This is a genomic window from Nonomuraea sp. CX421 (assembly GCF_059358955.1).
Genome location: NZ_JCADBK010000031.1, coordinates 1 through 85,806 on the forward strand (window position 1 = coordinate 1; position 85,806 = coordinate 85,806).

At 71.4% G+C, this 85,806-nt stretch carries 80 protein-coding genes, 8 tRNA genes and 2 pseudogenes; 46 read left to right on the plus strand and 44 right to left on the minus strand.

The window, feature by feature from the left end; genetic code table 11:
- Window positions 1-1,288: AAA family ATPase (locus AC5L3X_RS34675; RefSeq protein ID WP_494862711.1), on the minus strand; the 1,288-nt coding region annotated here is incomplete at its 3' end.
- A 92-nt stretch (window positions 1,289-1,380) separates the two neighbouring features.
- Between AC5L3X_RS34675 and ligD the strand changes: the two genes are divergently transcribed.
- A complete protein-coding gene (ligD, locus tag AC5L3X_RS34680; RefSeq protein WP_494862713.1) occupies window positions 1,381-2,580 on the plus strand; it encodes a non-homologous end-joining DNA ligase in 1,200 nt (399 codons plus the stop codon).
- On the opposite strand, the gene AC5L3X_RS34685 is transcribed toward ligD, so the two are convergent.
- The 3 genes from AC5L3X_RS34685 to AC5L3X_RS34695 form a co-directional block, all read right to left on the minus strand.
- Window positions 2,564-3,982, minus strand: a complete 1,419-nt coding sequence (locus AC5L3X_RS34685; RefSeq protein ID WP_494862715.1) for an NAD(P)/FAD-dependent oxidoreductase — start codon at window positions 3,980-3,982, stop codon at window positions 2,564-2,566. The two genes, ligD and AC5L3X_RS34685, sit on opposite strands and share 17 nt — an antisense overlap.
- 75 nt (window positions 3,983-4,057) lie before the next feature.
- A complete protein-coding gene (locus AC5L3X_RS34690) occupies window positions 4,058-4,633 on the minus strand; it encodes a helix-turn-helix domain-containing protein (protein WP_189128276.1) in 576 nt (191 codons plus the stop codon).
- A 106-nt stretch (window positions 4,634-4,739) separates the two neighbouring features.
- A complete protein-coding gene (locus tag AC5L3X_RS34695; protein WP_494862717.1) occupies window positions 4,740-5,462 on the minus strand; it encodes an IclR family transcriptional regulator in 723 nt (240 codons plus the stop codon).
- Window positions 5,463-5,575: 113 nt separating this feature from the next.
- Between AC5L3X_RS34695 and AC5L3X_RS34700 the strand changes: the two genes are divergently transcribed.
- The 8 genes from AC5L3X_RS34700 to AC5L3X_RS34735 all read left to right on the plus strand — a co-directional run bounded on the left by AC5L3X_RS34700 (window position 5,576) and on the right by AC5L3X_RS34735 (window position 15,987).
- On the plus strand, window positions 5,576-6,733 hold the full coding sequence (locus AC5L3X_RS34700) for a 4-hydroxybenzoate 3-monooxygenase (protein ID WP_494862719.1): 1,158 nt from the start codon (window positions 5,576-5,578) through the stop codon (window positions 6,731-6,733).
- 68 nt (window positions 6,734-6,801) lie between these two features.
- Window positions 6,802-7,479 (plus strand): protocatechuate 3,4-dioxygenase subunit beta, encoded by a 678-nt coding sequence (pcaH, locus tag AC5L3X_RS34705; RefSeq protein WP_494862721.1) that lies wholly within the window; start codon window positions 6,802-6,804, stop codon window positions 7,477-7,479.
- On the plus strand, window positions 7,476-7,967 hold the full coding sequence (locus AC5L3X_RS34710; RefSeq protein WP_494862723.1) for a dioxygenase family protein: 492 nt from the start codon (window positions 7,476-7,478) through the stop codon (window positions 7,965-7,967). The genes pcaH and AC5L3X_RS34710 overlap by 4 nt, the downstream gene beginning before the upstream one ends.
- The gene (locus tag AC5L3X_RS34715; protein WP_494862724.1) at window positions 7,957-9,441 is read left to right on the plus strand and encodes a lyase family protein; all 1,485 of its coding nucleotides are present in this window, start codon (window positions 7,957-7,959) and stop codon (window positions 9,439-9,441) included. Before AC5L3X_RS34710 ends, AC5L3X_RS34715 begins: the two co-directional genes overlap by 11 nt.
- The gene (pcaDC, locus tag AC5L3X_RS34720; protein ID WP_494862725.1) at window positions 9,438-10,547 is read left to right on the plus strand and encodes a bifunctional 3-oxoadipate enol-lactonase/4-carboxymuconolactone decarboxylase PcaDC; all 1,110 of its coding nucleotides are present in this window, start codon (window positions 9,438-9,440) and stop codon (window positions 10,545-10,547) included. Before AC5L3X_RS34715 ends, pcaDC begins: the two co-directional genes overlap by 4 nt.
- Window positions 10,548-10,682: 135 nt before the next feature.
- Complete coding sequence (locus AC5L3X_RS34725) at window positions 10,683-12,656, plus strand: glycosyl hydrolase family 18 protein (protein ID WP_494862727.1); 1,974 nt, start codon at window positions 10,683-10,685, stop codon at window positions 12,654-12,656.
- 218 nt (window positions 12,657-12,874) lie between these two features.
- On the plus strand, window positions 12,875-13,639 hold the full coding sequence (locus AC5L3X_RS34730; protein WP_494862729.1) for an HAD family hydrolase: 765 nt from the start codon (window positions 12,875-12,877) through the stop codon (window positions 13,637-13,639).
- Window positions 13,636-15,987: a glycoside hydrolase family 65 protein gene (locus AC5L3X_RS34735; RefSeq protein WP_494862731.1), complete on the plus strand. Its 2,352-nt coding sequence runs from the start codon at window positions 13,636-13,638 to the stop codon at window positions 15,985-15,987. The genes AC5L3X_RS34730 and AC5L3X_RS34735 overlap by 4 nt, the downstream gene beginning before the upstream one ends.
- Before the next feature lie 37 nt (window positions 15,988-16,024).
- Here AC5L3X_RS34735 and AC5L3X_RS34740 read toward each other — a convergent pair whose 3' ends face one another.
- The 11 genes from AC5L3X_RS34740 to AC5L3X_RS34790 all read right to left on the minus strand — a co-directional run bounded on the left by AC5L3X_RS34740 (window position 16,025) and on the right by AC5L3X_RS34790 (window position 24,220).
- Window positions 16,025-16,702, minus strand: a complete 678-nt coding sequence (locus AC5L3X_RS34740; RefSeq protein WP_494862733.1) for a YoaK family protein — start codon at window positions 16,700-16,702, stop codon at window positions 16,025-16,027.
- Between the two features lie 123 nt (window positions 16,703-16,825).
- Window positions 16,826-17,185, minus strand: a complete 360-nt coding sequence (gene crcB / locus AC5L3X_RS34745) for a fluoride efflux transporter CrcB (protein ID WP_189128265.1) — start codon at window positions 17,183-17,185, stop codon at window positions 16,826-16,828.
- Between the two features lies 1 nt (window position 17,186).
- The gene (crcB, locus tag AC5L3X_RS34750; RefSeq protein WP_494862735.1) at window positions 17,187-17,660 is read right to left on the minus strand and encodes a fluoride efflux transporter CrcB; all 474 of its coding nucleotides are present in this window, start codon (window positions 17,658-17,660) and stop codon (window positions 17,187-17,189) included.
- Window positions 17,661-17,683: 23 nt separating this feature from the next.
- Window positions 17,684-18,646: an urease accessory protein UreD gene (locus AC5L3X_RS34755; protein WP_494862736.1), complete on the minus strand. Its 963-nt coding sequence runs from the start codon at window positions 18,644-18,646 to the stop codon at window positions 17,684-17,686.
- Window positions 18,628-19,263 carry an urease accessory protein UreG gene (ureG, locus tag AC5L3X_RS34760; protein WP_189128263.1) on the minus strand — a complete coding sequence of 212 codons (636 nt, stop codon included), beginning with the start codon at window positions 19,261-19,263 and terminating at the stop codon, window positions 18,628-18,630. Before ureG ends, AC5L3X_RS34755 begins: the two co-directional genes overlap by 19 nt.
- Window positions 19,264-19,286: 23 nt before the next feature.
- The gene (locus tag AC5L3X_RS34765) at window positions 19,287-20,003 is read right to left on the minus strand and encodes an urease accessory protein UreF (protein ID WP_494862737.1); all 717 of its coding nucleotides are present in this window, start codon (window positions 20,001-20,003) and stop codon (window positions 19,287-19,289) included.
- Between the two features lie 13 nt (window positions 20,004-20,016).
- Entirely contained in the window at window positions 20,017-21,741 is a 1,725-nt protein-coding gene (gene ureC, locus AC5L3X_RS34770) for an urease subunit alpha (RefSeq protein ID WP_494862738.1), read from the minus strand.
- A 5-nt stretch (window positions 21,742-21,746) separates the two neighbouring features.
- Window positions 21,747-22,244: an urease subunit beta gene (gene ureB / locus AC5L3X_RS34775; protein ID WP_494862739.1), complete on the minus strand. Its 498-nt coding sequence runs from the start codon at window positions 22,242-22,244 to the stop codon at window positions 21,747-21,749.
- Window positions 22,234-22,980, minus strand: a complete 747-nt coding sequence (locus AC5L3X_RS34780) for a sirohydrochlorin chelatase (protein ID WP_494862740.1) — start codon at window positions 22,978-22,980, stop codon at window positions 22,234-22,236. Before AC5L3X_RS34780 ends, ureB begins: the two co-directional genes overlap by 11 nt.
- Window positions 22,977-23,285, minus strand: a complete 309-nt coding sequence (locus tag AC5L3X_RS34785) for an urease subunit gamma (RefSeq protein WP_189128258.1) — start codon at window positions 23,283-23,285, stop codon at window positions 22,977-22,979. Before AC5L3X_RS34785 ends, AC5L3X_RS34780 begins: the two co-directional genes overlap by 4 nt.
- Window positions 23,286-23,314: 29 nt before the next feature.
- Window positions 23,315-24,220 (minus strand): urea transporter, encoded by a 906-nt coding sequence (locus tag AC5L3X_RS34790; protein ID WP_494862741.1) that lies wholly within the window; start codon window positions 24,218-24,220, stop codon window positions 23,315-23,317.
- A 333-nt stretch (window positions 24,221-24,553) separates the two neighbouring features.
- Between AC5L3X_RS34790 and AC5L3X_RS34795 the strand changes: the two genes are divergently transcribed.
- Both AC5L3X_RS34795 and AC5L3X_RS34800 read left to right on the plus strand, forming a co-directional pair.
- Window positions 24,554-25,723 (plus strand): ammonium transporter, encoded by a 1,170-nt coding sequence (locus AC5L3X_RS34795; protein ID WP_494862743.1) that lies wholly within the window; start codon window positions 24,554-24,556, stop codon window positions 25,721-25,723.
- Between the two features lie 27 nt (window positions 25,724-25,750).
- A pseudogene (locus AC5L3X_RS34800) lies at window positions 25,751-26,146 on the plus strand (DUF262 domain-containing protein); the annotation flags it as partial.
- 176 nt (window positions 26,147-26,322) lie between these two features.
- Here AC5L3X_RS34800 and AC5L3X_RS34805 read toward each other — a convergent pair.
- The 7 genes and pseudogenes from AC5L3X_RS34805 to AC5L3X_RS34835 form a co-directional block, all read right to left on the minus strand.
- Window positions 26,323-26,892, minus strand: coding sequence for a hypothetical protein (locus AC5L3X_RS34805; RefSeq protein ID WP_494862810.1), 570 nt, complete (start codon window positions 26,890-26,892; stop codon window positions 26,323-26,325).
- Window positions 26,893-26,952: 60 nt separating this feature from the next.
- Window positions 26,953-27,237, minus strand: a pseudogene (locus tag AC5L3X_RS34810) (transposase family protein); the annotation flags it as partial.
- A 1,591-nt stretch (window positions 27,238-28,828) separates the two neighbouring features.
- Window positions 28,829-28,900, minus strand: a tRNA-Val gene (locus AC5L3X_RS34815).
- A 34-nt stretch (window positions 28,901-28,934) separates the two neighbouring features.
- A tRNA-Gly gene (locus AC5L3X_RS34820) sits at window positions 28,935-29,006 on the minus strand.
- A 55-nt stretch (window positions 29,007-29,061) separates the two neighbouring features.
- Window positions 29,062-29,132: transfer RNA gene (locus AC5L3X_RS34825), tRNA-Cys, on the minus strand.
- Between the two features lie 17 nt (window positions 29,133-29,149).
- A tRNA-Gly gene (locus AC5L3X_RS34830) sits at window positions 29,150-29,221 on the minus strand.
- Between the two features lie 96 nt (window positions 29,222-29,317).
- On the minus strand, window positions 29,318-31,150 hold the full coding sequence (locus AC5L3X_RS34835) for an N-acetylmuramoyl-L-alanine amidase (protein ID WP_494862744.1): 1,833 nt from the start codon (window positions 31,148-31,150) through the stop codon (window positions 29,318-29,320).
- Window positions 31,151-31,383: 233 nt separating this feature from the next.
- On the opposite strand from AC5L3X_RS34835, the gene AC5L3X_RS34840 reads away from it, so the two are divergent.
- From AC5L3X_RS34840 to AC5L3X_RS34860, 5 genes are all read left to right on the plus strand, one after another.
- Window positions 31,384-31,653: a hypothetical protein gene (locus tag AC5L3X_RS34840; protein WP_494862746.1), complete on the plus strand. Its 270-nt coding sequence runs from the start codon at window positions 31,384-31,386 to the stop codon at window positions 31,651-31,653.
- 20 nt (window positions 31,654-31,673) lie between these two features.
- Entirely contained in the window at window positions 31,674-33,494 is a 1,821-nt protein-coding gene (gene glmS / locus AC5L3X_RS34845; protein ID WP_189128253.1) for a glutamine--fructose-6-phosphate transaminase (isomerizing), read from the plus strand.
- Window positions 33,495-33,566: 72 nt separating this feature from the next.
- Window positions 33,567-34,334, plus strand: coding sequence for an SAM-dependent methyltransferase (locus AC5L3X_RS34850; RefSeq protein WP_494862748.1), 768 nt, complete (start codon window positions 33,567-33,569; stop codon window positions 34,332-34,334).
- A gap of 109 nt (window positions 34,335-34,443) precedes the next feature.
- Complete coding sequence (locus tag AC5L3X_RS34855) at window positions 34,444-35,403, plus strand: tripartite tricarboxylate transporter substrate-binding protein (RefSeq protein ID WP_494862749.1); 960 nt, start codon at window positions 34,444-34,446, stop codon at window positions 35,401-35,403.
- Window positions 35,404-35,644: 241 nt separating this feature from the next.
- Window positions 35,645-35,718 (plus strand) — tRNA-Leu (locus AC5L3X_RS34860).
- 179 nt (window positions 35,719-35,897) lie between these two features.
- On the opposite strand, the gene AC5L3X_RS34865 is transcribed toward AC5L3X_RS34860, so the two are convergent.
- Window positions 35,898-36,548, minus strand: a complete 651-nt coding sequence (locus tag AC5L3X_RS34865) for a VC0807 family protein (protein ID WP_494862751.1) — start codon at window positions 36,546-36,548, stop codon at window positions 35,898-35,900.
- A complete protein-coding gene (locus AC5L3X_RS34870) occupies window positions 36,545-37,726 on the minus strand; it encodes an alpha/beta hydrolase family protein (protein ID WP_494862752.1) in 1,182 nt (393 codons plus the stop codon). Before AC5L3X_RS34870 ends, AC5L3X_RS34865 begins: the two co-directional genes overlap by 4 nt.
- Before the next feature lie 85 nt (window positions 37,727-37,811).
- Between AC5L3X_RS34870 and AC5L3X_RS34875 the strand changes: the two genes are divergently transcribed.
- Window positions 37,812-38,393, plus strand: a complete 582-nt coding sequence (locus tag AC5L3X_RS34875) for a TetR/AcrR family transcriptional regulator (protein ID WP_494862753.1) — start codon at window positions 37,812-37,814, stop codon at window positions 38,391-38,393.
- Here AC5L3X_RS34875 and glgC read toward each other — a convergent pair.
- Entirely contained in the window at window positions 38,362-39,597 is a 1,236-nt protein-coding gene (gene glgC / locus AC5L3X_RS34880; RefSeq protein WP_189128250.1) for a glucose-1-phosphate adenylyltransferase, read from the minus strand. The genes AC5L3X_RS34875 and glgC overlap by 32 nt on opposite strands.
- A gap of 188 nt (window positions 39,598-39,785) precedes the next feature.
- On the opposite strand from glgC, the gene glgA reads away from it, so the two are divergent.
- Window positions 39,786-40,985 carry a glycogen synthase gene (gene glgA / locus AC5L3X_RS34885; protein WP_494862754.1) on the plus strand — a complete coding sequence of 400 codons (1,200 nt, stop codon included), beginning with the start codon at window positions 39,786-39,788 and terminating at the stop codon, window positions 40,983-40,985.
- Here glgA and AC5L3X_RS34890 read toward each other — a convergent pair.
- A complete protein-coding gene (locus AC5L3X_RS34890) occupies window positions 40,954-42,231 on the minus strand; it encodes a hypothetical protein (RefSeq protein WP_494862756.1) in 1,278 nt (425 codons plus the stop codon). The genes glgA and AC5L3X_RS34890 overlap by 32 nt on opposite strands.
- Before the next feature lie 64 nt (window positions 42,232-42,295).
- A complete protein-coding gene (locus tag AC5L3X_RS34895) occupies window positions 42,296-42,664 on the minus strand; it encodes a PH domain-containing protein (RefSeq protein WP_189128247.1) in 369 nt (122 codons plus the stop codon).
- A 101-nt stretch (window positions 42,665-42,765) separates the two neighbouring features.
- Between AC5L3X_RS34895 and AC5L3X_RS34900 the strand changes: the two genes are divergently transcribed.
- A complete protein-coding gene (locus AC5L3X_RS34900) occupies window positions 42,766-44,244 on the plus strand; it encodes an Nramp family divalent metal transporter (protein ID WP_494862757.1) in 1,479 nt (492 codons plus the stop codon).
- A 16-nt stretch (window positions 44,245-44,260) separates the two neighbouring features.
- Here AC5L3X_RS34900 and AC5L3X_RS34905 read toward each other — a convergent pair whose 3' ends face one another.
- The 3 genes from AC5L3X_RS34905 to AC5L3X_RS34915 all read right to left on the minus strand — a co-directional run bounded on the left by AC5L3X_RS34905 (window position 44,261) and on the right by AC5L3X_RS34915 (window position 45,869).
- Window positions 44,261-44,731, minus strand: a complete 471-nt coding sequence (locus tag AC5L3X_RS34905) for an OsmC family protein (RefSeq protein WP_494862759.1) — start codon at window positions 44,729-44,731, stop codon at window positions 44,261-44,263.
- Between the two features lie 183 nt (window positions 44,732-44,914).
- Complete coding sequence (locus AC5L3X_RS34910; RefSeq protein ID WP_189128244.1) at window positions 44,915-45,319, minus strand: nitroreductase family deazaflavin-dependent oxidoreductase; 405 nt, start codon at window positions 45,317-45,319, stop codon at window positions 44,915-44,917.
- A 94-nt stretch (window positions 45,320-45,413) separates the two neighbouring features.
- Window positions 45,414-45,869, minus strand: coding sequence for a hypothetical protein (locus AC5L3X_RS34915; protein ID WP_494862761.1), 456 nt, complete (start codon window positions 45,867-45,869; stop codon window positions 45,414-45,416).
- Window positions 45,870-46,094: 225 nt separating this feature from the next.
- On the opposite strand from AC5L3X_RS34915, the gene AC5L3X_RS34920 reads away from it, so the two are divergent.
- A complete protein-coding gene (locus AC5L3X_RS34920) occupies window positions 46,095-46,382 on the plus strand; it encodes a DUF1540 domain-containing protein (RefSeq protein WP_494862763.1) in 288 nt (95 codons plus the stop codon).
- A gap of 43 nt (window positions 46,383-46,425) precedes the next feature.
- Here the strand turns inward: AC5L3X_RS34920 and AC5L3X_RS34925 are convergent, their stop codons facing one another.
- Both AC5L3X_RS34925 and AC5L3X_RS34930 read right to left on the minus strand, forming a co-directional pair.
- Complete coding sequence (locus AC5L3X_RS34925) at window positions 46,426-46,974, minus strand: GNAT family N-acetyltransferase (RefSeq protein WP_494862765.1); 549 nt, start codon at window positions 46,972-46,974, stop codon at window positions 46,426-46,428.
- A gap of 43 nt (window positions 46,975-47,017) precedes the next feature.
- On the minus strand, window positions 47,018-47,785 hold the full coding sequence (locus AC5L3X_RS34930; protein ID WP_225264154.1) for a sirohydrochlorin chelatase: 768 nt from the start codon (window positions 47,783-47,785) through the stop codon (window positions 47,018-47,020).
- Between the two features lie 197 nt (window positions 47,786-47,982).
- Between AC5L3X_RS34930 and AC5L3X_RS34935 the strand changes: the two genes are divergently transcribed.
- Window positions 47,983-49,269 carry an MFS transporter gene (locus AC5L3X_RS34935; protein ID WP_494862767.1) on the plus strand — a complete coding sequence of 429 codons (1,287 nt, stop codon included), beginning with the start codon at window positions 47,983-47,985 and terminating at the stop codon, window positions 49,267-49,269.
- Window positions 49,270-49,272: 3 nt separating this feature from the next.
- Here the strand turns inward: AC5L3X_RS34935 and AC5L3X_RS34940 are convergent, their stop codons facing one another.
- Together AC5L3X_RS34940 and AC5L3X_RS34945 are read right to left on the minus strand one after the other, a co-directional pair.
- On the minus strand, window positions 49,273-50,205 hold the full coding sequence (locus AC5L3X_RS34940; protein ID WP_494862769.1) for an SPFH domain-containing protein: 933 nt from the start codon (window positions 50,203-50,205) through the stop codon (window positions 49,273-49,275).
- Window positions 50,206-50,279: 74 nt separating this feature from the next.
- Window positions 50,280-51,587 (minus strand): MFS transporter, encoded by a 1,308-nt coding sequence (locus AC5L3X_RS34945; RefSeq protein ID WP_494862771.1) that lies wholly within the window; start codon window positions 51,585-51,587, stop codon window positions 50,280-50,282.
- A gap of 90 nt (window positions 51,588-51,677) precedes the next feature.
- On the opposite strand from AC5L3X_RS34945, the gene AC5L3X_RS34950 reads away from it, so the two are divergent.
- The 6 genes from AC5L3X_RS34950 (at window position 51,678) to AC5L3X_RS34975 (ending at window position 56,610) form a co-directional block, all read left to right on the plus strand.
- Window positions 51,678-52,358, plus strand: coding sequence for a GntR family transcriptional regulator (locus AC5L3X_RS34950; RefSeq protein WP_494862773.1), 681 nt, complete (start codon window positions 51,678-51,680; stop codon window positions 52,356-52,358).
- Window positions 52,359-52,367: 9 nt separating this feature from the next.
- Window positions 52,368-52,730: a DUF2203 domain-containing protein gene (locus AC5L3X_RS34955; protein ID WP_494862775.1), complete on the plus strand. Its 363-nt coding sequence runs from the start codon at window positions 52,368-52,370 to the stop codon at window positions 52,728-52,730.
- Window positions 52,731-52,815: 85 nt separating this feature from the next.
- Window positions 52,816-53,817 carry a TolB-like translocation protein gene (locus AC5L3X_RS34960; RefSeq protein ID WP_494862777.1) on the plus strand — a complete coding sequence of 334 codons (1,002 nt, stop codon included), beginning with the start codon at window positions 52,816-52,818 and terminating at the stop codon, window positions 53,815-53,817.
- Between the two features lie 5 nt (window positions 53,818-53,822).
- Window positions 53,823-54,791 (plus strand): WD40 repeat domain-containing protein, encoded by a 969-nt coding sequence (locus tag AC5L3X_RS34965; RefSeq protein ID WP_494862779.1) that lies wholly within the window; start codon window positions 53,823-53,825, stop codon window positions 54,789-54,791.
- A gap of 106 nt (window positions 54,792-54,897) precedes the next feature.
- The gene (locus AC5L3X_RS34970; RefSeq protein WP_189128235.1) at window positions 54,898-55,527 is read left to right on the plus strand and encodes an alpha-ketoglutarate-dependent dioxygenase AlkB; all 630 of its coding nucleotides are present in this window, start codon (window positions 54,898-54,900) and stop codon (window positions 55,525-55,527) included.
- Between the two features lie 255 nt (window positions 55,528-55,782).
- A complete protein-coding gene (locus AC5L3X_RS34975; RefSeq protein WP_494862781.1) occupies window positions 55,783-56,610 on the plus strand; it encodes a putative protein N(5)-glutamine methyltransferase in 828 nt (275 codons plus the stop codon).
- 9 nt (window positions 56,611-56,619) lie between these two features.
- On the opposite strand, the gene AC5L3X_RS34980 is transcribed toward AC5L3X_RS34975, so the two are convergent.
- Together AC5L3X_RS34980 and dusB are read right to left on the minus strand one after the other, a co-directional pair.
- Window positions 56,620-57,681 carry a WD40/YVTN/BNR-like repeat-containing protein gene (locus tag AC5L3X_RS34980; protein WP_494862783.1) on the minus strand — a complete coding sequence of 354 codons (1,062 nt, stop codon included), beginning with the start codon at window positions 57,679-57,681 and terminating at the stop codon, window positions 56,620-56,622.
- A 45-nt stretch (window positions 57,682-57,726) separates the two neighbouring features.
- Window positions 57,727-58,836 carry a tRNA dihydrouridine synthase DusB gene (gene dusB, locus AC5L3X_RS34985; RefSeq protein ID WP_225264148.1) on the minus strand — a complete coding sequence of 370 codons (1,110 nt, stop codon included), beginning with the start codon at window positions 58,834-58,836 and terminating at the stop codon, window positions 57,727-57,729.
- 84 nt (window positions 58,837-58,920) lie between these two features.
- On the opposite strand from dusB, the gene AC5L3X_RS34990 reads away from it, so the two are divergent.
- The 7 genes from AC5L3X_RS34990 to AC5L3X_RS35020 all read left to right on the plus strand — a co-directional run bounded on the left by AC5L3X_RS34990 (window position 58,921) and on the right by AC5L3X_RS35020 (window position 62,691).
- Entirely contained in the window at window positions 58,921-59,556 is a 636-nt protein-coding gene (locus AC5L3X_RS34990; RefSeq protein WP_494862784.1) for an ACT domain-containing protein, read from the plus strand.
- 38 nt (window positions 59,557-59,594) lie between these two features.
- Window positions 59,595-59,666 (plus strand) — tRNA-Gly (locus AC5L3X_RS34995).
- Between the two features lie 15 nt (window positions 59,667-59,681).
- Window positions 59,682-59,755 (plus strand) — tRNA-Cys (locus AC5L3X_RS35000).
- 1 nt (window position 59,756) lies between these two features.
- Window positions 59,757-59,831 (plus strand) — tRNA-Val (locus tag AC5L3X_RS35005).
- Window positions 59,832-60,399: 568 nt separating this feature from the next.
- On the plus strand, window positions 60,400-60,693 hold the full coding sequence (locus tag AC5L3X_RS35010; RefSeq protein ID WP_494862786.1) for a hypothetical protein: 294 nt from the start codon (window positions 60,400-60,402) through the stop codon (window positions 60,691-60,693).
- Between the two features lie 121 nt (window positions 60,694-60,814).
- The gene (locus tag AC5L3X_RS35015) at window positions 60,815-62,017 is read left to right on the plus strand and encodes an ISAs1 family transposase (RefSeq protein WP_494862787.1); all 1,203 of its coding nucleotides are present in this window, start codon (window positions 60,815-60,817) and stop codon (window positions 62,015-62,017) included.
- A gap of 266 nt (window positions 62,018-62,283) precedes the next feature.
- On the plus strand, window positions 62,284-62,691 hold the full coding sequence (locus tag AC5L3X_RS35020) for a TIGR03667 family PPOX class F420-dependent oxidoreductase (RefSeq protein WP_494862788.1): 408 nt from the start codon (window positions 62,284-62,286) through the stop codon (window positions 62,689-62,691).
- 36 nt (window positions 62,692-62,727) lie between these two features.
- Here the strand turns inward: AC5L3X_RS35020 and AC5L3X_RS35025 are convergent, their stop codons facing one another.
- The 3 genes from AC5L3X_RS35025 to AC5L3X_RS35035 all read right to left on the minus strand — a co-directional run bounded on the left by AC5L3X_RS35025 (window position 62,728) and on the right by AC5L3X_RS35035 (window position 67,689).
- Window positions 62,728-63,615, minus strand: a complete 888-nt coding sequence (locus AC5L3X_RS35025; RefSeq protein WP_494862789.1) for a prenyltransferase/squalene oxidase repeat-containing protein — start codon at window positions 63,613-63,615, stop codon at window positions 62,728-62,730.
- A gap of 237 nt (window positions 63,616-63,852) precedes the next feature.
- Window positions 63,853-66,351: a DEAD/DEAH box helicase gene (locus AC5L3X_RS35030; RefSeq protein WP_494862790.1), complete on the minus strand. Its 2,499-nt coding sequence runs from the start codon at window positions 66,349-66,351 to the stop codon at window positions 63,853-63,855.
- A gap of 57 nt (window positions 66,352-66,408) precedes the next feature.
- Window positions 66,409-67,689 (minus strand): acyltransferase family protein, encoded by a 1,281-nt coding sequence (locus AC5L3X_RS35035; protein WP_494862791.1) that lies wholly within the window; start codon window positions 67,687-67,689, stop codon window positions 66,409-66,411.
- Between the two features lie 183 nt (window positions 67,690-67,872).
- Here AC5L3X_RS35035 and AC5L3X_RS35040 point away from each other — a divergent pair, with 183 nt between their 5' ends.
- The gene (locus AC5L3X_RS35040; RefSeq protein ID WP_494862792.1) at window positions 67,873-69,120 is read left to right on the plus strand and encodes a sensor histidine kinase; all 1,248 of its coding nucleotides are present in this window, start codon (window positions 67,873-67,875) and stop codon (window positions 69,118-69,120) included.
- A complete protein-coding gene (locus AC5L3X_RS35045; protein ID WP_189128225.1) occupies window positions 69,111-69,758 on the plus strand; it encodes a response regulator transcription factor in 648 nt (215 codons plus the stop codon). Before AC5L3X_RS35040 ends, AC5L3X_RS35045 begins: the two co-directional genes overlap by 10 nt.
- Window positions 69,759-69,845: 87 nt before the next feature.
- Here the strand turns inward: AC5L3X_RS35045 and mihF are convergent, their stop codons facing one another.
- From mihF to AC5L3X_RS35060, 3 genes are all read right to left on the minus strand, one after another.
- Entirely contained in the window at window positions 69,846-70,151 is a 306-nt protein-coding gene (gene mihF, locus AC5L3X_RS35050) for an integration host factor, actinobacterial type (RefSeq protein WP_184962109.1), read from the minus strand.
- A 104-nt stretch (window positions 70,152-70,255) separates the two neighbouring features.
- Window positions 70,256-70,660, minus strand: coding sequence for a GlcG/HbpS family heme-binding protein (locus AC5L3X_RS35055; protein ID WP_189128224.1), 405 nt, complete (start codon window positions 70,658-70,660; stop codon window positions 70,256-70,258).
- A 179-nt stretch (window positions 70,661-70,839) separates the two neighbouring features.
- Window positions 70,840-72,027 (minus strand): ROK family protein, encoded by a 1,188-nt coding sequence (locus tag AC5L3X_RS35060; protein WP_494862793.1) that lies wholly within the window; start codon window positions 72,025-72,027, stop codon window positions 70,840-70,842.
- A gap of 35 nt (window positions 72,028-72,062) precedes the next feature.
- Here AC5L3X_RS35060 and AC5L3X_RS35065 point away from each other — a divergent pair, with 35 nt between their 5' ends.
- The gene (locus AC5L3X_RS35065) at window positions 72,063-73,304 is read left to right on the plus strand and encodes an MFS transporter (RefSeq protein ID WP_494862794.1); all 1,242 of its coding nucleotides are present in this window, start codon (window positions 72,063-72,065) and stop codon (window positions 73,302-73,304) included.
- A 29-nt stretch (window positions 73,305-73,333) separates the two neighbouring features.
- Here AC5L3X_RS35065 and AC5L3X_RS35070 read toward each other — a convergent pair whose 3' ends face one another.
- Together AC5L3X_RS35070 and AC5L3X_RS35075 are read right to left on the minus strand one after the other, a co-directional pair.
- Complete coding sequence (locus AC5L3X_RS35070) at window positions 73,334-74,293, minus strand: YbgA family protein (RefSeq protein ID WP_494862795.1); 960 nt, start codon at window positions 74,291-74,293, stop codon at window positions 73,334-73,336.
- Between the two features lie 107 nt (window positions 74,294-74,400).
- Window positions 74,401-75,888, minus strand: a complete 1,488-nt coding sequence (locus AC5L3X_RS35075) for an SDR family oxidoreductase (protein WP_494862796.1) — start codon at window positions 75,886-75,888, stop codon at window positions 74,401-74,403.
- A gap of 150 nt (window positions 75,889-76,038) precedes the next feature.
- Between AC5L3X_RS35075 and AC5L3X_RS35080 the strand changes: the two genes are divergently transcribed.
- From AC5L3X_RS35080 to rbsK, 9 genes are all read left to right on the plus strand, one after another.
- A complete protein-coding gene (locus AC5L3X_RS35080; RefSeq protein ID WP_494862797.1) occupies window positions 76,039-77,073 on the plus strand; it encodes a LacI family DNA-binding transcriptional regulator in 1,035 nt (344 codons plus the stop codon).
- Complete coding sequence (locus tag AC5L3X_RS35085) at window positions 77,070-77,981, plus strand: carbohydrate ABC transporter permease (RefSeq protein ID WP_494862798.1); 912 nt, start codon at window positions 77,070-77,072, stop codon at window positions 77,979-77,981. Before AC5L3X_RS35080 ends, AC5L3X_RS35085 begins: the two co-directional genes overlap by 4 nt.
- Window positions 77,978-78,796 carry a carbohydrate ABC transporter permease gene (locus AC5L3X_RS35090; RefSeq protein ID WP_189128218.1) on the plus strand — a complete coding sequence of 273 codons (819 nt, stop codon included), beginning with the start codon at window positions 77,978-77,980 and terminating at the stop codon, window positions 78,794-78,796. The genes AC5L3X_RS35085 and AC5L3X_RS35090 overlap by 4 nt, the downstream gene beginning before the upstream one ends.
- A gap of 9 nt (window positions 78,797-78,805) precedes the next feature.
- Window positions 78,806-80,107, plus strand: a complete 1,302-nt coding sequence (locus tag AC5L3X_RS35095; protein ID WP_494862799.1) for an ABC transporter substrate-binding protein — start codon at window positions 78,806-78,808, stop codon at window positions 80,105-80,107.
- Window positions 80,104-81,198, plus strand: coding sequence for an ADP-ribosylglycohydrolase family protein (locus AC5L3X_RS35100; protein ID WP_494862801.1), 1,095 nt, complete (start codon window positions 80,104-80,106; stop codon window positions 81,196-81,198). The genes AC5L3X_RS35095 and AC5L3X_RS35100 overlap by 4 nt, the downstream gene beginning before the upstream one ends.
- Before the next feature lie 5 nt (window positions 81,199-81,203).
- Window positions 81,204-82,166, plus strand: coding sequence for an ADP-ribosylglycohydrolase family protein (locus tag AC5L3X_RS35105; protein ID WP_494862803.1), 963 nt, complete (start codon window positions 81,204-81,206; stop codon window positions 82,164-82,166).
- Entirely contained in the window at window positions 82,163-83,335 is a 1,173-nt protein-coding gene (locus tag AC5L3X_RS35110) for an ADP-ribosylglycohydrolase family protein (RefSeq protein ID WP_494862804.1), read from the plus strand. Before AC5L3X_RS35105 ends, AC5L3X_RS35110 begins: the two co-directional genes overlap by 4 nt.
- A 130-nt stretch (window positions 83,336-83,465) precedes the next feature.
- Window positions 83,466-84,839 carry an ADP-ribosylglycohydrolase family protein gene (locus tag AC5L3X_RS35115; RefSeq protein WP_494862806.1) on the plus strand — a complete coding sequence of 458 codons (1,374 nt, stop codon included), beginning with the start codon at window positions 83,466-83,468 and terminating at the stop codon, window positions 84,837-84,839.
- Window positions 84,836-85,723, plus strand: a complete 888-nt coding sequence (gene rbsK / locus AC5L3X_RS35120; protein ID WP_494862808.1) for a ribokinase — start codon at window positions 84,836-84,838, stop codon at window positions 85,721-85,723. Before AC5L3X_RS35115 ends, rbsK begins: the two co-directional genes overlap by 4 nt.
- Window positions 85,724-85,806: the final 83 nt, after the last annotated feature.

Below are 85,806 nucleotides of genomic sequence, written 5' to 3' on the forward strand. Positions count from 1 at the left end.
GGCCTCCGCCGTTGACCAGGCGGTGCAGGAATGCCATGAGGATGATCTGGCAGGCGGCTTCGTGGTAGCCCTCCTGCTGGATGAGGACCTCGCCGTGCTCGCGCCAGAACACGACGAACTCCTGCAGCAGGCGCGGCAGGTCGAACCGGCCGTCGGGCAGCACGAAGCTGCGCGGATCGGCCTTGACGAACCGCTCCGTGCGATCGCCCAGGACCCGTAGCAGGACCTCTCGGTAGATGGGGTTGGCGATCTCCAGGTCCCTGGTTCCCCGGATGAGGCCCAGATCATGAACGTAGGAGACGTCATCGTCGAAAGAAGTGTCCGTGCCTGGCCATGTTCCCGCCACGATCGGTTCGATCACCCGTTCCACCCGTGGTTCGTGCAGCCGCGTCACGAGGGCGTCCAGATGGGTGGCGCGTGCGCGGATCAATCGCTCTTTGGCCTCCTCCACCTGCCCTGCGGTGATGGCGCCGGCCACCCCCATCTCGAAGGTGATCTCATGGGCGACGGCGTTGACCAGCCACGGCTGTCCCTGCGTCAGCTCGAAGACCCGGTCCACCGCGTCCTTGGTGAACTCCTGCCCGGTCGCCCGCGTGTGGTGCTCGTAGAGCTCGGCGATCTCGTCGGCGGTGAAGTCGCCCAGGCGCAGCGACTTGGTGATGATGTTGAACGGGCTGGTGGGATTGCAACGGCCAGGGTCGGCACCCACAGCGATCTTGTAGTCACGGACGTCACGTAGCCCGCACAGAATCACTGATGTGGGGAACGGGTGCCCCTCAGGCCGTGCGTTGTGGCCGTCGCGTAGCTGGCAGAGGAAGCTGACCAGGCTGTCGCCCTGCAAGGCGTCGATCTCGTCGAAGAACAGCACCACCCGGCGCGGGCAGCGACGGCACCACTCGCTCAGCGCGGTGGCGATCCGGCTGCCCGGCGTGGCTTGCGGCCAGGGATCCGGCGGCAGCAGCTCGTCCGGCCAGCCCGATCGCTCGGCGGCCGCACGGATCGAATCCAGAAGCAGCGACTCCCCCCAGCCGACGTCGTCGTGGGCGACCTTGGCGCGCTCGCAGGAGAAGACCAGGGCTGCGATGTCCCCCTCGGCCGTCAACTCGGAGGCCAGGGTGCGCAGACCTGTCGTCTTGCCGGTCTGCCGGGGCCCGTGGACCACGAAGTATCGGTCCATGTCGACCAGCACCCGCGCCTCGGGAAGCCGCGGTGTGGGAGGCAGCATGTAGTGCCGCTGCGGGTCACAGGGGCCGGTGGTGTTGAAGTATCTCGCTCGGGGTGGGCGCATGGTCACATCCTGTCATTGCGCCCTGCGTTGAGTGGCGGCATCCGGGGCGAGGCTCTGGCCCTTCTGTCGGGGCGTGCGCGTATCTTGACCACATGTCTGACATCGAGGTTGACGGCCGCGACGTCCGCATCAGCAATCCTGACAAGGTGGTCTTTCCGCGCACCGGCCACACCAAGCTCGACCTGGTCCGCTACTACCTGGCGGTGGGCGAGGCGGCGCTGCGGGGCGTGGCCGGCCGGCCGATGATCCTCAAGCGGTTCCCGCGCGGCATCGAGGAGGAGGCGTTCTTCCAGAAGCGCGCCCCGGCCAAGCGGCCCGACTGGATCGAGGTGGCCACGCTGCGCTACCGGTCCGGGCTGAGCGCCGACGAGGTCGTGGTCAGCGACCTGGCCCAGCTCGCCTGGGTGATCAACCTCGGCTGCGTCGACCTCAACCCGCACCCGGTGCGGGCGGGCGACCTGGCCCACCCCGACGAGCTGCGGATCGACCTCGACCCGGTGCCCGGCGTCGAGTGGGCCGACGTGCTGCGCACCGCGCAGGTGGCGCGTGAGGTGCTGGCCGACCACGGGCTGACCGCATGGCCCAAGACGTCGGGGTCGCGTGGCTTCCACGTCTACGCCCGGATCGAGCCGCGCCGCCCGTTCGCCGACCTGCGCAGGGCGGCCGAGGCGGTGGCCCGGGAGGTCGAGCGGCGCGCCCCCGAGATCGCCACCAGCCGCTGGTGGAAGGAGGAGCGCCACGGGGTGTTCGTCGACTTCAACCAGAACGCCTACGACCGCACGGTGGCCTCCGCCTACTCCGTGCGGGCCGTGCCCGACGCCCGGGTGTCCACGCCGCTGACCTGGGACGAGGTGCCCGGCTGCCGGCCCGAGGCGTTCACCGTCGGCACCGTGCCGGCGCGGCTGGCCGAGACGGGCGATCCGTGGGAGGACATCGACCTGCACGCGGGCTCGCTCGACGGGCTGCTGGAGCTGGCCGAGTCGCTGGGGCCCGCGCCCAGACCGCCCAAGGGCGAGGGCCGCAGGCGTCAGGTGGTGCCGGTGATCGAGATCGCCAGGGCCGAGCACAAGGACGAGGCGATGGCCGGGTTCGAGCGCTGGAAGGCCCGCCACCCCGAGGTCGCCGCGCTGCTGCGGCCCGCCGACGTGCTGGTCGACGGCATGCGCGGGCGCAGCAGCGTGTGGTATCGGATCCGCGTCAACCTCCAGCACGTGCCCGAGGCCGAGCGGCCCGGCCAGGAGCCGCTGGAGGTCGACTACGACCCGTGGGGCGGCCTCAGCGACCCGAGATGAGGTTGGCCAGCCGCGCGTAGACCGAGGTGGTGGTGCCCCGTTCGTTCTCGTGGCGGTCGGCGGCGCGGAACAACGTGTAGATGAGCTGCACTCCGGCCCACCGCAGCGGCTCCGGCTCCCACTGACGCACCTGCCGGCCCACCCACGGCAGCGCGGTCAGCTCGGTGTCGCGGCGCAGCACCAGGTCCCGCAGGGTGCGACCGGCCAGGTTGGTGGTGGTCACCCCGCTGCCCACGTAGCCGCCCGCCCAGCCGAGACCGGTGGCGTGGTCGAGGTGCACGGTCGAGCACCAGTCGCGCGGCACTCCGAGCACCCCGCACCACGCGTGCTGGACCCGGACGTCCGCCGAGGCGGGGAACAACCTGACCAGCATCCGCCAGAGCAGCGCCACCGTCTGCGCCTGGGTGGCGCCCCGGTCGTCGGTGCGGGAGCCGTACCTGTAGGGCACCCCGCGACCGCCGATCGCGATCCGGTCGTCGGCGGTGCGCTGCGCGTAGATGTAGGCGTGCGCGTGGTCGCCGAGCAACTCGCCGCCCGCCCAGCCGATGTGCTTCCACACCTCGGCGGGCAACGGCTCGGTGACGATCATCGAGCTGTTCATCGGCAGCCACTGCCGGTGCTGGCCGGCCAGGCCGGCGGTGAAGCCCTCGGTGGCGCGGATGACGTAGTCGGCGGAGACGACGCCGCGCGTCGTGACGGCCGACGCCTTACCGCCCTGGCGGGGGCGGATCTCGGTCACCGTGGTGTCCTCGAAGATGTCCACGCCGAGCCCGGCGACGACCCGGGCCAGCCCGACGGCCAGCTTCGCCGGTTGGATGCGGGCGCAGTGCGGAGAGTAGGCGGCCTCCAGCGCGCCCGCCACCCGCAGCCGCTCGTCCTGCTCGTCGCGGTCCAGCAGCCGGTAGTCGTCCTCCTCGTAACCCCAGCCGCGCAGGTGGGCGACCTCCTCGCGCAGCCGGCGGCGCTGCGCCGGGTTGGTCGCGACGTTGATCATCCCGCTCTTGTGGATGTCGGCGTCGATGCCCTCCTCGCGCGTCACGTCGATCACCTCGTCGACCGCGCCGAACATGGCCCGCTGCAGGTCGATCATCGCCTGCCGGCCGCGGGCCTTGGCATGCCGCTCGCGGGACCCGGCGAACTCGGCCGACAGCCAGCCGCCGTTGCGCCCCGACGCGCCGAACCCGGCGAACTCCTTCTCCAGGATCGCCACGCGCAGCCCCGGGTCGGCCTTCTTCAGGTAGTAGGCGGTCCACAGGCCGGTGTAGCCGCCGCCGACGATCGCCACGTCGTACTCACGCGGGCCGGGCAGCGCCGCCCGGCGGCCGGGCAGGCCGATCTGCCGGTACCAGAAGGAGACGCCGCCGTTGGCGAAGTCGCCGGTGAGCGGAATGCCGTGTTTCACGTGAGGAATGCCTCCACATCGGGTTGTTCAGGAACGGGCACGAGGACTCCGCGACCCGCGTGACGTGCGGGGCGGTCAGAGCGGCGTGGGCGGGCTGACCACCCACAGGACCTCGGCGGTCCCGTCGCCGTCGTTGACCACGCGATGCGGGATCGACGTGCGGTACTCCACACTGTCACCCGGCGCGAGCGTGTTGGCGACCGCCTCCGCCGGCGGTCCGAGCCAGACGGTGACCCGGCCGCGGAGCACGAGCAGGATCTCCTGCGAGTCGCCATGTGAGTACGGCTCGCCTCCGGTGGAGGCGCCGGGTTCGAACTCACCGGCGTAGACCTCGAGGTTCTGCAGCGGACGCTGGGAGATGAGGTATTTGCGGGTGCCCGGCCCGGCGGGCAGCTCGGGGCGCTCTAAGCGGCGCACGACTCGGTGACCGGCGCCGTCGTCCTCGTTGAACAGGTCGGCCACCGTGATGCCGAGGGCTCCGGAGATCCGGCGCAGCATGCCGACGCTCGCGCTGGTCCGGCCGCGTTCGAGCTGGCTGACGAAGCTCGGGCTGGCTCCGGCCAGGCCGGCGAGGCCGCGCACGGTCAGTCGGCGCATGGTCCGGTACGCCCGGATGCGCGCGCCAAGCCGGACGGTCTCCGACTCCGTCATCGAACCTCTCGATCGACTCCACTGAACAGACTGTTCAGTGTCGATGAAAGGACCGTACAGACGATGCTGAAACCCCAGCAAGAGGGCGTTACATAACAAATGCGCATCACGCGGAGGTGGCGCAGGCGCGGGCGATCTCGGTGGCGGCGGCGCGCAGCGGCTCGATCAGCCGGTGCAGCTCGCGGGCCCGCCTGGAGGTCAGCACGATGCCGAGCGCGGCGATGGCCCGGCCGTCGACCAGCACCGGCGCCGCCGCCGAGCACGAGCCGAGCGTCATCTCCTCGTACGTCGTCGCGTAGCCCTGGGCGCGCACCAGGGCCAGCTCGCGCGACAGCCGCCCCGGCTCGACGATCGTGTGCGGGGTCGGCCGCTCCAGCTCGCGTGCCAGGTAGGACTGCACGAACCAGTCGGGCTCGTAGGCCAGCAGCGCCCGGCCGACACCGGTCGGGTGCATGGGCAGCCGGCCGCCGGTCCTCGACACGATCGGCACCGCCCGCCGGCCGTGCACCTTGTCGACGTACAACACCTCCAGCCCGTCGCGGACGGCCAGGTGCACGTTCTCGCCGGTGGCGGCGAACAGCTCCTGCAGCCATGGATGCGCCACGTCCTGCAGCCGGGCGGGCGCGAGCTGACCGAGCTCCCACAGCCGCATGCCGATCCGCAGCCGCCCGTCGGGCGTGCGGCTCAACGCCTGCCACCGCTCCAGCTCGGCCACCAGCCGGTGCGCGGTGCTCAGCGGCATCCCGGCGCGGCCGGCCAGCTCGGTCAGGCTGAGCTGCGGGTGAGCGGCGTCGAACGCGCCCAGAATCGCCAGCACCTTGGACGTCACCGTTCGTCCCGCTTGTCGCGAACCACCTGCCACAGGGTGAATCCTGCACGGTTCTTCCACTCAGCGGAAGAGGGTTCTCGGCCATCGGGCCGGCGAGGAGGGATGCTTGCCCCATGCGTACTCAGGTCGGGATCATCGGGGCGGGCCCCGCGGGACTGCTCCTGTCCCACCTCCTCCATCTGCGCGGCATCGCGTCGGTGGTGCTGGAGAAGCGCAGCCGCGACTACGTGGAACGGCGCGTGCGCGCCGGGGTGCTGGAACAGGGCACCGTCGACACGCTGGTCGAGGCGGGCGTCGGCGCGCGCCTGCTGCGCGAGGGCCTGCCGCACCACGGCATCGAGCTCAGGTACGGCGGCGCGGGCCACCGCATCGCCTTCGAGAAGCTCGTACCCGGCAGGTCCATCACCGTGTACGGCCAGCAGGAGGTGGTCAAGGACCTGATCGCCGCCAGGCTGGAGGCGGGCGGCGACGTCCGCTTCGAGGTCGAGGACGTCGCCCTGCACGGGCTGGAGGCGGAGCCGTACCTGACGTTCGGCGGCGAGCGGCTCGACTGCGACGTGATCGCCGGCTGCGACGGCTTCCATGGCGTGTCCAGGCCGGCCGTCCCCGACGGCGTGCTGCGTTTCTTCGAGCGCGACTACCCCTTCGCCTGGCTCGGCGTCCTGGCCGAGGTGGCGCCGTCGTCCGAGGAGCTCATCTACAGCCAGACCGAGCGCGGCTTCGCCCTGCACAGCATGCGCTCGCCCACGGTCAGCCGCTTCTACCTGCAGGTGCCGCCCGACGCCACCACCGGCGAATGGCCCGACGAGCGGATCTGGGACGAGCTGAGGGCCCGGCTGGAGACCGTGCCCGGCTTCACGCTCATCACGGGGCGGATCATCGAGAAGGGCGTCACGCCGATGCGCGGCTTCGTCACCGAGCCCATGCAGTACGGCAGGCTCTACCTCGCCGGAGACGCCGCCCACATCGTGCCGCCCACCGGGGCCAAGGGGCTCAACCTGGCCGTGGCCGACGTGCGGGTGCTGACCGAGGCGCTCGACCGCTTCTTCTCGACGGGCTCGGCCGACCTGCTCGACGGCTACTCCGAGGCGTGCCTCAAGCGGGTCTGGCGGGCCCAGCACTTCTCCTGGTGGATGACGACGCTGCTGCACACGTTCGACTCCGACGACGACTACGGCCGGCGGCTGCAGCGCTCCCACCTGGACTACGTGACCTCCTCCGAAGCCGCCGCGACCACCCTGGCCGAGAACTACGTGGGACTCCCGTGGTGAGTGAGATCACCCCGGAGTCCCGGTCCGCGCCGAACCCCGAACCGAATCGTGACCCCCTGAGGACAGCCATGCCCCCTTCGCCGCATCCGCCGAACCAGAGCCCCGGCTACCGGAGCACGCTCCTGCGGGCGCCCGCGCAGGCGCCGGTGCCGTTCAAGACCGACCCCGACGCGATCGAGCTGACCAGCCCCGTCTTCGGCCACGAGGAGGTCGGCGCGCTCGACGCCGACCTGACCAGGCAGCACTACGGGGAGCCGATCGGCGAGCGGATCATCGTCACCGGGCGCGTCCTCGACGGCCACGGCCGGCCCGTGCGCGACACGCTGGTCGAGGTCTGGCAGGCCAACTCCGCCGGGCGCTACATCCACCAGGGCGACCAGCATCCGGCGCCGCTCGACCCCAACTTCACCGGCGCCGGCCGCTGCGTCACCGACGCGGAGGGCCGCTACCGGTTCGTCACGATCAAGCCCGGCGCCTACCCGTGGCGCAACCACAGCAACGCCTGGCGCCCCGCCCACATCCACTTCTCCGTCTTCGGGCGGGCGTTCACCGAGCGGCTGGTCACCCAGATGTACTTCCCGGGCGACCCGCTGATGCCGTTCGACCCCATCCTGCAGTCGATCCCCGACGCCGCGGCCAGGCAACGCCTCGTCTCGGACTTCAGCCTGGAGATCACCGAGCCCGAGTGGGCGCTCGGCTACGCGTTCGACATCGTGCTCGGCGACACCCCCATGGAGACGCCATGACGCTCACGCCCTCGCAGACCGTGGGGCCGTTCTACGGCTACGCGCTGCCGTACGAGCATGACTGGGAGCTCGTCGCCGAGGGGCACCCCGAGGCGATCACGCTGTCCGGGCGGGTGCTCGACGGGGCCGGCGAACCGGTGCCCGACGCGCTGCTGGAGCTCTGGCTCGGGTTCACCGGCGACCGTGGCGCGCTGCTGCGTGGCGACGGGCTGGTGTCCGGGTTCGGGCGGTGCAGCACAGCTCCTGATGGCTCCTACCGGTTTCGGACGGTTCGGCCCTCCGGGCCTTACCTGTCGCTGCAGATCTTCGCCCGGGGCCTGCTCCGGTCCGTGCTCACCCGCGTGTACCTTGAGGACCGGCCCGACCCGCTGCTCGACAGCCTCGACCCCGCGCGGCGCCGGACGCTGATCGCCACCGGTTCGGGCGACTCCTACCACTTCGACGTACGACTGCAGGGGACGGGGGAGACGGTGTTCCTTGACTTCTGACGTCCCACCCGGCGTCCCACCGACTCCCGGCGATCCGGCCGAGCCGGTCGCGGGTGGGAGCGCCGCTTCGGCGACAGGGGCTCCCGGCGGCGTCGCCGATGGCGGGTTGCTGGCGCCGGTGCGGGCAGGGACCCGGGTGGAAGGGGGCACCTCGGACCAGGCGTGGCTCCGGGCGATGCTGGAGGCGGAGGCAGCGCTCGCCCGTGCGCAGGCCCGCGCCGGTCTGATCCCGGCAGAGGCGGCCGAGCTGATCGCCCGCACGGCCGCCGGACTCGTCGTGGACGTCGCCGACCTGGCCCGGCGCGCCCGCGACTCCGCCAACCCGGTCGTCCCCCTGGTCTCCGACCTGCGCGCGGCGGTGCGAAGCGCCGCCGGGTCCGAGAGCCCGGCGGGCGACCTGGGCAGGCTGGTGCACCTGGGCGCGACCAGCCAGGACATCATGGACAGCGCGGCCATGCTGGTCGCGACGCGGGCGGTCGCCGTGATCGTGGCCGACCTGGACGAGGCCATGCGCGTGCTGGCCGAACTGGCGCGGCGGCACCGGGACACCCCGATGGCCGCCCGGACGCTGGGACAGCAGGCCGTGCCGACGACGTTCGGGCTGAAGGCGGCGGGCTGGCTCATGGGCCTGCTGCGCGCCCGCGACCGGCTCCGCGCCCTGCGGCTCCCGGCCCAGCTCGGCGGCGCCGCCGGCACCCTCGCGGCCCTCACGGAACACGAGGCCCTACGGCATCAAGGCCGCGCCCCGGCGCGTCCCGGTGCCGAATCCGCGCGTCCTGGCATCGAAACCGCGAGCGCCGCAGCCGGGAGCGCCGCGTTGCGGGTGGTCAGGCTGTACGCCGAGGAGCTGGGCCTGGCCGCCCCGCCGGCGCCCTGGCACGCGGAGCGGTCGGTCGTGGCGGAGCTGGGGTCGGCCCTGGCGGCGGCGGCGAGCGCGCTGGGCAAGGTGGCCACCGACATCGTCTGGCTGGCCCAGACGGAGGTGGGTGAGGTAGCCGAGTCCTCGAAAGGCGGCTCGTCGGCCATGCCGCACAAGCGCAACCCCGCCCTGTCCGTGCTGGTCAGGGCAGCATCGCTGCAGGTGCCGGCGTACGCGAGCGTGCTCGGCGCGGTGGGCGAGCACGAGCGGGCGGCGGGCGCGTGGCAGGCGGAGTGGCTGCCGCTGCGCGAGTGCCTGAGGCTGACCGGGGGAGCGGCGGAGACGGCCGCCGAGCTGCTGGCGGGCCTGAAGGTGTTCCCCGACCGGATGCGCGCCAACGCCGACCTGACGGGAGCCATGCTGGTGTCCGAGCGGTTGTCCGTCCACTACGGGCGCGACGTCGCGGAGCGGATCCTGCGTGACGACGGGCCGCCGGAGGTCCCCGGCGAGCTGCTCGACCCGGCCCAGTACCTCGGGGCAGCCCCCGAGCTGGTCGACCGTATCCTGGCCGTGCACCGGTCGGCCGCTCATCAGTCGAAGGAAGACCCTCGGTGAAGCTCCACTACCGCGTTGACGGTCCCGACGGCGCACCGCTGCTGGTGCTCGGCCCCTCGCTCGGCACCACGCTGGACGTCTGGCAGCCGCAGCTCGCCTCCCTCACGCGGGAGTGGCGGGTGCTCCGCTACGACCTGCCCGGCCACGGCGGCTCCGCCCCGGCGACGGCCGGGATGACCGTCGACGACCTGGCGGACGCCGTACTGGACCTCGCGGCGGACGGTGCGGCGGACGGGCGGTTCGCCGTCGGCGGCATCTCGCTCGGCGGCGCCGTCGCCACCGCGGTCGCCGCGCGGGAGCCTGGCCGGGTGCGCAGCCTGGTGCTGTGCTGCACCGCCGCCCGCTTCGGCGAGCCGGGCCCATGGCGCGAGCGGGCGGCGACGGTCCGGGCGCGGGGCCCGGCGACGCTCGCCCCGGTGCTGGCGTCCCGGTGGTTCACCCCCGGCTTCGACGGCGGCTGGGTCGTCGCCATGCTGGAGCGGGTCGACGCGGAGTCGTACGCCGTCTGCTGCGAGGCGCTCGCCGAGTGCGACCTGACCGGCCGCCTCGGCGCCATCACCGCCCCCACGCTGGTGATCGCCGGCGCCGACGACCCCGCGACCCCGGTCGGCCAGGCGGTCGTCCTGGCCGCGGGCATCCCGGGGGCGCTGCTCAAGGTCATCCCCGGCGCGGCCCACCTGGCGAGCGTCGAGCGGGCCGGCGACGTGACCGCCGCGATCGGCGACCACCTCGCGGGCTCCGCGAGCTGGTCCGCGGGGATGCGCACGCGGCGCGAGGTGCTCGGCGACGCCCACGTGGACCGCGCCGTGGCCGCCACCACCGGCTTCACCGCCGACTTCCAGCACCTCATCACCCGCTACGCCTGGGACGAGATCTGGAACCGTCCCGGCCTCGACCGCCGCACCCGCAGCTGTGTCACCCTCACCGCGCTGGTCGCCGGCGGCCACCTGGAGGAGCTGGCCATGCACGTGCGCGCGGCCCTGCGCAACGGGCTCACTCCCGACGAGATCAAGGAAGTTCTGCTGCAGACCGCGGTCTACTGCGGGGTCCCGGCCGCCAACGCCGCCTTCGCCGTGGCGCAGCGCACGCTTGCCGAGACACTCTGATCGCCGGGTTGTCATTCGTTATTGACTGGTCCGCAGGTACGGGCTACCGTCGTCTCTAAATTAAAAGGAAACCTTCCTAATAGTTTCCTCAGGCCACTCCCATCCCACCCCCCAAGCAACGGATGGCGGAGCATCATGAGACACAGAGCCCTCAGCAAGATCCTCACAGGACTCACGGCGTTACTGCTGCCGCTCACCGCGGCCGTCGCCGCCCCACCCGGCGCGTACGGCGCCACGACCACGACCAGCTCCGCCGGCTCGGCCGTCCTCGCCGAATGGACGGCGTGGACCGCCTACACGGCCGGCACCCGGGTCACCTACAACGGCGTCGAGTACGAGTGCGTGCAGAGCCACACCTCCCAGCCCGGCTGGGAGCCGCCCGTCGTCCCGGCACTCTGGAAGGTGACCGGCGGCGGAGGAGGCGACACCACGGCCCCGTCGGTGCCGGGCAACCTGCGTTCGACGGGGGTGTCGTCGAGCAGTGTGTCGCTGGCGTGGAACGCGTCCACGGACAACGTGGGGGTGACGGGTTACGGCGTCTACCGTGGCGGGACGCTGGTGACGACGGTGACGGGCACGTCCTTCACCGACACCGGGCTGAGTGCGGGCACGGCGTACACGTACACGGTGCGGGCGCGTGACGCGGCCGGCAACCAGTCCGCCAACAGCAACCAGATCACGGCCACGACCTCGGGCGGCGGAGGCGACACCACGGCCCCGTCGGTGCCGGGCAACCTGCGTTCGACGGGGGTGTCGTCGAGCAGTGTGTCGCTGGCGTGGAACGCGTCCACGGACAACGTGGGGGTGACGGGTTACGGCGTCTACCGTGGCGGGACGCTGGTGACGACGGTGACGGGCACGTCCTTCACCGACACCGGGCTGAGTGCGGGCACGGCGTACACGTACACGGTGCGGGCGCGTGACGCGGCCGGCAACCAGTCCGCCAACAGCAACCAGATCACCGCGACCACCACCACCGGTGGAGGCGGGGGCGGCAAGAAGGTGCTCGGCTACTTCGTGCAGTGGGGTGTCTACCAGCGCGCCTACCACGTCAAGAACATCGACACCAGCGGCTCGGCGGCCAAGCTGACCCACATCAACTACGCCTTCGGCAACGTGCAGAACGGCCAGTGCACGATCGGCGACAGCAACGCCGACTACGACCGCTTCTACTCCGCGGCCGAGAGCGTCGACGGCGTCGCCGACACCTGGGACGCCGGCGCGCTGCGCGGCAACTTCAACCAGCTGCGCAAGCTCAAGCAGAAGTACCCGAACCTCAAGGTGTTGTTCTCGTTCGGCGGCTGGACCTGGTCGGGCGGCTTCGGCCAGGCCGCGGCCAACCCGGCGGCGTTCGCCGAGTCCTGCTACCGGCTGGTCGAGGACCCGCGCTGGGCCGACGTCTTCGACGGCATCGACATCGACTGGGAGTACCCGAACGCCTGCGGCCTCACCTGCGACACCAGCGGACCGGCCTCGTTCCGCAACCTGATGTCGGCGCTGCGCACCCGCTTCGGCTCCGGCGACCTGGTCACCGCGGCCATCACCGCGGACGGCACCTCGGGCGGCAAGATCGACGCGGCCGACTACGGCGGCGCCGCCCAGTACCTCGACTGGTACAACGTCATGACCTACGACTACTTCGGCGCCTGGGCGGCGCAGGGCCCGACGGCCCCGCACTCGCCGCTCACCTCCTACACCGGCATTCCGCAGGCCGGTTTCCACTCCGACCAGGCCATCCAGAAGCTCAAGAGCAAGGGCGTCCCGGCCAGCAAGCTGCTGCTCGGCATCGGCTTCTACGGCCGCGGCTGGACCGGCGTCAGCCAGTCGGCCCCCGGCGGCACGGCGACCGGCCCGGCGCCGGGCACGTTCGAGCAGGGCATCGAGGACTACAAGGTGCTCAAGACCCGCTGCCCCGCCACCGGCACCATCGCCGGCACCGCCTACGCCCACTGCGGCAACCAGTGGTGGAGCTACGACACGCCGAGCACGATCGGCGGCAAGATGGGCTACTCGAAGGACCAGGGCCTCGGTGGCGCGTTCTTCTGGGAGCTCAGCGGCGACACCACCAACGGAGAGCTGATCACCGCGATGCGCAACGGCCTCGGCTGATCCACCGGCGGAGCCGGGCCCTTTCGGTCGAGGGCCCGGCTCCTCGTGCGCGTCGGTCCGGTCGTTCACCTCGGCCGGGTCCGTTTCCGCTGGTAGCCCGGCGCGAGGGGCGGGTACGAGGAGAACGTCGGGGGGTTGGTGACGGTCGGGTCGGTGCTCCATGCGCGCACGAGCCACCTGATGTTCGTGTTCGCGGATGCTCAGGGAGGTCGACCACGATGGAGCCGTCTGCCGCCGAGAGGCTGGGCCTGCCGGGCGGGATCCGGGCGTGCCTGTTCGACATGGACGGCGTGCTCACCCGTACGGCGAAGCTGCACGCGGCCGCGTGGAAAGAGATGTTCGACGCCTTCCTCCGCGAACGCGCCGAACGGACCGGCGAGCAGCTGGTCCCCTTCGACCCGGTCGGCGACTATGACACCTACGTGGACGGCAAGACCCGTGCCGACGGCACCCGCGCGTTCCTGGCCTCTCGCGGGATCACCCTGCCGGAAGGCGGCCCCCAGGATCCACCGGACGCGGAGACCGTCTACAACCTCGCGAAACGCAAGAACGAGCTGGTGCTGGAGCACGTCCGCGCGGACGGAGTCGAGTCGTTCGCGGGATCGGTCCGCTACGTGCGCGCGGCGCGGGACGCCGGGCTGCGCCGGGCGGTCGTGTCGTCCAGCGCCAACTGCCGGGAGATGCTGGCCGGCGCGGGCATCGAGGACCTGTTCGAGGAACGCGTCGACGGGCGGACCGTGGCACGCGACCACCTGGCGGGCAAACCGGCGCCCGACATGTACCTGGCCGCCGCGCGGGCCCTGGGCACGGAGCCGGAGCACGCGGCGGTGTTCGAGGACGCTCTGTCGGGGGTCCAGGCCGGGCGGGCCGGCGGGTTCGGGTTCGTGGTCGGGGTCGACCGGAGCGGGCAGGCGGCCGCGCTGCGCGAGCACGGCGCCGACACGGTGGTGTCCGACCTCGCCGACCTGCTGGACAAGACGTGATCACGCATGGGGCGTTCACCTGCGAGCCGTGGGCGCTGCGGAGCACCCGGCTCGACCTGGACGTGCTCGCCCAGGCGGAGTCGCTGTTCGCGCTGTCCAACGGGCACCTCGGCTGGCGCGGCAACCTCGACGAGGGCGAGCCGCACGGCCTGCCCGGCAGCTACCTGTCCGGCGTCTACGAGTCGCACCCGCTGCCGTACGCCGAGGCCGGCTACGGCTACCCCGAGTCGGGGCAGACCGTCGTCAACATCACCAACGGCAAGGTGATCCGCCTGCTCGTCGACGACGAGGCGTTCGACGTCCGCTACGGGCGGCTGCGCGATCACGAGCAGGCACTGGACTTCCGGGCGGGTGTGCTGAGCCGGCGGGCCGAATGGGAGTCGCCCGACGGGTCCGCCGTGCGGGTGACCTCGGTCCGGCTGGTGTCGCTGACCCAGCGGGCGATCGCGGCGATCTGCTACGAGGTGACGCCGCTCGACGAGCCCCTGCGGGTGGTGGTGCAGTCGGAGCTCGTCGCCAACGAGCCGCTGCCGAAACCGGGAGGCGATCCCCGGATCGCCGCGGTGCTCGACGCGCCGCTGGTGGGCGAGGAGAACTCCGCCGGGGACACCCGCTCGGTGCTGGTCCACTGCACCCGCCGCAGCGGCCTGCGCGTGGCCGTGGCGATGGACCATCTCGTCGACGGGCCGCCCGGCACCCACGTCGTCGCGGAGAGCTCGGCCGACCTGGGCCGGGTGACGGTGACGGCGTCGCTCGCCGCCGGGGAGACTCTCCGGCTGGTCAAGTTCGTCGCCCACTCCTGGTCGGGGTCCCGCTCACGCCCCGCGGTACGCGACGAGGCCGAGGCCGCGCTCGCCGGGGCCCGCGACACCGGCTGGGAGGGGCTGCTTTCCGCCCAGCGGAGCTACCTGGACGAGTTCTGGAGCCGGGCCGACGTCCAGGTGGACGGCGACCCCGAGATCCAGCAGGCGGTGCGGTTCGGGCTGTTCCATATGCTGCAGGCCACCGCCCGCGCCGAGGGCAGGGGCATTCCGGCCAAGGGCCTCACCGGGCGCGGCTACGACGGGCACGTCTTCTGGGACAGCGAGGCGTTCGTGCTCCCGGTCCTGACCTATCTGATGCCCGACGCCGTCGCCCATGCCCTGCGCTGGCGGCACACCACCCTGCCGATGGCCACCACGAGGGCGGCGCAGCTCGGGTTGGGTGGGGCGGCCTTCCCCTGGCGGACCATCCACGGCGAGGAATGCTCGGGCTACTGGCCGGCCGGCACCGCCGCGTTCCACGTCAACGCCGCCATCTCCGACGCCGTCATCCGCTACCTCGACGTCACCGGCGACGACGCCTTCGAGGCCGACGCCGGGATGGAGCTCCTCGTCGAGACCGCCCGGCTGTGGCGCTCGCTCGGCCACCACGACGCCGACGGCGCCTTCCGCATCGACGGCGTCACCGGCCCCGACGAGTACAGCGCGGTCGCCGACAACAACGTCTACACCAACCTGATGGCCCAGCAGAACCTGCTCGCCGCCGTGCGGGCCGCCGAGCGCCACTCCGATCGGGCTCGCAGGCTGGGGGTCGGCGAGGAGGAGATGGCGGGCTGGCGCAACGCCGCCCGGGCGATGTCGCTGCCGTACGACCACAGGCTCGGCGTCCACCAGCAGTCGGAGGGCTTCACCAGCCACCAGAGATGGGATTTCGGCGCGACCAGGCCGGAGCAGTATCCGCTGATGCTGCACTTCCCCTACTTCGATCTCTACCGCAAGCAGGTCGTCAAGCAGGCCGACCTCGTCCTGGCGCTGCACCGCCGCGGCGACGCCTTCAGCCCGGAGGAGAAGGCACGCGACTTCGCCTACTACGAACAGATCACCGTACGGGACTCCTCGCTCTCGGCCTGCACCCAGGCGGTGGTGGCCGCCGAGGTCGGCCACCTGGACCTCGCCTACGACTACCTGGCCGAGGCGGCGCTGATGGACCTCGACGACGTCGAGCACAACACCAGGAACGGGCTGCACATCGCGTCGCTGGTCGGCGCCTGGATCGCGCTGGTCGACGGGTTCGCCGGACTGCGGCAGCGCGCCGGCGTCCTGAGCTTCGCGCCGCGCCTGCCCGTGGGACTCACCCGGCTCTGCTTCACCGTCTCCATGCTGGGACGCCGGCTGACGGTCGAGATGAACCAGAAAAGCGCCACCTACACGTTGCTCGACGGCGCCCCTCTCCGGATCCGGCACCATGGACGGCCGGGCAAGGTCTCCGTCGGCGCGCCGCTCAGCCGCCCGATCCCGGCGTCGCGTCCGTCCAAGGAGCCCACGCAGCCACCCGGCCGCCGCCCGGTCCGCCGCGCGTCCAGCTAGAGGACGCGTGAGAGCAGGCTCTTGCAGGCCTGGGAGGCTACCTCGGCCCGGACCGGGCACGCACCGCGTCGAACACGATGTGTCCGGCCGTTATCAGGCAGCTGAAGATGGCCATGATCGTCAGCGCCCAGGGCAGTCCGAGCTTCAGAAGGCAGACGGTGCCCGCGAAGGCGCCGACGACGAGCGCCCCGATCTGGCCCGCGCGGCGGCCCGACCGCGTGCTGGCGCCGGTCCCGAACGGCGAGTCGGCCGCCAGGTTGGTCAACGTGCCGGTGATCACCGTCGTGTTGATGTCAGCGATCTTGAGCCGGCGGACGACGGTGTTGCGGGCGCCCATGGTGACCGCCAGGATGACGATCAGCGCGTACTGGCCGGCGGCCGTCTTGACGGGCAGCTGGAACGCGGCCACGGCGGCGATCACGTGCAGGGCCGACTCGGCGGGAAAGGCGATCCTGAGTCGACGGCCGACGTCTCCCACTCGCGCGGTCAGCTGGCCTCCCAGCGCCGCCCCCACGACGAAGCTCACCAGCGAGATGAGCGTCGCGACGACCGACAACTGGGACACCCCGCCCGCGGCGAACCCCATGATGAGCAGGTTTCCCGTCATGTTGCCCGCGAAGACCTGGCCGAGGGCCGTGTAGGTGATCGCGTCGACCATCCCGCTGATGACGGTGAGAGCGCCCCAGAAGGGCCAGCCGAGGTTGCCGCTGCTCACCTCTGGCACCTCGCGCGCCGGATCGGCTCCCTGACGGTCATGCCGGACCTTTCGCCGTGTTCTGGAAGACCTTCCGGTGGATCGGACCCGGCTCCTGTGACGGCGGGCCGGTCCGGCCGGCGGTCAGATGAGCGCGCGCACGATGGCGAAGCAGACGGCGAAGGCGACGAAGCCGAGGATCAGGCTGCCGACCGCGTTCACGGCGGCCTTGCCGTACGAGCCGTCCTGGATCAGGTGGACGGTGTCGAGCTCGAAGGTGCTGAACGTGGTCAGCGCGCCGCAGAAGCCGGTGCCGAGCAGCGCCTCCACCTCGGTGCCCGTGCCGGCCCCGTGCAGCGCGCCGAGGAAGCCCGAGCCCAGCAGGTTGACCGTGAGCGTGCCCCAGGGGAAGGCCCGGCCTGCTCGCTGCTTGACGTAGCGGTCCAGGGCGTACCTGGACATGGCGCCGAGCGCGCCGCCGATGAGCACCATGAGGATCGCCATCTCACACCGTCCTGTCTCTGTGGTGCGGCAGGTGCTTTCCGAGCATCAGGCCCGCCACCACGGCGATCCAGCCGATCACCACGCTGGCCACCGCGTAGCCGACGCCGAGGCCCCATCTGCCCGAGTCGCCCAGGCTGTGGACGCCGTCGATGAGGTGCGAGAACGTGGTGAAACCACCCAGGTAGCCGGTCACCGCGAAGGGGCGCACGAACGGCCGCGGCCTGGTCACCAGCAGGTACGACGTCAGCAGCCCCATGAGAAGGCAGCCGATCATGTTCACCGTGAAGGTGCCCCAGGGAACACCCGTCGGCGAGGCGGGGATGGCCGCGGTCAGCAGATAACGCAGGAGGGCGCCGACGGCGCCCCCGATCGCGATGTCCAGGAACACGCCCGGCTGCCAGGCCGGCGGGCCGTGCGGGTGCAGCGAGACGGCCTCGGCGCGCTCGCGCCGTCCCAGGTGCTCATTGCTCTCCATGGATGGTTCTCCCTCCTCGCGGGTCAGACCCGGCGGTCCGGCGCCGGCACGCCCCTCAGCAGCCTGCGGACGACGTCCCAGGCCAGGTGCCGGGCGGCCGTCACGTCGGGGGAGCGGTCGCCGAGGATCCGGGCCCACGCCCCCCGCTCCCCGGGCAGTACGCCGGCGCCGGCCCGCAGCCCCGTCCCCGAGAGCGCGTCGTGCAGGGCGTCCGCGAGCTCCCGCGCCGGCTTGTCACCGGTCACGACGTAGAGGGAGGCCACGACGTCGAACCCGGCCAGCACGGCCGGACCGGTCACCGCTCGCTCGGCCGGCGCCAGGCGCATCGGATCGGCGAAGATCAGCCGCCCGTCGGGGCCGCGCACCTCCAGGTCGGCGCAGTACGCCGCGTAGGCGTGCCGCTCGCCGCGAACCAGCCGGCCGCCCATGACCGTCTCGCCCAGCACGACGGTCGCGTCCGGGTCCATGGTGACGCCGATCCGCTGGTAGTAGCGCGAGTCCACGTACGGGATCGTGTGCTCCGGCAGGTACTCCAGGTAGCCGCCCGGTCCGACGGTGAGGTTCACCAGCTGGGAGGCGTAGTCCTGGTCCATCCGGTAGACGCGCGTGGCGGCCGCGGTCGACAGGTGCACCGCCGCACCGGCGCCGCAGGTCACGTCGACGCGGTACCGGTCGCCCTGGATGACCCCGCCGCTGGACGACAGGAGCATCGCGTACGGCAGGCCGGGCCACTCGGGGTCGTAGTACAGCGGGCGCGTGGTGTGCAGGGGCGCCTTCTGGTACAGGGCGGTCAGCTCGGTCCGGTCGCCGATCCGCTCGAAGGCCAGGTCGAGGATGCCGACCTTGCCGGGGCTGCCGACGGGCAGCATGTCCACGCCGGAGGCGTGGCGGGCGACCTGGTGCGGCAGCCAGGTCGCGGTGTAGCTCTCCGGGACCAGCGGGTCGGGTGAGCCGCCGGGCCGGCGCGCTAGTTCTGCGAGACCCACTCCGCCCCCTGACGAGCCTCGATGAAGTCGGCGACGTCGCCGACCCCGGTGCCGGTCAGGCAGTCGGTGAGGATGACGGGCCCGCTCCCGCGCACCGCGTGCGCGTCGCGTTCCATGACCGCGAGGTCGGTCCGCACGTACGGCGCGAGGTCGATCTTGTTGATGACCAGCAGGTCGGAGTCCGTCGTGCCGGGGCCGCGCTTGCGCGGCATCTTCTCGCCCTCGGCGGTGTCCAGGACGAACACGTACACGTCGGCCAGCACCGGGCTGAAGGTCAGCGTCAGGTTGTCGCCGCCGCTCTCGAAGAGCAGCAGGTCGATGTCGGGGAAGCGGTCGAGCAGCTCGGCCGCCGCGGCGAGGTTCATCGTCGGGTCGTCGCGCACCGCGGTGTGCGGGCAGGCCCCGGTCTCGACGCCGACCACCCGCTCCGGGTCGAGGATGCCGGCCATCGCGCGGCGGACGTGGTCGGCGTCCTCCTGGGTGTAGATGTCGTTGGTGATGACACCGGGTCTGCGGCCGTGCTCGACGAGGATGGGGATGAGCGCCTCGATGAGCGCGGTCTTGCCGGACCCGACGGGCCCGCCGACGCCGACCTTGAACACCGTTTCCAGTTCCATGTCACTCCCTTCAGTCGATCCCTTCAGGTGATGAACAGCCGGGCCGGCGCCCGCTCGTGGGCGGCGGAGACGGTGTCGGCGACGGGCACGCAGCCGTGCACGTCGCGCGGATCGGTGGCGTCCAGCGCCGCCCGGGCGACCCGCACGAGGACCGGCCTGACCTCGCGCAGGATCGCCTGCGCCCGGCGGAAGTCGGTACGGCCCAGCCGCACCGCCGCCGCCGTGAAGCTCGCGGCGAACGCGTGCAGGTCACCGGCGACCGCGTTGGTCACCGGCACCCCGCCACCCGCGTGCACCACCCCGATGACGACCGCGTGGTTGCCGGGGGTGACGTCACGCGCGACCAGGTCGGCGAGCCGGGCGGCGGCCGCCGAGCCGAGGGCCGAGACGGCCGTGACCAGCACCTGCCTTCCGGTCTTCGTCGAGGCCGCGCGCGGCTCGCGGGCGAGTTTGACGGCGTGCAGGCGCTGATCCACCTCCACCACCCGGTCCCAGTCGCCGGACTGGACCGCGCGGTGCGCGAGCACCAGGGCCGTGGCGTCCGCCGGGCCCACCGAGTTCTCCAGCAGGTCCGTCAGCAGGTCCGTCAGCGGGACGTCCAGCTCGCCGGAGCCGATCAGCCCCTCTTGGACGTATCCCTCCAGCCCGTGCGACAGCGTGTACAGCCCGCTGGGAAAACCCGAGTCCGTCAGCTGGAACTGGGCGAACAGCGGCTCCAGGCCACCGCGCGACAGCCTCATCGCGTCTCCTCGCTCAGGCGATGAAGTAGAGCCGGTTGAGCGGGAGCTTGCGGGCCGGTTCGATGGTCATCAGCTCGCCGTTCAGCGTGACCTTGTAGGTTTCCGGGTCGACTCTGATGTCGCCGAGCGTCGAGTTGTACAGCATGTGCCGCTTGTCGACCGTCCGGCACTGCCGCACCGGCGCGACCAGCCGTTCCAGTCCGAGCCGCTCGGGCACCTGGTTCTGGATGCCCGCGTCCGACATGAAGGTGACGCAGGTCTTCCGCAGCGCCTTGCCGACGGCGCCGAACATCGGCCGGAAGTAGACCGGCTGCGGGGTGGGCAGCGACGCGTTCGGATCGCCCATCTCACCCCAGCTGATCAACCCGCCCTTGACGACCATGAGCGGCTTGACGGCGAACGAGTGCACGGGCCACAGCACGATGTCCGCCAGCTTGCCGTCCTCGAGCGAGCCGATCAGGTCCGCCATGCCGCTGACGCGGGCCGGGTTGATGGTGACCTTGGCCATGAAGCGCAGCACCCGGTAGTTGTCGTTACGTTCGGAGTCCTCCGGTAGCGGGCCCCGCTGCTCCTTGCAGTGGTGGGCGATCTGGAAGGCCCGGGTGACCGACTCGCCGACCCGGCCCATGGCCTGGGAGTCGGAGCCGATGATGCTGATCATGCCCAGGTCGTGCAGCACCGTCTCCGCCGCGATGGTCTCGGCGCGGACCCGGCTCTCGGCGAAGGCGATGTCCTCGGGGACGTCGTAGCTGAGATGGTGACAGACCATCGTCATGTCCAGCAGTTCGTCCACCGAGTTGGCCGTGTAGGGCAGCGTCGGGTTGGTGGAGGCGGGCAGCACGTTGGGCTCACCGATCACCCGCAGGATGTCCGGCGCGTGGCCGCCGCCGGCGCCTTCGGAGTGGTAGGTGTGGATCGCGCGCCCGTTGATCGCGCTGATGGTGTCCTCGACGAACCCGGCCTCGTTCAGCGTGTCGGTGTGGATGTTGACCGGGATGTCGTAGGCGTCGGCCACCGACAGCGAGCAGTCGATGACCGCGGGCGTCGTGCCCCAGTCCTCGTGCACCTTCAGGCCGCAGGCGCCCGCGCGGAGCTGCTCCTCCAGCGGCTTTGGCAGGCTGCAGTTGCCCTTGCCGAGGAGCCCGACGTTGATCGGGATCTCCTCGTACGCCTGCAGGATGCGGCTGATGTTCCACGGGCCCGGCGTGCAGGTCGTGCCCCGGGTGCCGTCGGCCGGCCCGGTGCCGCCGCCGAGCAGGGTGGTGATCCCGTTGCTCAGCGCGTGCTCCGCCTGCAGCGGGGAGATGAAATGGACGTGGGTGTCGATGGCGCCCGCGGTGGCGATGAGGTTCTCGCCGGAGATCACCTCGGTGCCCGCGCCGACGATCAGCCGCCGGTCCACGCCGTTCTGCGTGTGCGGGTTGCCGGACTTGCCGACCCCGGCGATCCGCCCGTTCTTGATCCCGATGTCGGCCTTGATGATGCCGAGCACCGGGTCGATGATCACGGCGTTGGTGATCACCGTGTCGAGGGCGGTCGTGGCGTTCTGCGACCCCGGATCAGCGGACATGCCGTCTCGGGCGGTCTTGCCGCCGCCGTACTGGACCTCGTCGCCGTAGTGGCCCTCGGTGTAGTCCTTCTCCACCTCGACGACCAGGTTGGTGTCGCCCAGGTGGATCCGGTCGCCCACGGTGGGGCCGTACATGCTCGCATACCGCTTGCGGTCGATGCTGGTCATCGAGGTCAGCCCTTCTTGCCGGTACGGGGTGCGCGCTTCGTCTTGGCAGCGCCCTTTTCAGCCTTCTCCGCCTTCTCGGGCTTCTCGCTCTTCTCGGCCTTCTCGGATTTCTCGGGTTTCTCCGGGGCGCCCGGCTCGTCGCGGTAGCCGCGGGCGCGCATTCTCACGATCGCCTCCCGCCGGGCCTCGCGAGAGCGGACGCTTCCGTTGAGCAGCCCGCCGAATCCGACGATTCTCAGACCGCCGCCGTACTCCACCAGCTGGACGTCCTTGGTGTCACCCGGCTCGAAACGCACCGCGGTGCCCGACGGAATGTCGAGGCGCATGCCGAATGCCTGCTCCCGGTCGAAGCTCAAGGCGCGGTTGGTCTCGAAGAAATGGAAATGAGAGCCGATCTGGACCGCCCGGTCGCCGGTGTTGTGCACGGTGAGCATCACTCTTCGCTGTCCCGCGTTGAGCTCGATCTTTCCTTCGCCGTAAATGTAGACATCGTCATCCGACATGGAACGTCGCCCTTTCTAGGGAGTCGTGGTGGTGATCGTGGTGGTGGTGCGCGCTCCTCCCGCCGGACAGGCCGTCGTCGCCGTCGAGGCGCCACCGGCGCTCCGCCGTGGCCACGCGGTCTCTGATCAGCGCCGCGAGCCCGGCCGGCCCGAGCAGCGGTCCACCTGTCCGCACGCCGTCCAGGACCGGCGCCGGGACGAAGGAGGCGGGGACGAGCAGCACGTCCACGGCCCCGAGCAGGTGGCAGCGGGCCAGGCTCTCCGTCATGTCCGGCCTGCCGCCGGTCAACGCCACCTCCACCCAGCGGACCGGCAGGCCCTGCCCCACCAGGTAGGCCACCTTGAACAGCTCCGCGTCCTGCTCCGGCCCGGCGGACGGGGCCGACAGCACCACGGCCTGCGGCGGCGGCCCGGCGCGCAGGTCCCTGCCGATCGCCGCCTTGAGCCAGCCGACCAGGTGCTCCGGCGCGCCCAGCGGCGGCGCGAGCAGCAGGTCTCCGGGCGTCCGGTCGCGGGCCGCCCAGGCCAGGGTCTGCGCGGCGGTGGCGGACAGGCCCGGGTCGCGGCCCAGCGTCATCGGCACGACCACGGCCCGGGCGTGGTCGCGGACGGCCGCGGCCAGATCGCGACCGGCGGCGTGCGCCTCGGTGCCCGGCCCGGCCAGGTCGCGCAGGCTCTGGCCGCCGAGGCTCTCGTGCCCGGCGGCCAGCAGGACGTCGCGGGGCCGGATCGTCATTTCCCGCCTACGGGATCGTGGCAGGAGACCAGCTTGGTGCCGTCGTCGAACGCCGCCTCGACCTGCAGCAGCTTGAGCATCCCGCGCACGCCGGGCAGGACGTCGTCCGGGCCGACGATGTTCTTGCCCAGCTCCATGCACTCGGCCACGGTCTTGCCGTCACGGGCCGCCTCCACGATGGCGGAGCTGATCAGTGCCACCGACTCGCCGTAGTTGAGTTTCAGCCCGCGCTTCCGGCGTTTGTCCGCCAGCTCCGCGACAACGAAGATCAGCAGCTTGTCGATCTCTCGTGGTGTGAGGTTCATTCAGGTTCTCTCTTTCTCCTCCCGGCGCCTCAGCTGGCGACCCGGTGGATCTTGGCGAGCATCGGGACGGCGGCCAGGAAGACCCAGGTGATCAGTACGAACGGCCAGGTCAGGGTGTGGCCGCCGACCACGGCGAACAGGTTGCCGATCCCGGCGGTCAGCGCGGCCGCCGAGGCGGCGCCGATCGCCGCGTAGACCCCGCTGATCGGGGTCAGCACGACGAACGTCCCGGCCAGCGCGATCCCGGTCAGCACCGAGTTGTAGCCGTACAGACCGGCTCCGAGGTCGGCCGCCTGGGCGCCGAACGACCAGCCCACGAGCAGCCCGAGCAGGCTGGACAGGAAGGCCGCCAGCGCGATTCGCCAGCCGGCGACCAGCAGCCCCAGCAGGAAGATGACGCCGACGTACCACTTGTTCTGGAAGAACACCTGGCCGACGCCGTTGAAAGTGCCCTGCCAGACGTCGGTCCAGGTGACCGCCGTGCCTGGGTGGGTCACGGACGGCGCGCTGGTGTTGACGTGCCCGGCCCAGACGCGGGCGAACGACGGCGCGCCGATCACCATCACCGTGGTGATCACGCAGAACGGGGCGGTGAACGTCGGCAGGTTGTACGGCGTGAGCACCGTGACCATGGCCGAGGTGAGCACGCTTCCGGCGATCGCGCCCCCGATGACCAGGAAGACGGTCATCCAGCTGACACCGAGGTAGAGGACGAGGCTGACACCGATCAGCGTTCCGCAGAAACCTTCGAGACCGAGGCCGACCCGATCCCAGGTGACGCCCAGCAGGTAGGCGGTGGCGGTGGCGGCCACCGTGCCCAGCAGCCCGAAGACGCCGAACTGCCAGCCGCCGACGAACAGCGCGACGATGAACAGCAGCCCCGTCCAATAGCTCGGCTGGAAGTCGACCTGCGCGACGCCGCGTGGAACGGTCAACAGCAGGTCGGTCAGCCGATTGCCCCCTGTCGAGCCGGTCCCGCCAGGTTTGTCCCCCGGTAGCGACGCCGAGCTCATGTGCGCAGATCTCCGTTCCGCCAGGAAAAACACGAATCGAGGGGGTCGCACCGTTAACTTCCCTGGCCCGGTCCACTGAAAAGAGGCGAGAGTTAATGATGGGCAAAGTAATGAAACGTCGCGTTTGCCTCCTCGGTGCCAAGGTCAAGACAGCGGGCAGGGCCTCGTCATGTGCCTGTGAGCGCAATTCGAAAATGCAGCTCGAACGAGGGGGAAGAAATGCCGACCGGTCTGAATACCGGAGATTCTGCCTGGATGCTGGTGAGCACCGCGATGGTGCTTCTGATGACCCCCGGACTGGCCTTTTTTTATGGCGGCATGGTCCGCTCCAGAAACCTTTTGACGATGCTTTACATGAGCTTCATCTGCATCAGCCTGGTGACCGTGGTGTGGTTCGCCTACGGCTTCGGGCTCGCCTTCGGCGCCGACGCCGGGGGGATGGGGCTCATCGGCTGGAGCAACTTCCCCGGCCTGGCTCCCACGGAGGTGTTCGGACGGATCCCCATCTACGTCTACGCGGCCTTCCAGGCCACCTTCGCCATCATCACGGTCGCGCTCATCAGCGGCTCGATCGCGGGACGCGCCCGGTTCGGGCCGTGGATCGCCTTCGTCGTCGTCTGGATCACCCTGGTCTACACGCCGATCGCGCACTGGGTGTTCGCCCAGTCCGGGTGGCTCAGCAAGTGGGGGGTCATGGACTTCGCCGGCGGCCTGGTCGTCGAGCTGAACTCGGGCATCGCCGGGCTGGCCATGGCGCTCGTGCTGGGCCGCGGCGTCGCCTTCCGCCGCCAGGAAGGGCCCAGGCCGGGCAACATCGCCTATGTCATGCTTGGCTTGGGTTTGCTGTGGTTCGGCTGGTTCGGGTTCAACGCCGGTTCGGCGCTGACCGACGGCGCCACGGCCGCCAGGGCCTTCGTCAGCACCATGATCGCCGGCTGCTCCGCGATGCTGGCCTGGCGGCTGCTGGAATGGATCCGCTTCCGGCACCTGACCAAGGTGGGCTCGGCCAGCGGCGCGCTCGCCGGACTCGTGGCCATCACCCCCTCGTGCGCCTTCGTCAACCCCGTCGGCGCGTTCTTCATCGGGATCATCGCCGCCATCGTCTGCACGTACGCGGTGGAGATGAAGTTCGTCGTCGGCTACGACGACACCCTGGACGTCACCGGCATCCACGGGGTGGGCGGCATCGTCGGCCTCCTGTCACTCGGCTTCTTCGCCACCGGCGAGTTGCGCGGAGTGCCCGGCCTCTTCCACGGCGGCTCGGCCGCGGTGCTCGGCAAACAGGCGGTCGCCATCGTGGTGGTCGGTGTCTACTCGTTCGTCCTCACGTACGCCATCGGGTACGTCATCGACAGGCTCTTCCGCATGCGCATGACGGACGAGGAGCAGGAGCAGGGCTCGGACCGCAACTTCGCGGAGAGCTGATCCGGACGGCCGGGACGCTTCTGGGGCATGTGCGACATTCCGACCTGCGATGACCTGGGTCAACGAAGAGTAGAGGGCGTTGCCGTGGCCTACTGTGGCGCGTGCTCGTCAAGTATCCGGGATCACGCTTCGAATGGAAGGTCTGGAAGGAAGGCGAACGAGACCACGCTTCGCAGGCTCATCCAGGGCGACCATCAGTTACTGGTGCCGCTGTACCAACGCCAGTACACCTGGGAACGCCCCCAACTCACCCAGCTGTGGGCCGATATCACCGCCCAAGTAGACGTACTTGCCGAGAACCGGCAGAACGCCCCCAGTCACTTCCTGGGATCGGTGGTCCTGGCGCCAGGGCCGGAGCTGGCACCCAGCCGGTCGCAGTGGATGGTCGTGGACGGCCAGCAGCGGCTGACCACGCTGATGCTGGCACTGTGCGCGATCAGAGATCATCTGATCGCCGAGGACCCGACTGCTCGCGAACGGAGCTGCGACAACGCCTTCCGCATCTTCGAGTCGATCAACAACACCGGCATGCGGCTCAGCCAGGTCGACCTGATCCGCAACTACGTGTTCATGTGCCTGCCGACGCGTGGCCAGCACGTCTACGACACCGCCTGGCCGATCGGGCGATTGCCATCTGACCTGGGCCCGAGGAGACCGATCCGGGTACCGCGTCCCGCGACTGGACGTTGCTGCACAACGCGCTGGCCGCGTTGCCGCCCACCACCTGGACCTCCTATTCCGACCTGGCCGAACTGATTGGCTCGCACGCTGTCCCGGTCGGCGTCCACCTGGCCACTGTTCCGGTGCTCAACGCCCACCGGGCGCTCACCAAGTCCGGCCAGGTGTCCGATGGTTTCCGCTGGAGCGATCCGGACGATCAACGAGACGTCCACGATGTTCTGCGGGCCGAAGGCATCGAGTTCGACGAGTCCTCCCAAGCGGCCGCCGACCAGCACATCAACGCGCGTGAGCTGGCCGAGCTGCTCGACCTGCCCGGTGGCATGGGCCTGGCCGAGACCGAGTTCACCGAACGGAGCCCCGGCATGGTGGAGGAGCACGAGCAACGGTTCGTCCACCAGGTCAACGAGTACAGCGGACCGCAGGCTGCGGGTGCGGTGCAGCGCGTGCTCTGTGGCCAAGCTGGAGCTGTACCCGTCGATCAAGAACACCCAGCTGGCCAACACCGCGGTCTTCGACGCCGTCCTCGCCGTGCGGAGTGTGATCTTCGGTCAGGTGTGCCTGCCGTGTTCGAGACGGAGGATGACGAGCGCGGCTGCGCCGATCGCGCCGATCCGCCAGGGATCGAGACTGACTCGCCGCAACGCTTTGAATGTGGTCTTGAGCAGGGAGTTCGCCCGTTCGGCGATGGCATGCACGCCGCGGATGACCTGGCTGTACGCCTTCTGCTCGTCGGTGAGCTGGGCGTTCTTGGGTTTCTTGACCGGGGTGCGGATGGCCGGGCTGAGGTTCTCATAGCCCAGGTCGGTCAAGGTGAGAAGGCCGGTTTCGGTGGCCGCCTGGAGACGGCCTCCCTCTTCAAGGCGATCCTGCACCGATGTCCCGCCTTCCTTATGGGAGGGCGGGACCTTTCGCGTTGTGCTGGACGTTCTCGGCCGCAGCACAATATACCGGCCGTATACCGGACCACCTTACTATTGGGAAGGGCAGCTGCCTTATCGAGCAGCAGGTCTACAGTTCCGCATCTGGATTACCCCAGGGCAACAAAAGAAAAGGGAAGGGAACCTGCATGCGCTTGACGACGAGAATTGCATCGTTGGCAACTGCCGCGATCGCCATGCTTTCCATCGTACCTATATCGCCATCGGCCGCCCAAGCCTCCGCAGCTAGTAAGCCACTATATCGAGCGGGCTCGGAAGTATCGGCTGCTGCCGATTGCCAGGATGCGTATCCATTCCGCCTGCGATCCCGGGGGACTGGGAAGTATGTCGCTATAGAGTACGGATACTCCGGAGATCGCAATGCGATGCTGCGAGCTCGTGCCGATTACGACCAAGCCGCCGTATTTACTATCTGCTACGTGGATGGCACTTGGTGGGGGATGCGGTCGGGGGGAAGGTTCGTCACAGCGGAAGTGAATTATCCGGGCGCATATGACGGTATGCTTCGTGCCCGGTCATCCACGATCGGCTCCTGGGAGCAGTTCGACATCCGGTGTTTGATCGATTACCCCAGAACAGACCTATGCGAAATACGGTCTAGGGGCACAGGTCTTTACGTCACAGCGGAGGTAAATTACTCCGGAGGCGACGACGGCATGCTTCGCGCCCGGTCATCCACGGCCGGCTCTTGGGAGCAGTTCTATCGCGAGTAACGTGACGGGCTCTGGCGGCGATCCCGAGCTTCCGTCGGCGGTCTCGCGCGGGTGATGGCACTGCCCGGCGTCCAGGCGATCCTCCCGGACTGGCTCCGAACGAGCGAGCGGAAGACCGGCCAGCGGTAGCCCGAGCGGGCCGTACAGCACGACGCCTCCGTCCTCCCTGGGAGGGCCCCCGCCCCCGATGTCTGCTGCCCGCCGCCGCGATCGACGGCAAGGCCCTGCGCGGTGCCCGGACCGAGAGCGGTGGGTCTTCCTGGTCGGCGCGATCGCCACGACAGCGGCGCGGTGCTGGGCCAGTGCCAAGTTCCCAGTTAACACGGTGAAGGCCCGGCCGCCCGGCAGCTACTGGTGGATCTGAAGCCGTCCGGCATGGTCCTCACCCTGGGCGCGCCGCACACCACCAAGACCACTGCGACAGGTGCAGCGCGGTCTCCCGGCGGACGTCGAGCACGGCGGCCTCCTGGCCCCGGACATGGGTGAAGCCCCTGCTAGAACTGGTCTTTGCGAAGAGATCAAGTTCACAGCGAGAGGCTTCACTTGCGTCAACGGGTGGCTGGAACAGGTGCCGCTCGGGCTGCGCGTCACTGGTGAGCGCGGCTCGTTATCTGCCTCGCTGGACCACTGCCAATGCCTGGATGATCTGGCGGAGCACGTCGGCAAAGATCAGCTAAAGGGGGTCCTGGCCCAGCTTGGGCCACTACATCCTCGCGTCATGAATAAAAGGAGCCCCGGCTCCTGGCACTGCCGGAGGCTGGGGCTGCTTTCGGTGGACGATACAGGGATTGAACCTGTGACCTCTTCCGTGTCAGGGAAGCGCTCTCCCGCTGAGCTAATCGTCCGTGTTGAGTTGTCACATGTTGAGTTGTCACTCAGAGCGGAAGACGGGATTCGAACCCGCGACCCTCACCTTGGCAAGGTGATGCTCTACCACTGAGCCACTTCCGCGTGGCGCTGCTTGCTCTTTACCTTAGCGGATCCCGGAGGGTCCGCCGTCCGCCCGAGGTGGAGACGGGATTTGAACCCGTGTGGACGGCTTTGCAGGCCGCTGCCTCGCCTCTCGGCCACTCCACCAGGAGTGTTGAACTCCGAGCGGAAGACGGGATTCGAACCCGCGACCCTCACCTTGGCAAGGTGATGCTCTACCACTGAGCCACTTCCGCGTGTCTCCGGCGAGGTGCCGGTCCACGGGAAAACCATATCGTCTTCGCGGAGTGCCCGGCGCGTCCTGCCCGCGACAGGGCCGGGTTCCGGCGTTTTCAGCGTGATCCGGCGTGGGACCGAGCAGCCGACCGGATCACGCGGACGTCCTTGGCCATGACGAACGCGATGCGGTGGCCGAGCTGGATCTGGTGGAAGCGCTGGTCGCCCTGGACGCTGACGTGCCGGGCCGGGACGAAGGAGCCGGTCGCCTGGTAGGAGCCGGGCACGGTGAGACCGAGGGAGTAGAACTGGCCGGGGCGGATCACGTACGGGAGGGCGACCTCCTGCTGGTAGGCGGCGCGCGTGCCCCGATAGGCGGATCGTTCGGGGTAGGCGCGGCCGTAGACCCTGACGCGCCCGTCGATCGGGGTGACCAGCGGGCCCCTGGCGGGCACGGCGGTGGGCCGGTCGGGCGGGTTGCGGAACCACGCCTTCTGGCCGAGATACCAGATGGCCGTCCAGTCGTCCTGGGTCCCGGCGAGGGCGAACCGCTGGCCGGTCGAGGCTCGCGCGCTGTGGTCGTACACGCTGCGGGTGCTGGGCTGGCCGACCCGCTTGCCGATGTCGTCGATCAGCGGGGCGTCGGCGCGGGGTTCGGTGCGCAGCCACACCGTCGAGGCGCCGTGGGGTTCGCAGCCGGTCTTGGAGCAGCCGGTGAAGCGGGGCCGGTGGGTCTCGTAGTCGGGCCGGATGACGACCGAGGTGCCGCGGCGGGAGCCCTCGATCGGGTGACCCATGAGGTCGAAGTAGTGTGCCCAGTCCCAGTAGGGGCCGGGGTCCTCGTGCATGCCCGGCAGGGCCTCGGGCGTGGTGCCGGGCACGGTGTCGTGGCCGAGGATGTGCGCCCGGTCGATCGGGATGTCGTAGCGGGCCGCGAGGTAGCGCACCAGCCTGGCCGACGCCCGGTACATCGCCTCGGTGTACCAGGTGCCGCCCGTGGCCAGGTAGCCCTCGTGCTCGATGCCGATCGAGCGGGTGTTGACGTCCCAGTTGCCGGCGTGCCAGGCGATGTCCCCGGTCCGCACGTGCTGGGCGACGTGCCCGTCGCGGGAGCGGACCGTGTAGTGCCAGCTCACGTACTCGGGGTCGTGCACGAGCTTCGGCAGGCCCGCGTAGGCGCCCTCGGTGTCGTGGATCACGATGTAGTCGACGCGCCGCGCGCGGTCGAGCCGGTCGTGGTTGCCGTAGCCACCGCCGCCGGTGCGTCGGTAGGCGGCGGGCATCCACTCGCAGGCCAGCGCGGCGGGGCACTCCGTCTCTTGGGCCGGGTCCGCCCGCGGCGCCTGGCGCGCGTCCGGGTCCGCCCGGGGCGCCGGGCGCGCGTCGGGATCCGGCTCCAGCCGGATCCGGAAGCCGTCGTCCGTACGGCGGGCCGCGCCCTCCCGGATGACCGCGAACACCTCGTCGGCGAAGGCCCGGGAGCCCGAGTAGCGGGTGACGGCGTCGTGCCAGTCGGCCGGGTCGGCGCTGCGGTGCGGCTGGTAGGAGGCGAGGACGGCGGCGCCGCCCCGGATGTTGGCCGCCGGGTCGGAGCGCAGCCTGTCCGGGGGCAGCCCGGTCAGCCGCGCCGCCTCCCGCACCGTCGCCTGCCGGGAGACGGGCGCCGCGGGCGATGCGGGCGACGCGGGCGCCGGCGGTGCCGGGGGCGCCGCGTGTCCACCGGCTCGCGCGGCGTCGGTGTCCACGAGATGCATCGGCCCGTAGCCGCCGCCCACGCTCGGCTCGCCGGCGTTGCCGTCCCAGCGGGACTCCAGGTAGGAGACGCCGAGCAGCACGCTGACCGGCACGCCGTAGTCTCTGGCCGCAGCGGCGAACTCGGCCTGCCTGCCGGGCTGGCTCGGCCCGGCCAGAGCGCTCGCGGCCAGTCCGGCGACGACCCAGTGCAGCATGAAATACCCCCACGTAGCGGCTTTGCTCGATCACCCGCCGTAACCATTCCCAGAAAGGGATGTGTCAGACGTGACGGATGATGCGGATGAGGCCGGCCACGGTGACGGCCGCCGACCGGTGCTTGGCGAAAGGTTGGACACGTTCGGGAGCCCACTAGGCGCTAATCCTGCCCGATTTCGGGCAGGACCTTGGCATGTCTCGTCTCTCATGCGTAGTGTCCTCGTCTGTGTCCATGGCACGGCATCCCTATGAGGACCTCATCGCCCATCTGGCCCGCACCAGCGGGCTCGGCTCGGGCGAGGCGGCGCGCGTGGTGGCCGACGTGCTGGCGTACTTCTCCGAGCCGGTCGAGGAGTTCGTACGGCGGCGTCATTCCGAGCTGAAGGCTCACGGCTTCACCAACGACGAGATCTTCCCCAGGGTCGCCGCGGAGCTGCGGGGCCGCCCGGTGGCGGCGCCCGAGCTGTCTCTGCGGCAGCTGCGCCGGATCGTCTACGGATAAGCGGACAGAGGAGACCTCGGATGTGCGGAATCGTCGCCTACGTCGGATCGAAGGACGCGGCGCCCATCCTGCTGGAGGGCCTGCAGCGGCTGGAGTATCGCGGCTACGACTCGGCGGGTGTCGTGGTGTCGAACAAGGGCCTCAAGCTGCGCAAGGTCAAGGGCAGGGTGGCCGATCTGGCCAAGGTGATGCCGGCCAGGTTCAAGGGCGGCCTCGGCATCGGTCACACGCGCTGGGCGACCCACGGCGTCCCCAGTGACCTCAACGCGCATCCGCACCTGTCGACCGACGAGCGCATCGCGGTCGTGCACAACGGCATCATCGAGAACGCCGACGAGCTGCGCGCCAAGCTGGTCGCCGACGGGGTGGCGTTCGTCTCCGAGACCGACACCGAGGTGCTCGCCCACCTGATCGCCCGCACCGCCGAGGAGACCGAGACGCTGGAGGAGGCGGTCAGGAAGGCGCTCAAGAGCATCGTCGGCACCTACGGCATCGCGGTGATCGACGCCCAGCGGCCCGGGGAGGTCGTGGTGGCGCGCAACGGCAGCCCGATCGTGCTGGGCATCGGCGAGAAGGAGATGTTCGCCGCGTCCGACGTGGCCGCGCTGGTCCGCTACACGCGTCAGGTCGTGCACCTGGAGGACGGCGAGCTGGCCGTGCTCAAGGCCGACGGCTTCCACACCTTCGCCAGCGACGCCCGCGAGACGGCCAAGGAGCCGCTGACCGTCGACTGGGAGGCCGGCCACTACGACACCGGCGGTTACGAGCACTACCTGCTCAAGGAGATCTCCGAGCAGCCCGACACGGTCTCCCGCACCATGCGCGGCCGCCTCGACGAGCGCTTCCACATCGCGCACCTGGGCGGGCTCAACATGGACGCCCGCGAGACCCGGTCCTTCCGCCGGGTGAAGATCATCGGCTGTGGCTCGGCCTACTACTCGGGCCAGATCGGCGCCCAGCTGATCGAGGAGCTGGCCCGCATCCCGGCCGACGCCGAGCCCGCCAGCGAGTTCCGCTACCGCAACCCGGTCGTCGACCCCGACACCCTGTACGTCGCGATCAGCCAGTCGGGCGAGACCTACGACACGCTCGCCGCGGTGCAGGAGCTGAAGCGCAAGGGCGGCCGGGTCATCGGCATCGTCAACGCGGTCGGCAGCGCGATCGCCCGGGAGGTCGACGGCGGCGTCTACCTGCATGCCGGGCCCGAGGTGTCGGTCGCCTCCACCAAGGCGTTCACCTCCACGTCGCTGGCCTTCGCGCTGCTCGCGCTGCACTTCGGCCGGGTGCACGACCTGTCGCCGGCCGACGGTCGCCGCATCTGCGAGGGGTTGCGCAGGCTGCCCGGGCAGATCGAGGAGATCCTGGCCCAGGGCGACAAGATCGCCGAGCTGGCGCAGAAGTACGCGAAGTATCCGAGCATGATGTTCGTCGGCCGGGTGCGGGGCTACCCCGTGGCCCGCGAGGGCGCCCAGAAGCTCAAGGAGATCTCGTACGTGCACGCGGAGGCCTATCCGGCCAGCGAGCTCAAGCACGGGCCGCTCGCGCTGATCGGCCCCGAGATGCCGACGGTCGCGATCGTCCCCGACGACGAGCTGCTCGACAAGAACCTCACCACGCTCGGCGAGATCCGCGCCCGTGGCGGCCAGGTGCTCATGGTGGGTCATCGCGAGCCCGACGCGAAGCTGGCCGACGACGTGATCGTGGTGCCCCGCAACGAGATCGAGCTGGACCCGATCCTGCTGACGATCCCCCTGCAGCTGCTGGCCTATCACGCGGCGGTCGCCCTCGGCCGCGATGTGGACAAGCCGCGCAATCTGGCAAAGAGTGTCACAGTTGAATAAATTCATATGGCACGATGGCCACAATCCGACAAACTTCTCGTTATTCCTGGAATAGCGACTTAAGCTCCTCGTGTGGTCGAGTTCGATCCTCAGGCTCCCAACCTTGCGCGAATGTACGACTACATGCTCGGCGGCGATGACAACACCGCCGTCGACCGCGAGGTGACCGACCGGCTTGCGGCCCTGTTCCCGCAAGCCGTTCCACTCGCGCGGATCAACCGGGAGTTCCTGCAGCGGGCGGTGCGTTACCTCGCCCAGGCCGAGGTCGGCCAGTTCCTCGACCTGGGCAGCGGCCTGCCCACCGGAGGGCACGTGCACGAGGTGGCCCCCGGCGCCAGGGTCGTCTACGTGGACCACGACCCGGTCGTGGCCACCCGGGCCAGAGATCTGCTGGAGGAGTCGGGCCGGGCCGTCCTGGTCCAGGCCGACCTGTTCGACGCGGGCGAGGTGCTGGAGCGCGCCTCCGCCTACCTCGACCTCGAGCGGCCGGTCGGAGTGGTGCTGGCCTCGGTGCTGCACTTCGTCCCCGACTCGGCCGATCCTCAGCGGATGGTGGCCAGGCTGCGCGACGCGCTGGCGCCCGGCAGCCATCTGGTGATCACGCACGCCACCTCGGTCGGGCGGCTGAGCCCCGAGGACGCGGCCAAGGTGATCTCCCGTGGTCCCTCCGCCGCCGGGGCCGACCGCACCCCGGCCGGCATCAGGACGTTCTTCGGTGACTTCGCACTGGTCGAGCCGGGCCTGGTGAACGCCCCCGACTGGCGTCCGGACCGGCCGAGGCTGGTCGGCGAGCCGTCCACGTCGTCCTACCTCCTGGCCGGCGTCGGCGCGAAGCGGTAAGTCGGGTTTCCGGGATCAGGGGTTGCGGCGACCCCGGCGTGTGACCGTACGTGATGTGTTAATAACCTGTAGTAAGAGGAGGTCTTGCCGCATCTCGGGGAGGCACGTCATGCGCCGACGGCACTTCTTCGCGCTGGGACTCGGCGTCGCGGCGTGCGCGGCGGGGTGCGGCACCGAGCGCGGCGTGCCCGCGAGGCCGCGGCAGCCGTTCTCCGTCACGGCGGCCACCGACCGGCTGGAGGGCGTCGTCCAGGCGCTCGTGCGGGCCGGCGGCCGGGCCGGATTCACGGTGTCGGCCCGGCCGGGCGGGCCCGGAGCGGCCACCCCCATCACCGTCACCGGGCTGTCCGTCCTGGCAGCCGCCGAGCTGAACGGCCGGCCCGGCCTGCTCGACACCACGACCCCGCTGGCCAGGCTGGTCGGCGACGTCGAGGTGGTGGTCGTGCCCGCCAACTCGCGGTTCAAGGACTTCGACGAGTTCGGCGCCCACCTGCTGGCCCGGCCCGAGCAGACGCTGCTCGCCGGCGGGCCTCAGGGAGAGCCCGACCACCTGCTGTTCGGGCTGATCGCGCGGGGGCTGGGCGCCGACACCCGCCGGGTCGACTACACCGGCTATCCCAGTGCCGTCGGGGCGGCCACCGCGCTGCTCGGCGGCCGGGCCGCGGCCGCCGCCGGCACGCTCCCCGACTGGCGCGGCAGCATCCGCATGGGGCTGGTCAGGCCGCTGGCCGTGTCCAGCGCCCGCCGGGTCGAGGGCATCGACGCGCCGAGCCTGCTGGAGTCGGGGGTGCGCGTCGACTTCGCCGACTGGTGCGCGGCGGTCGGGCCGACCGGCATGACCGAGGAGAGCCGCGCCTCGGCCCTCGACCTGTGCGAGACGGTCGCCGATTCGGCGGCCTGGCAGACCACCTGCCGCGTCCGGGGATGGAGCTCCATCCCGCTGGCGGGTGACGACTTCACGGTGTGGCTCGGCTCCGAGGTCGGCCGGACCAAGGCGGTGCTCCGCGATCTCGGCCTCGTCAACACGCCGGGCACGACGTGCTGGGGGAGTTGCGGAAACGGCCACTGACGGCGGGTGCCGCGCGGGGTCCCGTGGCCCAGCCGTCCCGCCACGTTCGGCTGAGGCCCGGCCACGGCGGTAAATGCGTGGCGTGGCCGATGATCACCCGGTTACCGTTGAGGACATGCAGCATGACGGCCCTGAGCGATCAAGGCCGCGGACCACGGTCTGACCGGCGGGAATGGCGCCCCCTGGCTGGATCCGGTCCTTCGTTCCGGGTCCGGCCCACGCCAGCCGGCCCGGGGCCCACGCCGCTCTGGCCCAACTGGCAGAGGCGCCACATTCAGGATGTGGAGGTTCGGGGTTCGAATCCCCGGGGCGGCACCCTCGGACGCGCTCAGACCTGGACGACGCGCACACCCGCCGCGCCCTGGCCGCCAGCAGCCGGCCGACCGCCGCCTCGCTCTCCTGGTGGGCGCTCGCCCCGTGGCCGGTGTCCAGGGCGTTGTCGCGAGGGCGCGCGGGACGACAAGCAGTACTGAAGCGCGCCGTTCCGGCTTCCGTCAGCCCTCGTGCGCGGACAGTGATCGGCCCTGTGCCGTCATGGTCTGCCGGTGGGCGAGTTCGCCGCGCTTGCCGTACCAGGCGCTCCACCCGCCGAGGAGGAGTACGGTGCCGATGAGCAGCAGCGCGGACAGGCCCGTCATGACGTCCACGGGCAGCAGGTAGACGAGGGGGATGCGCAGTGCCGACTCGACCAGCAGGGCCGCGGCCCAGGTGAGGGTCATGACCACGTACACCCGGCGGAAGCCGGGCTCGGCCTGGTAGAGCGCTTCCCAGCGGGCGGCCGTCCGAGAGTCCTCCGCGCCGAAGCGCTTGGCCATGCCGAAGGCCGCCGGGCGGCCGGTGAGGCAGGTGCCGGCGAAGACGAGGGCGACGACGGCGGTCGTGACTGACTTGACGGCGAGTAACAGGCGCTCGTCGCCGGTGACGAACGAGAGGATCAGGCCGAGGCCGAAGATCAGGCACATGAAGGCGGCGAAGCCGTCCAGCCTGCGCTCCCGGATGCCGACGTAGCCGACCCGCAGCATCCCCGCGGACGCCGCCGCGAGGAGGGCGGCGTACTCGTCGATACGCAGCATGCGCAACAGGTAGTAGGTGGCGACCGAGGGGAGCACGTCCCACAGCAGTACGTTCAGCACGGAGCGGTTCATGCGAAGATCCTTTCCAGCCAGTCGGAGATGCGGGCCAGGGCCAGGCGCTGGGCGCCCGACTGGCAGTGGGCGTCGGCGCCCTCCGCCTCGGTGAATTCGATCAGAGTCTTGTCGCAGGTCAGGTGTTCGTAGAGCGCCTCGGGCTGGCCCTGGAAGGCGAAGTCGCCGGAGGCGGAGCAGACGAGGGTCGGGCAGGTGATCCGCTCGGCGACGCCGTCGCCCAGGTGATAATCGAGCAGCGAGGTGAGGTAGCCGCGGGGTGAGGGCGCGCCGAAGGCCCAGGTGCCGTGGGTGAACGCCCACCGCATGGTGGGGTCGTGCTCCATCAGCGCGCTCAACTGCTCGTCCGCCTCCGGACGGCTGAGCGCCTGAGCCGCGGCGGACCGGTCCCCGCCGAAGCGCGCGGCGACGGTGTGTCCCATGTCGTAGACGCCGTCGAATGCGATCAGCGCCTTGATCCTCGGGTCGAAGGCGGTCGCGCGGGGCGCGAGCATCCCGCCCATGCTGACGCCCAGCAGCGCCACGCGTGAATCGTGCACGTACGGCTCGGCGAGCAGGAAGTCGAGCACCGGGCCGACCACGTGTTCCCAGTCGGGCCTGAACACCAGCCCCTCGCGCAGGCCGCCCGGCTGTCCGGGACCGTCGAAGGTGAGCACGTTGAAGCCCCGCTCCCACAGCGCGGCCGCGGCGAAGAAGTGGCACTCTTCGGCGCTGCCGTCGAAGCCGTTGTGCATGACGACCGTCGCGCCACCGGTGCCCCGGTAGAGGTAGCCGGGCAGCGTGGTGCCTTCGTAGGGGATCTCGGCCCGCTCGATGCCCGACAGGTCGGCGAAGGCGCGGAAGCAGGTCACCTGCCCGGTGTAGGCGGCGTCGATGCGTGGGTCCGCCGGGTCGCCGTGCAGGAAGAACTCCGCGACACGGTAGTAGTTGGAGGCGCGCAGGAACCCGTCCCGGGCGCTCACCCGGTGCCCGGCCGCCAGGGAGCCGGCCGCCTCGGCGGCCACCCGGTCGGCCGTGGCCAGCCACTCGTCGTGCCAGCTGTCGTAGTCGCCTTCGGTGATCCGTTGCGAGGTGGTCAGCACCTCGCCGAAATCGGCGCCACCGTACGCGATGTGACCGAACGAGCGGAGTGTTTCGTACCAGAACGTGGGGTCGTTCTCGAAGATGATCGGGCGCACTGAGGCATCCTTAATGCGAAGAATTTCGCTTCAAGGTAGGCCATGGACGGGCTTAACGCAAGATGGTTCGCGTTAAGATGGCGGCATGCAACCTGCACGCAGGCCGGGTGGCCGCAGCGCGAGAGTCCGTACGGCGGTGCACGAGGCTGTGACGGGCCTGCTGGGCGAGTCCGACTGGGACAGTCTGAGCATCGCCGCGATAGCCGAACGATCAGGCGTGCACCAGGCGACCGTCTACCGGCGCTGGGGCACGCTGAGCGCGCTGATCGACGACGTGGTGACCGAGCGGCTCTCGCGGGCCTCGCCGATGCCCGATACCGGGTCGCTCCAAGGTGACCTGGAGGCCTACGCGATGCGGCTGGCCGAGGACGTGGCCGGGCCCTTGGGCGTTATGTACGTGCGGGCCGCGCAGGTGGGCACCCGGGCCGACGACCCGCCGGTCTACATGGCGGACCGGGCGGCACAGATGCAGGTGATGCTGGACCGGGCGGTGGAGCGGGGAGAGCGACCGCCGACCCTGCTGGAGTTGCTGGAGGTGGTGATCGCGCCGATCTACTATCACGCCATCTTCTTCAGCCGCCCGGTCGGGACCGAGCACGCGAGGTCGCTTGTCGGGCGGCTGCTCAGCCTGCCGGTCAGCGGTCCACGATCTCGTTCTTCCCGATGACCACGACGCCCTCCCGGGTCACCGCGAAGCGGGTGCGGTCGTAGTCGAGGTCGAAGCCGATGCGGGCGCCGTCGGGGATCACCACGTTCTTGTCGATGATGGCCTTGCGCACCACCGCGCCCCGGCCGATCTTGACGTTCTCCATCAGCACCGAGTCCTCGACCAGCGAGTGGGAGTGCAGCACCACCTTCGGCGACAGGATCGACCGCAAGGCCGTGCCGCCCGAGACGATCACGCCGGGGGAGACGAGGGAGTCGATCGCCCGGCCCACCCGGTCGCCGTCGTTGTGCACGAACTTGGCGGGCGGCAGCGGGTCGTGACCGGTGTGGATCGGCCACTTGTCGTTGTAGAGGTTGAAGATCGGGTGCGCCGAGATGAGGTCCATGTGGGCCTCGTAGTAGGCGTCGAGCGTGCCCACGTCGCGCCAGTAGCCCCGGTCGCGCTCGGTCGAGCCGGGCACCACGTTGTGGGCGAAGTCGTACACGTCGGCTCCGCCCGACTTGACCAGCATGGGGATGATGTTGCCGCCCAGGTCGTGCTTGCTGGTGGGGTCGAGGGCGTCCTCACGCAACGCGTCGATCATGGACTGGGTCTTGAACACGTAGTTGCCCATCGAGGCGAACACCTCGTCGGGGGAGTCGGCGAGGCCGACCGCGTCCTTGGGCTTCTCCCGGAACGCCACGATGCGGCGCCCCTGTGGGTCGGTCTCGATCACGCCGAACTGGTCGGCCAGCGACAGCGGCTGCCTGATCGCGGCCACCGTCACGTCGGCGCCCGAGTCCTCGTGCTGTTCGAGCATCTGCCGGGGATCCATCCGGTAGATGTGGTCGGCGCCGAACACGATCACGTGATCGGGCATCTCGTCATAGATCAGGTTGAGGTTCTGGAACAGGGCGTCGGCCGAGCCGGAGAACCAGCGCGGGCCCAGGCGCTGCTGCGCGGGCACCGGCGTCACATAGTTGCCGAGCATCGCCGACAGCCGCCAGGTGCGTGAGACGTGCCGGTCGAGGCTGTGGTTCTTGTACTGGGTCAGCACGACGATCTGCAGGAAACCGCCGTTGGCGAGGTTGGACAGCACGAAGTCGATGAGCCGGTACATCCCCCCGAACGGCACGGCCGGTTTGGCCCGGTCCGCCGTGAGAGGCATGAGCCTCTTGCCCTCTCCACCAGCCAGCACGACCGCAAGCACCCTCCGGGACCTCATGTCCAGGACGCTACCCCCAAATCGCCGATCTATCGACGAAACCCCGCACTGGCTCTCTTCTTGGGCGGCCGCTCCGGGCAGGCGGCCCTGGTGAGCGGCCACGCGCCCCGCGCCACCCGTCCTGCGGGGTGGATATTTACCGGCTTGTCGGTGTGCTCGGGCACCCGGGTAGCTCGTAAGGTCGTCTCATGCGTGTTGATCTGCTCAGCCGGGAGTACCCACCCGAGGTGTACGGCGGGGCCGGCGTCCATCTCGAGTACCTCGCCCGGGAGCTACGGCGGCTGGCCGACGTCCGGGTGCGGTGCTTCGGGGCCGACCGCGACGAGCCCGGCGTCGCCGCCTACCGGGTGCCCGCCGCGCTGGAGCCGGCCAACGCCGCGCTGCAGGTGCTCGGGGTGGACCTGGAGATGGCCGCCGCCTGCGAAGGCGCCGACCTGGTGCACTCGCACACCTGGTACGCCAATTTCGCCGGACATGTCGCGAAGATGCTGTACGGCATCCCGCACGTCGTCACCACGCACAGCCTCGAACCGCTGCGCCCGTGGAAGGCCGAGCAACTGGGCGGCGGCTACACGCTCTCGTCCTGGGCCGAGCGCGCCGCGCTCGCCGCGGCCGACGCGGTGATCGCCGTGTCGGAGGGCATGCGGCGCGACGTGCTCGCCGCCTATCCCGAGATCCCGCCCGGCCGGGTGAGCGTGATCCACAACGGCATCGACACCACCGAATACGCCCCCGATCGGGGCGACGACGTCCTGAACAAACACGGCGTCGACCCGCGCGTCCCGTACGTCGTGTTCGTCGGCCGGATCACCCGGCAGAAGGGGCTGATCCACCTCCTGCACGCGGCGCGGGAGTTCGCCCCCGGCGCGCAGCTCGTGCTCTGCGCCGGCGCGCCCGACACACCGGAGATCGCGGCCGAGGTGACCGAGCTCGTCCGTGACCTCGGCCAGCGGCGCGAGGGCGTGGTGTGGATCTCCGAGATGCTGCCCAAGCCCGAGGTGATCCAGTTGCTCACGCACGCGACGGTGTTCGTGTGTCCCTCGGTCTACGAGCCGATGGGCATCGTCAACCTGGAGGCGATGGCCTGCGAGACGGCCGTGGTGGCCACGGCGACCGGCGGCATCCCCGAGGTGGTGGCCGACGGTGAGACGGGGCTGCTGGTGCCGATCGACCAGGGAGCCGACGGCAGCCCGCACGATCCGGCCCGGTTCGCCGCCGACCTCGCCGAACGGGTCAACACGCTGCTGGGCGACCCGGCTCGGGCCCGCGCCATGGGCGAGGCGGGCCGGGCCAGGGCCGTCGAGCACTTCTCCTGGGAGCGCATCGCGCGGCGCACCCTCGACCTCTACACCTCGCTCACCGGCTCCGCCACAGGGTCGCCCGGGTGAGCTCGCCCCCCACGGCACCCTCCACGGCGTCCCCCACAGCGCCGGCCGCGTAGACCTCGGTGGTGCCGGGGCGCCAGGCGAGCGCGGTGACCTGGCCGGCCAGCCGCTGGCTGGTCCACCGGCCGCCGGAGTGACGCAGCAGCCGTGAGCCCGTCGAGTCGAGCACCCACAGGCCGCCCCGGCCGTCGGGCTCCGCCTGCGCGAACGTGCTGCCGAGCGAGCCCCAGTCGCACCGCCACCCGTGGCCGTCCCAGTGCAGGGCGACCGGCCGGTGGCGTTCGAGCGGCTCGTTCTGCTCGTCGAACCTGCCCGGCACCAGCCACGACACCCCGCCGACCGCCCACACGTCGCGCGGGCCGAGCACGGCCACGTCGTTGAGGTGGATCCGGGGCGACTCGGCCGCGGGCGGCAGGCCCAGCTCGGGCACGCCGACGCGCTGCCAGGCGGAGCCGTTCCACCGGGCGGCCGGGCCCGCCTCCCGCAGCGGGCCGCTGACCGTCCACACGTCCGTGTCCCCGCCGCCCACGGCGCCCGCCGGCGCGGGCAGCTCGTGCGCCCGCCAGGCGGAGCCGTCCCAGGACAGCGCCTCCGTGCCGTTGACCGCCCACGCGCCCCGGGCGGCGGTGCCACCGGTGCCGATCGTGCCGGCGGACCGGCCGGTGAGCGGCGACGAGACGAACGTGCCGTGCTGGAGGCCGCCCACCAGCCCGGCCTGGCCGTCCGCCAGCCCGAACACCCAGGCCTGCTCGGCCGAGGTCGCGCCCAGCGCGGTCACGCGCACGTCCGGCAGGGGGTAGGCCCGCCACCGGGCGCCGTCCCAGCGGCGCAGCCCGGCGAACGCCGTCTCGACGGTCCCGCCGCTCGCGCGCTGGGTGAAGTGGGTCGTCCAGACCGCGCCGTCGCCGCCCACGGCGAGGTCGCCGAAGCCGCCGTGGTCCCGGTCGGTGGAGACCGCGCGCCAGGTCGTCCTGACCGGCCTGGCGCGCAGCCGGTCGGCGCGGGCCGGTGGCTGGACGCAGCGGGCCGGCCGGGCGGCGAGCGGCGGCAGCGTCGGGCCCGGCACGGGCACGGGCGTCAGCGATCCGGCGGTCCCCGTGGGCGAGGTGCCCGGCGTGGACGGGGACGTGGATGCGGCCGGGGTCCGCGCGGGCGGCTGGACGCAGGCGGCCGCCAACGCGATCACGGCCGTGGCCGCTCCCAGCCTTCGGGCCGCGCGCGGCCCGCCGGCCTCCCCGAGAGATCTCATGCTCCCGCACGATAGGCCAGCGTGGCCCCGGCGTCTTCTGCCGCTCAGGTCGGCGGAAGATCCACTAGGTCTGCGAAATGTAGTGAAGGATCACGTTATGTACGTGGTGGGCCTTGTTGTCGCCTCGGAAATCCACCTCGTACGTGTGCGTCCCGACATGGACGGCGATGGAACCCGACGAGAAGAAGCCGCCGGCGAACGACTTGTTGCTCACCACGCTCACCGCGGAGATCTTGCCGTAGGGGATGCTGGTGAGCGCGATCCGCTTGCCCACGAACGACTTGTCCTGCACGATGACCCGTCGATCGGTCAGTCCGAGGAAGCCCGTGCCCGCCCCGATCGCGTCGTACACGGCGAGGATCCGCTCGCCCTGGAGCAACCCGCTCTCGATCTGCTTGAGCTGTTCTTTCCGGTCGTAGGGGATGTCAGCCATGCCAGGAGAACGAGCAGGACGGGGCGTGGCGTTCCATGCGCGGCATTTGGGTCTTGTAGCCGACTGGATAGGGGATCACCCTGAACGGCAGGAGGCCTGAGATGTCGCATCCGCTCGGAGTCAGTCGCCCGGATCTCACCGTCACCGACCTGCCCTCGCCCGAAGAGGTGTTCAAGGTCTCCAGGATCGGCCCCAAGGAGCTGTTCAAGTACGCCGTCGGCCCGAGCCTGATCGCGCTCGGCATCTCGATCGGCAGCGGCGAATGGCTGCTCGGCCCGCTCAGCGTCGGCCAGTACGGCTTCGTCGGGGTCGGCTGGGTCATCCTGGTGTCCGCCCTGCTCCAGACGTTCTACAATGTGGAATGCTCCCGCTACGTGCTCGCCACCGGCGAGACGCCGGTCGTCGGCTGGGGACGGGTGCCCCCGGGGTGGAAGCTCTGGATCCCGCTCTCGGTGCTCGTCGTGATCTTCGCGTTCATCGCGGGAGGCTGGGCCGCCTCCGCCGGTCAGGGCGTGTACGCCCTGTTCCATGGCGAGCCCCCGCCCGTGGGCGCCGAGGAGCCCCGGCTGTGGGCCATCGCGCTGCTCGTGCTGGTCTTCCTGATCACCGCCTCGGCGCGCCGGATCAGCCGGGCGCTGGAACTGGCCAACTGGGTGATGGTCGGCGCCATCCTGATCGCCCTGCTCGGCATCTGCCTGTTCGTGGTGCCGCTCAGCCAATGGTGGGAGGGCATCCGCGGGTTCGTCACCCCGGCCGCGCCGCCGAGCGGGATCACCGCCACCCAGCTCGGCGGGCTGGCCGGCTTCACCGCGCTGGCCTCCGGCCTCAACTGGTACGTCATGGGCCACTACCGCGACAAGGGCTACGGCATGGGCTTCCGGGCCGGATACATCTCGGGCCTGCGCGGCGAGCGCACCGAGATCCTGGCCAGCGGAGTGACGTTCCCGGACGACGAGCGCAACCGGAGCATGTGGCGCCGGTGGTATCGGCTGCTCATGGTCGACATGTGGGGAGTGTTCTTCGTCGGCGCGATCCTCGGCATGCTGCTGCCCACGCTGCTCATGTCGCAGGCCGTGGCCATGTCGGGGGAGCGGCCGACGCGGGCCAACGTCCCCACCTTCGTGGCCGCCGCGCTCGGCGACGAGTACGGCCAGGTCATGTTCTACGTGGCGCTCGTCCTCGGCGTGCTGGTGCTCTTCTCCACCCAGCTCGGCATCTTCGAGGCCATGGTCAGGGTGACGACCGACGCCGCGCACGCCACCAGCCCCCGGTTACGCGCCCTGGTGGAGGGCGACCCGCGCCGCTTCTACTACCCGTTCATGATCGTCCTGCTGATCGTGATCTCGATCATCATCCACTTCTCGCTGCCGGTCGGGCTCGTGGAGTGGTCGGCCAACATGTCGAACCTGGGCGCGCTGATCTACCCCTTCCTGCTCATCTACCTCAACAGCAAGCTCCCGCGCCCGGCCCGGCCCCGCCCGTGGCACTACGTGATCCTGATCCTCAACTTCCTGTTCTTCGGCTTCTTCTTCGTCAACTTCATCGCGGACTTCGTCGGCGACCCGCTGGTGACGTTCTAGCGTTCGGTTCCGGCGCTCAGGCGTGCAGGATCCGCGGCTCGTGACGCACGGGGAAGTTGACCGAGTTGGCGACGAAGCACATCCGGTTGGCCTCGTGGTGCAGCTCGACGGCCTTGTCGTGCACCTCGGGGGCGGCGATCGTGACCGTCGGCCGCAGCGTCACCGACGTGAAGCGGCCGGCGCCCCCGGACTCCTCGGCCATCGTGCCCTCGGCCTCGTCCACGTAGGAGGTCACCACGATGCCGTTGGTCGCGCACAGGTGCAGATACCACAGCATGTGGCACTGCGAGACTGACGCGACCAGCAACTCCTCCGGGTTCCAGCGGGCCGGGTCGCCCCGGAACGCCGGGTCGGAGGAGCCGTGCACGGCCGGCTTGCCCTCGGCGGACACCTCGTGGTCACGGCTGAAGGCCCGGTAGCCGGAGGTGCCCTCGCCGAGGTTGCCGGTCCAGGTGACGGTGGTGTGATAGCGGTGTTCGCGGCTCATGCCACCATCCTGGGGCATCGCGACCCGTGGCGATCACCGGGGGCCCGCGCCGCGCGGGCTCGCTCGGCGGGGGCTCCGGTCAGCGGACGGTCTCCAGCGTCATGACCCCGGTGGTCAGCGGACGGTCTCCAGCGTCATGACCTCGGTGGTCAGCCGACGGTCTCCAGCACCACGGTTCGGTGGTCAGCCGACGGTCTCCAGCACCACGACGGGGATCTCACGATCGGTCTTCTGCTGGTAGGCGTCGTAGTGGGGCCAGGTGCCGTTCATCAGCCGCCACAGCTCCGGCCGCTCCTCCGGGCCGGCCGTACGGGCGCGGGCTGTGAACCTCTCGCCCTTCACCTGCACCTCGACCTCGGGGTCGGCCAGCAGGTTCTTGTACCACTCGGGGTGGTCGGGGTCGCCACCCTTGGAGGCCACGACGACGTGGTCGTCACCGTGCCGCTGGTAGATGAGCGGCGTGGTGTAGGACCGGCCGGAGTTGCGGCCTTTCGTGGTCAGGAGCAGGACGGTGGTGTTGTTCCAGTCGTGCCCCTCCTGGCCGTCGGTCTGCTGGTAACGCTGGACGTGTTCCTTGCCATAGAGCATGCCGGAGAGGCTACCCGGTGACGGCGTCATGTCACGATCATCGCCGGGCTCCGCACGGGGGCCGGCCAGGTGTCCGCCGGATGGCGGGGCGGGGTCACAGGTAGGAGCGGGCGGCCGTGACCAGGTCGGGGGTGGCGTCACGGGTGTCGACGTAGAGGGCGGCGCCGGGGGTGCGCTCGCGGACGTCGCGGTCGCGGATCGCGAACACCGCCGGGGCCGCGCCCACCTCGCCGTAGCGGGCGGTGACGGCGGCGGAGACGGCCCGTCGCACGTCGGCGACCACGCCGGCCGGCGTGTGGCCGGGCCCCGAGGCGGCGAGGTAGCCGAGCATGGCCGCGAACCGCAGCTCGGCGTCGGCCACGGGCCGCTGCCGGGGGATCACCGGCCGGTCTAGCCAGAACACCTTGCCGGCCAGGAACGCCTCGTAGCTCACGCCGTCATGGTCGAGGGTGCGCGCCGTCTCCGCGAGCAGCTCGCCGAACCCGGCGAGGTCGGCGCCGGGCGGCAGATCCGTGGTGACGAACAACGGCACGATCAGCGAGTCGAGCATGTGACAGATCCCTCCGTGAGGAGGCTCATCGTAGGGCGCGGCACCGACAATCCCACGGGACTCCGGACCGTGTCGTCAAGCGGGAGCCCCTGCCGGAGACGGTGAGGCTTTGGCACTCTCATGGGCTTAACGGTCCGATCGGAGACGGTATGAGAGAGGCGCGAGCGTCCCACGCCGGCCGGAGAGCCCGTCGATCCCGTGGCGGCTCGCGGAAGGAGACCCGCGATGAAGATGCCCGTCGTGAACCAGTGTGAGGCGGAAGCCTGCGTCTACAACCGTGAGCGCGTCTGCCACGCCTCGGCCATCACCGTCGGCGACGCGCCGCAGCAGGCGCACTGTGACACGTTCTTCACGGCGTCCGCCAAGGGCGGCGATCCCTCCACCGTCGGACGGGTCGGGGCGTGCAAGGTGGCCGACTGCCGGCACAACAGCCAGTTCGAATGCCAGGCGCCCGGCATCGAGGTGGGCTACGTGAGCAACAGGGCCGACTGCAAGACCTACGCGCCGGTCTGAGCCCCGGAGTTCCCGGAGGCCTCGGCCGCCCGCCGGAGATCGCCTAGCGGTCGATCCACCTGTCCTTCAGGGCGGCGTGGACGACGGAGTCGCGCCAGCCTTCAGGCGTGAGCACCTGACGTGGGACGAGCCCCTCCTCGATCATGCCCGCCGTCAGCATGGCCAGCTGGGCGGGCAGGTTGGCGGGCGCACGGGCGCCCCAGATGCGGCGCAGCCCCAGCTGCTTGAACCCGAACGACAGCAGCAGCTTGATCAGGTCGGTGCCCATGCCCCGGCCCCACTGGTCGGGCCGCAGGCCGAGGCCGATCTCGGCGCTGTGCGGCTGGTCGGCCTCGATGCGCAGGCGGGCCACCCCGATCACGTCGCGGTGGTCGGCGTCAACCACCGCGAGCACGTACAGCAGGCGCGGCTCGGCGGTGGCGGCGCGCCCGGCCTCCTCGACCAGCGCCGTGACCTCAGCGGGTGTCAGCGGCTCGAACGGCATGTACCGCGTGGCCGCCGGATCGCCGTAGATGGCGTGCAGTGCCGCCACGTCGGCCTCCGAGACGTCACGCAGTCCCAGCCGCACACCATCGCACCGCACGAGACGCATGCGCAGAAGTAAACGCGACTTTTGTGATCTCTACAACCCCTTGTCAAGTCGCGAGTTGACTCCCGTAAGCTCGCGCGACAAGTTCGGCGATCGCGCTGTGCGCGCCGAGCGGCGCGGCGTGCCCCGCGTCGACCCCGGCGGCGGCCCGTTCGACCAGGTCCTCGGGGGCCTCGTGCCCGATCAGGCAGGGGGCGATGGCCAGGCGGGCGGCGCCGGCCGCTCGCAGCCGCTGGGCGGCCACCGGCACGCCGGGCTCGCTGTCCAGCGAGGCGGCGACCACGGGCAGGGTGAGTCTGGAGGCCAGCAGCACGGCGGTGGCCTGGACGGCCTGCACGGCCCGCGCCCCGCCGACGGTGCCGAGGATGACCGCGTCGACCGGGCTGCCGACGTTGAGCACGCGCACCCGGTCGGCCCGGGCCAGGCCGCGTTCGGCCAGCCGGATGTGCAGCGCCTCGGCGAGCAGGGGGTGCGGGCCGAGCGCCTCGGTGACCACGGCGCCGGAGCCGCTCGCGGCGACGGCCTTGCCGATGTCCGCCAGCACGACGGGATCATCCCAGGTCAGCAGGGGCACCACGATGGCGTCGCGGTCGCCGGGCAGCGAGTCGGCCAGGTCGGCGACCGTGGTCAGGCGCACCTCGATATGCGGATTGTCGACGCGCACGACGGCCGCGATCTCGGCGGCCACGCCGGAGGCGCTGCCCGGCGCCGCGAGGACGAGAAGGGGGGCGTCCGGCGGCAGGGACGTGGGCACGGGACGGCGGTGCCGGCCACCGCCCGGCCGGGGGGAACGTTCGCGTACAGGCAGGCTCACAGGCGCGCAGTTTATGCCTATTGAGGGTGTCTTGTTCCAGGATTCGGCAGAGATTCAATCACAACGCTCCCGGTGTGGCCGAGATCACATCGTGATGCCCCGAGTCGTTGACTTATCGGTGCGGAACGGCAAACTCAACATCAACTAGAAACGCGTTCTAGAGCGAGTGTCACGCTCCGTCCCCAGAAGGATGGGTAATGAAGCCGTTCTATGTCCGCGAGCTGAGCGTCTACCCGGTGGGCCGGCGACGCATCTGGTTGCTGGCGATCGCCGTGCTGGCGAGCCTGGTGGCCAACTTCGAGACCACGATCGCCACGATCCTGCCGCTCCTGATGGAGGACCTGAGCATGTCGCTCACGGTCTACGGGCAGATCGCGGCCGCCTCCGTGCTGGTCGGCGGGTTGTCGGCGGCGTTCGGCGGCATCCTGTCCGACCGCTGGGGCCGCGTCACGATCCTGGTGCCGACGCTCACGATCACCGCGGCCTGCAACTTCCTGCTCGCCACCGTGGACTCGGTCGGCGAGCTGTTCGCGATCCGGTGCCTGATGCTGTTCATCGAGGGCGCCGGCATCACGATCACCGCGTCGCTGGTCCGGGACTTCTCGCCCCGGCTGGGCCGGGCGCAGGCGTTCGGCTTCTGGACCTGGGGCCCGGTCGGGGCGGCCTTCCTGGCCTCCGCGCTGGCCTCCCTGACGCTGCCGCTGTTCGGCAACGCCTGGCAGTCGCAGGCGATCATCATGGGCATCGTCTCGCTGACCCTGTGCGGCGTCATCATCTGGCAGATCGCCGAGCCGTCCGCGGCGCTGCGGGCCCAGGTCATGCACGCCGAGTCGGCGGTGACCGCCGAGGAGAAGATCGACCCCGGCAAGGTCAGGGAGCTGTTCCGGCATCCCCACCTGTGGGCGCACGTGTTCGGCAACACCGCCTGGCAGGTGCTCTACTGGACTTTCGCGATCTTCGGGCAGACGATCCTGGCCGGCGCGTTCGGCATGGAGACCGCCGCGGCCAACGGCGTCGTGGCGCTCGGCATCGTGGTCAACGCCGTGGCCGTCATCGTCGTGGGCCGCGTGTCCGACCGGCTGCGGCTGCGCAAGCCGTTCACCGCCGTGGGCACCGCGCTCACCATCGCGGTGCTCGCCTACTACATCAGCCTGATCGGGCAGGACGTCTCCGCCGGTCACATCACCGTGGTCTACGCGGCGCTCTTCCTCTGCCTGGGCATCGCCTACGTGCCGTGGATGGCGAACTTCTCCGAGGACGCCGAGGACGTGGAGTCGCGCCTGCAGGGCGCCGCGCTGGGCATCTGGGGCATGGTCGTCCGGATCATGATCGTGGTGCTGCTGGTGGTCTCGCCGATGGTCGTCGAGTCCGGCGGCTGGGGCGCCTGGCTGTGGGTGGCGCTGGGCGGTCAGGCGCTCTTCCTGCTCTCGATGCTCGCCTACAAGGGCGACTGGCGCCGGAGCACGCCGAAGGTCTCGGCCTGACCGTCAGCGGGCCGGCACCACTACCGACCGCGGGTTGCCCGGCGCGTACACGGTGATGCCCTGCGGCAGCGACTTGAGCTTCTCGATCTCGGCGCAGGCGGGGCACTTGTCGTAACCCTCCTGCCGGGCCCGGTTCGCGTCCGCCTCCGCCCTAGCCTGGGCGACCCTCGCCTGGGCCTCGGAGACGGCCGCGCCCGCGGCCAGCGACCGGTCCACCGCCCGCTGCACCTCCGCCGGGAGCGTCACCTTGACCAGGGTGAACCGCAGCCCGGTGAGGAAGTCGCCGCCCAGTGTCCGCGGGAGGTCACGGGCCAGCGAGTCGTTGACCGCGCTCTGCACCTTGACGATGTTGGTGTTGCTGTCGTTCGGCTTCAGCGACGAGCTCTCCAGCAGCGCGCACGACGGGACCAGCTCGCCGCAGCGCATGGCGCCGATCTGGCCGCGCAGCGCGTTGTCGACGACCGGTCGCACCGCCTGGCCGAAGAACGCCGCCCAGCCCTCGTCGCCGTCCCACGGATAGAGCGCGTCGTCGCCCTGCGACCGGAAGGTACGGGTGCCGTACCTGTCGTCGAACGTCTTCAACGTCTCGTGGTCGAGGTTGAGCGTGAAGTACAGGGTGCCCTCGATGCCCAGGTTGACGCCGTCGCTGCTGGGCACCGTCACAACGTCCACCCCGAGGGCGGTGGCCCGCCTGGCGTCGGCGGTGATCGTGTAGAAGCGCTGCTGGGCGGGATAGAGGTGGGTCGAGGACCACAGGCCGGTCCAGGTCAGGCCGGAGCCCGGGGCGATGACCTGGCGCACCTTGTTGTCGTCGAGCGGGCCGCCGTCGCGGATCACGGCGACCTCGCCGCCTCCCGTGCGCTCCAGACCGGCGACGCCTCCGACGAGCAGAGGGATCGTGACGAGCGCGGCGAGGACGAGCAGGGCGATTCTCACAGGGGACCTCCCGCGCGGACGGCGGTGGCAGCCGCCGCCCGCGGTTTCGCGGCAAGATTTCGGAGGCTCGGCCCCTACGCCCGCTGCGGCACCTGGCCGTCGTCGGAGGTGAGGTCGAGGTCGCGGGTCTCCGGCGCGATGGCCAGGCCCACGGCGGTGACGGCCAGCGCGGCCACCACGTAGATCGACACCGCCAGAGTGGTGCCGTACACGTCGAACAGCTTGATCGCGATGATCGGGGCGATTCCGCCGCCGACGATCCCGGCCACCTGGTAGCCCATCGAGGCGCCGCTGTAGCGCAGCCGGGTGCTGAACAGCTCGGCGATGAAGGCCGCCTGCGGGCCGTACATCGCGGCGTGCGTGACCAGCGCGACCACCGCGGCGAGCGCGATCATCGGGAACGACCTTGTGTCGAGCAGCGGGAAGAAGGCGAACACCCAGACCGCGGCCCCGGCCACGCCCGCCAGGTAGACCGGCCGCCGGCCGACGCGGTCGGACAGCGCGCCGAACAGCGGGATCAGCACCAGTTGCAGCGCCGACCCGATCAGCACCGCGTTCAGCCCCACCGAACGCTCCATCCCCAGCGACCCGGTCAGGTAGACGAGGATGTACGCGGTGAAGGTGTAGAACGCCACGTCCACGCCGATGCGCGCGGTGAAGGCCGAAAGCAGCGCGCGAGGGTGCGTGCGCAGCACCTCGATCAGCGGCATCCTGGCCTTCGCCCCCGTGCGCGCCACCTCCGCGAACAGCGGCGACTCCGACACCTTCACCCGCACCCAGAGGCCGACCAGCACGAGCACGCCCGACAGCAGGAACGGCACCCGCCAGCCCCACGCCAGGAACGCCGCGTCGGACAGCGTGAACGACATGACCGTCAGCAGCGCGGTGGCCAGCACGTAGCCGGCCGGCACACCCACCTGCGGCCAGCTGGCGTTGAAGCCGCGGCGGCGGTCGTCGCCGTGCTCCAGCGACATGATCACCGCCCCGCCCCACTCACCGCCGAGCCCGAGACCCTGCACGAACCGGAGCGTGGCCAGCAGGATCGGGGCCGCGACGCCGATGGCGTCGTAGCCGGGCAGCACGCCGATGAGGAACGTCGCGACGCCCATCACCAGCAGCGTCACGACCAGCACGGTCTTGCGCCCGGCCCGGTCGCCGAAGTGCCCGAAGACGATGCCGCCGAGCGGCCGGGCGACGAACGCGACGGCGTTGGTGGTCAGCGCCAGCAGGGTCGCGTTGAGGGGGTCGAAGGTGGGGAAGAACAGCTTGCCGAAGACCAGGGTGGCGGCCGTCGTATAGAGGAAGAAGTCGTACCACTCCAGCGACGTGCCGATCAGGCTGGCGAGGATCACCCGCCGGGTTTGTGGGGTGGAGCCTGACATCTCATCGCTCCTCGGGTCAGGGGGTTCCTTTCAACGTAAGGATCGTTGAACAATTCGACAAGAGGTTTGTTGGATGATTATCTGTCGTCTGTGGACGACGCCGTCGCTGATCTCGCTCAGGACCGCGGCCGGCTGGGGCGCAGCAGCACCGCCGAGCGCGTGGCCGACATCCTGCGCGACCGCATCAGCGAGGGCTTCTTCGAGCCGGGCCAGCGCCTGTCGGAGGAGGCGATCTCCGAGGCGCTCGGCGTGTCGCGCAACACACTGCGTGAGGCGTTCCGGCTGCTCGGCCACGAACGACTGCTCGACCACCGGCTCAATCGCGGGGTGTTCGTCCGGGTCCTGTCGGCCGAGGACGTGGCCGACCTCTACCGGGTGCGCCGGGTGCTCGAAGGCGCCGCCGTCCGCCGCCCCCCGTCGAAGCAGGCGCTGGAGCTGATCGCGGAGGCCGTGGCCGACGCCGAGCGGGCCGCCGCGGCCGACGACTGGCAGGCCGTCGGCACCGCCAACATCCGTTTCCACCAGGCGCTCGTGACGGCCAACCAGAGCCCGCGGCTCGACGAGGCGATGCGCCAGCTGCTGGCCGAGCTCCGGCTCGTCTTCCACGTCATGGCCAACCCGCGCGACTTCCACGAGCCGTTCGTCCAGCGCAACCGGCGGCTGTTCGACCTGCTCCACGACGGCCGGCTGGACGAGGCCGCGACCTTCCTCGACGGCTACCTCGACGAGGCCGAGCAGCTCCTCATCCGCGCCTACGAGCCCAACCGCTAACGTTCGCGCATGGACAGGTTGTTCACCCTCGACGAGGCCCGCTCGCTGATGCCGTCGATCCTCGACGAGGCCCGCGAGCTGGTCGCCGCGCGCGCCGACCTCGCCGAGATCGCGCTTGACCGGAAGACCGCCGGCTCCTCGGCGCTGGGCGGCATCGCCGAGCTGAAGGCACTGGAGGCCCGCATCGAGGAGATCCTGAGCGGCTGGACCGACCAGGGCATCGAGGTGAAGGGCCTGGCCCCGGTCCTGATCGACTTCCCGTCACTGCTCGACGGAGAGTCCGTGCGGCTGTGCTGGATCGAGGGTGAGCCCGGTCTGGCCTGGTATCACCGCACCGAGCTCGGCTTCGCCGGCCGCCGCCCTCTCACCTGAGGAGAACGGCCGTGGTCGTGGCTGAGCTGTGACCAACCGGTCCCGCCCGGGGGTTGTCTAACCGGGCAACGAAGGGATCACAGCTATGAGGCACACCAAAGTGTCCGCCGCGCTCCTGGTCGCGGCGGTCATCGGCGGGCCGGCGGCCACACCCGCCACCGCGGGGGCACAGGAGGGGCCGGCCGTGGCCCGTGCGGCCTGGATCAAGTCCTGCCACGACAGGAAGAAGGACGTCGACGCCCCCTGCGGGCCCTGGCGGCTGATCACCCGGGACGGCGGCGGCCTCGCCCTCCCCGACGCCGCGGCCACGAGGCGCCACGCGACGGGAGCCGTGGTGCACGAGCCGGGCAGGCTGGCCATCAGCGGTGACGGCCGCGTCGTCGCGTACGAGCGGGCCCGCGACCACCGCCTCGTCGTCCGGCGGGTCGCCGGCGGGCCGGTCAAGGAGCTGCCCGCGTCGCTCGTGCCGAAGGGGATCGGCACCGACGACCTGCTCCTGTACGTGTCGCCGTCGGGCGACAAGGTGCTGGTCGAGTACCTGGACGACGCCGAGAGGCAGCCCACGAGGGTCGTCACCGTCGCCACCGGCCGGACGGTCGAGCTGCCCGCCCGCGACAGCGTCCGGGGCTTCAGCGCCGACGGCGACGAGGTCCTCGCGACGCGCGGCGCGCGGGACAACACGACCGCGCTGGTCGCCCACCGGCTCGGCGGAGCCTCCATCAGGCGCACGCCGCCGCAGGTCGTGGCCAACGCCGCCACCACCGCCCTGGCGGCCGACGGCAGGACCGTCGCCGTGTTCGTCTCGGGCGACGCCGACCGTGGGAAGCCGCCCCGGCTGCGGCTGTACGACCTGGAGACCGGCGAGCTGTCGGCCGGGGTCGACTTGGCGCTCAAGCCCGACGCCACCCCGTACGTCGCCCGGTGGACCGTCGACGGCCGGCTCGTGGCGACCGTCGTGTCACAGGAGGACGGCGAGCCCGAGAGGGTGCGGGTGCTCACCGTCGACACCGAGACCGGCGACGTCACGCGGACGGACCACTACTCGATCAGCAAGACCGGCTACGAGTCCACGAAGGCGGGGGAGTGACGACCATGAGGATCAGGATCGCGGTGGCCGTCGCGGCCGGGCTGGCCCTGCTGACCGCGCCGGCCCCGGCGCAGGCCGACCCGCACCACGGGCACGCCGGCGTGCGGTACGTCTCCGTCAAGGGGTGCGAGACGAAGGACGCCGGCTCCCGGCCGTGCGGCGCCTGGCGGCTGGTGATGCACGACGGTTCGCGACGCGCCCTGCCCGACGCCCGGACCGTCGCCCTGAAGGCCAATGGCAAGTCGTCGGTCACCGGGGTCGCGCCCATCGCGGTCAGCGGCGACGGTCAGCGGCTGGCCTACATCACCACGTCGGGGCGGCTCGCCGTACGGACTCTCGGCGGCGGCGTGAAGCTGCTGGCCAAGGACGCGCTGCCGCGCGTGGCCCAGTACGAGCTGGCGTTCAAGCTGTCCGACGACGGCGGCCGGCTCGCCGTCCTCGACAACAACATGCGCAAAGGCACCCGCGTCTTCGACACGGCCACCGGCGCCCTGCTCGGCACCCTTCCGGGCACCGAGCGGATGATGGGCTTCAGCGGCGACGGCGGCGAGGTGCTGACCAGTGTGGACGCCGACGAGTCGGTCACCGACCTGGCCGTCTACAGCGACGCCGGCGAGCCGCTGCGGCGTGTCACGCCGCCCCAGGTCGTCGTGTCGACCGGCCCGCAGGCCCTCTCCGCCGACGGCCGGACCGTGGCGAACGTGGTCAGGTCCCGCGAGCCCGAGCTGGTCCTGTACGACATGGAGACCGACGAGGTGGTCGGCCGCACCAGGGTCAGGCTGCCCGCCGGGTCGGTCGAGATGATCGACTGGACCGGTGAGTCGCAGGTGACGCTGCACCTCCTGCGGGAGCGCGAGGGCAAGGCGGACCGGATGACGATCGTCCAGATCGACACCGGCACCGGCACGGTCACGATCAGGGACGGCTACTCGGTGCTGAAGGACAGCTACGTCTTCGCCGCCTGCGGCGGCTGATCTTCGCCCGGCCCGTACGGAGCGCGTGCCGTGCGGGCCGGGCGAGCGGCCCGCCGGCCCGACGCCAGTCGAATGGGTGTTTGAATCGTGGCATAGTATCGGCCATATGAAGGCTGTTTTCCAAGCTTCTCTGCTCGGCCTCGACGAGGACATCGGCCTCGGCCCGCTGGGGGCGACGGTGCGCAGGACGATCCTCGGCCGCGGGGCCTGGATCGACGTCAGGCCCGGCTGGGTGACCGGCGCCGACACGCTGTTCGAGCGGCTGGCGGAGTCGGTGCCGTGGCACGCCGAGCGGCGGCGGATGTACGACCGGGTCGTCGACGTGCCCCGGCTGCTGAAGTTCTACGACGAGGACGAGCCGCTGCCCGACGCCGTGCTCGACGACGCCAGGCGGGCGCTCGACGCCCACTACGGCGACGAGCTGGGCGAGCCGTTCCGCACGGCCGGCCTGTGCTTCTACCGCGACGGCCGCGACAGCGTCGCCTGGCACGGCGACACCCTCGGCCGGGGCGCCGCCGAGGACACCATGGTCGCGATCATCTCGGTCGGCGCGCCGCGTCCGCTGCTGCTCCGGCCGCGCGGCGGCGGCCACTCGATCCGCCACGACCTGGGCCACGGCGACCTCATCGTGATGGGCGGCAGTTGCCAGCGCACCTGGGAGCACGCGGTGCCCAAGACGTCCCGCCCCACCGGGCCACGGATCAGCGTCCAGTTCCGCCCGCGCGGCGTGCGCTGACCCGCGATCCCACGCCCGGACGGGCGCGGGGCTACCATCGGACGGCAGGTCCGCCCGTGAAGGGCGGCGGCGGGCCGTCCGGATCATGGGCGGTTGCCGGATGCGCTAAAGTTGCCGTTCTCAGGAGCGAATGTCCTAGGAGGTGAGACCCATCAACGCCATATCAGGCCGGGTGCTCTCATCTCGCGGCCGCACGGTTCGCCCGTCGTAGGCGACCGGGGGAGAGCGCCCCTTGGCATTCCGAAAGGCTCTCCCGTGTCGGTTCCTCCCCCTCTTCTTCCACCCGCCGCCATCGTCAGCACACTCCGGGCGGCCGGCTGCGTGTTCGCCGAGGACGAGGCCGCGATGCTCGTCTCCGCCGCCCGCACCACCGACGAGCTCGCCGCCATGGTCGAACGACGAGTGGCCGGCCTTCCCCTCGAACACGTCGTCGGCTGGGCGGAGTTCTCCGGCCTCCGGGTGTCCGTCGACCCCGGTGTCTTCGTGCCACGCCGCCGCACCGAGTTCCTCGTCGCCCAGACCCTCACCCTGGCCCGCCGGCTCACCACCCCGGCCCGGGACGGCTCCGCCGGCGCGGGGGCCGTGGTCGTCGATCTCTGCTGCGGGTCCGGGGCGGTGGGCGCCGCGGTGATCGCGGCGCTCGACGAGATCACGCTGCACGCGGTCGACATCGACCCCGTCGCGGTGCGGTGCGCCCGCCGCAACCTCGCCGCCGCCCAGGTGCACGAGGGCGACCTGTACGAGCCGCTGCCCGCCTCGTTGCGCGGGCGCGTCGACGTCCTGGTCGCCAGCGCCCCGTACGTACCGACGGAGGAGATCGGGCTGCTGCCCGCCGAGGCGCGCGTCCATGAGCCGAGGGTGGCGCTCGACGGCGGCGCCGACGGGCTGGACATCGTGCGGCGGGTGACCGAGGCGGCGCCCGCGTGGCTGTCGCCGCGCGGTCACCTGCTGGTCGAGACCAGCGAGCGCCAGGCGACGGCGACGGCGCGGACGGTCGCCCGCCACGGGCTGGTCGCCCGCGTGGCCAGGTGTGAGGAGCTGAACGCCACCGTCGTCATCGGCGCCCGGCCCGGCCAGACCTGACGCCGCGGATCAGCGGAGCCTGACGGTGAGGCGGGCGAGGCGGCCCTGCTCGCCCGACGCCCAGCAGGACAAATCCTTGGTGCACGACACCGTGTCGAACGAGCCGCCGTCGAAGGTCCGCCACGCCTGCCCGCCGGTCAGGGTCACGTCACTGCCTGACGGCCCGACGGCGATCGCGGCGAAGGGAAGATGGGGAAGCCAGGTGACCCCCGACCGGTAGGCCGGGGGCGGGGCTGCGGCGGCGCGCCAGGTGGTGCCCCCGTCGCGGGTGAAGGCTCCGGCCTGGGGCGACGGCTCGCCGGGCCGGTAGTCGCCGCCCACGGCGATGCCGCGATGAGGGTCGCGGAAGGCCAGGGCGAAGACGCCGCGCGCCGGCTCGGCCGCCGGGATCGGCGTGTCGGCCACGGTCCAGGTGCGGCCCCGGTCGCCGGAGTGGAACACCCGCGACCGGGAGGCCCCGCCGCTGGCCAGCCAGACGTCGCGCCCACCCGCCGTGACCAGGCACTGGCCGCTCGCCGCGAACCCCGCCTCACCGGGCAGCGCCTCGGGCATGCCGTCGGGCGGCAGCACCCGCCAGCTGCGCCCGCCGTCATCGGTGGCGAGGATCCGGAACCTGCCGTCCACCGGGTCGCTCATCGCGAGCCCGTGACGCCGGTCGAAGAACGCCATGCAGTCGTAGAAGGCGCGCGGCTCGTCGTTCCTGAAGGTCTCGGTCCAGGTGCGGCCCCCGTCGTCGGTCCGGTAGACCCGCGAGTCGGCCCCCTCACCGATGGACAGCACCACGGCCCGGTCGGCGTCGAACGCCTCCACGTCGCGGAACTGCAGCGTGTCCGTGCCGGGCGGCGAGACGTCACGCCAGCTCCGCCCGCCGTCCACAGTGCGCAACACGGTGCCCTCCGACCCGGACGCCCACACCACGTCGCGGCTCACCGGGGACAGTCCGCGCAGCCGCGCGCTCACCCCGGTCTCGGTGAGCTCCCAGCCGAGCGCGGGGACGTCGGCATGGGCGGGAAGCGGAGCGGCGAGCAGGCAGGCGACGGTCAGGGCGCCGAACGCTAATCCACGTTTCATGCCGGGCAACCTAACTCAGGCGATCAAGGCTGTCCATGGCGGCTGTCAGCCGCCGGAGATATCCGACTCCGCGTCCTCGGGCACCACGGAGTCCCACGGGTCGTCCAGCCAGCCGTCCGGCAACTGCACCTTGCCCCGCTCGCCCGACTTGCCGCGCGGCGTGTCGGTGTTGGCCGGCCACGGCTGGTCGTGATCGAGCCTGGCCAGCCCCGCGCGCAGCCCGTCGAGCGACTCGGCCGTGGCCAGCTCGCGCCGCAGCTCGCCGCCCACCGCGAACCCCTTGAGATACCACCCCACGTGCTTGCGGAAGTCGGCCACCGCGTAACGCTCCTGGTCGAAGCAGTGCGTCAGCCCCTCGGCGTGCCGGGCCATCACCGCGGCCACCTCGCCAAGCGTGGGCCGGACCCGGTCGGCGATCCCGTTGAACGCGTTGCCGAGATCCCTGAACAGCCACGGCCGCCCCAGACACCCCCGCCCCACCACGACGCCGTCGCACCCCGTGCGGGCCACCATCCGCAGGGCGTCGTCGGCGCACCAGATGTCGCCGTTGCCGAGCACCGGGATCTCCGGCACGGCCTCCTTGAGCCGGGCGATCGCGTCCCAGTCGGCGACGCCGCCGTAGTGCTGCTTGGCCGTGCGGGCGTGCAGCGCGATCGCCGCGACCCCCTCCTCGACCGCGATGCGGCCCGCGTCGAGGTAGGTCAGGTGGTCGTCGTCGATGCCCATGCGCATCTTCATCGTCACGGGCAGCGGGCCCGCGCCGGCCACCGCCTCGCGCAGGATCCGCCGCAGCAACCGCCGTTTGTACGGCAGCGCCGAACCGCCGCCGCGCCTGGTCACCTTGGGCACCGGGCAACCGAAGTTGAGGTCGATGTGGTCGGCCAGGTCCTCGTCGGCGATCATCCTGACCGCCCGGCCCACGGTGGCCGGGTCGACCCCGTAGAGCTGGATGCTCCTGGGCTGCTCGGACTCGGCGAACCTGATCATCCGGAACGTCTTGGGATTGCGCTCGACCAGCGCCCGCGTCGTGATCATCTCGCACACGAACAACCCGGCCCCCTGCTCGCGGCAGAGCACCCGGAACGGCGCGTTGGTGATGCCCGCCATCGGCGCCAGCACCACCGGCGGCCACACCTCTATCGGCCCAATCTTCACCCCGTCAGTTGTAGCGCAGGTCAGGCCATGACCGGTATTCGCCGATAGGCTGTGAGCAGGCATCTACGTGGGGAGGGGGCCCGGATGCTCCTGAGACTGCGCGTCGCGCTGCCCGACCGGCCCGGGTCGCTGGCGCAGGTCACCCGGGTGCTCGGCGCCGCCGGAGCCGACATCACCCAGGTCACCGTGCTCGACCGGGGCGCGGGCCGGGCGGTCGACGACATCACCGTCTTCTGTCCCGAGAGCACCTCCAAGGATTCGCTGGCCAAGAGCCTGCAGGGCGTCGCCGGGGTGACGGTCGAGGGCGTCTGGACCACCCGAGAGGCGCCGGGCACCTACCCGGAGCTGGAGATCCTCAAGTACATCACCACCGCCGGCGATCGGGGGCTGACCACGCTGGTCGACTCGCTGCCGGTGCTGTTCAGCGCCGACTGGGCCGCCACGAGTGCCGAGCAGGGCGTCGTCTACGCGAGCTGGCGCGCGCCGCGGCAGGTGACGCTGCCGGCCGAGACGCCGCCGCGCCCCGTCGCCCGCACGCTCGCCGGAGATCTGCACGTCATCCACGCTCCGCTGCCGCCGCTCGCGCTCAGCCTGTTGCTGGCCCGCTCCGAGGGCCCGGCCTTCCACCGCACCGAGGTCCACCGGCTCGCGCGCATCCTTGAGATCTTCCTCAGCCTGCCCGCCACCGAGCGGAGCGTGGCGCGGCGACTGCGCAAGTGAGCATCTGGTCCGAAAACCCGCTAGAGTAGTCGGGCAACGCGGAAGTGGCTCAGTGGTAGAGCATCACCTTGCCAAGGTGAGGGTCGCGGGTTCGAATCCCGTCTTCCGCTCGGAGCTTCCGGCACGGTGGAGTGGCCGAGAGGCGAGGCAGCGGCCTGCAAAGCCGTCTACACGGGTTCAAATCCCGTCTCCACCTCCAAGGACGATTAGCTCAGCGGGAGAGCGCTTCCCTGACACGGAAGAGGTCACTGGTTCAATCCCAGTATCGTCCACCACAGATGTCTCACTGGAGCCTGGACACAGACGGCCCAGGGCTGGTGGGGTCGCCTGTAGCGCCGTATCCGGTTTGGGTGCGGCGCTGCTGTGTTGTGAGGGCGGCAGGTGGTTTCCGCCACGCGGGCGATCAAAGGCGGCGTGGGTGGCCGCGCATACGAGCCGGAATCATCTCGACATAATCTGATAAGGGTTCCACGCCCGCCGGTTCGGCGATCTCTTCCTGGGAAGACTTGTCGGCGCATGACAATCATGCGCGACCCGCGTTGCTGCCTCTGACGCGAGAATCAGTCTGTTCTCTAGTAGCGCCTGGCGCTTCGTATTATCCGATGGTTGATATGAACAGCCACTTCACTGGTTGTCCGCGGAAAGAATTCCGGAGTCGTGTGCGGGACGTGGCCGGTTCATGGTTTCCGAGGAGGTGTGGCACTTTGTCCGGTGAGCTGCTATTTTATCGCGACGGCGATGGCGTCGTCGCCACCGCCAGGATCGACGCCGCAGGAAGCTTCAACTCGCTCAAGGACGGAAAAGTCAGCCCGGGCTGGTTCCGCATCGTTTCCCACGAACGGGGTGCTGCTTTTCTATCGGAGCGATGGATTCATCGCCACCGGCAGGATCGACGCGACAGGAAACTACCAGCAACTCAAAACGGGCAACCTCAATCCAGCCTGGTTCCGTATCGTTTCCACGAACGGGGTGCTCCTGTTCTACCGGGCCGGCGACGGCGCCATCGCCACAGGCAGGATCGACGCGGAGGGAAGCTACCACCGACTCAAAACGGGGGAGCTCAAGCGAGACTGGACCCGTATTATTCCCACGAACGGGAGTCTCCTGTTCTACCAAGGCCGTTGCGTTCTCGGTTGATGGACGTTCGCTGGGCTCGATGAGGCAGGTGTTGAGGGCACCCCGGGGTGCACATGACAAACGCGACCCCTGATGATCGTCGGTGTCTAGCCAGTCGATCAAGAACAGGGGTCGCGTTCGCGTGCCATCATCCCCGATCGACGTGCTCTCGCGCCACTTGGAGCACGTCACCGTCGCCGACCTGCCCGCCGAGCCGCTCGATCTGCCCACGCTCGCCGAACTCCTGGACACCCTCCCGGACCCGCGCAGCCGCCGGGGACGCCGCTACCGGCTCGGCCCCCTGCTGGCGTTATCCCTGCTCGCCGTACTCGGCGGCGCGACCTCCCTGGCGAAGATCGCCCGATTCATCGCCGGGTACGACCCCGACCTGCGCGCCCGTGCCGGCCTGCACGGCACGATACGCCTGGCCGCCAGCACCCTGGGACGACTGTTCGCCCGCCTGGACGGCGACGCCTTCGACACCGCCACCTGCACCTATCTGGCCGCGCTTGCCACCTGCACCCCGCCCGCCACCTCAGGCAACCGGCCCGCAGACCGGACCCCGCTGTCCGGCCTGGCCGTGGACGGCAAGACCCTGCGCGGCAGTCGCACCGGCCAAGGCGTGACCCACCTGCTGGCCGCCACCCACCACAACACCCAGATCGTCATAGCCCAACGACAGGTCGAGGCCAAGAGCAACGAGATCCCCGCGTTCACACCCCTGCTGTCCGGGCTCGACCTGACCGGCGTGGTAGTCACCGCCGATGCCCTGCACACCCAGCAGGAACACGCCCGGTACATCGTCACCGCCGGCGGCCACTACCTGTTCATCGTCAAGGGCAACCAGCCCACACTCCAGCGCCGGCTCAAGGCCCTGCCCTGGCGCGAAGCGATTCTCAACGACCGCACCGACGAGACCGGCCACAGCCGCCGCGAGATCCGCCGCATGAAGATCTGCACCGCCCGCCCCGGACTGCCCTTCCCCCACGCCGCCCAGGCCATCCAGGTCAAACGCCGCCGCACCGACCACCGCACCGGCAAGACCACCATCGTCACGATCTACGCCATCACCAGCCTCCCACCAGGCCGCATCACCCACGCCCAGCTCGCCACCCTGATCCGCGGCCACTGGAGCATCGAGGCCCTGCACCACATCCGCGACGTCACCTACCGCGAAGACGCCTCCCGGATCCGCACCGGCACCGCACCCCGCATCATGGCCGGCCTGCGCAACCTGGCCATCGGCCTGGCCCGCCTGATCGGCTGGACCAACATCGCCGCAGCCACCGACCACTACCGCAGTCACCCCGCCGACGGACTCCAGCTACTCGGTTTCACAACATGAGAACGCATCGGCCCTGCCTGTTCTACCGGGAAAGCGATGGACTCATCGCAACCGCCAGGATCGACGCCGATGGAAACTTCCGTTCACTCAAGGACGGGAGAGTCAAGCCGGAATGGTCAATCATAACCGCCGCGAGTTGAGCGGCTACGAAGCCGTGACCGGCCGCACTCGTGACTGCCCGGTCTCGCGACCGTAGGGCGTTGTGATCGTCCGATCGTGCGGCGGCGCGTCCGTGATCGTCGCGACGTGTGACCTACGATCAGAGGATGGCTGATGTTGTGATTCCCGAGGCGTTTCGCGGGCGGATGGCCGAGGACGAGGTGGTCTGGCTCACGACCGTGGCGGCCGACGGCACGCCGCAGCCGAAGCCGGTCTGGTTCCTGTGGGAGGGCGACGGTTCCGTGCTGACCTTCAGCAGACCGGATGCCAGGCGACTTCGCCACGTCCGGGCCAGGCCCAGGGTCTCGCTCAACCTCAACAGCACGCCCAAGGGCGGTGAGGTGCTCGTGCTGATCGGTGATGCCGAGATCCTGGACGGCAGCCCGGTCGACCATCCCGCGTACGTCGCGAAATACCAGTCGGAGATGGAGCGGATCGTCGGCAGCGTCGAGGAGTTCGACGGCGAATACTCCGTGCCCATGCGCATCACCGTGACCTCGGTCAGGAGTCTCTGACCACGGCCGACCTCCCGGACTGAGCCCCGGTGCGGGTCAGAGTCCGCCGTTGAGGCGGAGGACGGTGATCGCGTGGACGGTCGCGTGGCCGCGCCAGTCGAGGACGCCGGCCGGCGAGATCTTAGCGTAGTCCACGGTCCAGCCGCCGTCGTCCTGCTGCATCCCGGCCAGGCGGTCCAGCTCGGCGTCGATCACGTCCGGGGCGAACACCGTCCGTACGGGCCCGTCCGGGAACACGGAGAAGTCCAGCGGCCGCATCCTCTCGTCCGGCGTGCCGCCCGCGACGGGCATCATGCCGTCGGCGGGGATGAACCGGCCCAGCCGTTCGGCCAGGGCCGCCGTCTCGGGACGGGTGGCGTGCACGGCGTCCAGGAAACGCATCGCGAAGGCCAGGACCATGGCGTGCGGCGTCTCCTCGATCGCCTCGATCGCGCCGAGGCAGTAGCGGGTGGCCCGCTCCAGCCACGGGTGCGCGGCGACGGCCGGGTCGTGGGCGGCGACGCGCAGCGCGACCGCCGTGACGCAGGCGGTCATCTGCAGGGAAGAGGCCGTGGGGTCGGAGTCCGCCCACCAGGGGGCGTTGCCCGCGGTGGACGTGACCGGCAGCGCGAACGGCAGCCCTCCGTCGGGCAGGCTGATCGACTGCAGCCAGTCGCACAGGGCCGCGGCCTGCGGCGCGACCGCCGGGGCGACATCCTCGAAGACCTCGAAGGCGTGCAACGCCGCTCCCGGCTGGCTCTCGGGCGAGCGCAGATCGGGCTCCAGGCCCCATCCGTAGCCGCCGTCGGGGTTGCGATAGGCGTCGACGGCCGCCAGGACGGCCGTCGGATCGGCTCCGCCCTGCAGCAGGTGGAAGCGGTGCCGGTCCAGTATGCGGGCGTGGGTCGCCATGAAGTCGGCGGCCGCGTCGAGATCGAGCTCCATAGGCCGATCCTGCCCCGGCCTCGCGACCGGAGTCTTGTACGTTCCGGCCGTCCCCTGCTCGTGGAGGATCCGCGTACGGCGGCCGGCACATAACGCATCCGCGCCTTGTGTTGAATGTCCCGATCTTGGGACATTGTCATGACACGATGACGAACTTTTCTGCCGGAGACTAAGAGGTACAGACGTGTGCCGGGGCGCCCTTGCCAGTCCGTCCCGGCACACGCCTACGCTCCCGCCTCAGAGCCGGTTGAGCCCCACGACGTGCAGCACCGCGCGGCCCTCCTCGTCGGAGGCGGCCAGGTCGACCTGCGCGTCGATGCCCCAGTCACCGTCGCCCGCGGGGTCCTTGACGGTCTGGCGGACCTTCCACAGCCCGCTCTCCTCCTCGATGCGCAGCAGCGCGGGCCCCCGCGCGTCGGCGCCGGTGAGGATCTCCTCGTGGTCGTCGTAGTAGGCGTCGAGCGCCGCGCCCCAATCGACGTCGGGGGCCAGCTCCTCCAGCTCCTCCTCCTTCTCCAGGGCGCAGAGCTCGATCAGCCGGAACATCGCGTTGCGCACCAGCACCCGGAAGGCCCGCGGGTTGGCGGTGACCGGGCGGACCTTGGCCTCCAGCTGCTCCTGCCGCTCCAGTGCCTCCTCGGGGTTGGCCAGCTTCTCCCACTCGTCGATCAGGGAGGAGTCGACCTGCCGCACCAGCTCGCCGAGCCATTCGATCAGGTCGACCAGGTCCTCGGTCTTCAGATGTTCGGGCACCGTGCGCGACAGCGTGCGGTAGGCGTCGGCCAGGTAGCGCAGCACCGTGCCCTCGGACCGGGCCAGCTCGTAGAACTGGATGTAGTCGCCGAACGTCATCGCCCGCTCGTACATGTCACGCACCACGGACTTGGGGCTGACCGTGTAGTCGCCCACCCACGGATGCCCCCGCCGGTAGGTCTCGTAGGCGCCGAGGAGCAGGTCGTCGAGCGGCATTGGGTACATCACCTCGGCCAGCGCCTCCATGCGCTCTTCGTACTCGATGCCGTCGGCCTTCATCTGCGCCACGGCCTCGCCCCTGGCCTTCTTCAGCTGGGCCGACAGGATCTGGCGCGGATCGTCGAGGATGGACTCGACGATCGACACCATGTCGAGCGCGTAGCCTGGCGCCTCGCGGTCGAGCAGCTCGAACGCGGCCAGCGCGAACGTCGACAGCGCCTGGTTGAGCGCGAAGTCCTCCTGCAGCTCGATGGTGAGCCTGGCCCGCCTGCCCTGCTCGTCGGGCTCCTTGAGCTGCTCCACGATGCCGCCGGCGAGCAGCGACCGGTAGATGGCGATGGCCTGGCTGATGTGCCGCCGCTGCCACTTGCGGTCCTCGTGGTTGTCGGTCAGCAGGTGCTTCATCGCCTGGAAGCAGTCGCCCGGCCGGTTGATCACCGCGAGCAGCATCGCGTTGCTCACCTTGAACCGGGAGTTGAGCGGCTCCGGCTCGGCGGTCTGCAGCTTCTCGAACGTGTCCTCGCTCCAGCCGACGAACCCCTCCGGCGGCTTCTTGCGGGCGTAGCCCCGGCGCCGCTTGGGGTCGTCGCCGATCTTGGCGAGTGCCTTGGCGTTCTCGATGTCGTGCTCGGGCGCCTGGCAGGCCACGTAGCCGATCGTGTCGAAGCCGGCCCGCCCGGCGCGGCCCGCGATCTGGTGGAACTCGCGGGCCCGCAGGCGGCGCACCTTGTTGCCGTCGTACTTGGACAGCGCGGTGAACAGGACCGTGCGGATCGGCACGTTGACGCCGACGCCGAGCGTGTCGGTGCCGCAGATGACCTTGAGCAGCCCGGCCTGGGCCAGCCGCTCCACCAGCCGCCGGTATTTCGGCAGCATCCCGGCGTGGTGCACGCCGATGCCGTGGCGCACCAGCCGCGACAGGGCCCGGCCGAAGCGGGTGGTGAACCGGAAACCGCCGATCATCGCGGCGATCGCCTCTTTCTCGGCCTTCGTCGACATGTTGATCGACATCAGCGCCTGGGCCCGCTCCATCGCGGCGGCCTGCGTGAAGTGCACCACGTAGACCGGCGCCTGGCCGGTGCTGAGCATCTCCTCCAGCGACTCGTGCAGCGGGGTCATCCGGTAGGAGTAGATCAACGGGACGGGCCGTTCGGCGTGCTTGACCACCGCCGTCGGCCGCCCGGTGCGCCGGGTCAGGTCGCGTTCGAACATCGAGACGTCGCCGAGCGTCGCCGACATCAGCACGAACTGCGCCCGGGGCAGCTCCAGCAGCGGAACCTGCCAGGCCCAGCCCCGGTCGGGCTCGGCGTAGAAGTGGAACTCGTCCATCACCACCTGGCCGATGTCGGCGGCGGCGCCGTCGCGCAGTGCCACGTTGGCCAGGATTTCGGCGGTGCAGCAGATGATCGGCGCGCCCGGGTTGACGCTCGCGTCGCCGGTCATCATGCCGACGTTGTCGGTGCCGAACAGCGCGCACAGGTCGAAGAACTTCTCCGACACCAGCGCCTTGATCGGCGCGGTGTAGAAGGTGCGGAGGTCGCGGGTCAGCGCGGCGAAGTGGGCGCCGGCGGCGACCAGGCTCTTGCCTGATCCGGTGGGGGTCGCCAGGATCACGTTGCTCCCGGAGACGACCTCGATCAGGGCCTCCTCCTGGGCGGGATAGAGCGTGAGCCCCCGTTCGGAGTTCCAGGCGACGAAGGCGTCGAAGATGGCGTCGGGCTCGGCGTCGATCTCTTCGGGCAGGCGGTCTACGAGAAGGCTCACCCCTCTATCCTGCCGAAGTCCGCGCCATGGTCGGACCGGCCGGCCCGAACGCCCCGCTCAGCTCTGGGCGCGCGGCCCCGTGATGAGCAGGCCGCCGAGGATGGCCAGGATCGCCAGGAACGGGGCGCCGCCGGGCGCGAACCCCGCCACGGTCAGCGTGAGCAGCCCGCCGCCGACCAGCGCGGCCGAGGTGAGCGCCCCACGCCAGGTCGCCTCCCCGTACGGCAGCGCGGGCGGCTCCTCGAAGCGCCGGAACCAGCTCAGCAGCGGCCACATGACCAGGCACAGCGCCCCGAGCCAGAGCGGCCATCCGGCGAACCAGCCGAGGCCGCCGGGAGCCGGGGTGTCCAGTCCGAGGCCCACCACGACCACCCCCGTGACGGCGAACAGGGCGGGCATGTGCCACAGGTAGGCGGTCATGACGCGCGGCCCGGCCCAGGCGAGCAGGCGGCCGACCGGCAACCGCGCGAGCCACGGCCGCAGGGTCACGGCCAGCCCGATCTGCCCGAACGCCACGGCCAGCATGGCCAGCGTCGGCGGGGCCATGTTCGACACCTCGGCGCCGGGCAGGCCGATCATGCTGCCCGGGTACGGCCCGGCCCACACCACCAGCGCCGCGGCCCCGAACCCGCCGGCGGCCAGCGCCCACGGCCGGCTCAGCCGCCCGTCGGCGTACCGGAAACCGAGCTGGTGCACCGCGAGCCAGACGAACACGATGTTGAGGTAGCCCAGCGCGTCCAGGCCCGTCGAGAAGCGCAGCAGGTCGGTCAGCGCCGCGCCGGCGGTGAGGACCACGGGAACCCACACGCCGTGCCTGCGGTGCAGCCCCAGCAGCCAGGGGGTGGCGACGACGGCGATCAGGTAGACGGCGAGGAACCACAGCAACTGGCCGGTCAGCCGCGCCCCCACGTCCAGCGGCTGCTCGGGCACGCCGAGCGCGGCCAGCACCTGGGGGAGCGGGATCCAGACCGCGGCCAGCGGCAGCAGCGGCCAGGCCAGCCGGCGCAGCCGGGCGAACAGCCACCGCGGCGCGTCGTGCGCGGCGCGGCCGAGGCTGATCGCGTTGGCCGCGCCGCCCGCGAAGAACACCAGCGGCATCACCTGGCTGATCCACGTGACCGCCCACACGCCCGGCGTGGCCAGCGCGTTGCCCGTGCTGAGCCGGGCGCCGTCGAAGGACAGGACCGGGATCGTCCAGTGCTGCAGCACCACGAGCGCGATGGCGAACACCCGCAGGAGGTCGAGGAACGGGTCCCTGGCGGCCGGTCGCGCAGGCGCCGGGCGGTCCGGTGCGACGGCGCCCGCGCGGGGGAGCGGACGGTCGAGCAGGACGGTCATGGGGGGCCTCGATTCCTCGTCAACGGGTCATCCAAGGCTCCCGCCGGACCCGGCCCCGCACATTGCCGCGAGCCACCCTGTCCGGGTCGAGATCACACCCCCGCGCCAGGTAGGGCTGGCCCTACCACCGGACGCCCGCACACCGGATCGCCGCCGGATGGCGGGAGTCATAGCGTGTAGGCCATGCGCTCCCTGAAGAGGCGTGTCCTGCTGGACACGCGCTACACGCTCGTCGGCTTCCCCACGGCCGTCATCGCCTTCGTGCTCCTGGTGGCCGGGTTCGCCGCGGGGGTCGGCACGGTGGTCGTCTGGGTCGGGGTGCCGATCCTGGTCGGCACCCTCATGGTCGCTCGCGGTTTCGCCGACGCGGAGCGAGCCTGGCTGGCCGACGTGCTGGAGCGCCCGCCCGTGCGCCCCCGCTACAAGCCCGCTCCCGCGGGGGCCGGCCGCTTCCGCAGGCTGGTCAACCCGCTGACCAGTGGGCAGTCATGGCTCGACCTGCTGCACGGCCTGCTGAACTTCCCGATCTCGATCGTCTCGTTCGTGGTCACCGTGGTCTTCTGGGCGCTGCCGCTGGCCGGCCTGACCTACCCGATCTACGGCATCGTCACCTCCCGCATCCCGGGCAACATGGAGCTGCCCCAGCTCCTCGGCTTCGGTGCGGGCTACTGGACCAACGTGCTGTTCTACCTGAGCCTCGGGCTGCTGAGCGCGCTGCTCCTGCCGTTCCTGGTGCGCGGGTCCGCGCTGCTGCGGGCGGGTCTCGGCCGGGCGCTGCTGACCGGCGTCGCCGAGCTGCACGAGCGCATCGACGACCTGGCCGAGGGCCGGGCCGCCGCGGTCTCGGCCGAGGCCAACGCGCTGCGCAAGCTGGAACGCGACATCCACGACGGCCCGCAGCAGCGCCTCGTCTCGCTCGCCATGGAGCTGTCCAGGGCGCAGCGTCAGATGAACAAGGACCCCCAGGCCGCCCAGGCCACGATCGACTCGGCCATCACGGCCACCCGGGAGACGCTCGACGAGCTGCGCGCCCTGTCGCGCGGCATCGCGCCGCCCATCCTGTCGGACCGCGGGCTCGCTCCCGCCCTCGCCGCGCTGGCCGGCCGCTGCACCGTCTCCGTCGACCTCGACGTGCAGGTCTCCGAGCGCTACCAGGCCAGTGTGGAGAACGCCGTCTACTACGTGGTCGCCGAGACGCTGACGAACGTTGCCAAGCACAGCCGCGCCACCGTCTGCACCGTCCAGCTGACCCGGGCCGCCGGCGTCCTCATGCTGACGATCGGGGATGATGGGGTCGGCGGCGCACACGTCGCCAAGGGACACGGTCTCGCCGGGCTCGCCGACCGGCTCCGCGCGGTCGACGGGGAGCTCACGGTCCGGTCGCCGGACGGCGGGCCGACAGTGATCGTGGCGGAGGTGCCGTGCGCGTAGTCGTGGCCGATGACGCCGTTCTGATCAGGGAGGGCCTGGTCAGGCTGCTCGAAGAGTTCGGCTGCGAGGTGGTGGCCGCCGTCGGCGACGGCGACGGCCTCGTCTCGGCCGTGGCCGAGCACCGGCCGGACGTGTCGGTGGTGGACGTGCGGATGCCGCCGTCGTTCACCGACGAGGGGCTCCGGGCGGCGGTCGAGGCCCGCAGCCGGGTGCCGGGCGCGCCCGTGCTCATCCTGTCGCAGTACGTCGAGGTCTCCTACGCCGACGACCTGCTGGCCGACGCCAGGGGCGCGGTGGGCTACCTGCTGAAGGACCGGGTGGTCGACGTCGACGAGTTCCTGGAGGGGCTGCGGCGGGTCGCCGCGGGCGGGACCGTGTTCGATCCGCAGGTGGTGTCGCAGTTGATGGTGCGCAGGCGCAGGGACGATCCGCTGGCCCAGCTGACCCCGCGCGAGCGGGAGGTGCTGGGGCTGATGGCCGAGGGCAGGTCCAACCCGGCCATCGGCAGGCAGCTGGTGATCAGCGACGGGGCGGTGGAGAAGCACATCAGGAGCATCTTCAGCAAGCTCGGCCTGTACGCCGACGACAGCGACCAGCACCGCAGGGTCCTCGCCGTGCTGACCTACCTGCGGTCCTGACGCCCTTTGCGGAACGGTCCGGGCGGTCCGGCCCGGAACGCCGGCCGGTCCGCGCGGTCGGTTCCGCGCGGACCCGGCCGCCCGGTGTCAGCCGAGCGCGTCGACCAGCTTCTTGCGCTGCTGGGCGCCCAGGCCCCCGAGACGGCGCTTCTCGTCGACGCCCGCCTCCTCCATCAGCGCGGTGGCCTTGGCGGGGCCGACGCCCTTGACCGCGCGCAGGGCCTGCGAAACCTTGATCTTCTTGGCGATGTCGTCATCGCGCTCCAGCAGCTGGGCGAAGGACAGCTCGCCTGCCTTGACCTTGGCCAGCAGGGCGGTGCGGGCCGCGCGCGCCTCGGCGGCCTTCTCCAGAGCCGCCTTGCGCTGCTCGGGGGTGAGCGTGGGAAGTGCCATCTCGGATCTCTCCTCGGGGATTGACGTTCGGGGTTTCCTGTTACCCGTCGTGCAGGGGCTAATCATGGCGGATACCCGCCATTCCCCGTGCGGAAAGTCACCGCTCAGCGGGTGTGCCAGACCGAGGCGGCCGCTTCGGCGCATGCCACGTCCTGCGCGATGGTGCCTCCGCTGACCCCTACGCCGCCCATCACCCGTTCGCCCTCACCGTAGTCCGCCCACAGCGGGACACCGCCCCCGAAACAGACGAAACGATCACCGGCCAGGCCGTAGAGCTCGCCTCCCGGGCGGGCCAGCTCCGCCAGGTCGGCGGTGGGCCTGCCGTGGGCCACCGAGGTGTAGGCCTTGCCCGGGGCCAGCACCGGCCCGGCGAGCCGCGCCCCCTCCATACGCTGGAACGTCACCAGATGGCCGCCCGCGTCGACCACCGCCACGGAGATCAGCGCGCCTTCGCGTGCCGCCTGCTTCAACGCCGCCTCGCACACGCGTAGCGCCAGTTCAAGGTCCACGTGTTCTCTTCCCCTCAGGAACCTGCCGCCGCACCCATCGTCCGCCTCCATCCGTACCGCCGGGCGGGCGGCTCCGCAAGATCGTGTACGGTGCCGCGCGCCGGCGACCTGTGGGTGCTTTCCGCCCTCCCGCGTGGTATCCATCACATTCCGAATTCCGGGCGTGTCGCAGGGGTTTCTCAGGTGTGCAGCCGGCGCCAGGCCTCGACGCCCCGGACGGTGAGGAAGTCGTCGAAGACCGACTCCATGGCCCCGATCAGGGGACCGCGCCAGCCGAGGGCGGAGGCGGCCAGCCGGGGCGGCCGCTCCCGGCGGATCGTCATGAGACCGGTCTCGAACGGCTCCACGAGCGCGGGCAGGGCCCGCTCGTACAGGTCGGCGCCGAGCCCCGACAGCGTCACCACCTCCGGGTCGTGCGCGTTCGTCAGAGCGGCGATGCCCCGGCCGAGCGCCTGGGCGCAGGCGCGCACCGCCCGCGCCTCCGCGCTCGCGGCGGCGGCCGTGGCGGCTCGGGCGAGGATCTGTTCGGCCCGCGCGCGGCCCCTCCCGCCGCCGTAGGCGAGCCCGAGGTGACGCAGCAGGGCGTTGGCCCCCACGTCCATCCCCCAGCAGCCGTGCGCCCCGCACATGCACGGCGCGTTCCCGCCGGTGAGCGGCATGTGCCCGAACTCGGCGCCCATCCCGCCCGCGCCGCCCAGCGGCCGGCCGTCCACCACCAGCACCCCGCCGACGTCGAAGTCGACGTGCAGGTGCAGCCCCACGCGGGCGTCGCGCAGCAGGCCCCGGCGAGCCTCGGCCAGCCCCGCGAACGCCGTGTCGTTGCCCACCCTCGGCACCGTGGCGCCGAGTCCGAGCAGGGCGGGGACGTCGACCGAGCGCCAGCGCAGATGCGCCACGTCGACCAGCCCTCCGGCGCGCACCGGGCCCGCCACGGCCACGCCCACGCCGACCACCCGGTGGCCGAGCCGTGCCAGGTGGCCCCGGAGCGCCTCGCCCAGCGGGCCGAGCGCATGGGCCGGGGTGCCGTCGTGGCCGGCGGAGCCGAGGGGCGTCGGATGGCCGCCCAGCTCGCAGGCGGCGACCTCCCAGCCGTCCTCGCGCAGGTCGACGGCCAGCGCGAGCGGGCCGTCCGGGTGCGGGCCCGGCACCTGGGTGGGGCGGCCCCGGCCGTGCTCGGGCGCGGGCGCCTCGTGCGCCAGCCGGTCGCCGGCCAGCTCGGCGGCCAGCACCGACGCGGTGCCCCTCGCCAGGCCGAGGTCGCGGGTCAGCTGCGAGCGGGTGCGCGTGGCGCCGCAGTCGTGCACGGCGCGCAGCAGCCGGACCCGGTTGTGCGCGCGCAGCTCGACGCTGGTCGTCGCCCCGCTCATTGTGTACGCCTCATGCGACTCATTATGCTCTAGCCATGAACATAAGTCTCGCGGACGCCCGGCGCGCCCGTATCGGGGTGTTCGGCTACTTCTTCCTGGCGGGGTTCGTGATGGGGTTGTGGGCCTCGGGCCTCCCCTCGCTCGAGGAGCGGCTGGACCTGGGCGCCGGCAGGCTCGGCAGCGTGCTGCTGCTGATCTCGGCCGGCGCGCTGGTGTCGATGCTGGTGGCCGGGCCGCTGGTGGACAGATGGTCGAGCAGGGTCGTGTGCTGGGTCGGCGGCCCCCTGTCGGCCGTGGTGCTGCTCGGCCCCGCGCTCGCGCCGTCGTACCCGGCGCTGGCGGGCCTGGCGGTGGTCTTCGGCCTCGGGCTGGGCGTGACCGAAGTCGCCATGAACGCCCACTCCGTCGAGGTCGAACGCGCCTATGCGCGGCCGATCATCTCGGCCTTCCACGGCACGTGGAGCCTCGGCGGCGCGGCGGGCGGCGCGCTGACCGCCGTCGTGCTGCGCGCCGACCTGGACGCGCAGACGCTGCTCATCGCGGCCGCGATCGTGGTGCCGTTCCTGTACGTGCCGCTGGCTCTGCTGTTGCTGCCCGCGCCGCCCGCGCATCCCGAGCCGGGAAAGGACGCCGCCGGTGGGGGCACGGGAGGCGGCCTGCGCTGGGGGCTGATCGCGCTGCTCGGGGTGGCCGCGTTCGCCGGGCACCTGAGCGAGGGGGCGGCCATCGACTGGGCCGCCCTGCACGCCCGCTGGGTCCTCGACACCGACGCCGCCGCCGCGCCGCTCGCCTACACGATCTTCGCCGTGGCCATGACGGCCATCCGGCTGCTCGGCGACCCCATCCGGGCCCGGCTCGGCTCCGTCAACACGATCCGGCTCGCCGGCATCATCGCCACCTGCGGATACGGCCTCGTGCTGGCCGCGCCGCTGACCGGCGCCTCGCTGCGCGTGGTCTGCGCCTGGACCGGCTGGGCGCTGGCCGGCGTCGGGCTGGCCACGGTGGTGCCGGTCATCTTCAGCGCCGTCGGCGCGGCCGGCGGGCGCGTCGGCCGGGCGCTGTCCCTGGTGACCGCGTTCGGCTACAGCGGGCTGCTGGTCGGGCCCGCGCTGCTCGGCTACATCGCGGAGGCGTCGTCGCTTCCCGTCGCCCTGATCGTGCCCGGCGTCCTCGCCGCCGTAGTCGCCCTCACGGGCGTCCCGGCCATCCGCGCCCTGCCGGTCGCCTCTTCGGCGGCCGGGGAGTCCGAACCGGCCGAGGCGTCCGCCCGCGAGTGACCCGGGCGTCCAGGCGGCCTCACGGGATGTCAGGCGGGGACGTGGTTGCGCAGGGCCAGGTCCGCCGGGTACGGCGCGAAGTAGCTCTGGTCGAGGACGTAACCGCTGTCCTCGCAGCGGGCGTGGTGGCGCAGGAGCGTCGCGGGCACGCTCAGCGGCACCAGGCCCGCCTGGTAGGAGGCGATGACCTCCACCAGGTCGGCCCGCTGGACGGGATCGACGCCGATCATGCCGAGGCAGTGGTGAAGGACGTTGACGTTGCGGCCGACGCTGGCCTTCCTGGCCAGCGCCATGCGGAACACCCGGGCGTAGTCGGCGGCCAGCCGGTCACGCGACCAGACGCCCGCCTGGGCGACCACCCGCCCGGCGAGGCGGTAGGTCGCCGGATCGTGGGCGAGGATCTGCATCTTGTGCCGGGTGTGGAAGGCGACCAGGTCGCGCGGGCGCCAGTCGCCGGTCAGCAGCTCGCGCAGCCGGGCGTGGGCGAAGATCCGTTCCACGAACGTCTCGCGGAGCAGCGCGTCGTGCAGCCGCCCCTCGTCCTCGACCGGCAGCAGCGGGTCGGCCGAGATGACGACCCCGGCGTAGACGCCCCGGCCGCGCCGGTCGGCCGGAGGGCCGGACTCCCGGTGCACGGGGATGCCGTGGACGCCGCAGCTCGGGCTCTTGGCCTTGAACACGTACCCGTCCACGTCGAGCGCGGCGGCCCGGGCGCGGGCCAGGGCGGTCATCCGGTCGGTGAGGTCCACGCGGGTCTTGCGGGTCATGAGGCGCGGCCCGTCGCCGGAGCTCTCCAGGCGGAGCGTCTCGCGCGGGGTGCCGAGCCCGGCCTCCATCTCCGGGCAGATCGGCACCCAGTCGACGTGCGGGTCGAGGGCGCCGGTCAGGAACCGGTCGCGGCTGTGGCCGCCGTTGAACCGTACCGGCTCGCCGAGCAGGCAACCCGAGACGGCCACCCTGGGCCTGGCCATGGCGGGGAGCGCGTTCATCGCCGCCTCCTCTGGATAGATAAGTTCGTCAAAACTTATTCATATCTGGAGGGAGGCGGGAGGGCAACCAAGGGCGGGGAGATCGTCGGGCGCGGCGTCCCGGCCGGTCACACCCGCGCGGCCGGCTCGCCGGGACGCGGCTCGGCCGCGGCCGCGGCTGCGGCCAGGTTGCGGGACATCCGGCCGAAGATCAGCTCGTGGAAGGGCGAGATCGTCCACCAGTAGAGATGCCCCAGTAGCCCGCGCGGATGGAAGATCGCCCGCTGGTGGTAGACGGTGCGGCCGTCCTCGCGCGACACGCTCAGCTCCAGCCAGGCCAGACCGGGCAGCCGCATCTCGGCCCGCAGCCGCAGCAGGTGGCCGCGCTCGACCTCCTCCACCCGCCAGAAGTCGAGCGCGTCGCCCGCCCTGAGCCGCGCCGGATCGCGGCGGCCCCGGCGCAGCCCCACTCCGCCGAGGGCGCGGTCGATCGCTCCGCGCAGGTGCCAGGCGACGGGCAGGGAGTACCAGCCGTTCTCGCCGCCGATGCCCTCGATCATCCGCCAGAGCGTGGCCGGGTCGGCGTCGACCACCTGGGTGCGCCGGTCGACGTAGAGGCTGCCGCCCGTCCAGTGGGGGTCGGTGGGCAGCGGGTCGCTGGGTGCGCCCGGGGTGGAGGCCGAGGTCCAGCGCGTCGCCACGTCGGCCTCCTTGATCTTCTTCAGCGCCAGCTCCACGGCCCGAGGGAAGCCGGTCAGGCCCTCCGGCGGGTCGGGGACGTAGCGGGCGATGTCGTGTTCGAGGCACACGGTCTCGTTGCGCAGCGACTCCACCAGCGGGCGGGCGATGCCGGCCGGCACCGGCGTGACCAGGCCCACCCAGTGGGCGGACAGCCACGGGCTGAGCAGCGGCACCGGAATGATCAGCCGCGGCGGCAGGCCGGCCACGGCGGCGTACCAGCGCATCATGTCGGCGTAGGTCAGCACGTCGGGGCCGCCGATGTCGAAGGCGCGGTCGACGCGGTCCGGCACGGACGCCCAGGCGACCAGGTAGCGCAGCACGTCGCGCACCGCGATGGGCTGCGTCCGGGTCCGCACCCAGCGCGGCGTCGTCATCACCGGCAGCCGCTCGGTCAGGTAGCGCAGCATCTCGAAGGAGGCCGACCCGGACCCGATGATCACCGCGGCCCGCAGCACCACGGCCGGGACTCCGGAGGCCTGCAGCGTGTCGGCCACCTCGGCGCGCGAGCGCATGTGCGGCGACAGGGCCTCGCCGGAGGCGAGCCCGCCCAGGTAGACGATCCTGCGCACGCCGGCCGCCCGCGCCGCCTCGGCGAACACGCCGGCCGCCTGCCGGTCGGCCGCGGCGAAGTCCCGGCGCGCGCCCATGGTGTGGATCAGGTAGTAGGCCACCTCGATCCCGTCCAGCGCCCGCCGGGTCGCCTCCGGGTCGAGCGCGTCGGCCTCGGCCGGCTCGACGCGCTCGGACCACGGCAGGTCGCGCAGCTTGCGGGTGGTGCGCACCATGCACCGCACCTGATGACCGGCGGCCAGCAGCTCGGGGGCCAGCCGCCCGCCGATGTAGCCGGTCGCTCCCGTGACAAGACATCGGGCCATCGTTGGACCACCTCCTCACCGACACCTACCCTGACCTGGCGTTATGCGATCGTGACTTGACCTCGTGGTCGGCTGCCGGTTTCATGTCCGAAACACGGTAAACGTTTACAGCAACGCGCTGGAAACGTTTACATCCACAGGAGGACAGCTTTGGGCCAGGGACCCACGATCACCACGATCGCCGCGCGCGCGGGCGTCTCCATCGCGTCGGTCTCACGGGTGCTCAACGGACTGCCGACCCGGCAGGAGACCGAGCGCAAGGTGCTGGCCGCGGCCGAGGAGCTCGGCTACGTGCGCAACGCCGTGGCCAGATCGCTCAAGTCGCGCCGCACCCACCAGGTCGCGTTCGCCATGGCCGACGTCGGCAACCCGGCCTACCTGGCCATGCTGCGGGAGATCCAGCCGGTGCTCAAGGCGGCCGGCTACCGGCTCGTGCTGCACTCCACCGACGCCGTCGTGGCCGACGAGATCGAGGTGCTGCACAGCCTCGGCGAGAGATACGTGGACGGGCTCATCATGGTGCCGCTGCGGGTCACGGAGGCGCACCTGGCGATGCTCGCCTCCGCCCGCGCCCCGGTGGTGATCATCGGTTCGGTGCCCGAGGGCACGCCCGTCGACAACGTGCGCGCCGACTCGCGCACCGGTGTCCGGCTCGCCCTCGACCACCTGCACGCGCTCGGCCGCCGCCGCATCGGACTGGTCAACGGCCCGCTCGACACCGTGCCGGGCGCGGCCCGCGGCGCCGCCTACCGGGAGGCGCTCGGCGCGCTCGGCCTGCCGTACGACGAGGAACTGGTGGAGATCGGAGACTTCTACCGAGCGGAGGGGGGCCGCGCGGTGGCGACGCTGCTCGACCGGGTGCCCGACCTCGACGCGCTGATGTGCGCCAACGACCTGATCGCGCTGGGCGCGCTCGACGTGCTGCGCGCCGCCGGCCGGCGGGTGCCGCGGGACGTGGCGGTGGTCGGCATGGACGACACCGACCTCGCCGCCGCCTCCTGGCCGTCGCTCAGCAGTGTCTCCCTGGGCTCCGCCGAACGTGGCCGAGCCGCGGCCGAGCTGCTCCTCGACCGGTTGCGGCACGGCGAGCGCGAGCCCCGCCTGGTCACGGTGCCGCCCCACCTCGTGGTGCGCGCCTCCACCGGCCGGGCGGGCGCGGAGGAGCCGCGGGAGGACGCCTCGTGACGGCGACCGTGACGCGGCCCGCGCCGCCCAGGCGGCAGGCCGGGCGCGGCGGCGGCTCGCGGCAGAGCCGCGAGATGTGGATGCTCATGCTGCCCGCCCTCGTGCCGGTCCTGCTGTTCAGCGTCGGCCCCCTCCTGTACGGCATCGGCCTGGCGTTCACCGATGCGGAGGCCGGCCGCAACCACGTCACGAGCTTCGTCGGCCTGGCCAACTTCGGCGACCTGCTGGCCGACGACGAGTTCTGGTCGTCGATCAGGATCGGCCTGATCTGGGCCGTGTCCGTGACCGTGCTGCAGTTTCTCGCCTCGCTGGGCCTGGCGCTGCTGCTCAACCAGAGGCTGTGGTTCCGGGGTCTGGCCCGGGTGCTGGCCGTGGTGCCGTGGGCGATGCCGCCCGTGGTCATCGGCCTGATGTGGCGCCTGGTCTACCACCCCGACGCGGGCATCCTGAACAGCACGCTCGGCACCGACGTCAACTGGCTCGCCGACTTCACCTGGGCCCTGCCCGCCGTCATCGTCATGGGCGTCTGGAGCGGCATGCCGCAGACCACGGTCGTGCTGCTGGCCGGCCTGCAGGGCGTGCCCAGGGAGCTGTACGAGGCGGTCGAGGTCGACGGCGCGGGCACCTGGCGCAGGTTCTGGAACATCACCCTGCCCCAGCTGCGCCCCATCATCGTCACCATCACCTCGCTCGACTTCGTGTGGAACGTCAACCAGTTCAGCCTCGTCTACGTGCTCACCCAGGGCGGGCCCGGCGGCCGGACCCGGCTGCCCATGCTCTTCGCCTACGAGGAGGCGTTCCGCTACGGCTTCTTCGGCTACGCGGCGACCCTCGGACTGACCATCGTGATCGTCGTGCTCGCCCTGCTCGGGTTCTATCTGTGGCGGCAGCTGCGGGAGGTTTCGTGAGAAGGGTCCCGCAGTACGCCGCGCTGCTGGCGTACCTCGTCTTCCTGGCGTTCCCGCTGGTCTGGCTGCTGTCCACGGCGCTGAAGACGCCGCAGGAGATGGCCGCCCTCGACCCTGCCTGGATCCCGCGCGACCCCACACTGGCCAACTTCGGCGACGCGTTCGGCGAGCAGGACCTCGTGGGCGCGGGCGCCCGCAGCCTGGTCGTGGCCCTGGCAAGCTCGCTGCTGACGGTCGCCGTGGCGTTGCCGGCGGCCTACGCGCTGGCCCGCTACCGAGGGCTGCTCAAGCAGGTCACGCTCGGCTGGGTGCTGGTCAGCCAGGTCTTCCCGTTCATCCTGATCATCATCCCGCTGTTCATGGTGCTGCGGCGGCTCGACCTGGTGAACACGCTGACCGGGCTCGTGGTGGTGCACGTGACGTTCACGCTGCCGTTCGCGCTGTGGATGCTGCAGGGCTACGTGCGGTCGGTGCCGCGCGAGCTGGAGGAGGCCGCGGCCGTCGACGGCGCGGGCCGGATCCGCTCGATCGTCAGCGTCGTCGCGCCGCTCCTGGCGCCCGGAGTGGTGGCCACACTGCTGTTCTCGTTCATCTCGTCCTGGAACGAGTTCCTCTTCGCACTCGTGGTCCTCAAGGACCCCGAGGTGATGACACTTCCGCTCACGCTGGTGAGGTTCACCGGCCCCGAGGGGGTGTCCAGGCTCGGCCCGCTCGCCGCGGCGTCGCTCATGGCGACGATCCCGAGCCTGATCTTCTTCGCGATCATCCAGCGACGGCTGAGGTCCGGTCTGATGGCCGGCGCTGTCAAGGGCTAGGAGGCTCTCATGCGTTTGAAGTCCGCGTTGGCGGCTGCCGCGATCGTGGCGCTGACCGCCGCGTGCGGTGGGGGAGGTGCGGAGCAGGAGCCCTCCTCGGGCGAGCCGATCAAGCTCGACTTCCTCAGCCTCGCCTGGCAGAAGGAGTCGGTGGAGGCCAACAAGCAACTCGTCGAGGAGTGGAACAAGGCCAACCCCGGCATCCAGGTCACCTACGTCCAGGGCAGCTGGGACACCGTCAACGACCAGCTCGTCACGTCGTTCGAGGGCGGCGACGCGCCGGACGTCATCCACGACGACTCGCCCGCCCTGTCGGGGTTCGCCGCCAAGGGCTACCTGCTGGACCTGAAGGACAAGGTGCCCGCCGAGCTGAAGAGCGACATCCCGCAGCCCGCCTGGGACACCGTCACCTTCGGCGACGGCAAGGGCGGCGAGGGGGTGTTCGGCGTGCCGTTCCTGCAGGAGTCGCACGTCATCATCGCCAACAAGAAGCTGCTCGACGCGGCCAAGGTGCGCATCCCCACCTCCGGTGAGCCGTGGACGTGGGACGAGTTCGCCGACATCAGCAAGAAGCTCACCAAGGGCGACACGTACGGCGTGGCCTGGCCGATGAAGTCGCCGGTCAACAAGACGCTCAACCTGGCGCTCAACTTCGGCGGCACGTTCTTCCAGACCACCGGCGGCAAGACCACGGTCAAGGTCGGCGCGGAGGAGAAGGAGGTCCTCCAGCGCATCCACGACCAGCTCTACAAGGACAAGTCGGCCGACACGGCGGCGCTCGGCATGGGCACCGCCGACCCGCTGCCCGGCTTCTTCGCCGACAAGTACGCGATGCTGCCGGTCGGCGTCTTCCTGCGGCAGCAGGTCGCCGAGCAGGCGCCCGACGGCTTCGAGTGGGTGACGCTCCCGCCGCTCAAGGGCGTCAGCGCCGAGCAGGGCGCGGTCTCGCAGACCCTGTCGGTCGCCGCTGACAGCAAGCATCCGGACGAGGCCGTCACGTTCATCTCGTTCTTCCTGAACGGCCCCAACCAGGCCAAGCTCGCCAGGGGTGACTGGCTGCTGCCCACCTCGGTCAAGGCCGCCTCCGACCCGGTCCTCACCACCGAGGAGAACGGCTGGGACGTGGCCACCGCCTCGGGCAAGAACCTCGTGGTGGCGCCGTTCCTCAAGGTGAACGGGTTCGACGAGTGGAAGAGCAAGGTGGCGACGCCGGTGCTGCAGGAGTTCTACGCCAACAAGATCACCATCGACGAGGCGGCCAAGAGGCTCGTCGACGACGGCAACAAGGTGCTGGAGCGGTACCAGCGGTGACCTTTCGCGACAGAGCCCGGGGGTGTCTGCTCGGCCTGGCGGCCGGAGACGCCCTCGGGGCGCCGGCGGAGAACCTCTCTCCGGCCGAGATCCGCCGGCGGTGGGGACGGCTCACCGAGATCGAGGGCGGGGGCACCGACGACACCGAGTACGCCGTCTTCGCCGCCTCGCTGCTGGTGCGGCACGGGCACGCGCTGACCTCGGCCGACGTGGCCGCCGCCTACCGGGCGGAGATCGTCCCCCTGGTGACGGGGCCGATGCGCGGGGCCGGCTTCTCCGAGCTCGGCACGGTCGAGGCGCTGCGCCGGGGGCTGGAGCCGCCGCTGACCGGGCGGGCGCACCTGCACGGTTGGTCGGACGGCCTGGCCATGCGCGCCGCGCCGTACGGCGTGTTCTGCCCCGGCGACCCGGCTGAGGCGGCGCGGCTGGTCGAGCAGGACGGTCTGGTGAGCCAGTCGGGCGAGGGCGTGCTCGGCGGTCGCGCGGTCGCGGGGGCCGTGGCCGCCGCCATGTCCGGGGCCTCACCACGGGAGACGGTACGCGCCGCGCTGTCGGTGCTGCCGGCCGACTCCTGGACCGCCCGGAACATCACCCGGGTGTGCGAGGTGCTCGACCGGTCGCCCACGTCCGGCTCCGGTGAGGCGCCGGCCCGCGCGCCGGGGGCGCAGGACGCGCTGGTCGAGGCGTTGCACGCGGCCGTCGTGGTCAGGCACTACCCCTGGACGGACCTGGCTCCCGAGGCGGTGGCGCTGGCGCTGGCCGCCTACCTGGTGGGTGAGGGCGACGTGGAGGCGTCCGTGACGTTCGGCGTCGGGCTGGGGCGGGACGCCGACACCATCGGCGCCATCGCGGGCGCCGTCGCCGGAGCGGGCCAGGGCGAGCGCGGCGTGCCCGAGCGGTGGGCCCGGCGGATCGGCCCCGCGACCGGGAAGTGCCTGCCCGTGGTGGCGGGCAGGCACGTGCTCGACGTCGCCGACGAGCTGGCCGCCCTCCTGCCGGCCGGCCCGGCGGCACCGGTGGATCCGGCGGACTTGGGCGGGCTCGGGGCCTTGGCGGACGAAACGGCCGATGGGCCGGGGGGAGGGCGGTAGAGCGCATGTCGGGGGACAGGATCAGGGGCGCCTTTCTCGGGCTGGCCGTGGGCGACGCGGCCGGCTGGCCCGCCGCCAGGCACCGGGCGGCCCTGCACGCGCCGTGGAGCAGGCGGCTGCACCGCGAGCTCGACGCGTTCGCCGAGGAGCACCGGGTCACCACGCTGCCGGTGCCGTTCGCGCTCAACCAGCCGGTCGCGCCGCTGGCCGTCGGCCCGTCCGACGACGCCGAATGGCTCGCCTGGACGCTGCTCACCGTCGACGAGCCGCGCGCCGCGGCGTTCCGCGCGCTCGGCCCGGACATCCGGGCCCGCATCTCGGTCGCGACCGCGATCGGCAACCTGGCCCGGGGCGTCGAGCCGCCCGCCAGCGGCCACGACAACCCGCACCACTTCGACGACGCCGCGGCCGTCAGGGCGGTCGCCTTCGGCGCGCTCGGCCGCGACCCCGCCGAGGACGCCCAGGTCACCAACGCCGGTGACGGGCTGCTCGGGGCGCGAGCCATGGCGCTGGCCGTGGCCGAGGCGGTCGCGTCGGGATCGGCGGCCGAGGCCGTCCGGGCGGCGCTGACCGTACTGCCCGGCGACACCGCCATCGGCCACAACGCGCGGCTCGCGCTGGAGGTGGCCCGCGCGGCGGGCGATCCGTTCGCCGCCGTGCCCGCGCTCGACGCGGCCCTGCTCGACCACGTCTACAGCTACGCGGTGGGCGCGGCGCAGACGGTGCCCGTCGCGCTGGCGCTGGCCGAGGTGTCGGGCGGCGCGCTCGACCGGGCGGTGCCGGCCGCCGCGTGCCTGGCCGCGCTGGCCGACTCGGCCCCCGCTCTCACCGGAGCGCTGGCCGGCGCGTGTGGCGGGCTCGCCTCGATCCCGGAGGGGTGGATCGCGTCGGCCCGTTCGCTGGCCGGCTGCTGCGTGCCGGCGCTGGCGGGGAAGGATCTGATGGAACTCACGGAGGAATTCGCATGACGCCGCTTGAAGACCAGCCTGCCGACCTGCTCGCGAGCAAGGCCACAGGTTGCGTGGCGGGGGCGGCGGTCGGTGACGCGCTGGGCGGCGCGACCGAGGGCTGGACTCCCGAACAGATCGTGAAGAGGTACGGCGGCCCGGTGCAGGGCATCGTGCCCCCGTACAACGAGGACTGGCGCAACGCCCGGCCCATCGCGCCCTATCACAAGGGCGACGGCCACATCACCGACGACACCCTGATGACGCACGCGCTGATCCGTGTCTACGAGAAGGTCCAGGGGCACCTCGGGGCCTACGCGATGGCCGACCACCTGGTGCCGGAGCTGATGGGGGAGCGGCGGTGGATCCCCGAGCTGGAGACCGAGGCGCTGCCGCTGCACCGGATCTTCCTGGCCGAGAAGTGGATCGTGGCCCGGCTGCACTACGGCCATGTGGACCCCCGCGAGGCCGGCGTCGGAAATATCGTGAACTGCGGCGCGGCGATGTACATGGCGCCCGTCGGCGTCGTGAACGCCGCCGACCCCGACGCCGCCTACGCCGAGGCGGTCGACCTGGCCGGCGCCCACCAGTCGAGCTACGGCAGGGAGGCGGCCGGGGTGATGGCCGCCGCCGTCGCCGAGGCCATGCGGCCGGGCGCGAGCGTCGACTCGGTGGTCGCGACCTGCCTGCGGCTGGCCAAGGACGGCACCCGGGCCGCCATCGACGCCGTCTGCGAGACCGCGCGCGGCCTCGGCCACTGGGACGGCTCGTTCGCGGCGCTCCGGGCGGCCGTCCGGCCCTACGACACGGTCGCCGACACCTACCGCGACCAGGGCCTCGGTGCTCGCCGGCCGAGCCGCGTGCACAGCATCGAGGAGCTGCCGCTGGCGCTCGCCTTCCTTGTCGTGGCCAAGGGCGACTTCCGGGAGACGGTGCTCGGCGGCGTCAACTACGGCCGCGACGCCGACTCGATCGCCTCCATGGGCGGCGCCATCGCGGGCGCGCTCGGCGGGCTCGCCGCCGTTCCCGCCGCGTGGCTGGAAGAGGTCGCCGAGGCCAGTCGCATCGACCTGCTGGCGCCCGGCCGCGCCATCGCCCAGGTGGCCCGCCGCGTCCACGCCGACGACCGCGCCCGCCGCCACGTCCACGAGTCCGCCTTCGCCACCCTCCTCACGGACGGCCCCCGATGAGGCTCGCTTCGGGCGCGATGCCCGCTCCGCGTTCGGCGGTGGTCGTGTCGCGATCCGTGGTGCCCGGGTCGGGTACGGCGGTGGTCGTGTCGCGATCCGTGGTGCTTCGTCCCGGTACGACGGGGCGCGCGTGATCCGGCTCACCTGGGTGCAGCCCGAGGACCTGGTCGGGCACGAGCTGCGGCAGGCCGCCGAGGACGGCAGGGACGTGCGCGACGTCACCGCCCGATGGCACGCGGCCGGCGGGCACGACGCCCCGCCGCGCGCCGGCGCCTCCGAGCCCGGCGCGGCGAGGCTGCGGCCGCTGGCCGAGCGGCTGCTCGACGAGCTGGCCGCGATCCCGTCGCCGCTCGACGAGCCGACCGACCTGGCGGCCATCATCGCCGCCACCCCGGCCTGGCCCGCGGCCCGCGACCGGGTGCCGGGCGGGCGGCGGCCCGACCTGGACCGGGTTCCGGGCGGGCGGCGGATCGACCCCGCGCGGGTGCTGGGGGCCTGGCAGGGCAGGGTCGCGGGGTGCGTTCTGGGCAAGCCGGTGGAGAAGATCCCGCGCGAGGGGATCAGGGCGATCGCCGAGGCGACCGGCAACTGGCCCATCCGGGGCTGGTTCACCGCCAGGGGCCTGCCGCCGGAGGTCGCCGAACGGTGGCCGTGGAACCGGCGCAGCGCCGTCAACTCGCTGGCCGAGAACATCGACGGCATCCCCGAGGACGACGACCTCAACTACCCGCTGCTCGCCCTGACGGTCCTCGAGCGCCACGGCCGCGCCTTCACCACCGACGACGTGGCCAGGCTGTGGCTCGACGAGCTGCCCGCGGGCCGTACGTTCACCGCGGAGCGCGTCGCGTACCGCAATCTGCTGGCCGGTGTGGAGCCCCCGGAGACGGCCACGCTCCGCAACCCGTTCCGCGAGTGGATCGGCGCGATGATCAGGACCGACGTGTACGGCTGGGTCAACCCGGGCGAGCCCGCCACCGCGGCCGAGTACGCGTGGCGCGACGCCCGGCTCACGCACACGGCGAACGGCGTGTACGGCGCGATGTTCGCCGCCGCCATGTGCGCGCAGTCGCTCGTCGCGACCTCGGCCGAGGAGGTGGTGAACGCCGGGCTGTCGGTCGTCCCGCCGGGCTCGCGGCTGCACCGGGCCGTACGGCAGGCGGTCGAGGACGCCGCGCGGGAGAGCGACTTCGAGACAGTGGTCGACCGGCTGCACGAGCGGCACGGCGGCCTGCACTGGGTGCACACGGTCAACAACGCCGCGCTCGTCGCCGCCGCCCTGGTCCACGGCGAGGGTGACGTGACCGCGACCATCGCCGGGGCGGTCGCCGGCGGGTGGGACACCGACTCGGCCGGCGCGACGGCGGGCTCGCTCGCCGGGGCGCTGAACGGCGGGGTGCCCCGGCGGTGGCGCACCCGTGACAGCCTGGCGACCAGCCTGACCGGTTTCGACGGCATCGGCCTGGCGGAGCTGGCCCGCCGCACGCAGGAGATGATGGGCGCATGATCTCGGTCTTCGGCAGTGCCAACATGGACCTGGTCGCGTACGCGTCGCGGGCTCCCCGGCGGGGTGAGACGGTCACCGGCCGGATGTTCCGCACCGTGCCCGGCGGCAAGGGCGCCAACCAGGCGATCGCCGCGGCCCGGGCGGGCGCGGAGGTGGCGTTCCTCGGCGCGGTGGGCGACGACGGCTTCGCCACCGAGCTGCGCGAGACGCTGGCCGTGGCCGGGGTGAACGTCGAGCGGCTATGGCGGGTGCCGGGGCCGAGCGGCATCGCGCACATCGTGGTCGACGACGAGGGCGGCAACTCGATCGTCGTGGTGCCCGGCGCGAACGGCGCCGTCACCGGCCCCGGCAAGGAGGACGAGGCAGTGATCGCGGCCTCGCGGGCGCTGCTGCTCCAGCTCGAACTCCCCATGCCGGCGGTGGTCGCCGCGGCGCGGGCGGCCAGGGACGCGGGCGTGCCCGCCATCCTCACACCCGCCCCGTCGCGGCCGCTGCCGGCCGAGCTGCTGGACGCGGTCGCGCTGATCGTGCCCAACGAGCACGAGGCCGCCGACCTCACCGGCGCGTCCTCTCCCGACGCGGCCCTGGACGCGCTGCTCGACCGGGTTCCCGAAGCGGTGATCACGCTCGGCGCCGAGGGCGCCCTGTACGGCTCGCGCTCGGGCGACCGGCTGCGGGTGCCCGCCGTGCGGGTGAAGGCGGTCGACACCACGGCGGCCGGTGACACGTTCGCCGGCGCGCTCGCGGTGGCCCGCGTGGAGGGCCGTCCGATGGCCGAGGCGCTGCGGTTCGCCTCGGCGGCGGCGGCGCTGTCCGTCCAGCGGGAGGGGGCCAGCACCTCGATGCCGTCGCGCGCCGACATCGAGGCGGCGTTCGCCCGCTGACGTGAGTCAGAGGCCGGCGGCGGTCCGGAGCGACTCGGCGCGGTCGGTGGACTCCCAGGAGAAGCCCTCGCGGCCGAAGTGGC

Excerpts from the sequence above, each read along its gene's own strand:
- ligD (WP_494862713.1), top strand. The coding sequence starts at position 1,381 with ATGTCTGACATCGAGGTTGACGGCCGCGACGTCCGCATCAGCAATCCT.
- AC5L3X_RS34690 (WP_189128276.1), bottom strand. The coding sequence starts at position 4,633 with ATGACGGAGTCGGAGACCGTCCGGCTTGGCGCGCGCATCCGGGCGTAC.
- AC5L3X_RS34700 (WP_494862719.1), top strand. The coding sequence starts at position 5,576 with ATGCGTACTCAGGTCGGGATCATCGGGGCGGGCCCCGCGGGACTGCTC.
- pcaH (WP_494862721.1), top strand. The coding sequence starts at position 6,802 with ATGCCCCCTTCGCCGCATCCGCCGAACCAGAGCCCCGGCTACCGGAGC.
- AC5L3X_RS34710 (WP_494862723.1), top strand. The coding sequence starts at position 7,476 with ATGACGCTCACGCCCTCGCAGACCGTGGGGCCGTTCTACGGCTACGCG.
- AC5L3X_RS34725 (WP_494862727.1), top strand. The coding sequence starts at position 10,683 with ATGAGACACAGAGCCCTCAGCAAGATCCTCACAGGACTCACGGCGTTA.
- AC5L3X_RS34730 (WP_494862729.1), top strand. The coding sequence starts at position 12,875 with ATGGAGCCGTCTGCCGCCGAGAGGCTGGGCCTGCCGGGCGGGATCCGG.
- crcB (WP_189128265.1), bottom strand. The coding sequence starts at position 17,185 with ATGGCGATCCTCATGGTGCTCATCGGCGGCGCGCTCGGCGCCATGTCC.
- crcB (WP_494862735.1), bottom strand. The coding sequence starts at position 17,660 with ATGGAGAGCAATGAGCACCTGGGACGGCGCGAGCGCGCCGAGGCCGTC.
- ureG (WP_189128263.1), bottom strand. The coding sequence starts at position 19,263 with ATGGAACTGGAAACGGTGTTCAAGGTCGGCGTCGGCGGGCCCGTCGGG.
- AC5L3X_RS34765 (WP_494862737.1), bottom strand. The coding sequence starts at position 20,003 with ATGAGGCTGTCGCGCGGTGGCCTGGAGCCGCTGTTCGCCCAGTTCCAG.
- ureC (WP_494862738.1), bottom strand. The coding sequence starts at position 21,741 with ATGACCAGCATCGACCGCAAGCGGTATGCGAGCATGTACGGCCCCACC.
- ureB (WP_494862739.1), bottom strand. The coding sequence starts at position 22,244 with ATGTCGGATGACGATGTCTACATTTACGGCGAAGGAAAGATCGAGCTC.
- AC5L3X_RS34780 (WP_494862740.1), bottom strand. The coding sequence starts at position 22,980 with ATGACGATCCGGCCCCGCGACGTCCTGCTGGCCGCCGGGCACGAGAGC.
- AC5L3X_RS34785 (WP_189128258.1), bottom strand. The coding sequence starts at position 23,285 with ATGAACCTCACACCACGAGAGATCGACAAGCTGCTGATCTTCGTTGTC.
- AC5L3X_RS34795 (WP_494862743.1), top strand. The coding sequence starts at position 24,554 with ATGCTGGTGAGCACCGCGATGGTGCTTCTGATGACCCCCGGACTGGCC.
- AC5L3X_RS34835 (WP_494862744.1), bottom strand. The coding sequence starts at position 31,150 with ATGCTGCACTGGGTCGTCGCCGGACTGGCCGCGAGCGCTCTGGCCGGG.
- AC5L3X_RS34840 (WP_494862746.1), top strand. The coding sequence starts at position 31,384 with ATGGCACGGCATCCCTATGAGGACCTCATCGCCCATCTGGCCCGCACC.
- glmS (WP_189128253.1), top strand. The coding sequence starts at position 31,674 with ATGTGCGGAATCGTCGCCTACGTCGGATCGAAGGACGCGGCGCCCATC.
- AC5L3X_RS34855 (WP_494862749.1), top strand. The coding sequence starts at position 34,444 with ATGCGCCGACGGCACTTCTTCGCGCTGGGACTCGGCGTCGCGGCGTGC.
- AC5L3X_RS34865 (WP_494862751.1), bottom strand. The coding sequence starts at position 36,548 with ATGAACCGCTCCGTGCTGAACGTACTGCTGTGGGACGTGCTCCCCTCG.
- AC5L3X_RS34875 (WP_494862753.1), top strand. The coding sequence starts at position 37,812 with ATGCAACCTGCACGCAGGCCGGGTGGCCGCAGCGCGAGAGTCCGTACG.
- glgC (WP_189128250.1), bottom strand. The coding sequence starts at position 39,597 with ATGAGGTCCCGGAGGGTGCTTGCGGTCGTGCTGGCTGGTGGAGAGGGC.
- glgA (WP_494862754.1), top strand. The coding sequence starts at position 39,786 with ATGCGTGTTGATCTGCTCAGCCGGGAGTACCCACCCGAGGTGTACGGC.
- AC5L3X_RS34890 (WP_494862756.1), bottom strand. The coding sequence starts at position 42,231 with ATGAGATCTCTCGGGGAGGCCGGCGGGCCGCGCGCGGCCCGAAGGCTG.
- AC5L3X_RS34895 (WP_189128247.1), bottom strand. The coding sequence starts at position 42,664 with ATGGCTGACATCCCCTACGACCGGAAAGAACAGCTCAAGCAGATCGAG.
- AC5L3X_RS34900 (WP_494862757.1), top strand. The coding sequence starts at position 42,766 with ATGTCGCATCCGCTCGGAGTCAGTCGCCCGGATCTCACCGTCACCGAC.
- AC5L3X_RS34905 (WP_494862759.1), bottom strand. The coding sequence starts at position 44,731 with ATGAGCCGCGAACACCGCTATCACACCACCGTCACCTGGACCGGCAAC.
- AC5L3X_RS34910 (WP_189128244.1), bottom strand. The coding sequence starts at position 45,319 with ATGCTCTATGGCAAGGAACACGTCCAGCGTTACCAGCAGACCGACGGC.
- AC5L3X_RS34915 (WP_494862761.1), bottom strand. The coding sequence starts at position 45,869 with ATGCTCGACTCGCTGATCGTGCCGTTGTTCGTCACCACGGATCTGCCG.
- AC5L3X_RS34920 (WP_494862763.1), top strand. The coding sequence starts at position 46,095 with ATGAAGATGCCCGTCGTGAACCAGTGTGAGGCGGAAGCCTGCGTCTAC.
- AC5L3X_RS34925 (WP_494862765.1), bottom strand. The coding sequence starts at position 46,974 with ATGCGTCTCGTGCGGTGCGATGGTGTGCGGCTGGGACTGCGTGACGTC.
- AC5L3X_RS34935 (WP_494862767.1), top strand. The coding sequence starts at position 47,983 with ATGAAGCCGTTCTATGTCCGCGAGCTGAGCGTCTACCCGGTGGGCCGG.
- AC5L3X_RS34945 (WP_494862771.1), bottom strand. The coding sequence starts at position 51,587 with ATGTCAGGCTCCACCCCACAAACCCGGCGGGTGATCCTCGCCAGCCTG.
- AC5L3X_RS34955 (WP_494862775.1), top strand. The coding sequence starts at position 52,368 with ATGGACAGGTTGTTCACCCTCGACGAGGCCCGCTCGCTGATGCCGTCG.
- AC5L3X_RS34960 (WP_494862777.1), top strand. The coding sequence starts at position 52,816 with ATGAGGCACACCAAAGTGTCCGCCGCGCTCCTGGTCGCGGCGGTCATC.
- AC5L3X_RS34965 (WP_494862779.1), top strand. The coding sequence starts at position 53,823 with ATGAGGATCAGGATCGCGGTGGCCGTCGCGGCCGGGCTGGCCCTGCTG.
- AC5L3X_RS34970 (WP_189128235.1), top strand. The coding sequence starts at position 54,898 with ATGAAGGCTGTTTTCCAAGCTTCTCTGCTCGGCCTCGACGAGGACATC.
- AC5L3X_RS34980 (WP_494862783.1), bottom strand. The coding sequence starts at position 57,681 with ATGAAACGTGGATTAGCGTTCGGCGCCCTGACCGTCGCCTGCCTGCTC.
- AC5L3X_RS34990 (WP_494862784.1), top strand. The coding sequence starts at position 58,921 with ATGCTCCTGAGACTGCGCGTCGCGCTGCCCGACCGGCCCGGGTCGCTG.
- AC5L3X_RS35020 (WP_494862788.1), top strand. The coding sequence starts at position 62,284 with ATGGCTGATGTTGTGATTCCCGAGGCGTTTCGCGGGCGGATGGCCGAG.
- AC5L3X_RS35025 (WP_494862789.1), bottom strand. The coding sequence starts at position 63,615 with ATGGAGCTCGATCTCGACGCGGCCGCCGACTTCATGGCGACCCACGCC.
- AC5L3X_RS35035 (WP_494862791.1), bottom strand. The coding sequence starts at position 67,689 with ATGACCGTCCTGCTCGACCGTCCGCTCCCCCGCGCGGGCGCCGTCGCA.
- AC5L3X_RS35040 (WP_494862792.1), top strand. The coding sequence starts at position 67,873 with ATGCGCTCCCTGAAGAGGCGTGTCCTGCTGGACACGCGCTACACGCTC.
- mihF (WP_184962109.1), bottom strand. The coding sequence starts at position 70,151 with ATGGCACTTCCCACGCTCACCCCCGAGCAGCGCAAGGCGGCTCTGGAG.
- AC5L3X_RS35060 (WP_494862793.1), bottom strand. The coding sequence starts at position 72,027 with ATGAGCGGGGCGACGACCAGCGTCGAGCTGCGCGCGCACAACCGGGTC.
- AC5L3X_RS35065 (WP_494862794.1), top strand. The coding sequence starts at position 72,063 with ATGAACATAAGTCTCGCGGACGCCCGGCGCGCCCGTATCGGGGTGTTC.
- AC5L3X_RS35070 (WP_494862795.1), bottom strand. The coding sequence starts at position 74,293 with ATGAACGCGCTCCCCGCCATGGCCAGGCCCAGGGTGGCCGTCTCGGGT.
- AC5L3X_RS35075 (WP_494862796.1), bottom strand. The coding sequence starts at position 75,888 with ATGGCCCGATGTCTTGTCACGGGAGCGACCGGCTACATCGGCGGGCGG.
- AC5L3X_RS35095 (WP_494862799.1), top strand. The coding sequence starts at position 78,806 with ATGCGTTTGAAGTCCGCGTTGGCGGCTGCCGCGATCGTGGCGCTGACC.
- AC5L3X_RS35105 (WP_494862803.1), top strand. The coding sequence starts at position 81,204 with ATGTCGGGGGACAGGATCAGGGGCGCCTTTCTCGGGCTGGCCGTGGGC.
- AC5L3X_RS35110 (WP_494862804.1), top strand. The coding sequence starts at position 82,163 with ATGACGCCGCTTGAAGACCAGCCTGCCGACCTGCTCGCGAGCAAGGCC.
- rbsK (WP_494862808.1), top strand. The coding sequence starts at position 84,836 with ATGATCTCGGTCTTCGGCAGTGCCAACATGGACCTGGTCGCGTACGCG.